Origin of the sequence: Xanthomonas sp. D-109 (genome assembly GCF_017746095.1) — a bacterium.
GTDB lineage: Bacteria > Pseudomonadota > Gammaproteobacteria > Xanthomonadales > Xanthomonadaceae > Xanthomonas_A > Xanthomonas_A sacchari.
Genome location: NZ_JAGHWV010000001.1, coordinates 431,424 through 546,766, shown reverse-complemented (window position 1 = coordinate 546,766; position 115,343 = coordinate 431,424). Strand labels below are relative to the sequence as shown.

The window sequence follows — 115,343 nt, the reverse complement described above, 5'->3', positions numbered from 1 at the left end:
GTGGCCACGTTGACCGGGTCGGCCGGGTCGAACTTGCCGGACGTGCCCCAGGAGTTGCTGACGACGCGGATCGGATCCTTGAAGCTGTTCTGGTGCGAGGCCGCGTAGTCCAGGCCGCCCACCGCGTCCAGCACCAGCAGCACGCCGCTGGAGCCGTAGCCGACCAGGCTGGCGCCGGTCGCCACGCCGCGGTACTTGCCGCCGGACTGCGCGCCGCTGCCGCCGACCGTGCCGGCGCAGTGGGTGCCATGGCCGGAGCCCGCGTCGGTGTTCGGCACGCCTTCCACGTAGGTGACCGGCAGCATCGAATTCAGATTGTGCAGGTTGGTGTTGGCCAGCACGTTCTGCACCACGCGGTCGCCGTAGGCCAGGTCACGATGGGTGGCGTCGATGCCCGAGTCGTTGATCAGCACGCCGACACCGCGGCCGGTGTACGGCACGGTGCGGCCGAAGTCGCCCGGATTGCTCTGCGCGCGGTCGACCCCGGTCGCCTCGCGCGCGTCCTGGTTGAAGTAGCGCAGCGGCGCGTTGTAGTAGATCGAGGCGACGTCGTCGCGCTCGGCCAGCGCCAGGATCTCTTCGGGCGTGGCCAGCGCGCCGGCGATCGGCAGGGTCTGCATGCTGACGCCGCGGGTGATGCCCAGCGCCTTCAGCGCGGTCAGCTGCGCCGCCGAGACCGGCTTGGATTGCTTGTAGGTGATGACGATCTGCAGTTCGTCGGTCAGCGGCGCATTGGCCAGCTTGGACTCCAGCAGGCTGTCCAGATGCGCGGCGGCTTCGGCCTTGCCGCCGGCCAGGATACCGCTGGCGAGGACGGCGCAAATGCCAATGGCGAGAGCGGGACGACGGATGGGCATCTGGAATCTCCGGTGAGTGGGCCCGGGACGGGCGGGTGACTGCAGCCTGACGCGGCGGCCCGGCGGCGCCTATCCGGGATCGCCCCTAGCGGTCGTGAGTGGAAACACCCAGGGCCGCGTGCATCGCCCGTACGGAGCGGTATGATCCAGGCGTAGGCCGCTGCCTCGCCGCGTCGCCGGGCGGAACGCGGGTGCGGTGCGCGGTGCCGGCACATGCAACAGGGGGTTTCAGATGCACACGATGTTCGCAAGGGTTTGCCTGCTGTTCTGCGCCGTGGCGGCGTCCGGCGGGCTCGCCGCGCAACCGCTGCCGGTACAGGTGGAAGTGAGCGGCAATGTGGCGACGGCGGCGATCGGCGCCGGTCCGCACCCGCTGGCCGAGGTGACGCTGGAATTCGACAGCGCCAGCGACCTCAACCCGGGCAGCCTGGGCCTGAGCGCAGAACTGCTGACCCCGGCCCAGGTCGCTGCCTTGCTGCCGCGACTGCCCAGCACGCAAGCCGGCCAGGTGCCAGCGCAGTTGCCGCTGCTGATCACGGTGACGCCGCCGCCGAACGGTGGCCTGTCGTTCCGGCGGGTCGTGCATGTGGAACTGCACACGCATGCGCTGGCCTACACCGCCGACAGCACCCTGCGCCTGATCAAGGCGCCGTTGGGGGGCGATTTCCGCGACATCACCGACGAGATCGCGCCCGGCAGCGTGCGCGCCCGCGGCACCACCGGCGGCTTCTCGCAATTCATCGTGATCCACGACCTGCGCCCGACCGCCACGGTGGTGGCCGCCAAGCTGAACCGCCTGCAGGCGCTGGTGGCGCAATTGCCCGCCAATGAGGCGGCCCCGCTGGCGAGCATGCTGAACAGCGTGCAGAGCACCCTGGCCAACGCCGACTACACCGCCGCCACGGTGGCGCTGGACGGGTTCCGCGAGCAGGTGTCGGCGCGCGCCGGCCAGGGCATCGCGCAGACCTGGAACGCCGGCATGAGCGAGGGCAACCCCGCCGGCGAACTGCTGGCCGGCGCGGCGACGCTGCGCTTCTCCATCGACTACCAACGCCTCTACGCGCCTTGAGCGCTGCGGGACCGGTCACGCACGCCGCCACGAAGGACATCCCGCGATGCCCGCGCGCCTGACCGCCTACCTGCCCGACGCGCCGGCGCCGACGCTGCTGCTCGCCGCCGGGCAGACGCTGGCGATCGGCCGCGCGGCGGACAACGCGCTGGCGCTGGAACATCCTTCGGTATCGCGCTGGCATGCGCGGCTGCAGCCGCAGGCCGATGGCCACTGGCAGTTGCACGACCTGGGCAGCAAGAACGGCAGCTTCCGCGACGGCGTGCGCGTGGCCGCACCGATCGCGCTGGAGACGGCGACCTGGCTGCGCTTCGGCGACATCTACGCCGAGTTCGCCCCGCTCAGCGCAACCGATGCGGAACTGGCCGAGCGCCGCCAGCGCGCCCGCTGCGATCGCGCCACTGCGCTCACCCAGGGGCTGGCCCAGGTCGGCGGACTCGACGACCTGCTCGGCGCCAGCCTGGACGCGGTGGTCGAACTGGCCCAGGCCGAGCGCGGCATGCTGGTGCTGGCCGAACCGCAGGGCCCGCGCATCGCCGCCAGCCACGGCACCGGGCCGATGCCGCTGCAGCGCGGCCTCGCCGGCAGCGAGGGGGCGCTGCAACGGGCCCTGCGCGACGGCCGGGCCACCGTGGCCCACGACGTCGGCGGCGTGCCCTGGCTGGCCGAGCGTGCCTCGGTCTGCGCCGCCGGCCTGCGCACCATGCTGTGCCTGCCACTGCGCGACGGCACGCGCGTGCTCGGCGCGATCTATGCCGACAGCCGCCGCGCCGGCAGCGCCATCGGCGCGCTGGACATGCAGCTGCTCGAGGCCTTCTGCGAGCGCGCCGCGCTGTGGATCGCCGCACGCCAGGCGTTGCGCGACAGCGGCGCCGAGGTCGGGCCGGCATGAGCGACGCCGCCACCGCCACCGGCCTGTATGCGCAGGAAAGCCTGACCCCGGGCGAGGTGCTGGCCGGCCGCTTCCGCATCGAACGCCTGCTCGGCATCGGCGGCATGGGGCTGGTGTACCTGGCCCACGACCAGGCGCTGGGCATCGACGTGGCGGTCAAGCTGCTGCGCCCGGAGCTGGCGCAGCGGCCGCAGGCGTTCGCCCGCTTCCGCCAGGAACTGCTGCTGGCACGGCAGGTGTCCAGCCCGCACGTGGTGCGCATCCACGACCTGGCCGAACACGCCGGGCGCTGGCTGATCAGCATGGACTACGTGGACGGCGAATCGCTGGAAGCGCGGCTGCAGCGCGAGGAACGGCTGGATGTCGACACCGCCCTGCGCATCGCCGGCGGCATCGCCCGCGGGCTGCAGGCGGCGCATGCGCGCGGCGTCGTGCACCGCGACCTCAAGCCGGCCAACATCCTGCTGCAGCACGGCGGCGACGCGCTGATCAGCGACTTCGGCGTGGCCTGTTCGATGGCCAGCAGCGGCCTCGGCGCGACCCTGGGCAACGTCATCGGCACGCCCGCCTACCTGTCGCCGGAACAGGCGCGCGGCGATGCGCTCGACCCGCGCAGCGACCTCTACGCGCTGGGCCTGATCCTGTACGAGATGCTCGCCGGGCAGGTGCCGTTCGCCGGCGGCACCCTGTCCGAGACCCTGGCCCAGCGCATGCTGCGCGAGCCGCCGCCGGTGGACCGGCTGCGCACGGACGTGCCGGCCTGGCTGGTGCGGCTGCTGCAGCGGCTGCTGCGCCCGCAGCCGCGCGATCGGCTGCAGGATGCCGGCGAGGTGATCGTGGCGATCGAGCGCCGGCAACTGCCGCGCGATCGCCGGCGCTGGCGCCGGATCGGCCTGGGCCTGGCCGCGACCCTGGCCGGCGCCGCCCTGCTCGGCGCCGGCGCCTGGCACTGGCAGGCGCAACGCACCACTGCGCCGCCGGTGGCGGCCGTGGAGCCATTGCCGCGGCTGCTGGTGCTGCCGCTGGCCGGCGACCCGGCCAGCACCGAACAACGCCTGGCCCTGGGCGCCTGGCTGCGCGGCAGCCTGGGCGAAACGCTGACCGTGGTCGACGACGAACGCACCCGCCAGGCGCTGCGCCAGTACGACCCCACCGGCCAGGCGCCGCTGGACGTAACGGCGCTGCGCCGGCTCGCCTCGGCGCAGCGCGTGCTGCAGCCGAGTCTGCAACGCCAGGGCGCGGGCTGGCGCCTAAAGGCGCTGCTGCATCCGCCCAGCGGCGCGGCGCAGCACATCGACGGACCGACCGCCGCCGATCCGGCCGCGGCCTACGCCGCCTGGCTGCCGATCGCATCCAGGGCGCTGCTCGCCGAGGGCGCCACCCTGCCCGACGACCTGCCCGCGCCCGCCGCCCTGCAGGCCTATGCACGCGGCCTGGCGGCGCGGCAACGCGACGACAGCGCGCAGGCGCTGCAGCAGTTCGCCGCGGCCAGCGCACAGGCGCCGCAGTCGGCACCGTTGCGCCTGGCCGAGGTGGTCGCGGCGCAGGCCATCGGCGAGGACCAGAAGGCGCGCGAGGCGTTAAGCGCACGCATGCCAGCGACGTCGGCGCGGCCGCGCACCCAGGCGCTGCTGGCGGCGCTGCAACTGGAAGCCGAAGACGATCTCGCCGCCGCCGACCGCGCCTGGCAGGCGCTGGCCAGCGCCCGGCCCGACGACAGCGTGGTGCAACTGCAGGTCGCACGCGTCCAGGCGCAGGCCGGCCACCTGGATGCGGCGCGCGATCGCCTGCGCACGCTGGCGCAGCGCGATCCCGACGACCCGCGCTTGTGGCTGGCGCTGGGCAAGCTGGCGATCCTCAGCGGCAACGCTGCCACCGCGGTGGACGAGGACCTGCTGCGTGCGCAACTGCTGTTCCGTCGCGGGCGCGACCTCTATGGCGAAGCGGAAACGGTGAACGCGCTGGGCGTGGGCTACGGCCGTCTCGGCCTGGCGCAGCAGGCGCAGGCGCAGTATCTGCGCGCCGTGGAGCTGCGCCGGCAGGTCGGCAATCGGCGTGGCGTCGCCACCAGCCTGCGCAACCTGGCCGGCACGCTGAGCATCGGTGGCACCTTCGCCGAGGCCGAACAGAAGCTGCAGCAGGCGCAGGCCCTGTACGCCGAACTCGGCGACCGCGATGGCCAGGCCGCCGCCGCCAACGAACTCGGCCTGCTGGCCGAGGAGCGCGGCGATTATCCGCAGGCCTTGCAGGCGTTCCGTGGTGCGCTGTCGGCCTGGCGCGCGCTCGGCGATGCGCACGGCGTCGCCGAGACGCTCAACAACATCGGCTTCGCGCACTTCCAGTTGGGCGACCTGGACAGCGCCCAGGCGTTCTGGGAACAGGCCGCACGCGCCTACGCCGACCTCAACGACGCCACCGGCCGCGTACGCACTGCGCAGAACCTCGGCCTGCTGGCCACCGCGCGCGGCCACTGGGCGCAGGCGCAGACCTTGCTGACCCAGTCGTTGCGCGAGGCCGAGCGCCACCAGATGCTCGAGGAAGTGGCGGTGAGCCGGCGCAACCTGGCCGAACTGGCGTTCTGGCAGGGTCAGCGCACGGTGGCACTCACCGAACTGGACCAGGCGCAGCGGCTGTTCCAGCAGAGCCGCGACCAGCGCGGCCAGACCGACATCGCCCTGTTGCGCGCGCAGGTGTGGCTGGCGCTGGACGACCCGGCGCAGGCGCGGCTGGCGCTGCAGCAGGTGCAGCGGCAAGCGCCCGCCTCGGTGTCCAGCGAACAACGTGCCAGTGCCGCGCTGCTGCAGGCGCAACTGGACGAGCGCGACGGCGACGCCGCGGCAGCCGCCGCGTCGCTGCGCCAGGCCGAGGCGCTGGCGCGCGCCAGCGGCACCCGCCTGCTGCAGTTGCAGGTGCAGGTGCGTGCGGCGCACGACGAACCCGCGCTCGCCGCACTGGAGGGCGACGTCGCCCGCCTGGGCAACGCCGGGCTGCGCCTGCGCTATCTGCAGCAGGCGCTGCGCTACGGCGCGGCCGACCAGGTGGCGGCGCGCTATGCACAGGCGCAGGCGCTGCTGCTGCGCGGCAGCCCGCTGTTCGCTGCGACGCTGCACGCACAGGCCGCGCAACGCCTGGAGGCGCTCGGCGACCACGCCGCCGCGCAACGCGCCCGCCGCGCCGCGGCGCAGGCCGGCGACGGTTTATCTGTCGCACGCGCGGGCACCACGCCATGACCGACGCAACCGCCGCCGACCGCTACCGCCTGCTGCTGCAGCGCCTGGAAGCCAACGAGCGCGAGTTCCGCCGCCTCGGCCGCGCCGTGGTCAAGGTGCAGGAGGACGAACGCCGGCGCCTGGCGCGCGAGCTGCACGACGGCGTCGGCCAGAACCTCACCGTACTCAAGCACCGGCTGGCGCAACTGGGCGCGGCGCTCGGCAGCGCCGATGCGGCGCTGCGCACACCGCTGGAGGACGCCATCCAGCTGTGCACGCAGGCATTGGAAGACACCCGGCAGATGTCGCGGCTGCTGCGCCCGCCGATCCTCGACGACCTGGGGCTGGAGGCCGCGCTGGGCTGGCTGGGCCGCAGCCAGTCCGCCGCCGGCGCCATCCCAGTCGCGGTCGAGATCGGCCCGCTGCCGGCGCTGGACGAAGCGCTGCAGACCCTGCTGTTCCGCAGCGCGCAGGAGGCGCTGACCAATGCGCTGAAGCACGCGGCTGCGCAGTCGGTGCTGCTGCGGCTGGTCGCCCGCGACGGCTGGGCGCAGCTGCAGGTGCTCGACGACGGCCGCGGCTTCGATCCGCAGCAGGCGCTGGCCGCCGGCGGCAGCGGCCTGAGCGGCCTGCGCGAACGCCTGCGCCTGAGCGGCGGCAGCCTGCGCCTGCAATCGTCCCCGGGCGAGGGCTGCTGCGTGCAGATCCGGGTCCCGCTGGAGGCCGATTGAACGTCATCGCCCTGCCCCATGCCGGCAACCGCACGGCCATGCAGGCAATGCGATCGGCAGCGCCGCAACGGGCTGCCGCCCGCCCCGGCAACCACCACGGACGCGCACCGGCATGAACACCCCGATCCGTGTCCTCATCGCCGACGACCACACCCTGGTGCGCGAAAGCCTGGTCGCCGTGCTCGACGCCGTGGCCGGCATCCAGGTGGTGGCGCAGGCCGCCGACGGCATCGAGGCGCTGGCCAAGGCCGAGGCGACCCGCCCGGACGTGGCGATCGTGGACATCTCCATGCCGCGGCTCAACGGCATCGACGTGGTGCGACGGCTGGGCGAAATCGTGCCGCTGGCGCGGATCCTGGTGCTGACCATGCACGAGGAACACGAGTACGTGCTGCACGCGGTGCGCGCCGGCGCCTCCGGCTACCTGCTCAAGGACAGCGCCAGCGCCGACCTGATCGCAGCGGTGCGCAACCTGCACGCCGGCCGCGGCCACTTCTCGCCGCAGGCGGCGCAGGCGCTGGTGACGCAGATGCAGCAGCCGCAGGCGCTGCCACCCGATCCCTACCGCAGCCTGACCGCGCGCGAGCGCGAGGTGTTCCACCTGATCGTGGAAGGCCGCACCACCAAGGAAATCGCGCGGGTGCTGCAGATCAGCGTCAAGACCGCCGAGAACCACCGCTTCCGCGTGCTCAACAAGCTGGGCATGCGCAATACCGCCGAACTGGTGCGCTACGCCGTGCGCCACCGCCTGCTCGACTGAACGGCGCCGCGCAGCCGCGGCTGCGCATACTCCATACGCCATAGTATCCTGACGCCCTCGGCCGCGCCGCGGCCCTAGCCACGAGCGATCGCATGAGCACCTATCAAGCCCCGTTGACCGATCTCCGCTTCGCGCTGCACGACGTGCTGCAGGTGGAGGCGCTGTTCGCCCGCCTCGGCCATGCCGACGCCAATGCCGAACTGATCGACGCGGTGCTGGAGGAAGCGGCGCGCTTCACCGGCACCGTGCTGGCGCCGCTGAACCGGGTCGGCGACGAGCACGGCTGCACCCTGGACAAGGCCACCGGCGCGGTCACCACCGCCCCCGGCTTCCGCGAGGCCTACCAGCAGTTCGCCGAGGGCGGCTGGACTGGGCTGACCGCCGCCGCCGAGTTCGGCGGCCAGGGCCTGCCGCACACCCTGGGCGTGCCGCTCAACGAGATGGTCAACGCCGCCAACCTGGCGTGGGGCAACTTCCCGCTGCTGTCGCACGGCGCTGTGGAGGCGCTCAAGCAGCACGGCGAGGCCTGGCAGCAGGAGGTGTTCCTGAAGCCGCTGGTGGACGGCCGCTGGACCGGCACCATGTGCCTGACCGAGCCGCACTGCGGCACCGACCTGGGCCTGCTCAAGACCCGCGCCGAACCCAACGCCGATGGCAGCTGGTCGGTCAGCGGCACCAAGATCTTCATCACCGCCGGCGAGCACGACTTCACCGACAACATCGTGCACCTGGTGCTGGCACGGCTGCCGGACGCACCGGCCGGCGCCAAGGGCATCTCGCTGCTGGTGGTGCCGAAGTTCAAGGTCGCCCGCGACGGCAGCGTCGGCGAGCGCAACGCGCTGCGCTGCGGCTCGCTGGAGCACAAGATGGGCATCCACGGCTCGTCCACCTGCGTGATGAACTTCGACGGCGCCCAGGGTTACCTGGTCGGGCAGCCGCACAAGGGCCTGCAGGCCATGTTCACCATGATGAACACCGCGCGCCTCGGCGTCGGCCTGCAGGGCATCGGCCTGTCCGAGCGCGCCTACCAGAACGCGCTGCGCTACGCCCGCGAGCGCCTGCAGTCGCGTTCGCTCAGTGGCGCCAAGCTGCCGGAGAAGCCCGCCGACCCGATCCTGGTGCACCCGGACGTGCGCCGCATGCTGCTGACGGTGAAGGCGCTGACCGAAGGCAGCCGCCTGCTGGCGCTGCACGCCGCTACCCTGATCGACATCGCGCACAGCGCGCAGGATCCGGCCGAGCGCGAGCAGGCCGACGTGCTGGTCAGCTTCCTCACCCCGATCTCCAAGGCCTGCCAGACCGAGTGGGCGGTGGAGAACACCTACCACGCGCTGCAGTGCTTCGGCGGCCACGGCTACATCCACGAACACGGCATGGAGCAACTGGCCCGCGATGCGCGTATCACCACCCTGTACGAAGGCACCACCGGCATCCAGGCGCTGGACCTGATCGGACGCAAGACCGCGTCCAGCCAGGGCGCCGGGCTGAAGCTGTTCCTGGCGCAGATCGAGGCCTTCCTGACCGAACACGCCGACAACCCGGCGGTGGCCGAGTTCGTCGCCCCGCTGCGCGAGAAGGCCGCCGAATGGGCGGCGCTGACCAAGCGCATCCTTCAGCGCGCCGCCGGCAATCCCGAGGAACTGGGCGCGGCCAGCTACGACTACGTGTTCTATTCCGGCTACGTGGTGCTGGCCTACTGGTGGGCGCGCAGCGTCGCCGCGGCCGAGGCCTCGACCCATGGCGAGGCGTTCAAGCAGTCCAAGCGCGAGACCGCGCGCTTCTACTACGCGCGCCTGCTGCCGCGCACGCTGACCCACGCCGCGGCCATCGACAGCGGCGCCGAGCCGCTGATGGCGCTGGCCGACGCGCAATTCTGAGTCGCACATCCAGGTCCGAACGCAGCCCCGGCACGCACGCCGTGCCGGGGCTGCAATGCCCGCCACGGCCGATACACAAACCGTCACCAATCGGGTATAAGCTGTCTTCCCGATGGAGACAGACACAACAACGCTTGGTCTGATCGATACCGGGGCCTGCGGCGCCTCGGCCGCGGTCCCGTCGCCTGCGGCGTCCCCTTCCCACCTGCCTTCGGTCCGGCTGCTGTCGCTGGACGCGCATGGCCGCGTGCTCGACTGGATCAACTGGCAGGACGCCGCCTGCCTGTATGCGCGTGGCGCAGTCGCCTGGACCCTGGGCGAACCTTGCCTGCACATCCATGGCGGCATCAGCCGCGCCAGCGGCGAGCGCAGCGTGCTGGAGCTGCATCCGATCATCGCCGCGCGCGGCCACGCGCATGCGCGTGCGCTCGACCCCACGCCCACCCTGACCAATACCGCGCTGTTCGCCCGCGACGCGCAGTTGTGCCTGTACTGCGGCCAGCAGTTCAGCCGCCCGCACCTGACCCGCGACCACGTGCTGCCGGTGTCCAAGGGCGGCCGCGACATCTGGGAGAACGTGGTCACCGCGTGCTTCCACTGCAATTCGCGCAAGGGCAATCGCACCCCGCAGCAGGCATCGATGCCATTGCTGGCGGTGCCATACCGGCCGAGCTGGATCGAGCACCTGATCCTGTCCAATCGCAACATCCTGGCCGACCAGATGTCGTTCCTGAAGGCGCAGTTGCCGAAGCGCTCGAAGCTTTCGCTCTAGCCACGCAGCGTCACGTCGCCGTCACGCCCGCTGCGACGGATTGCCGCACCCCGGCCAAAACAGGCCATCCGCGCGCCCGCGACTGAACGGGTTGATTGCGTGTGCCCGGAATGGAGAGGAAAATGACAGGTCCGCTGAACCTCCATTCCGATGATCGACCCCACCCGCTATCCGCGCCTCTCGCGCATCCAGGTCCCCGAAGAACTGCGTCGCTTCGATGAATCGGAGCTGCCGGCCATCGCCGAGGAACTGCGCGCCTTTCTGATCGAGTGCGTCGGCAAGAGCGGCGGCCATTTCGGTGCCGGGCTGGGCGTGATCGAGCTCACCGTCGCCCTGCACTACCTGTACGACACGCCGGTCGACCAACTGGTGTGGGACGTCGGCCACCAGACCTATCCGCACAAGATCCTCACCGGGCGCCGCGACCGCATTCACACGGTCAAGCAGGCCGATGGCGTGGCGCCGTTCCCCAAGCGCGAGGAAAGCGAGTACGACACCTTCGGCGTCGGCCACTCCTCCACCTCGATCTCGGCCGCGCTGGGCATGGCGGTGGCGCTGCAGCGCATGGGCGACGAGCGCAAGGTGGTGGCGGTGATCGGCGACGGCGCGATGACCGCGGGCATGGCCTACGAAGCGCTGAACCACGCCGGCGGCATGGACCCGGAACCGAACCTGCTGGTGATCCTCAACGACAACCGCATGTCGATCTCCGAGGCGGTCGGCGGTGTCACCAAGATGCTGGGCCGCATGAGCGGCAGCAAGACCCTCAACGCCATCCGCGAGGGCGGCAAGAAGATCCTCGGCGACAAGAAGAGCAACCCTACCGCGCGCTTCGTGCGGCGCTGGGAAGAGCACTGGAAGGGCATGTTCGTGCCGTCCACGCTGTTCGAGGAAATGGGCTTCCACTACACCGGCCCGATCGACGGCCACGACCTGCCGGCGCTGCTCGGCGCGTTGAAGACGCTCAAGACCCTGAAGGGTCCGCAGCTGCTGCACGTCATCACCACCAAGGGCAAGGGCTACGAACTGGCCGAGGGCGACCAGATCGGCTACCACGCGGTCGGCCCGTTCGACCCGAGCAAGGGCCTGGTGGCCAAGCCGGGCGCCAAGGCGCCGACCTACACCGACGTGTTCGGCGACTGGATCTGCGACATGGCCGCGGCCGAGCCGGCGCTGCTGGCGATCACCCCGGCGATGCGCGAAGGTTCGGGCCTGGTGCGCTTCAGCAAGGAGTACCCGCAGCGCTACTTCGACGTGGCCATCGCCGAGCAGCATGCGGTGACCCTGGCCGCGGGCATGGCCGTGCACGGCGCCAAGCCCGTCGTGGCGATCTATTCCACCTTCCTGCAGCGCGGCTACGACCAGCTGGTGCACGACGTGGCGGTGCAGCAGCTCGACGTGCTGTTCGCGATCGACCGCGGCGGCGTGGTCGGCCCGGACGGCGCCACCCATGCCGGCAACCTGGACCTGAGTTTCCTGCGCTGCGTGCCGCACCTGGTGGTGATGGCGCCGGCCGACGAAGCCGAATGCCGGCAACTGCTCAGCACCGGCCTGCGCCATCCCGGTCCGGCCGCGGTGCGCTACCCGCGCGGTACCGGCCCCGGGATCGCGCCGGGAAGCACGCTGGACACCCTGCCGATCGGCAAGGCCCAGTTGCGCGCGCAGGGCCACAGCGTGGCGCTGCTGGCGTTCGGCGCGACCCTGGCGGCCGCCGAACAGGTCGGCCGCGAGCTCGGCCTGAGCGTGGTCAACATGCGCTTCGTCAAGCCGCTGGACCGCACCCTGCTGCTGGAACTGGCGCAGAGCCACGAAGGCTTCGTGACCATCGAGGACAACGTGGTGGCCGGCGGTGCCGGCTCCGGCGTGGCCGAACTGTTCAGCGCCGAAGGCGTGCTGCGCCCGGTGCTGCACCTTGGCCTGCCCGACGCGTTCCAGCACCACGCCAGCCGCGAGCAACTGCTGGCCGAGGCCGGCATCGACGCCGCCGGCATCCGCGCCGCGGTGCTGAAGCGCTGGCCGCAACTGGCCACCAGCGCCAGCGCACCGCGCACCGCGGCGGGCTGACCGCCGAAGTCACCGGAGACGGCACGGCGTCAGCGCATGCCGTCTCCGCTTGCTTGCGCCTGCGCGCGCAACGCTGCACCCCCACCCCAAGTCGGCGCGTCCCATGGACCGACACGTCTCGTGTACGCGCTAGGGCGCGATCACTTCGGCGCCGCTGGCACGTAGCCGATCCAACGGTCCACCCGACTCCTGCAGGGTCTGCATCGGCAACGCCGCGAAACTGGAGCGGTTCTGCGCCAGCGCCCGTTCGGCTTCCCGCAGCCAGGCCGCCATCGCCCGCTGGCGCACATCGCCCAGGCCCAGCTTGCGCGCGATCGCCGCTTCGCCGACCGCGTCCAGACAGATCCGGTACTGGTCGTTGGCCGGCAGCGTGGCCAGCGTGTCCAGATCGCCTTCGGACCAGGCGTTGGCGCGCTGGCGCATCGTCTCCAGGTCGCGATCGATGACCTGCAGCGTGCGTGCGAAACAGGCACTGTCGTTGAGTGAGGTCGCCCGGAATTCCTGCAGCGCGCGCTTGGCGTCGGGGACCTTGACCTCCACCACCACCGGCACGATCGGCACCCTGGCGCGCTTGGCCGAACGCTCGATCAGCGGCTGCACCACGCTGCCCAGGCTCAGGCCGGAGGTGCGCATCGCCGCTTCGTACAGTTCCTGCGCCGCGAACACCGGCCGCCAGCGTTCCACGCTGGCATCGCGGCCCAGGTAACGTGCCTTCAGCGGCAGCCAGCGTGCATACAACTCCGGCGGCAGCACCTGCTGCAGGGTGCGGTCGTCGGGATTGCGCCGCGCCTTGAGCAGGGACGGCAACAGCAACAGGGAGCGGAACATGCCCAGGCCCGAGTCCAGGGTGACGCTCGGCGCTGCGATCACTTCCTGCGACTGCGCGATCACCCGCTCCACTTCGCCCGATTCCCACTGCATGCGCTTGGGCAGCGGCGACACCGTGCCGAGGATCCACAACACATGATCGCCGCGGCGGACCTGCCACAGGCCCGGGCCGGGCTGGCGCCCGCTCACCAGCACCGCTTCCAGGTCGACCACCGGTGGGTTCGCTGGCGCGACCGGCAGCGCGGTCTGCGCCTGCACGATGGGCACAGCCGCCGCCAGCAAGGCCGCGACCAGGCACACCACCGGGCCGCGCCGGCGCGCGACGGTTCCCGGCGCGGTCGCCGCGCGCGCCGCGCCCGGTCCCGGCATCAGTCCGCCAGCTTCGGCAGGTGCGCCGCCAGCGGATCGGCCGCGGCCAGCAGTTCGAAGCGCTCCCACAGGAAGCCCGGCGCCACCACGCAGCGCACCAGGCAATAGTCGGCCAGCGGCCGCGCCGCCTGCCAGGTGCCGGCCGCGATCACCACCGAGGGCATGCCGCCGCGCTCGCTGGCGTCCAGGCGGTAGCGCTGCAGGCCGTGGTTCGGGTCGAAGCCGAACAGTTCCAGCGGCCCGCCTTCTTCCCATTGCCAGGTCTCGTCGGCATCGATGCGGTGCCAGTTGCTGACCTCGCCGCGCTCCAGCAGGAAGCGGATCGCGGTACAGGCCGGGCGCAGCGTCTGCGCGTGCTGCACCGTCAAGGCCGAGGTATGCACGCGCGCATAGCGTCCGCCCTCCGGGTGTGGCAGCAGCGACAGGTCGCGCACCAGGGCGGCGATTCGGAAGGCGGCGGCGCTGGACATGCGTCCAGTCTAATCCCCGGCATGGCCGCGCGAATGTCAGGCAGCGCCCTTTTGTCGGCGACAGCCGGTCGGCGTCACGAGGGCCGCAGCGAGTCCCGGACAGGCGGCGTGGCGCCCAGGTGCCGGCCGTGGCGCAGGCACAGGGCGAAGAACACCAGCAGATCCCAGCTGTAGCGCTTGAGCAGGCGCCGCGGCTCGCGCAGCAGGCGATAGATCCATTCCATGCGCAGCCGGCGCACCCAGGCCGGCGCGCGGCGCGCGGTGCCGGACAGGAAGTCCAGCAGCGCGCCCACGCCGAACGCCAGCGGCACCTGCAGTTGCGCCGCGTGCTGCAGCAGCCAGCGCTCCTGCAGCGGATTGCCGAACGCCACCAGCAGCACGTCGGCGCCGCTGGCGTTGATGCGCGCGGCCAGGCCGGCGCCGGCGGCGGCGAACTCGGCATAGCCGTCGCAGGTGCCGCTCACCTCCTGCCCCAGCGTCTGCCGCAAGGTCTGCGCCGCGGTGTCGGCCACGCCGGGACGGCCGCCGAGCAGGAAGAAGCGCAGCGGCCGCGGGCTCTGCCGGCACAGCGCCGGAATCAGGTCGGTGCCGTTGAGGTTGCCGGCGAAGCGACGGCCGTGCACCAGCAGCGCGCCCAGGTCCATGCCGATGCCGTCGTTGACGATGCACACGTCCGGCGCGGCCAGTTGCGCACGCAGGGCCTGGCACTGCACCACGAAGTTGGTGTTGGCGAAGAACACCTGGCGGCGCTCGCCACGCGCCAGCGCCTGCAGCAAGCTGGCGACGAAATCGGCTTCGGTGCTGCGCAGGATCGGATAGCCGCCCAGTGCCAGCACCTCGCCCGCCGCGCGCTCACCAGAGATCATGCGGAAAGCTCTCCAGCAGGCCGCGCTGCACCGCGGCCAGGTCGAATACGGTATTGCCGCCCAGCGCGATGCATTCCTCCACCGTCTGCCCGGCATGCCAGCGGCTGCGGCCGGTGCCGGCGTAGTAGTCGTCGTACTTGAAGCGGTCCTCGCCATTGCCCCAGTCCAGGTACACCGACGGCACGCCATAGGCTTCGGCGAGGATCAGCCCATGCAAGGAACTGGACACGACCAGTTCGGCGCCGAGCAGTTGCCGCACGAACGCGGCCGGCTGGCGGTTCGGCAGCACCAGGTGTTCCTTGTACTGCGCATACTTGTCCAGGGATTCGTTGAAATGCGGCACCACCATGACCGACCGCCGTGCCGGCGGCGGCGCCAGCGCCTCGCGCGGGAAGAACAACGGCATCAGCAGGCCCGGATCGCCGTACACCTCCGGCACCTGCAGGCCGCGCTCGCGCAGGAAGGCGCGGGTCTTGGGCCCGCGCACGGCGCGCACGTCGAGCTGGCGGAAGGTGTGGCGGTCGGCGGGGATCTTGCCGTTGACGCCGCTGCCCCACACGGTGTCGCCGTCGCGGGCGAAATGCAGCACCGAGCCGATCGCGATCAGCCGCGTGCGCTTGTCGCGCTTGTCCAGCAGGGTGCGGTCACGCTGGCCGAGCACGTTGGAGACGATGATCTTGGAAAGATGATCGCCGACGTTGATCTCGCCGTTCTTCGGCTTCCACCAGAACAGCGCCCGGCGCTCTTGGTAATCGATCCATTTTTGCAATGCGGACATCGGTCCTCCTTGGTTGCGCGGGGTGTAAGGCAGACACGCCGGCGACGTGTGTTCAGGCGGTGCGGTCGGCGAACAGGCGTGTCTCCGGGTAGGCGGCCGGGTCCAGCACCCGATCGGTGGTGTCGGACCAGCTCAGGCACTGGCGATGGCGCACGTGCGGCGCCTGCAGCGCCTGCCCGATCGCGGCGACGATCGATGCCTCGTCGCCCGGGGTGTAGCCGAAGCGCGACGGATAGCGGCCGACCACGGCATTGGGACACACCGCCGGCAGGCCGAAGAAGTCGTACTGCAGCAGCTTCATCGAACTGTCGGCCAGATACGCCGGCACCTGTTCCGAGGCGTACGGGGCGATGCCGAAGCGCGCGTGCTTGATGTAGCGGATGGTCTCGGCGTGCTTCATCTCGCCGTATACCACCACGTTGTCGCCATAGCCCGGCGCACGCCCCATGCCCGAGCCGATCACGTGGAAGGTGACCTGCGGAAAGGCGCGGCTGGCGGCGACGAAGAACTCGGGATCGAACAGCATCGAACCCACCGCCACCGCATGGATGCCCTCGCCGTACGGCGACGGGTCGCCGAGCGTGTGCAGGTCGTGGTCCACGCCATGGCCGACGTGGTACACGTTGTGGCGGCTGGCGACCTCCTCGGCCATCGCCGGCGACACCAGCGCGATCACGTCCAGGCTCGGCGCCACGCGGTCGAACTCGCGCTCGATGTAGTCGGCGACGTTGATCGTGCTCAAGCCGTCGGAGGCGCGATACACCTTGCGCGCGGTCGGGTTGATCCGTGCCGCCAGCGCGATGAAGCCCACCGCGATGCCGCTCTCGAACACGATCACGTCGGCCTCGCGCATCCAGCGGATCAGCGTGGCCGGCGCGCGCGCCGCGTAGACCTTGAACATCAGGTCTTCCAGCGGCCGCAGCCAGCGCCGCCGGGTGTTGAACGGATGCAGCAGCGCGCGCCACAGGTAGCAGTCCACGCCGTTGTGGCGGACCACCTGGTTGGCGGTGGCGTCCAGCGGCAGGCGCAGGTCGCCCTTGAGCCGCGACAGCAGGCTGTAGCGCAGGGAAAAGAACCGCGTGGTACCGCGCTTGGCCAGTTCATCGGCGATGAAATGGATGTTGGCGCGGCGCGGCGTGCGGTAGTCGTGCGCCGACAGCACCAGATAGCACGGCGCACGCCCGCTGGTGGCCGCGGCTGGTGCCGATGCGGACAGCGCCGCTGCGGAAGAATCGCTCATGCGCTCGCTCCTGTGCGGAATGAAGGAAAGGAAACACACGGCCGGCCGACGCTCATCGCGCTCCCCGTGCCTGGCGCAACAGCGTGCGCATCTGCAGGATGGCCAACACATCGCGGCGGAACGCCGGCCACAGCGCGAACACCAGCAGGCCGGACAGCGCCATTGCCGCAGCGCCGACGATGAGCTGCATCCACAGCGACGCGCCGCCCCACTGCTGTGCGGCCAGGTAGGCGGCGACGCCACAGACGCCGTAGCCGAGCACCGCGCGCAAGGCGTTGTTGAACAGCTCCCAGGCCGGAATCTGCGGCGCGATACGCGCGATCCAGATCACCGACAGCGGCCACATCACCAGCAGACCCAGCGTGTAGCCCACGGTCACGCCCATCACGCCCCACAGCGAGCCGGCGAAGATGCAGGCGATCAGCATGACCCGCCCGACCACCGAGTACACCAGTTGCTGGCGCATCAGGCCCAGTGCCAGGAATACCCAATACGTGGCGTAGGACGCGGTCTGGAAGATGCCGCCGAGGGTCAGCACCTGGAACAGCGGTACCGCCGGGCGCCACTGTTCGCCCAGCACCAGCACGATCAGCGGCATCGCCAGCGCACAGGCGAAGGAAAACAGCGCCACGATCAGGTGCACCATCACCGTCTGCCCGCGCAGCAGGAAGTTGCCGAAGCGTGGCGGGTCGTCCTGCAACTGCGACAGCACCGGCAGCGCCACCGAAGTGGCCGGCGCGTTGATCTGGTTCAGCGGCATCATCAGCAGCTGGAACGCGCGGTTGTACAGGCCCAGCGCCTCGGCGCCGATGCGGTGGCCGATGATCACCTGGCCGACGTTGCGGCTGGCATAGCCGAGCAACTGCGCCGCCATCAGGTTCCAGCCGAAGCTCAGGAAGGTGCGCATCGGCGCATCGCGCCGGTAGCCGCGCGGCAGCCAGCGCGCGCAGGCGCCGGCGATCAGCAAATTGACCAGTGCCTGCACCACCTGCTGCCAGACCAGCGCCCAGTAGCCGTAGCCGGCCAGGGCCACACCGACGCCGACCAGCAGGCCCAGCACCTGCGCACCGACGTCGCTCAGCGAGACCTGGCCGAAGCGCAGCGCACGGCTCAGGTGCGCGCGATACTGCGTGGTCATGCCGTTGAGCAGGAAGGTCACCGCCAGCGCCTGGGAAATGCCGAGCAGGGCCGGCTCGCGGTAGAAGTGCGCGATCCACGACGAGGACAGGAACACCACGATCGCCAGCGCCAGGCCGATGCCGCTGTTGATCCAGAACAGGTTGTCGCGCTGCTCGCGGCTGACGTGCTTGGCCTGGATCGCGGCCGAGGACAGGCCGAAGTCGCGCAGGATCTCGGCCATGCCGACGATCGCCGTCACCATCGCCATCAGGCCGTAGTCGTAGGGCGTCAGCAGCCGCGCCAGCAGAATGATGCCGCCGAACTGCACCACCATCTTGGCCAGCTGCCCGGTCATGGTCACCGCCGCGCCGCCGGCGGCGCGCGCGCCCAGTCCGGGTTGCGGCGCTGCCGGCCGCGGGGTCTCGGCGCTGCTCATGCGCCCTCCCCACGGCGCGCGGCCAGCGCCTGCAGATAGCTGCGGTAATGCTGCAGGCCGATGCCGTTCCAGTCGCGCCGCGACAGGTCCGGCACGGCGTCGGCCGGCAACCGCTGCGCGTGCGCCAGGGCCCGCGCCAGTTGCGCCGCATCCAGCTCGCCCTGGTACAGCTGCACCCACTGCGCGCCGACTTCGTCGACGATGGCGGCATTGGCCTCGCTCCAAGGCGCCAGCACCGGGCGCGCCAGCGACAGCGCCAGCAGCAAGGTGCCGGAGTTGTGCATCTGCCGGTACGGCAGCACCACCAGTTCGGCCTCCCCGACCTCCTGCGCCAGCACCGCGTCCTCCACGTACTGCAGGCGTGCACTGATCCGCGGGTCCTCGGCGCAGGCGCGCTCGACCACGCCGCGGATCTGCGCATCGATCGGGTTGCCGGCGATGCGCAGGCTGAGCTGGGGATCGGGCAATGCGCCGAACGTCGCGATCAACGTCTCCACTCCCTTGTACGGGCGCAGCAGTCCGAAGTGCAGCAGGCGCCCGCGCACCCGCGGCGGTTGCGGCACCGGCGCGTACCAGTCGCGGTAATGGCCGTGCAGGATGGTGTCGGTGGCCGGCGTGCGTTCGGGCGTGGTCGCATTGATGCGGATCCAGCGCGCGGTCTGGCGGTCGATCCAGCGCAGCAGCAAGCGTTCGCGCCAGCCCTTGTCCTCGTGCGGCGCCACGTTGTGCAGGGTGCGCACCAGCGGTATCCCGGCCAGGCGCAGGCGCAACAGCAACAGCGCGACGCAGGCCTGCTTGGCCAGCGTACCGAGCGCGGTGCGATGCCGCAGCAGGTACTCCGGCCAATGCAGATGCAACACGTCGTAGCGCGACAGCAGCGCCGCGCGCATCGAGAAGAAGCGCAGTTGCACCTGCGGCGGCAGCGCCGCGTAGAGCTGGGTCAGGTAGGGATTGGTGGTCGCGGTCGGGCGCTCGGTGGACAGCAGCACGGTGACTGCCGGCGCAGCCTGCTGCGCCGCGCCGTGGCGCTGGCTCTCGCCGCTCATCGGCCGCCCTCCGCGCCGCCCAGCGCCAGGCGGTATTCGTCCAGATAGGCACCGACCACGCGGTCCCAGTCGTAGCGATGCGCATACGCCATCGCCGCGGCGCGCTGCGCGGCGAAGTCCGCATCGGTGGCGGCAGCGAAGGCGTGCACCGTGGCCGCGGCCGCCTGCGAGTCGGCCGGATCGACCAGCACGCCCTGCCCCGACTCGCGCTGCAGGCGCGCGAACGGCGGAATGTCGCTGAGGATCGGCAGCAGTCCCGCGCTCATCGCTTCCACTGCGGCCAGACCGAATCCCTCGTGCCGCGACAGGCACACGAAGTACTGCGCGCTGCCGAGCAACTGCGCCAGTTGCGCCTGGGTCGGCGCCACCTGCAGACGCACCCGCTGCTGCAAGCCGCGCTCGGCGATCGCCTGCTGCAGGTCGGCCACGCTGAAGTCGTACTCGCGCCCGGCCACGATCAATTGCCAGGCCGGATCCTGCGCGGCCAGCGCGCGCACCAGGTCCAGGGTCTCCAGCAGGCCCTTGTTGACCGACCAGCGCCCGAAGTAGATCAGCGTGCGCCCCGGCGTGGCGCTGCCCTGCCCGGCGAACTTGTCCACGTCCACCCCGTTCTCGATCACCCGTAGCCGCTGCGGCGCGACCACCTGCGAGAACAGCCGGCCATCGTTCTCGCTGGTCGCCACCACCCGCGCATAGGCGAGCGCCGAGGCGCGGGTGAGGGTCTTGAACCAGAGCATCTTCAGGCGCGAGGCATAGGTGGTGTGGAAGAAACCGCCATGAGTAGAGACGATCATCGGCACACGGTGCAGCGGCCGGGTCAGGGCCAGGAAGTCGTAGAAGAAATCGATGCCGTGCACGTGCAGCAGATCCGCGCCGCGCACTGCCGACAGCACCGACGGCGCCAGCGGGTAGCGCGAGGAACCGCGATACGGCAAGCGCACGATCGGCACGCCCTGGTGGCTGTCGCGCGACGCCAGGCGCTGTTGCGGATCGGTGAACACCCGGTCCAGGCTCACCACTTCGACCTGGTCGCGGCCCTGCTGCAGATGGCGGCGCGCGATATTCAGCACTACCTCCTCCATGCCGCCGACCGACGGATGGAACTGGCGCACCACATGCACCACCTTCATGCCGGCGCTCCCGCGACCGCGCTGCGACGCACGCCGATCATCCACGGCGCACTCCGCACCAGCACCGCGCGCATCGGCACGCTGGCCAGCACCGCCAGCACGCTCACCGACACCGCCCAGGCCGGTCCCCAGGCATCGCCGCGGACCAGGCCGGTACGTGCGGCGACGCCGGCCATCACCGAGAACAACAAGGTGTGCGTGCACAGGATCAGCAAGGTATTGCGCCCGATCCACTGCAGCCAGGCCCAGTGCTGCAGCAGCCCGGCGATGCACAGCGCCATGGCGCTGCCGAGCAGGCTGGCGGCCAGGAAGCCCAGCGGGGAATCGCCGAACTTGAGCATGTTCACGTCCACGCGGCCGTTGTACCAGGCGATCGCGAACCAGGCCGCACCCAGCAGCAGCGCCGCTAGCGCATTGCCGGCCGGCCGCGCCGGCCACCACTGCGCCCGCGTGGCCGCGAGCGCACCGATCGCGAAGAAGCACAGCGCCACCGGCAGCACGTCCAGGGAGAACGGCAGGCGCATGTCCTGCCCCGGGAACCAGCACGCCCAGCCCCAGGCCAGCGGCAACGACAGCCCGGCCAGCACCGGCAACGACAGCGTCCGACGCAGCGCCAGATACGCCAGCGTGGTCACGAACAGCGCAGGCAGGAACCACAGCGCCGGCATCACGTAGAGCTTGGGGCCGATGCCGCTGACCAGGCCCAGCAGCGGCTCCCACCACGGCCGGTCGCCCCACAGCTGCGCCTTGCTGCCGATATGCCGGGTCAGCATCCAGTACGCGTAGGCGACGAAGAAGAACGCCACGTACGGCAGCAGCAGGCTGCGGGCCAGCTTGCCGACCGTGGCCAGGGTCAGCGGGCGGTTGCCGAAGGCCTCGCCGACCCAGCCCGACAACAGGAAGAACATCGGCACGTGGAAGCTGTAGGCCAGGATGACGTAGGCGTGCGGAATGCCCTTGGCGTGCCCGAACACCACCAGCAGGATCGCCAGCGCCTTGGCCGCATCGATGCGCATATCGCGCGGCGCGCGCGTCCGCGCGGTGCGCGCCTGCGCCGGCACGGATGCGGAAACAGCCGTGGCGGGCGCGCTCATGCCGGCACCGCCGGGAGACCCGGAGCCGGCGTTGCCGCTGTCGCCGGCAGCGCCGACGCATCGCGCAGGCGCGGCGTCATCTGCCACAGGCAACCGCACACGAACCACCACAGCGCCGCGGTCTTGATCGAGAAGTAGCCGTTGGAGACCAGCAGGCTCAGCGAGAAGGCGAAGATCAGCAGGTTCTTGAACAACTGCCCTTCGATGGTGCGCATCAGCATCGCGAACGAGTACGCCAGCAGGAACGCCAGCACCAGCAGCACCGACTGCGAGGAGATGAAGTAGGCGATGCCGCTGTCGAAGTAGCGGTACGGCTGGTCCACGTCCAGCCCCATCCACGCATCGGCGCTCATCCTGCGAATCGAATCGACGGTGAAGAACACCCGCCCCAGGGTGGTGTCCTCGTAGCTCTGGATGCCCGAGGCCCACACCAGCAGCCACGCCCCGCCCATCACCAGGAAGAAGATCAGAAAGCCCAGGCGCTGGTCGGTGCGCAGCAGCAACGGGCTCAGCAGCGCCATCATCACGCAGGTGCCGGCGGCCAGGCGCCCGTCCGAGGCCACGATCAGGAAGCCGATCATCGCCACCGAGGCGACGATCGCCAGCGGCCGCATCCAGCGCCAGAAGGTCAGCAGGATCGCGGTGAAGAAGATGATGAAGTTGCCCATCGTCACCGGCTCGATGAACACCGAGGAGGCGCGTGGCAGGTTCGACGACGGCAGGAAGTTGCGCGCGCCGGGCCTGGTGGCGCTGACGAACAGATTGCTGTCCTGGTTCCAGAAGCTGGACGCGCTGGCGCCGCGCGCGTTGACGAAATAGCTCTTGGGGTTGACCACGTCGCCGTAGACCTTGGGCAGGGCCAGCTCGAACACCGCCACCAGCGACACCAGCAGCGCCATGCGCACGAACATGCGCGGCAGCGAGCCGGTATACGCCGCGCCGAGCATCAGGAAGGCGAACGGGATCAGCGCATCGCGGAAGAACTTCGGATCCAGCGTCCACGCCATGAACAGGCGCACCAGCATCAGCAGCGCCAGCAGGGCGATGCCGGTGAACACCATCGCCATGCGCTTGCGGTCCAGCGCGCGCATGCCAAGCAGGAAACACGCCGCATAGACCGCCAGTTCCACCGCGTAGGTCATCGCCGGGCTGACCCGGAACACCTTGGCGTTGATCACCGCCAGCACGAAGTTGTAGCCGACGGCGAACAGCAGCACCAGCTCGATCAGCAGGTTGCGACGCTGCTCGCGCAGCGGCATGTCCGCCGCGCTCAGCATGCGCACCCCGCTGGGGCGACGGCGCATCGCGCGACGACGCCACGCTGGACGCGCGCCGGGCGTGGCGCCGGCATGCGGCGCGCCAGCCCATTCGGTGCAGGCAGTGCAGGAACGACGGCGACGCGGAGGCGACGCCGACGCTGCACACGGTCGGCGGGAAGAAGACGCATCGGGCGCATCAGTAGGCGGTCTTCTGCCCGAGCACCTTGAACGCGGTCAGCACGATGATCCGCGTGTCCAGCCACAACGACCAGCGGCGGATGTAGTCCAGGTCGTACTGGATGCGCTTCTTCATCGTGCGCAGTTCCGGCGTCTCGCCGCGGAAGCCGTTCACCTGCGCCCAGCCGGTGATGCCCGGCTTGACGTAGTGCCGCTGCATGTAATGGTGGATCAGCTTCTCGTAGTGGGTGTTGTGCTGCGCCGCGTGCGGACGCGGCCCCACCACCGACATGCTGCCGCCGAGCACGTTGAACAGCTGCGGCAGTTCGTCCAGGCTGGTGCGGCGCAGGAACGCACCGAAGCGGGTCACCCGGCTGTCGCCGCGCGTGGCCTGCACCACCACGTCGCTGGGCTCCTGCTGCACGCGCATGGAGCGGAACTTGTACATGTGGAACTCTCGCCCGCCCAGGCCGTGGCGGCGCTGGCGGAAGAACACCGGGCCCGGCGAGCTCAGCTTCACGCCCACCGCGATCGCCAGCATCAGCGGCCACAGCACGGCCAGCGCGGCCAGGGCCACCAGCTTGTCCTGCAGCGCCTTGGCAACCACGAAATAGGTGTTGCGGTCCACGCCGCCCTGGCGCAGGTTGATCACCGGCACATTGCCGATCTGGTCGCCGGACTGGTTGAGCATGCCGAAGTCGAACAGATCGGGAATCAGCCGGACCTGGATCGGATAGCGGTCCATGCGCTGCAGCAGCTGCTTGATGTGGTCGCGCTCGCCCAGCGGCAACGAGATCCACACCTGCTCGACCTGGTGGTCGTCGAGGTAGTCGATCAGCGCGTCGGCGGTGCCCTCGCCCAGGCACTGCAGCTTCTGCGGATGGTCGGCCACCGACAGGTCGTAGTCGCTGCTGAAGTAGCCCACCACCTGCATGCCCACCCAGGGATTGCGGCTCAGGTAGTTGTGGATCTTCACCACCGGATGGCGCAGCCCGACCACCACCACGCGCTGCACGTCCACGCCTTCCGAGCGCAGCCGGTTGAGCACGCCGCGCACCATCGTGCGCGAGAGCAGCAGCGTTCCCAGGCTGGTGACGAACCAGGTGCCGATCCACAGCCGCGAGACCTGCTGGCCGAACTGCACCACGAACGCATGCATGGCGAACAGGGCGAACACGCCGCCGCAGGCCAGGCTCAGCACCATCATCTCGCGCAACAGGCCGCGCCCGCGCCAACTGCGGTACAGCGGGAACAGGGCGAAGCAGATCACCGCGTACAGCAGCGTGGTGCCGATCGCCACCCGATATGCCGGTTCCGGCATCCAGGTACCGAACAGCAGCCGGTGGGTCAGCAACGCGCCGCCGACCATGACGGTCAGGTCGGACACGCGCAACAGGATGTCTGCCGCGGCCGCGTACTTGGACAGCATGCGCGGCGAGGAGGTCGTATAGGTGGCGCTACTCAGGTCTGCCAAAAGCATGATCGGGATTCCTATCCAAACCCGGTCGATCGGCATGCGGGGGAACATGCGACGCCGCCGGGCCTCGATTTCGCCTGCCTGTGGACCGCTGCGGCGCCTCCCTCGCCGACCCCAGGTCCACGGCAGCCCGTGATTACTTCAACAGAAGAACGTCTTCGTACAACCGCGCTGGAAAATAACGGAACACTTTATTGCCTAGCTGAACCACGTATCACCTCACTGAAAGTCTGTGCGTCGAACCGAAGCCGGCATGTGCGTTGCGGCACGCGCTCGCGCATTGCGCGGTGCGGCGCGCCATGGCGCTACGACGTCTCATGCCGAGGCCGCCGCCGCGGCTTCGGCCTCGCGGATGAAATAGCGCACCAGCGCCACCGCCACCGCCAGGAACAGGCCGAACACGAAGGCCAGGGCCAGGCCGAGCAGCTTCTTCGGCGAACTCGGCTTGCCCGGCACATCGGCGCGGTCGACGATCGAAATGTTGTTGGTGCCCACGTTGCCGACCACGCCGATCTCCTTGTAGCGCTGCAACAACGCGTCGTAGAGCTGGCGGTTGGTGTCGGCCTCGCGGCGCAGCATGGTGTAGCGGATGCTGCGGGTCTGCAGGTCCAGTTCGTCGTTCTTCAGGGCGGCGATGCGGTCGGCCAGCAAGGTTTCCTGCTGACGCGCCGATTCGTAATCGTTCTTCAGCGCGCTGCGGATGTTGGCGACCTCGTCGGCGATCTGCCGCTTGGTCTCGGCGATCTGGTTCTGCAGGCGCTGCATCTCCGGGTAGCCGGGCTGGAATGTCGCCAGCTTCTGCTGGTAGTCGGCGGTCATCTTGGCCTGCTCGGCGCGCAGATTCTGGATCAACGGGTTGCTGACCACCTGCGGCAGGCCCATGCCGTCGCCAATGCCGGCCTGGCGCCAGGCCGCCTCGGCCTTGATCCGCGCCTCCTGCGCCGCGGCCAGGCGCACATTCAGTTCGCTCATGTTCTGCGTGGGCAGCGACGGTTTGTCGTCGCCCATCGACACGATCTGTTCCTGGCTGGAATAGTCGACGGCGTTCTTCTCCGACTCCTCCACCTTGTCGCGCAGTTGCGCCAGGCGCTCGGACAGGTAGCGCGCGGCGAACGAGGACGCCTGCAGCCGGCGTTCCTGGGTCGAGGCGATGAACATCTTGGCGTAGGTGTTGGCCACGCGCGTGGCCAGCACGCGGTCGGGCGAATCGAAGTTGATCCGCACCAGACGCGAGTCGCGCACCGGCTCGATGGTCAACGCATCCAGCACCGGGCCGACCAGCGCATTCTCGGCCGCGGCAGCGCGCGCCTGCGGCGTCGGCGCACGCCCGTCGCCGTTGTCCTGCAGCTTCTCCAGGGCCTCGTCGACCAGCGGCTTGAACGCCGGCGCCTCGGTCAGCTTCGCCTCGCGGATCACCTGCCGCGCCAGCGAACGGCTGCCGAGCAGCTCGTACTGGGTCTGGTAGAAGTCGCGATCCTGCGGCGATTCCACCGGCATCAGGTTGGCGACATTGGCGACGTTGAGCGATTCGCGCTCGATCTGCAGCACGCTGGTGGCGCGGTACTTCGGCGTCATCAGCAGGAGCGCCAGCAGCGCCAGCAGGACCACCGCCGCGGTGATGCCGACGATCAGCCAACGCTGGCGGTACAGCGCATTCCAGTAATCCAGCAGGCCGATGTCGGCCGGGCTCAGCGGCGTGCCCACGGGGCGCGCGCGCGGCGCGGAGGCGGGAGGTAAGGTGGAGGCGCTCATCGGTAGGCCCTCCACACCATCACGAACGGGGTCAGTTGCACCACGGTCCGCAGCAACACCAGCGCGTCGGAGCGGTACACCACCACGATGTCGCCACCGTAGATCGCCGGATCCGGCGCGGCGCCCTTCTGGATCTCGCGCAGATCGAAGCGAGCCAGCATCTTCTGCCCGCCGACGGTCCGGAACACCACCACGTTGCCGCGGCTCGCCACGTCGCTGACGCCCTTGCCCAGCGACAGCGCCTGCTGCAGGGTCAGCGCGGAGCCCTGGATGGGATAGATGCCCGGCTCGCTGACCGCGCCGGTGACCGTGACCCGGTTGCCGGTGAACTCGTCGACCAGCACAGAGACCTGCGGGTTCTGCAGATAGCCGTTGCGGTAGCGGTCGGCGATCTCCTTCTGCAGCGCATTGACGCTGGAGCCGGCGGCCTTGACGTCGCCGATCAGCGGCAGCGAGATGCGGCCCTCGTTGTCGACCCGCACCTGTCGTTCCAGGTCGTCGACCTGGAACACCTTGACCGTCAGCAGGTCGCCCGGGCCGAGCAGGTATTCCGGCTTGCCCATTGAAGCGGCAAGCGGATCGCCCGCCGGCAGGTCGGTACGCATCGCCGGCCCGCTGCTGCATGCAGACAGCAGTCCCAGGCAGAACAGGGCCAGCGCCCAGTGGAAGGTCACGGAAAGTTTACCCATGCGCGATGCTGATGCCCTCTGTCGAATGGTTTTCGAAGCGCCGCACTCGTCCAACCGGCCAGGGCTCCGTCCCGGCCAGAGGATGATCACGGTGTCAATTCCTGCCCGGGACGAACGGCCCTGGCCAACAGCGAAGCTTCGTGTTGCAACGCACTATGGCACAGCCATCTGCCGTCACCAAGGCGTTACCCGACATTTTTTTGACGCAGTAACAGGAGGGTTCAACTACATGTCCGGCGATTCAGCGTAGCAAGGGCCGGTGAACGTTCCATCGACGCGATGTTAACGTGATCAATGTCAATGCATTGACGCTGCATCGCTCTCAGTTCTGGCGCGGCTTTCCGATCTGGCGAGGCGGCGCCGGCGCGCAGCCATGGCGCATTCCTGCGAATTTTGTCTACGGCGATGCGTCGGCCCCAAACGAGTGTTACGGATCGTCGACTCCGGCACCGCTGCCACAAGCCGGCGCTCGCACCGGGGGAGGCCGCGCCTGTCTACCGGGGAGTGGAGGCCCACAGCCCGGTGTGGTCAAACAAAAAGGCCCATGTCGCAGACATGGGCCTTCGAAAGATGGTCGGGGTAGCCGGATTCGAACCGACGACCACTAGTCCCCCAGACTAGTGCGCTACCAGGCTGCGCTATACCCCGATGTGTTGCGTCTCCGCCGTCATGGCGGACCCGCCTCGCGGCGAGTTGGCGATTATAGCGGGTTTGCCGCTGGCATTCCTAGCGGCGGTGGCGCCGCCCTGGTTCAACGCCGCAGCAACTGCAGGACTTCTTCCAGCTCCTGCCGCACCTGCTTGATGATCTGGTTGCTCAGCGCCGATTCCTGGCGGGCGCCCTCGCCTTCCAGGCGCAGCCGCGCACCGCCGATGGTGTAGCCCTGTTCGTACAGCAGGCTGCGGATCTGCCGCACCATCAGCACGTCGTGGCGCTGGTAGTAGCGCCGATTGCCGCGCCGCTTGACCGGTTCCAGGCTGGGAAACTCGGTCTCCCAGTAGCGCAGCACGTGCGGCTTGACGTCGCACAGCTCGCTGACCTCACCGATGGTGAAGTAGCGCTTGGCCGGAATCGGCGGAAGTTCGCGGTTACTGCCCGGGTCCAGCATATGCCTCCACTCGCTCCTTGAGCTTCTGTCCGGGGCGGAAGGTCACCACCGTCCGCGCCGAAATCGGGATCTCTTCGCCGGTCTTGGGATTGCGGCCGGGCCGTTGGTTCTTGCGGCGCAGGTCGAAGTTGCCGAAACCGGACAGCTTCACCTGCCGCCCCTGCTCGAGCGCGTCGCGCAGCACGTCGAAGAACGCATCGACGAATTCCTTGGCCTCGCGCTTGTTCAGCCCGACTTCGTCGAACAACCGCTCGGCCATTTCCGCTTTGGTCAACGCCATTGCCCTGCTATCCCCTGTCCTTCTCAACCACGCATCCGCGCGTCGTGTTCCCGCGCCAGCGCGGCCACCGCATCGGCGACCACCGCCTCCACGTCGCGGTCTGTCAGAGTGCGCGTGTTGTCCTGCAAAATCAAGCCCATAGCGAGACTCTTGCAACCAGCCTCGACCCTCGCGCCGACGTAGCGGTCGAACAGCACCACCTCGCGCAGCAAGGGCCCCACCGCCGCGCGCACGCTGCGCGCCAGCGCCGCCCAACTGACCGCATCCGGCACCACGAAGGCCAGGTCGCGGCGCACCGACGGGAACCGCGACAGCTCGGCGGCACGCGGCAAGGCACGCGCGGCCAGCGGCGCCAGGTCCAGCTCGAACGCCAGCACGTCCACGTCGATCTGCATCGCCTGCAGCAGCCGCGGATGCAGTTGGCCGATCCAACCGATCCGCACCTCGTCGCGATACACGTCGGCCGACCGGGTCGGATGCGCGAACGGGTGCGTGGACGCACGGTAGTCCAGGCGCGCGCCGGATGCCGCAGCCAGGGACTCAAGGTCGCCCTTGAGATCGTGGAAATCGACCTTGCGCGCCGGCAGGCCCCACTGCAGGGCGTCGGCATCGCCGCACACCGCCGCCGCCACCCGCTGGGTCTCGGTCGGCGCGGCACCGGCTTCCGCCGCCGCGGCGAACACCTTGCCCAGTTCGAACAGGCGCACGCGCCCGGCCTGGCGCGCGGCATTGCGGCCCAGCGCCGCGACCAGCCCCGGCAACAGCGACGGACGCATCACCGCCAGTTCGGCGCTGAGCGGATTGGCCAGGGCCACGCGCCGCTCGTGCAGCCCCCACTGGTCCAGCAGCGTGGCATCGACGAAGGCGTAGTTGATGGTTTCCAGCAGCTCGCGCGCCAGCAACTGCCGGCGCACGCTGCGCTCGTCAAGTTGGGTCTCGCTGTCCATGGCGATGCGCGTGGCGCCGCCGGGCAAGGTGGTCGGCAGGCGGTCGTAGCCGTGGATGCGGGCCAGTTCCTCGATCAGGTCCTCTTCGATGGCGATGTCGAAGCGGCGGCTCGGCGCGGTGACCTGCCAGCCATCGGCCGATGCAGTCACCTCCATGCCCAGCGCGCGCAGGATGCGCTCCACGTCGGCGTCGGCGATCTCGATGCCGAGCACGCGCAGGATGCGCGCGCGGCGCAGCGCGATCGGCGCCGGCGCTGGCAGGAATTCGGGCAAGGCGGCCTCGACCACTGGGCCGGCCCGCCCGCCGGCCAGCTCCAGCACCAGCCGCGTGGCCAGCTCCAGTGCCTGCCGCGGCAGCGCCGGGTCGACGCCACGCTCGAAACGGTGGCCGGCATCGGTGTGCAGGCCGAGCTTGCGGCCGCGGCCCATGATCGCCGCCGGCGCGAAATGCGCCGCCTCCAGGAACACGTGGCGGGTGGCTTCGGTGACGCGGGTGGCGTGGCCGCCCATCAGCCCGGCCAGCGCCACCGGCCGATCGGCGTCGGTGACCAGCAGGAAGCCCGGGTCCAGCGCCGCCTCGCGGCCATCGAGCAGGGTCAGGGTCTCGCCGTCGCGCGCGTGGCGCACGCCGACCGGGCCCTGCAAGGTGTCCAGATCGAAGGCATGCATCGGCTGGCCAAGCTCCAGCATCACGTACTGGGTGATGTCCACCAGCAGCGACACCGGGCGCACGCCGCTGCGGCGCAGGCGTTCGGCCATCCACAGCGGCGTCTTCGCCGCCGGATCCAGGTCCTCGACCACGCGGCCGCAGTAACGCGGCGCGTCGGCGCCCGCGTCCAGCGCCACCGCCAGCGTGCGCTCGCTGCTCACCGCCGCCGGCGTCACCGCCAGCGGCAGCACGTCGCTGCCGCAGGCCGCGGCCACGTCGTAGGCGATGCCGCGCACGCCGAAGCAGTCGGCACGGTTGGGGGTGAGCTTGATCTCGATGCTGGCGTCGGGCAGCCCCAGGTATTCGGTCAGCGCCTGGCCGACCGGCGCGTCGTCGGGCAACTCGAACAGCCCGGACGCGTCGCTGTCCAGCCCCAGTTCCTTGGCCGAGCACAGCATGCCGTTGGACGCGACCCCGCGCAGCTTGGCCGGCTTGATCGCGATGCCGCCGACCTGGGCGCCGACCAGCGCCAGCGGCGCAACCAGGCCCGCGCGTGCATTGGGCGCACCGCAGACGATCTGCAGCAGCTCGCCCTGCCCGGCATCGACCCGGCACACCTGCAACCGGTCGGCCTCGGGATGCGGCGCGGCCTCGACGATCCGCGCCACCACCACCTGCTGCAGGCCGTCGCCGAGCGGCACGACCTCCTCGACCTCCAGGCCGATGGCAGTCAGGGTCGCGGTGAGCTGCTCACGCGAGGCCTGGGTCGGAACGTGGCTACGCAGCCAGTTTTCGCTGAATTTCATGGAAGGGCCGGGAATCGGGAATGGAGAATGGGGAATCGAAAGCGCGGTCTACTGGAACGGAAACGGACTGGGGAAACGAGCTGTTGCGTTGCTTTGCCCATTCCCGATTCCCGTTTCCCGACTCCCAGCCTCAAGCAAACTGCCGCAGGAACCGCACGTCGTTCTCGAAGAAGGCGCGCAGGTCGTTGACGCCGTAGCGCAGCATCGCGAAACGCTCCACGCCCATGCCGAAGGCGAAGCCGGTGTAGCGCTCGGGGTCGATGCCGACGTTGCGCAGCACGTTCGGGTGGACCATGCCGCAGCCGAGCACTTCCAGCCAGCGGGTGCTGCCGTCGGGCTGCTGCCAGGCGATGTCGACCTCGGCGCCGGGCTCGACGAAGGGGAAGTAGCTGGGACGGAAGCGCATCTGGAAATCGCGCTCGAAGAACGCGCGCACGAATTCGGCCAGGGTGCCCTTGAGGTCGGCGAAGGTCGCGTGCTCGTCGACCAGCAGGCCTTCGACCTGGTGGAACATCGGCGAATGGGTCTGGTCGCTGTCGCTGCGGTAGACCTTGCCGGCGGCGATCATGCGCAGCGGCGGCGCATGCTCGCCCATGTAGCGCACCTGCACGCCCGAGGTGTGGGTGCGCAGCAGGCGGCCGTCGCCGAAATAGAAGGTGTCGTGCATCGCCCGCGCCGGGTGGTGCGGCGGGAAATTCAACGCCTCGAAGTTGTGCCAGTCGTCCTCGATCTCGGGGCCGTCGGACAACTCGTAGCCCAGCCGCGCGAAGATCTCGGTGATGCGCTCCAGGGTGCGGGTGACCGGATGCAGCCCGCCGCGTTCGCCGCGCCGGCCCGGCAGGGTCACGTCGATGCGCTCTGCGGCCAGGCGCGCGTCCAGCGCCGCGGTCTCCAGCAGCGTGCGGCGCTCGGCCAGCGCGGCGGACACCGTGTCGCGCGCGCGGTTGATCGCCTCACCGGCCAGCTTGCGCTGCTCCGGCGCCAGCGCACCGAGCTGCTTGAGCTGGGCGGTGATGCTGCCGCTCTTGCCGAGCAGCGCGACCCGCAGTTGCTCCAGCGCCTCCGGACTCTGCGCCGCGGCGATGTCCGCCAGCGCCTGCCCGCTCAGGGAATCGATCTCACTCATTGCACTCGCGCCTCACTGCTCCGGCCGAACCGTGGCCACCGTGTCCCGCCGATGCGGGACCTCACCTACCCGGCAGGCACCCCGCATCGGGACGCCCAAAAACGCAAAAGGGGAAGGACTTGCGCCCTTCCCCTGCATGCCTGCGATGGCTCCCGCCGAAACCCCGCACGTGGACGCGCGGGTTTCTGCAGGCACTCGCAAACTTATGCCGCCAGCGCGCCTTTCGCCTTCTCCGCCAGGGCGGCAAAGCCCTGCGCGTCGTGCACGGCGATGTCCGCCAGCACCTTGCGGTCGAGGGTGATGCCGGCCTTGAGCAGACCGTTCATGAAACGGCTGTAGCTCATGCCGTTGATGCGGGCCGCCGCATTGATGCGGGTGATCCACAGCGAACGGAAATTGCGCTTCTTCTGCTTGCGGCCGATGTAGGCGTACTGCTGCGCCTTGATCACCGCCTGCTTGGCGACGCGGAAAACCTTGCGACGGGCGTTGTAGTAGCCCTTGGCGAGGTTCAGAACTTTCTTGTGACGACGGCGCGCCTGGACGCCACGCTTGACTCGAGCCATGGTTCAGTCCTCAGAGGTAGGGAAGCATACGGTCCAGACGGCCTGCGTCCTCGGCACGGACGTGGTTCGTCTGCCGCAGGTTGCGCTTCCGCTTGGTCGCTTTCTTGGTGAGGATGTGGCTACGGTTGGCGTGGCCGGCCTTGTACTTGCCGGAGGCGGTCTTGCGGAAACGCTTGGCCGCCGCCCGGTTGGTCTTGATCTTGGGCATTGCAATGTCCTTGATGGTGTTTTGTCACTGGTCAGGGCGGTGGCTGCGCCACACTTTCCGTCCGTGCCCTTACCTGCTTGTAAGCCCTTGATCCACTAAGGATCCGGGCGGGTCCTATTGCCGCCGGAGCGGCAAACCCGGTGAACCGGGCCGCGCATTATGCCAGGGCTTGGAATGCCTTGCAAATCATGCGGTTCGGTGGGCGCGCACTGGCGAGCCGGGAATCGAGAATGGGGAATGGGGAATCGAAAACGGCGCGCACGGCGTCACCACGCAGCCTGCGCCGGGGCAAAAACGCCGGGATGATCATGCCAGTGGGCGCCGCTGGCGCCCGGGCGGCCGCGCGCCCGCACTGGGCGGGGCGCGATCCTGGCCTGGGTCAGCGCTTCTTCGGCGCGATCATCATCACCATCTGCCGGCCTTCCAGGCGCGGACGCGATTCGATGACGATGTCCTCGCCCAGATCGGCCTCGATCCGCGCTGCCATTTCGCGACCGAGCTCCTGATGGCTCATCTCGCGACCGCGGAAGCGGATGTTGACCTTGACCTTGTCGCCTTCCTCGATGAAGCGGCGCATGTTGCGCAGCTTGATCTGGTAATCGCCTTCGTCCGTGACCGGACGGAACTTGATTTCCTTGATCTCGACCTGCTTGGTCTTCTTCTTGGCTTCGTTGGCCTTCTTCTGCTGCTCGAACTTGAACTTGCCGAAGTCCATGATCTTGCAGACCGGCGGATCGGCCTGCGGCTGGATCTCGACCAGGTCGAGTCCGTCCTCTTCGGCCAGCGCCAGCGCTTCGTCGCGGGTCAACACGCCGACCATCTCGCCGTCCGCACCGATCACGCGCACGCGCGGAACGCGGATCTCTTGGTTCTTGCGGTTCTGTTTGTTGTCAGGGGTACTGATGTTGCAATCTCCCAGGGGAATCGGACTGGCACGGACGGAGGCTCCGTCCGTGCCAGGGTGGTGTCACGCCAACTGCTCGGCGCGCAGCCGGTCGGCGAAGGCGGCGACCGACATGGTGCCCAGATCCTCCCCCGATCGCGTACGGACCGCAATCGCGCCGTTTTCCGTCTCGCGGTCGCCCGCGACCAACAGGTACGGCACCCGCTGCAGCGTGTGTTCGCGAATCTTATAACCGATTTTTTCGTTCCGCAAATCGGCCTCGATGCGGAAGCCTTGATTTGCAAGGAGTTTCCGCACGTTGTCTACATAGTCTGCCTGCGCGTCCGTGATGTTCATGACCACGGCCTGCACCGGCGCCAGCCAGGCCGGGAACATGCCGGCGTGGTGCTCGATCAGGATGCCGATGAACCGCTCCATCGAGCCGACGATGGCCCGGTGCAGCATGACCGGATGCTTCTTCTGGCTGTGCTCGTCCACGTACTCGGCGCCGAGGCGGCCGGGCATCATGAAATCCACCTGCATGGTGCCGAGCTGCCAGGTGCGGCCGATCGCGTCCTTGAGGTGGTACTCGATCTTCGGGCCGTAGAAGGCGCCCTCGCCCGGCAGTTCCTGCCACTCCACGCCGCAGGCGCCGAGCGCGGCACGCAGGGCGGCCTCGGCCTTGTCCCAGGTGGCGTCGTCGCCCAGGCGCTTTTCCGGGCGCAAGGCGATCTTGATCTGGATGTCGTCGAAGCCGAAATCGCCGTACACCTTCAGCGCCTGCTGGTGGAAGGCGGTGACCTCGGCCTCGATCTGCTGCTCGGTGCAGAAGATGTGGCCGTCGTCCTGGGTGAAGCCGCGCACGCGCAGGATGCCGTGCAGCGCGCCGGACGGCTCGTTGCGGTGGCAGGCGCCGAACTCGCCGTAGCGGATCGGCAGGTCGCGGTAGCTGTGCAGGCCCTGGTTGAACACCTGCACGTGGCCCGGGCAGTTCATCGGCTTGACCGCGTAGGTGCGCTTCTCCGACTCGGTGAAGAACATGTTGTCCTGGTAGTTGTCCCAGTGGCCGGACTTCTGCCACAGCGACACGTCCAGGATCTGCGGGCAGCGCACCTCGCCGTAGCCGCTGTCGCGGTAGACCCTGCGCATGTACTGCTCGACCACCTGCCAGATCGACCAGCCCTTGGGATGCCAGAACACCAGACCCGGGCCCTCTTCCTGCAGGTGGAACAGGTCCTGCTGCTTGCCGATCTTGCGGTGGTCGCGCTTGTCGGCCTCCTCCATCCGCAGGATGTAGGCCTCGAGCTGCTTCTTGTCGGCCCAGGCGGTGCCGTAGATGCGCTGCAGCTGCTCGTTCTTGGCGTCGCCGCGCCAGTAGGCGCCGGAGATGCGGGTCAGCTTGAAGGCCTTGAGGAAGCGCGTGTTCGGCACGTGCGGGCCGCGGCACATGTCCACGTATTCCTGGTGGTAGTACAGGCCCATCGCGGTGACGTCGTCGGGCATGTCCTCGATCAGCCGCAGCTTGTAGTCCTCGCCGCGCTGCTTGAACAGTTCGATCACCTCGGCGCGCGGGGTGACCTTCTTGATCACGTCGTAGTCCTGCGCGATCAGCTCCTGCATGCGCTTCTCGATCGCCGCCAGGTCCTCCGGGGTGAACGGGCGCTCGCTGTAGATGTCGTAGTAGAAGCCCTCGGCGATGACCGGACCGATCACCATCTTGACCTCGGGGTACAGCTGCTTGACCGCATGGCCGACCAGGTGCGCGCAGGAGTGGCGGATGATCTCCACGCCTTCGGCGTCCTTGGCGGTGATCAGGCGCAGGCTGGCGTCGTGGTCGATGAGGTCACAGGCGTCGACCAGGCGGCCATCGACCTGACCGGCGATGGTCGCCTTGGCCAGGCCGGGGCCGATGGACTGGGCCACGTCCATGGGACTGACGGGATGTTCGAATTCGCGGCGGCTGCCGTCGGGGAGCGTGATCGTGATCATGGGAGTCGGCGGAAAGGGAAACTGGGGGATGACGTCCGCGCCACCTCGGCGGCAGGCCAGCCTGGGCGCGGGACAGAAAGAAGGCGCCACAAGGGCGCCTGCTCGGACAGCCTTGGGCGGGAACTCACGCGAGGGCGGTGGTAGTGCTCATGTCGCACGCTCGGCCGGCGTCGCCGCGGGCCACCCATGTCCAGATCAGGTCGAAGAGCAGGATGGTAAACCAGCTTTTACCAAAATGGTAATCGCGGTCTTTTACCAAAACGGTCATTCCTGGTATGCCGCCGAGGCCTTCGCTGCGCCGCAGCAAGAGCTACAGCAGCCGCCATGGCATGCTTCGCCGACGTTTTCTCCGCACCGGACGCGCCGTCATCAAAGGCAAGGCCACCTCACTGGACATCGCCTATCTCGCGGGCGTGTCGCAACCCACGGTCTCGCGCGCGCTGCGCGGCAGCCCGGCGGTCAACGAGCAGACCCGGCGCAAGATCCTGGCGATCGCGCGCGAGCTGAACTACAAGGTCGACAAGCACGCCTCCAGCCTGCGCCTGCGCAATGCCGGCACGCTGGCGTTGCTGTTCTTCGAAGATCCGACCACCGACGACTCGCTGATCAACCCGTTCTTCCACTCGATGCTGGGGTCGATCACCCGCGCCTGCGCCCGCCACGGCTACGACCTGCTGGTGTCGTTCCAGCAGTTGTCGGACAACTGGCGTGCCGACTACGGCGACAGCCAGAAGGCCGATGGGCTGATCCTGCTCGGCTATGGCGACTATCTGCAGGCGCAGCAGCGGCTGCAGCACCTGGTCGACCAGGGCACGCACTTCGTGCGCTGGGGCGCGGTGCTGCCCGGGCAGCCGGGCGTGTCGATCGGCAGCGACAACTTCCAGGGCGGGCACGACATCACCGCGCACCTGCTGGCGCAGGGCCGCCGCCGCATCGCCTTCCTCGGCGACGCCTCCAACCATTACCCCGAGTTCCTGGAACGCTACCGCGGCCATCTGCAGGCGCTGTGCGCGGCCGGCGCCGACGCCACGCCGGCGCTGCAGGTCGATGCGATCACCACCGAGCAGTCAGGCTACGAAGCGGCGCTGGCCCTGCTCGGCCGCGGCGAACGCTTCGATGCGCTGTTCGCCGCCAGCGACCTGATCGCCATCGGCGCGTTGAAGGCACTGCGCGAGCATGGCCTGCGCGTGCCTGAGGACGTGGCCCTGGCCGGCTTCGACGATATCCCGGTGGCCGCCAGCGTCGATCCGGCGTTGTCGACGGTGCAGCAGGACACCAAGCTGGCCGGTGCGGTGCTGGTGGACACCCTGCTGGCGCAGATCGCCGGGCAGCCGGTGAGCAGCCGCACCCTGCCGGTGACGCTGGCGCTGCGCGGCTCGTCGCTGCTGCGCAACTGAGCCCGCTCGGGCGTTGACGCGCCGACGGCCGGCGCGCTGACGCCGACCGGCAGCGCCGCGTTCACGGCGTCGGCGCGACCCCGTCCTTGGCCGCCATCAGCCAGCGCAGCCGCGCGCGCAGGTCCGGGCGCACGATCGGCGCATCGGACAGGAACACGCGCACACCATGCGCCGGCACCTCGACGCGCAATGCATCGGTCACCTGGGTGGCACTACCGTCGAAGCCATCGTGCCAGGTGCCGGGCTGCAGGTAGCGACGCACCTCCAGCGTGCGCGGCGCGTCGCCCTTGTTCAGCAGCACCAGCGCGGTCTGGGTGCTGCCCGCATGCTGGAACACCCGGTAGAACACCGCCTCGTCGCCGGACAGCTGCAGGTTGAGCTGCAGGCCGCGCTGCAGCGCCGGGCTGCGCTGGCGCAGCGTGGCGATGCGCCGCAGCGGCGCGAAGATCGGGCTGCTCGGCGCCGCGTTCACCCGCTCCTGGCCGAAGTAGTTGCGATTGCCGGCATGCTCGGCGCGCCCGCGCATGAAGCCGGTCTCCGAGCCGTAGTAGATCACCGGGATGCCGCGCGCGGTGAACAGCCAGTTGTGCGCGTCGATGAAGCCGGCGTCGCTGGCGTCCAGCCGCGCCATGTCGTGGTTGTCGTAGAAGGTCATCAGCTCGTACGGATTGGCGTACGGGCCGCGTTCCAGGTACAGCGCTGGCTGCAGCGTCTCGTAGCCGCGCTGGGCGTGGCCGAAGGTCGCTGCCAGTGCCTGCTTGAGCGGGAAATCCAGCACGCTGACGCCGGCGTTGTTGGCCCAGGTGTGGCCGGCGATCTTGTGCGCGTTGTAGTCGAAGTCCTCGCCGAACATGAACATGCCCGGGCGCTGCGCGCGGATGCGGCGCACGAACTCGTGCCAGAAGCTGTCCGGCATCCAGCCGATGGTGTCGATGCGGAACGCATCGGCGCCCTGCCCCAGCCACTGCGAGTAGGCGCCGACCAGGTACTCCATCACCGCCGGGTTGCGCTCGTTGAAGTCGGACAACTGCGCCAGGTTGCCGCCGGTGTTGTAGAACGCGTGCAGCGGGTTGTGCGCCGGGTCCAGCCTGGACGGCGGCAGGTTCTGGTGGTCGGCGATGAGCTTGCCGTCGCGGTCGAACACCTGGCCGAACATGGGTTGCCGCTTGGGCATGGTCCAGGCCGGCGAGCCGTGGTTGCCGACGATATCCAGTACCACCTTCAACTGCTGCGCGTGCATGGCCTGGGTGAAGCCAGCGAAATCCAGCCCCGGGCTCGGCAGATGTTCATCGAGCTTGTAGAAGTTCACGCCCCAGTAGCCGTGGTAGCCGGTCTTGCCACGATCGCTCAGCGAGCTGCCCCATGTGATCGGCTTGCCGCCGGTGAAGGCCTCGTCCGGGTTGTCGACGATCGGGGTGATCCACACCGCGCCGAAGCCCAGGTCGCGGATGTAGCCGGCGTTGTCGACCACGCCCTTGAAGTCGCCGCCGAGGTAGCCGATGTTGTCGCTCTCGCCCGGCGGCGCCGGGATCGGGATGTCGAAGGTGCGGTGCGCGCCGCCCTGGTCGCGGTGATCGTTGCCCGGATCGCCGTTGACGAAGCGATCGGTGACCACGAAGTACACCGCCTCGCTGGCGAACGGCTCCAGCGTGCCGTAGAACTCCTCCTGCGCGGGCGCCTGGGCCTGCGCCGACGCAGCGCAGGCGCCCAGCAGGGCCAGCGCCAACAGCGATATCCGATCGATCATGCATTCGCTCCCGAATCCGACGGCACCCACAGCACGCACAGCGCCGCCACCAGCAGGCTGGCGCCGCCAATCGCCAGCGCGTACAGCGGCCGGCCGCCGAGCCAGTGCGTGAGCACGAAGCCCAGCACGCTGACCGCGACCAACTGCGGGATCACGATGAAGAAATTGAAGATGCCCATGTACACGCCCATCTTCGCCGCCGGCACGCTGTCCGACAGCAAGGCATAGGGCAGCGACAGGATCGAGGCCCAGGCGAAGCCCACCCCGACCATCGACAGCAGCAGCCACTGCGGATCGCGGATCCACAGGAACGACAGCAGGCCGGCCGCCCCCAGGCACAGGTTGAGCAGATGGCTCATGCGCAGCCCGCAGGCGCGCACCAGCAGCGGAATGGCGATCGCGGCCAATGCGGCAAAGCCGTTGTAGGCGGCGAACAGCACGCCGACCCAGTTGGCGCCCTCGTTGTAGGCGGCCGAGGTGACGTCCTGGGTGCCGTAGTGGGTCTGGGTGACCGCGGCGGTGGTGTTGATCCACATCGCGAACAACGCGAACCAGGAGAAGAACTGCACCCCGGCCAGGCGCCGCATCGCCCGCGGCATGGTCTGCAGATCGCAGACGATCGCCGCCAACATGTGTCCGCGGCGCAGCCGCGGCGCCACGCCCTGCAGCACGCCGTAAGCGATGCACAGACCGGCTAGCACGTACAGCATGCGGTCGCCGCGGCACCAGGCGATGGCCCCCGCGCCGGCAATGCCCACCGCGCACCACAGCGCAGCGGCGCCATCGACACGGCGCGGTTGCGCCGCCGCGGCGGCCGCCGTGGCGACGTCGCTGCCGTGCAGGTCTTCGGGCGGATACTCGCGGGTGCGCAGCACGGTCCAACCGATGGACAGGAACAGCACCGCGCCGCCGACATAGAACGCGTAGCGCACCGTCGCCGGCACCTCGCCGGGGGCGGCGGTATTGCTGACGCCCCAGTGCGCCAGCAGCCACGGCAGCATGCTCGCCACCACTGCGCCGACGCCGATGAAGAAGCTCTGCATCGCATAACCGGTGGCGCGCTGGCGCGTCGGCAACTGGTCGCCGACGAAGGCGCGGAACGGCTCCATCGAGATGTTGATCGAGGCGTCCAGCACCCACAGCGTGCCGGCCGCCACCCACAGCGTCGGCGAGTTCGGCATCACCAGCAGGGCCAACGTGGTGAACAGCGCGCCGACCATGAAGTAGGGGCGACGCCGGCCGAAGCGGTTCCAGGTGCGGTCGGACAGGTAACCGACGATCGGCTGCACGATCAGGCCGGTCAGCGGTGCGGCGATCCACAGTCCCGGCACCTGGTCCATGTCGGCGCCGAGGGTCTGGAAGATGCGACTGGCATTGGCGTTCTGCAGCGCGAAGCCGAACTGGATGCCCAGGAAGCCGAAGCACATGTTCCAGATCTGCCAGAACGACAGCGCCGGCTTGGCGCGTGGCATGGCGCTCATGGACGCTCCTCGATCGGGCCGGCCGGCGCGATCAGCAGCGCGGCGACATCGGCGGCATTGACCACGCCATCGGCGCCGCCCTGGCCACCGGTGTAGCGCGCGAAGTGCTGCAGTGCGCTCATGTTCGCCGCCGGCAGCAAGCGCGCGACGCAACGTTGCCCGGCCTGCAGCACGAACAGCGCCGTCGTGGAGGTCTGCTCGCCAACGCTGTGCGGCATCACCAGCGGTTGCGATTGCGCTGGCGCGTCGCCGCATTGCACCTGCAGGCGTTTGACCGCGGCGGTGACACCGGTGTTGATCGGACCATGCGCATTGACGTAACGCAGGCCAAGCCGATACGCGCCGTCGCGTGGCGCCGTCCACGTCCAGTCGTCGGGACCGTCCACGCGCGCAACATCACCGACGCAGACGGTGGGGCTATGCAGCGATTCCCAGCGCCCCACTTGCCGGGTCAGGCTCAGGCACTGCACGCGCTCGGCCAGCGGCAGCAGCGCGCCGTCGGCATGCCCCGTGTGCACCTGCCCATCGACGTACAGCACCGTGTCCGCGGCCGCCTGCACGTGCCAGCCATCAGCCTCGCGCCGTACCTGTGGCGCAGGCGGAGCCAGCGGTGCGAAGGCGTCATCGGCCGCCAGCATCTGCAGCGGCGCGCTGCCGCTGTGCCGGGCCACCAGGTCGATGGTGGTGACGCCGTTCTGGCTGTGGGTCTTGCCAGCGACCAGCAGGTCGCCCTGCAGTTGCGCCGGCCGGCGCAGCACGATGCGCCGGTCCTTCAGCTGCAACGCGATCTCCTGGCGCTCCCCGAACAGCAGCGGCACCAGGCTGGTCGGCAGCTTGGGCAGCACCCGGCCGTCGTCCTCCACGCCGAACACGCCCTCGATCACCATCGCCAGATAGCCGGCCACCGACCACAGCTGCCGCGGCGAATTGACCACCGGGCCGCTCAGCGGACCGTCGTCGACATGCATGGCCTGGCTCAGGAACTCGTAGTTCTCCATGTTCGAACCGGCCAGCGCGGCGCCGCGCAGCAGCGAGCGCACTTCCAGGTCGATGCGCGCGCTGTCGTCGGTGTGCCGCGCCGCACGCAGTGCGTAGGCGCTGACGAATGGCCAGATCGCCCGGTTATGGTAAATCGGCACCTCGCGCTGCTGCGGCCACACCACCGGACTGCCTGCCTCCACCGCGGGATAGCGCGCCAGCGCCTGGCGCGCGCGCGCGGCCGGCAGCACGTCGGCCAGCACCGCCAGCGACAGGCCCAGCAGATCGTAGCGTTCGTAGCGCACCGGATGCTCGGCGGTGCCGATGTAGCTGACGTAGGTGCCGCGGTCCTCGCGCCAGAAACGCTGCGCGATCGCCTGGCGCAGCGCGTCGGCCCAGCCGGCATAGCGCGCGGCCGCCTGTGCATCGCCCTGCTCCCGGGCCAGGCGCTCGCCCAGGCGCAGCGCCTGGTAATGCAGCACGTTGGTGGACAGCGCGAAGGAACTGGCGATGAAGCCGACATCCTCGCGCGTCCAGGCCGGATAGGTCTGCTCGCGCCAGTCCAGGAACGAGGTCTCGCCGCGGTACAGGCCGATGCGCGGGTCGAACGCGAACGCGCGATCCTGCGCCAGCGTGGCAGTGAGCGCGGCGCGGGTGTCGGCGGCGAAGCCCGGATCGTCCAGCAGGTGCCGCGCAGCCAGGAACCACACCACGCGGTCGCTGCTCACCGGCCAACTGCCGCCGGAGCCGGTGTCCTGCGCCACGAACAGCCCCGGCAGCGCGTCGGCGCCGCGCATCGGCGACAGCTTGAAGCGCAGCGAGCGCCGCGTGCGCACCGGATCCAGCCGGGCCAGGGCCAGGTCCGCGGCATAGCTGACATCGCGGGTCCACACGTAGGGCCAGCGCTCGCCGGTCTGGTAGCAATCGCACGGCAACGGCTTGCCGTGATCGAACGCCGGGTCGCGGATCGCCTGCACCTGGTCGTCGTGCAGTTCCTGCTGCGCCAGCGCGAACAGCGCATCGAACAACGGACTGTCGGTCTCGCTGCGCAGCGGCTGTGCCGGCACCGTGCGCGTGCCCTGCGCCGCATGCAGCACGAAACCGCCGTCGGCCGTGGCCTCGGCCTGCGCGGTCTGGCCACGCCATTGCAATGACGTCTGTCCAGCAGACGCCGACGCCGCGGCACCCAAGGTGGCGGCCAAGCAAATCATCTTCAGCATCGAAGCGGCAGACCGGCTCGCACCGATCGACCTCCCTCCCTCTTTGCCTGCATGGTGGAAGCGCAGGCCGGCACGCCGGCGCTACGGTCGCCGCCTCCGCATCGCGGGGGCGCTGCGGACATGGTAGACGGGCGGCACCGCGACGCGTGCAGTTGCATACGTATTCATCGCATGCGCCACGGCGGCCGCGGACCGCGTCGCTATAGTCGATGCGCTGCCACGGTCGCCCTGGGAGGGGATATGCCGCTGTTTGAGGTCCTGTCGCGCCTGCGTGTGCCGTCGTTGCTGGCGAGTGTGTTGTGGTGCGTTGCGCCATGCCTGCACGCCGCGCCGCAGACGCTGGCCAGCGTGGACTCGCCGGGCAAGATCCTGCGCGTCTCCCTGCAGTTGGACGGCGGCCGCCCCAGCTATCGCGTGCAGCGGCTGGGCGAGGCGGTGATCGGCGAATCGCGGCTGGGCTTCCAGTTGCGCGACGGCAGCCTGGATCGCGACCTGGCCGTGCTCGGCCAGCACAGCCGCAGCGTCGACGAGACCTGGGAACAGCCGTGGGGCGAGCGCCGCTATGTGCGCAACCACTACAACGAACTGCGCGTGGACCTGGGAGAGCGTGGCGGCCGCCAGCGTCGCTTCGCGGTGGTGTTCCGGGTCTACGACGACGGGCTCGGCTTTCGCTACAGCTTTCCGCAGCAGCCCGGCATGCAGGAGGCCGTCATCGACGAAGAGCTCACCGAGTTCGACATCGTCCCTGATGCGACCGCCTGGTGGATTCCCGCCGGCGCACCCATCCACTACGAATACCTGTATCGACGCACGCCGCTGCGCGAGGTGCCGCTGGCGCACACGCCGTTCACCCTGCGCAGCCAGGACGGCCTGCACCTGGCCATCCACGAGGCCGCCCTGGTCGACTACGCCGGGATGTGGCTGCGCCGCGGCGAAGGCCAGCGCCTGCATGCGCAACTGTCGCCGTCGGCGGAAGGCTGGAAGGTGCGCCGGTCCCTGCCCTTCGACACGCCGTGGCGCACGCTGCAGATCAGCGACACCGCCGGTGGCCTGGTCGATTCCAACCTGATCCTCAACCTCAACGAACCCAACGCACTGGGCAAGGTGAGCTGGGTGCATCCTGCCAAGTACATCGGCGTGTGGTGGTCGATGCACCTGAACCAGGAAACCTGGGCGCGCGGCCCCAGGCATGCCGCCACCACCGCCAACACCCGCCGCTACATCGACTTCGCCGCAGCGCACGGCTTTCGTGGCGTGCTGGTCGAAGGCTGGAACCCCGGCTGGGACGGCAACTGGGTCGGCAACGGCGACGACTTCGACTTCACCCGCGCCACCGCGGACTTCGACATCGATGCGCTCAGCGCGTACGCGGCGAAGAAGGGCGTGCACCTGATCGGCCACCACGAGACCGGCTGCGCGGTGGAGCACTACGAAGACCAGCTCGATGCGGCGCTGGACCTGTACGCGCGGCTGGGCGTGGACACCTTCAAGACCGGCTACGTCTGCGACGATGGCCAGGTGGACCGGCGCAATCCCGCCGGCGGCCCGCTGTGGCGCGAATGGCACGACGGCCAGTTCATGGCTCGCCACCATCTCAAGGTGGTGCAGGAGGCGGCCAGGCGCCACCTGTCGGTCAATGCCCATGAACCGATCAAGGACACCGGCCTGCGCCGCACCTACCCGAACTGGCTCTCGCGCGAAGGCGCGCGCGGCATGGAGTACAACGCCTGGGGCGAGCCGCCGAACCCGCCGGAGCACGAAGTGAACCTGGTGTTCACGCGGATGCTGGCCGGGCCGATGGACTACACCCCCGGCATCCTCAGCCTGAAGGGCCGCGGCGGACGCGCGATTCCGAGCACGCTGGCACGGCAACTGGCCCTGTACGTGACCCTGTACAGCCCGATCCAGATGGCGGCCGACCTGCCCGAGCACTACCTGCAGCACCGCGACGCCTTCCGCTTCATCGAGGACGTGGCGGTGGACTGGGACGACAGCCGCGTGCTCGACGGCGAGATCGGCGAGTACGTGACCATCGTGCGCAAGGACCGCCACAGCCGCGACTGGTTCCTCGGCAGCATCACCGACGAACACGGCCGCGTGCTGCCGATCGCGCTGGGCTTTCTTGAGCCCGGAGTGCGCTACCGCGCCGAGATCTACCGCGACGGCGACGCTGCCGACTACCTGCACAACCCGTTCGACTTCGTCCGCGAACAGCGCGAGGTCACCAGCCGCGATCAGTTGCTGCTGAAGCTGGCACCTGGCGGCGGTCAGGCGATCCGTTTCGTGCCGCTGGACCCGGCGCCGGCAGCCGCTGGCTCGGCTGCTTCGCGCTGACGCGGCACTGTGCCGCAGGCAGCACCGACGGCGGATGCTGGGTGCTTGGTCACTGACTTCCCGGATCCGCCGCCGCGCCAGCACGCGTGCAGGACAGCGCCGCTGCGCACGGCATCGGCCCTGTCAGCCGGGGACTGCGCCGCGTCTCGGCAACGCGACCAGGAACGCGCTGTCCTATGCGTAACCACATTGCCTGGCGCACCGCGCCGGGCGTTCGCGACGGACAGTCTCGGCAGCATCGCCCCCCCATGTTCAAGGCGGCGCAGGCGTAGCCGCCGGCACACGACATTGCGATCCTGAAAGCGCTTCCAATGCGATGCAGGCCAGTGAATACGTATGCAGCGGGCGTTCGCGACGAAGCCGCGTGTCTACCATACAGCGCAATCGCGACACCGCCCTGCGGCTGCGCGACACGCACATCCGGCCGCCTCGCCGGTTCAGATATTCGCAAGACAACATTGCCTGGGAGGGGAAAATGTTGAACCACAAGCGCAACGCGCTGACGCTGGCGCTGGCCGTCGCGATGACGCCGATGCTGGCTGCGGCACAGTCCGAGACCACCGCCACCACATCCAACGATCCGGTCACCGAACTGGACAAGGTCCAGGTCACCGGCATCCGCCGCGGCATCGAGAACGCCATCGCGATCAAGCAGGATTCGACGTCCATCGTCGAAGCGATCTCGGCCGAAGACATCGGCAAGCTGCCGGACGTGAGCATCGCCGAATCGCTCGGCCGTCTGCCCGGCTTGGCCGCGCAGCGCGTCGCCGGCCGCGCCCAGGTGATCAGCGTGCGCGGCCTGTCGCCCGACTTCGCCACCACCCTGCTCAACGGCCGCGAAGTGGTCAGCACCGGCGACAACCGCAGCGTCGAGTTCGACCAGTACCCGTCGGAACTGGTCAACGGCGTGACCGTGTACAAGACGCCCGACGCCGGCCTGGTCGGCCAGGGCCTGTCCGGCACCATCGACATGCAGACCGTGCGCCCGCTGAGCTTTCCGGACCGGGTGATCGCCGTCAGCGGCCGCCTGCAGAAGAGCTCGCTCGGCAAGGCCGCCAACGTCGACGCCTTCGGCAACCGCTTCAGCGCCAGCTACATCGACCAGTTCCTGGACAACACCCTGGGCTTCTCGATCGGCTATGCCCACAGCGACATGCCCATCCAGGAAAACCAGGTCGGCCTGTACGAGCCGTGGACCACGCAGAACACCGACAGCGGCAGCCGTCCCGGCGTGGCGCCGGGCACCTACTTCTCCGACGGCATCAAGGCGCTGCGCCGCACCGGCAACAACAAGCGCGACGGCGTGATGGCGACCGTGCAGTTCCGTCCGTCCAACGCCTGGACCAGCACCTTCGACGCGTTCCATACCGAAGCCGAGCAGATCGACACCGCCAACCAGTTCGAGGTCAACCTCAGCAACTACAACGGTGGCTACACGCCCGGCCTGCTGATCACCAATCCGCAGGTCGACGCCAGCGGCAGCTTCACCGGCGGCACCGCCAGCGGCGTGTACCCGCTGGTGCGCGGCATGTACAACAAGCGCAAGGACAAGATCGACGCGTTCGGCTGGAACAACGAGTTCAACCTCGGCAGCGTGCGGCTGATGGCCGACCTGAACTACTCCAAGGCCACCCGCAAGGAGCTGAACCTGGAGAACAACCTGCAGCTGGTGCCGATGCCGCAGTTGGACACGGTCGGCCTGGCGATCAAGCCCAACGGCTTCTCGCAGATCACCCCCAGCCGCGACTACTCCGACCCGAACAACCTGTTCCTGACCAATACCATCTACGGCTCCGGCTACGGCAAGGTGCCGGAGGTCGAGGACCGGCTGAAGGGCGGCCGCCTGGCGGCGACGCTGCCGGCACCACAGGCGCTGACCTGGTTCTCGGACATCGACGTGGGCGTCAACTACGCCGATCGGCGCAAGCAGAAGACCCAGGCCGAAGGCAACATCCTGCTCGGCGCGCAGGGCGACACCAGCATCGCCAGCGATCTGCAGTACGACCCGGTCAATCTCGGCTTCGCCGGCATCGGCACCATCCCGGCCTGGAACGTACCGGCGGCGGTCTCGCGCTATATGACCTTCAATCCGGTCACCAACCTGGACTACCTGATTCCGAAGTCGTGGACCGTGCAGGAGAAGATCACCACGGCCTGGCTCCGCGCCAACATCAACACCGACATCGGCGAGGTCGGCGTGCGCGGCAACATCGGCGTACAGCTACAGCATGCCGATCAGAGCTCGCAGTCCAGCTACTTCGACCAGTCCCGTCCGGCCGGCCAGAACGTGCTGCCGATCGACGCCGGCAAGACCTACAACGACTGGCTGCCGAGCCTCAACCTGGCCTTCCTGTTCCCGCACCAGCAGACCCTGCGCTTCGCCGCGGCCAAGCAGGTGGCGCGGCCGCGCGTGGACCAGATGCGCGCCGGCCTGGACTTCGGCGTGGACACCTCTACCGGCAAGCCAGGCGGCAGTGGCGGCAATCCCCTGCTCGACCCGTGGCGCGCCAATGCGCTGGACCTGTCGTACGAGAAGTATTTCGGCGAGAAGGCCTACGTCGCCGCGGCGGTGTTCTACAAGGACCTGAAGAGCTACATCTACACGCAATCGCGCGACGATTACGACTTCTCCGCCCTGCTCGCCAGCTACGTGCGCCCGCCCAACATGACCGTGCCGGTGCAGACGACGGGCACCTTCTCCTCGCCGCAGAACGGCAAGGGCGGCACCCTGCGCGGCCTGGAGCTGACCGCCTCGCTGCCGCTGGACATGTTCACCGACAGCCTGCGCGGCTTCGGCATCCAGGCCAGCGCCACGTTCAACGACAGCGACATCAAGATCGTCGACCCCGAAAGCGCCTCCAGCGTCGGCTCGGCGCCGATCGACCTGCCCGGCCTGTCCAAGCGCGTGTACAACTTCACCGCCTACTACGAGCGCAACGGCTTCGAGGCGCGCGTCAGCCAGCGGCGGCGCTCGGACTTCATCGGCGAGATCGGCAACTTCAACGGCAACCGCACGCTGCGCTACGTGGTCGGCGAGAACGTCACCGATGCGCAGGTCAGCTACACCTTCGCCGACGGCAGCACCCTGGCCGGGCTGAGCCTGCTGCTGCAGGCGAGCAACCTGACCAACTCGCCCTACCGCACCTACGCCGGCACCAAGGATCGCCCGCTGGAGTACGTCGAATGGGGACGCACCTACATGCTCGGCGTGAACTACAAGTTCTGAGCCCAGCGTAGAGCACGCAGACGACGCCCGCCGGCGTACACCCGGCGGGCGTTTTCTTTGGGTGATTGCCAGCTGCGGTGCTGCCGAGCACCCGGATACCGAGCGGCAAAGCGGGATTGCGATCGCGTCGCGATGGCGGTGTGCTTTGCCTAGCGGAGGGAAGACGCGCGGTTCGCAGGAAGTCGCGGCTACGCTTCGCGAAGGTGGGACAGCTCCAATTCCGCGCATCGATCAGCGGTCCGAATCACCGACGCTGGTCGTCCTCCAGGCCATCGGCGCCGAAAAAGCGGCGCTACGGCCGCCGATCGAGATAGGGCAGCGGCGCCGATGCATGGCTTGCAGCCAAGAGGCGGGAGGTGCGCCACTGGCGCTGCTGGAGGGAACCGCATTGGCCTGGGAGCGACGCGCGCTTGGCGATTTCCTGGCGATGACCGACAGTGCGGCACACGTGCCTTATAGGCTAGTGGCAGCACCGCCAGCGTCGCCAACGTGGCATGACGAGACCACTTACAGCGCGGGCCAGCAACGCAGTCTCTGGATTGGCCTCTCTGACCGCAGCCGGCCAACGGCCACGATCTCGTGGCGGATAGCGGACGCCAACAACAGGGGGCGTCAAGCCGGATGAGCGCTGTTCAATCGGGCGCAGACGTCGGCACCACCTGCACGCTGCCCAATCCGGCGCAATGCATCGCCGGATTATCTCTTCACCCTAAGGGATGCTTGCTGTGCCGCAGATGCACCAACGGCGGCTCGGCAAAACCGTCACCCTGCGTGCTCACGCACCCTGCAGACACACCATCGCATAGCCGGGCAAGCGCAAGCACTCACCCACGGCGCCAGGCACCACACCTGGGACCTGCACCGCCTGCCAACGTCCCTCGGGCAAGGCCACGTCGCCGGCCTCGGCCGACAGGTTGAACGCCAGCAGCAAGGTTTGCGCAGCGTGGCGGCGCTCGAACATCAATACCGGCTCGGCCGTCTCGTGAAAGAGAATGTCGCCCTCGCGCAGCGCGGGATGGCGCTTGCGCCAGGCCAGGAACTGGCGGATCGCAAGCAGGACCGAATCCGGGTCTGCCTCCTGCGCCGCCACCGACTGCGCGCGATGCGCCGGCGCGACCGGTAGCCATGGCGTGCCAGTGCTGAAACCGGCCTGCTCGCCGGCCTCCCACGGCAGCGGCGTCCGGCATCCATCACGGCCCTTGAAGTTCGGCCAGAACGCGATGCCGTAGGGATCCTGCAGCGCCTCGAACGGCACCTCCGCCTCGCCCAGACCCAACTCTTCGCCCTGGTAGAGACACACCGAACCACGGAGCGAACACAGCATCGCGATCAGCAGCCGCGCGAAGACCGGCGTCTCCGCGCCCTGCCCCCAGCGCGTCACCGCGCGTTGCACGTCGTGATTGGAGATCGCCCAGCACGGCCAGCCCTCGGTCATCGCCGCTTCCAGGCGCGAGACGGTCTCGCGGATATAGGCGGCGCTGAAATCGTCGGTCAGCAGTTCGAAGCTGTAGCCCATGTGCAGGTGCCCGGCCCGGGTGTATTCGGCCGTGGTCGCCAGCGAATCCTCCGACGAGATCTCGCCCAGGCTCACCGTGCCCGGGTAGCGATCGAGCAGGCTGCGCAGCTTCTGCAGGAACGGCAGGTTCTCCGCCTGGGTGTTGTTGTAGTAGTGGTACTGGAACGCGTACGGATTGTCCGGGCTGAAGCCGCGGCCGACGCGCTTTTCCGGCGGCTTGGGCGGGTTGTCGCGCAGCTGCGGATCGTGGAAGCAGAAGTTGATCGCATCCAGCCGGAAGCCGTCGACGCCGCGCGCCAGCCAGAACTCCACATTGTCCAGCGTCGCCTGCTGCACCTGCGGATTGTGGAAGTTCAGGTCCGGCTGCGAGGCCAGGAAGTTGTGCAGGTAGTACTGCCCACGACGCGGCTCCCACTGCCACGCTACACCGCCAAAGATCGACAGCCAGTTGTTCGGCGGCGTCCCATCCTCGCGGGCGTCGGCCCACACGTACCAATCGGCCTTGGGATTGTCGCGGCTCTGCCGGCTCTCCTTGAACCAGTCGTGCTCCACCGAGGTATGGCTGAGCACCTGGTCGATCATCACCTTCAGGCCCAGCGCATGCGCCTTGGCCAGCAGCGCGTCGAAGTCGGCCATGGTGCCGAACAGCGGATCGACCTCGCGGTAATCGGCGATGTCGTAGCCGAAATCGGCCATCGGCGACTTGAAGAACGGCGAGATCCAGATCGCGTCCACGCCCAAGGCGGCGATGTAGTCCAGCTTGCGCACGATGCCGGGCAAATCGCCGATACCGTCGCCATTGGCGTCGAGGAAGCTACGCGGATAGATCTGGTAGATGACGGCACCGCGCCACCATGGAGCCTGAGACATGCAACGCCCCCCTTCGGGCAGAGATCGCGCGTGCGACGGGCACGCGAAACACTGCGTTAGAGTAGCGTTGATGCAGGAATATGCGTCATGCCTGCATACGTATTCAGCAAAGAACGTAGCACCAGAAAGCCACTAATCGAGGTCTTTATATTCAGAAAATAATGCAGATTTTCGAGCCAATAAATCAATCAATACAGCGGAGACATTACATTTTATTCAACCAGAAAAAAATATAATTTCTCAATATTTTTTAAAATAAGGCTTAGAACAATCCACACCAACCACGGAACACTCAGCTCCGGAAGACTTCCTACATTGCCTCAGCCCCTCATTCTTAGCTTTCTCTTCACTACCCCCAGTAACGACCTTTCCGCCGGTACGGCCCTCGGCAGCCTTTACAACCGCCACACATTGATTTTTATAAGTAATCATAATTTTGCAATCTGAGTTCCCAAGATTGCTACACAATCTAAGGGCATTCTCCTCAGCTTCCTGCTCGGAAAACTTCCCGGTGCTGCTCCCGACATCCCCATTGGAGGCAGTCGCGATCGCACCCCAGGTCTTGATCCATTCACCTGTAGGACGCGCAGCACCACTGGACGAATCAGAATCAGGCAGGCATTGGGCCCTACCGGCAGTAACGCCGGTAGGGCAAGCTGTTTGGGCTATCGCCCCCGCAGAGCACAGACACAAAAAAAATGCAAAGATATATTTCAACATGTTCCTACCCAACAAGCTGTCAGCTCAGGCCAGAGTTTCTCAGCCTTCCATCACCCATTTGGGATCCGGAATCAGAGGCAAAATTCGGCTGCCTATTACCGTGTGTATTTGTTGACGGCGACTGATCATATCCACCTACCGCTCTCGAAGATTGGCCATATTCAGGCGAACTCGGCGTGTATGGCTTACCAGACGCCGGATCCTTGCCAACCGCGCCAAATCCCGAGTACGGCGAGAACTGGCCCAGCGTGCCCTGGAAGAACGAGGCTGCCATCGGCGGACCATGATGATCACCGCGAGCAACCCAATCCCTCCTTCACGCCCAACGTCAACGCCCAAATATGGTCCATTTTGCGCGCGATGCCTGGCAAGTCGCCAATACCGTCGATATTGGCGACGAGGAAGCTACACGAATATCTCTGATAGATGACGGCACCGCGCCACCATGGAGTCTGAGAAATACAACACCGGCTTCGGGCGGAGACCGCGCGTGCGACGGGCACTATAAACGCTACATTAGAATAGCGTTGACGCACGAATCCCAATGATGCCTACATACGCATTCACAAGCACCAACTTAAATCAGCACCACGCATAACAAAAAACGCCATGCAAAAGCGCCTTTATTATTAATTACTGAAATTACAAGAAACCTATCGAGAACATAAGTTTCAAAGAACCAAAGCTCGCCAGGAACGCCTCAATATTTCTTGAAAATTGGCTCAGAGCACTCTGCGATAGCAATTTGACATTCACCCTTACCCAAACCGCTGCACTGAGACTTTGCCCTTGCTACTGCATCACTGACGGTGGCAGCTGTACTAAAAGCAGCACCGTTAGCACCAACAGGATGCGCCAACGCCACACATTGATTGTGATACACAAATTCAACCTTGCAGCTTTGCGCACCCGCACTCTGACAATTCTGGAATGCGACATCCTCAGCTTCTTTTTTCGAAGTTCTACCAGAACTTACCCCACCATTTCCACTAGGAGACGTTGCAATAGCGCCCCACGTTTTTATCCATTCGCCAGTGGGACGAGGTGGAGCAGAAATTTCATCGGCACTAGAGGGACCACAGGTCGCCGAACCAGCCGCCGTGCCAACTGGGCAAGCGGTTTGAGCCAAAGACGCAGATGGGTTTGCGGCCAGCCCCACAATTAACATCAAAGATGGCAAATGTATCAATCTCATTTAACTGACCTCAAGCTACCCTCAACATAAGCTCATCAAGCATTGGGGGTGTTCGCCTTACCAAGCCAACCCGGTTGCTGTTGAGCGCCAGTTCCCTGACTACCGACGAAATTGCCAGTGGCGTTAGTGGTGGTAGACAGCTCGTTCTTAGGCACGTTCGTAGGGTTAGGAGCCTGTGGCGTGTAAGGCCTACCAGACGCCGGATCCTTGCCAACCGCGCCAAATCCCGAGTACGGCGAGAACTGGCCCAGCGTGCCCTGGAAGAACGAGGCTGCCATCGGCGGTGCCGTGATGATGAGCGTGCTCAAGACCAAGCCGATTCCTCCTTGCTGCAATGCCATACTGCTGACACCCTCGGTCGAGCCACCGGGAAGCGCCCACTTGGCCAGGAACCCGGCTGCCACTGCCGCCACCACCTTCGTCGCCAGCCCGACCGTGAAACTCAGCACGGCCAGTGAGAAGACCGTCCCGATTCCATACATCAGCCACTTCTGGAACAAGGACTTCGTGGCATCAAATAGCAGACACAGAATGAACAATGGCCCAAAGCCGACGAACAGCGCCATCGCCAGCTTGTTCAGCAGCAACAGCGATCCGCCCACCACGCCAGGGCCTGCCATGCCCAAGCCGGTGAACCAGCGCGCACGACTTTTTTCATCTTCCAACTGGGGATTGCTCGCCGTATCGATCTGATCGATGCTCGTCATCGCGATCTGCATCAACGCCAGGTTCTTGTCGATCGCCTGATAGGCGCTCTCCGAGTCGCCGGTCACGGTCTCGACGATGGCGCTGCTGAGTCCGTCCGTGAGCCGCCAATACAGGCCGTTCATCTGCTGATCACCCGTGGTGGCACCAGGCCTGGCAGCGGACACCATGCTCATCGCCACACCAATGATGAGCGCCGAGCGCAGCGAACTCACCACCAGCTCCATCGCCGACTCACGCGATTGCCCGGTGGCGACGCGGTACCCCTTGAGCAGGATCCACAGCGTCAGCGCACTCATCGCCGTCACCGTCACCCACCACGACATGCGGATCAACAAGGCCCACTGAAAATAGTCGATCTCATCCCGCAAGAAATTGTTGATGAGGATGAAGAACTGGTAGTTGGCGTAGTTCTGCAAAAAATCCATGACTGCTCCATAACGCGCACGCTCATCACTGAGCTTTAGCAGGTGTCGCCGCTCCGATCAGGCGAAAGCAGCGACACGTGGGTCTTACTTCGCGATGCTCAGACGCTCGAGATTCTTGGGACTGGACGACTTGACCGCCTCCAGGGCAACGCCCATGGCGGCGCCTGCGGCGATCTTGCTCGCGAAGTCGCTCAGCCCGGAGAAGCCGTCGAACAGGCTGCCACTGCTGCCGGTATCGGTCGCCGATGGCGCCTTCTTGCCGCGCATCGCCGCCCAGGCACCAGCGGACTGCACCTGGGTCAGGTAGGACAGCCGCTTCTCGTAGGCGAACATCGCCGCTTCGGTCTGCTGGCGATCGATATCCATCAACGCCCGCAACGCGATCAGCTTGTTGGTGTTGTCTTCCAGCAAGCCGATCTGGTTCGTGTCGATTTTCGCACGCTGTTGTTCAAGGTCGCGCAGACGCTGCAGCCGCTTCTCGGTGATGTCGTACATCGCCACCATGTAATTGAACTGCGAGTTGCGTGTGCGCTGGATCAGTTCGCAGGTCTGCTGCTGTTCCTGCGACACGGGCGTTCCCGAGGTCTTGGCTGCACAGTCGGAGACGCCGTAGTTGTCGTCGACCTTGACCAGCTTTTCCTTCGGCTTGTCGACCTCGTCGCCGCTGGACTTTTCCTTCTCGGCCTTGCCGACCTCGTTGTCCCCGCGGATCTTGTCCAGCTTCTCATCCAGCGTCTTTGTGTTCTCTTTGTTCTTGTCAATTTGCTTATTGTCGATCACTTCCCACTGCGCAAAAGCAGTCGCTGGCAACAGCATAAGCAGCACAATTGCACCAACGACGCGAACACGACTGAAGGCTTTCGTCATCTTGTCCATACACACCTCAACATAGATCTCGTAGAAACATTCCCATGCGTGACCCAGGCGAGACAGTCAGCTGACCGCCGCCGCCCCCCGATTATCCGAAGACACCGACCTAGCCGGACCCGATTTTCCGGAGCCCTTGCGACGTGCGTAGAACTCGTTCAACCACTGTTCCGGCGTCAGGTCGTCCGGCGCGACGCCATGTTCCTTGGCCTTGCGCTCCAGCACCTGGTGCATGATTTCGATGTTGTCGGTCGACGCCGAGATCACCGACAGCGCGTCGTCCATGCCGCGCAGATTCAGCTGGCACACCGACGAGCCGTGACCCTGCTTGACCAGGAAACAGCGCGAGCGCTCGTCCAGGCTGACCACGACCTGATACTCGGCCTCGGTGAGCTTGAGGCCGTCCATGTAGTCTTCCTTGCTCGCATTGGGATTGGGCAGCAGGATCATGGTCGCGGTCTGTTCGACCAAGGCGGCGGAAATGTCGCTGGCCAGCGCGTCCTCCGGGCTCTGGGTGGCGAAGATGCCCAGGCCGTTCTGCTTACGGATTGTCTTCTGCTTGTTCTTGGCGAATTCCTTCAGGCCGCCCTTGCCATCGAGGATCTTCCAGAACTCGTCCATCACGTAGATGAGCGGCCGGCCATCGATCAGCGCCTCCAGACGATGCAGCAGGTAGTTGATGACCGGAACGCGCACTTCCGGGTTGTCGATGACGTCGGTGTAGTCGAAGCCGATGATGCTCGCCTTCTCCAGGTCGATCGTATCGACCGGATTGTCGAACACCCAGCCGTGCGAGTTGCCGGCGGTCCACTTGCGCATGCGCGCATACAGGCCGTCGTCGCCCATATTGGGCAGGCTCTTGCGGAAGTTGGTCATGCTGCGCAGGTGCATGGGCGTATCGAGCATGCCTTCCACGCCGCGGAAGATGTCCTCCTCCTCGCGCGAGGTGTACTCGATCTTGCCGGCGAGGACCTTGATCAGGTCGGCCAGGAACTGCACGTTCGCCTCGGTGCGCTCGCACTGGAACGGATTGAAGCCGGTGGGCTTGCCGTTCTCCATCGCCAGGTAGTTACCGCCGCAGGCGCGCACGAAGATCTCGGCGCCGCGGTCCTTGTCGAAGAAGAAGATGGTGGGAATCGGATCGAACTTCTGCACCTGGCTGAGCAGGAAGTTGATCAACGCGGTCTTACCGGTACCCGACTTGCCGATCACCATGGTGTTGGCGATCGCCTTTTCGCCGAGCGAGTTTTCCGCCGGATGCGTCGCGTGGAAATTGAAGTAGTACGGCTGGCCGTTGGTGGTCTGCAAGGTGGTGACGCACTCGCCCCACGGATTGTTCTCGCGCTTGCCCTGGGCGAAGTTGTGCAGCGGCGACAGGCCGAGGAAATTCAGCGAGCTGACGTTGGCGATACGCGTGCGATAACGCCAATTGCCCGGCAGTTGGGCATAGAAGGAGGACGCGACCGCCAGATCCTCCTTTGTGGAGACGAAACCGGCATTGGACAGTTCCGCGCGGGTGGTCGCCACCTGCTGCGCGAGCTTTTCCTGCGTATCCGCGTAGACCGCGATGGTGAAGTGGTACTCGCCCAACACGAAATTGCCCGACGACAACTGATCCATCGCTAGGTCGAGCTCGTGGATCTGGCTGACCGCCTTGTCGCCGGAGGACACCATCATGCCCTTGGTGCGATCGAGCACCTTCAGCGCATCGTGCCGCCCCATCGGGCTGAACGAGTGGGTGACGACGTACTCGAAGTCGAGATACTTCAGACCATTGAGGATGCCCGGATAGGTCCCGTCGGTGTATTCCTTGATGTTCAGAATGGCGCCGAAATGATTGACGCCCTCCGGGGTCTTGATCACGAAGTCGCCTGTCTTGTTGGCGAACATGTGCTTGCTGACCGGCAAATAGGCGGGCACCGGCGCCTGCAGCACCGGCACCGGCTCATCGATGCGGTTGATCAGATAACCGAAGAACTCCAGCGCCTCGGAGAACACCACTCCGTTGCTGGCCTCGTACATGCTCAGCCGGTAGGGCGAGTAGTCTTTCAGCACGGCTTCGACATTGCCGGCGAGCTCAATCACCTTGGCGATCGCCTGGTCCTGCTCGGATTGCAACTGGGGAATGCTCGACGACTTGTCCATGAGCCGCTTACCCGTCACCACCGGACGATAGATCATGGTCAGGTACAGCTCGTTCTGCATGATCTTCTGCGAGGACAAGGTGCCGTAGTACTGGTCCGACAGCTCCTGGTTGAACGCCTGCTTGAACTTGCCAGCGTTCTTGATGCGGCGGCGGCGACGCACGTCGTGCACCCAGAACGCCACGTTGGCGAAGTCCGGGGCGCGCAGCGTCTGCAGCATGCGGTTGAACGTGTTGTGCCGGTGTTCGATTTCCCACTCTTCGCGGCCCACGAACGGAAGCCCGCCCAGGTGCCAGACCAGCATGAAGTCTCCTCCCGTCGTCTTCAGCACGGACGGCGCCACATGCGTGGAGATGGAGATGAACTCGCTGATCGAAGTATCCGGGATGAACATAAGGGAATAACTCAGAATCCGTTGCGTCTTGCCAAGGCCCGGTGCACGTGCTCCGGGAACCGCCGACCGCGCTCATACCTGCAACGCGCCGACACGAAAAACCGAACAACCCCATGCACGACATCAGCGTCGTGCATGGGGCCGAGACACGGTGCCCAGTCCCAAACTAGCGCTTGGCGCCCGGCACCTCTTTCCTGTACTCATTCGGCGAGAACACCCACATGCCGGAATAGCGCTGCAGGTTGCGCACGCGCATCCTCATCATCCAGCGCAACCCGAGCATGCGGAAGATCATCTCGTCCCGCTTGGTCATCTGCTGCATGACGAAGACGATGACCGGAATGAGCAGCAGCAGCCACATATCGAAATAGATACCCATCAGGAAGCCGCCGCCCGCGCCGATGAAGAACGGGATGTAAGGCACCCCGAAGAACATCGCCGGTCGGGTGCAGCCCCGGAAAAGTACGTTCTTATGCATAGTGCAGGACGTGCTGGATCATCTGAATCGCGGCGGTGGCCTTGCACTCGGTCTGGCCGGTATCGCCGATCAGCATCTTGGCCAGCTGGCCGGCCGCACCGATCAGCACACCACCCAGCAGCACCGGGGCCACTTCGGAAACGCGCTTGTGCGCGAACGCGATCTGGTAACCGGCGAAGACGACCGCGATGGTCACCACCACCACCGATGCCATGTTCAGGATGTTGTTGGTCTTGCCGAGGAAGCCACAGACCTTGGTGTCCGCACCGGCATAGTCCTGCGCCATCGCGAAGCTGGACGCGAGCAGGGCCACGGTGAACACCGCCGCCTGCAACGCCGCCGTGCCGATGACCTTGGCGTTCGACTTCATCTGATTGTTCTTGAACATCGTGGGTATCTCCTTGACTGGAAAACAGGGGGTGATCAAAAAGCCACTTGCATGGCCGCGCTACTGCATCTGGCTAGAATACGAAGGCCCCGTCGCCAGACGTCGGCGGCGGCGTACTTGAGCCAGGAACGGCCGCTCCCGCCACGGCCTGGGGCGCGTGTGCGGCAACGTGCGGAGCTGGGGGCGCCCCGCCACCTGCAGGAACCGCCACTCCTTTGCCGGCGCCTGTAGGTCGTATTACGTAGAGATCAGCGTCTGCCGCTGTTGGCTGCGCCGCCGCCACTGCGCCAGCCGTCTGCTGCCCCGGCGCCGCGACGGCGGCCTGGGGACGCATCGATGGCTGGCCTTGCGCAGCGAGTCCGTTGGCGAGTCGATCGGCCGCCGAGTCGATGCGCCGCGACACGATCGAATCGACTTCGCGCACCGCCGCGGCCTTCACCGAGTCGTTGACCGCACGACGCACGCCACCGGCGGGAATCACCGGAATCGCACCAGCGGTGGACGCGGCCAGCGCCCTGCCCTGGTTGATCGACGCGTAGACCTTCTGCACGTAGCCGTGGCGGTACCCGGTCTCGAAGTTACCGGAGTAGTAGCAACTGAACGACTTGCCCCAGTTGCCGCCCGAGCGGCTGTAGCATTCGGCCAGGATCTTCGACGCGGCCTGCAGGTTGGGACAGGTCCTGAATGCCTTTTCGTAGGTATCCAGGCCGTACTTGATCAGGTTGTAGCGATTGACCTGCCCCAGGCCTAGGGAAAAGTTGTAGCCCTTCTCTTCCAGCATCCGCGCGGTGGCCACCGCTTCGGACAGGTTCTGCGGCTGGCGCACCAGGCGACCGCCGACCACGCCGATCGCGAACGGGTTGTGCGACGACTCGACGCGCACAACGTGCTGCATGACTTCAGCCGGAACCGCCATTTCGGGACAGCTGAGTAGTTCCATGCCTGGCAACATGCCGTGGTTACTCCCTATGCATCGGCGTCGTGGCAATCGCCCGGAACGCCGCAGTGTCGCAAATCAATCGTGTTGGAAGAAAAATTCAAAGTCAATCGGCGGATTTTCGCCTTATCACCTCAATGAACATATTCACCCTCCACCCGAATGCGTGCGCTCCGGATCGAAATCGATACCGGTGATATAGCGCCGGCCCGCATGCGATTTGATGTGGACAACGATGTCGATGGTCATCATCAGCAACCGCTTGATGACGGCGAACTCCAGGCCTGAGCCTTCGGCCGAGGCCTTGACCATCAACGCCAGCTGGTCCCAGGTCTGGCCGATGCTGCCAGCATGGCAGCTGGTGATGGAGCCGGGATGACCGGAGGCGCAGTTGCGGATGAAGTAGAACGACTCGTCGCCACGCAGCTCCGCGAGGATGATGCGGTCGGGCTTCATGCGCAGGCACGCTTCCATGCAACTCTTCGCGGTGACGTTGCTCGTGCTTTGTCCACCTTTGGAGTAGAGCAAATGCACGGAATTGGGCTGGCTGATGAAGAGTTCGCGCGCGTCCTCGATCGTCACCAGCCGCTCTTCGTGCGGGATGTGATTCACCAGCGACTTCATGAAGGTGGTCTTGCCGCTACCGGTGGCGCCGGCGACGACGACGTTCTTCTTGAACAGCACCGCCTTCTTGAAGAATTCAGCGTAATCGCGCTGCCGCCGCAACTCGAGCAACTCAAGGTCCTGCTCGCTGAGTCCCGATTGCACCTCCAGGATCTCCTGGAAGAAGCCGTCTTCCTTGTACTGCTCCAGGGTCTTGGTGTGCTTGGACGGCAGACGGATGGTGATCGACACCTTGCCGGCATCGCAGGCCGGCGGGATCACGAACTGCGCGCGCTGGCCGGTGGGAAAGGTCAGCGACACCACCGGATCGGCATCGGTGATGCGCTGACCGGTATTGCTCTCGTTGACGACCGCCGTACAGAACTGCCGGGCGCGATCGAAGGTCAGCGACGGGATGTCCATCCGCTGCCAGCCGCGCAGGGTCTCCAGGTACAGCTCGCCGGGACGGTTGATGCAGATTTCCGTCACTTCCGGCGAGTTCAGATAATCCAGGATGCCCAGCACCGAATACTGGTAATCCAGGAAGTCCGTGGAGATCTGCGCGGTCGGAGAGTCGTCGAACGTCACGTCGCTGTCTCGATCTCGGTCAACGCGGCAACACGGCCGTGAAGTCGACGTCCTTGGCGACGTAGACGTTCACGATGGTGCCCTGGTTGATGGTCACGGTGGCGGGACGACGACGATCCAGAGCCTGGTCGGCCAGACGCTGGATGGACTGCGCCGTGTTGCTCTCGAACGGCTGCTCGGTGACGATGCCGGAATTGAGGCCGGTGGTGGTGGTCTTCGGACCGTGCTCGGCCGCCGCCCACTTGAAGGCGTCGCTGAGCATGCTGATCATCAGCGCGGACGAAATGCGGCTCGCCCAGTGCGCGCTGTACTGCCCCGGATGGCCGGCGCTGCCGAGGTTGTCCACGCCCGGTCCGACCAGGGTCACGTCGATGCCGGTCGGCGTGGTGATGCGGTCCCAGACCACCTGCATGCGCGGGCCGGTCGGCTCCGCGGAACCGTACTGTCCGAGGATCTTCGATCCCTTCGGCAGCAACAGGCGGCGGCCGTTGATGGAGTACACCGGCTCGGTGATGATGCACGAGGTGAAGCCGGGGAAATCGGTGATGATCCGAGTTTCAAGCACGCAGCGAATGTAGGTGCCACGCACCAGCAGACCGTCCGGGTTGGCGATCGGCTTGGCAGAGGTCTCCTGCTCCTGCTGCATCGGCGCACCGCCCTGCTCCTGTCCCGGCATCATGCCGCCAAGGCCCTGGCCGCCGGCGTCCTGTTGCAGGCCGGCCATGCGCCGCTCCAGCAAGGACGGCCCACGTTCCTGTCGCGGGGCCGACTGCATCTGCGCGTCGGTATCGGTAGGCATCGGCGGCAACGGCGGCAGGCTCGGCTGCTCGGCCAGCTGCACCGGCTCTGCCGGCTGCACCGGCGGCGGCGCCGCGGTCTGCGGCAGCGCAGGCGCCACCACTGCCTCCTGGCGCGGCTTCGGCGCCGGCTCGGGCGTGCTGCTGCCGCTCACCAGCCAGAAGATCGCGACGATCAGCAGTGCGGCGATACCGGCCAGGAACACCAGCGCCTTGCGATTGAGCTTCTTCAGGTCGCTGGAGCGCAGCACCGGCTCGTTGGCATCCAGATCCGGGTCGGCGGTCTGCTGCTGGCGAGCGAAATAGGGATTCTCGCGCGGCGCGTCGTCCGCTTGCGGATTGCGCGGCTGGCCGTTATCGCGGCCGTAGTTTTCGTCAGACGGAGGTAGATTCGAGTTCACTTTTGCTTGTTCCTACGCAAGCCGACAACATTCTTGCCGTGGCGGATGACCAGGAAGGGATAGGTCCCGTGGACAATCAGGGTGTTGCCCTCGACGGTGGTATTGACCAGGAAATCCTCGTCGCTCTCCTTCTCGCGGCCGAACACGGCCGGGAAATTGCCTGTCGGGAAACGCGTCAGATCCATTTTGATGTAGGTGAACTTGCCATCGTCGTAGACGCTGCTCGGCACGATCCACATCTGCTTGGAGCGCGTGGAATAGTCGTAATCGAAGTAGTAATGGCGGTCCTTGGTCAGCCGTGTATCGAGCTGCGACTCGTCCTTCACCTCGTCGCTGGCCGCGGCAAAGCTGGTGTCCTTCGGATAGGTGAAGGTGACCTTGTACTGCACGCCGGCCTGCTTGGCCTGCTCCAGCCGCTGCCAATCCGTGGCCACCACCTTCAATTCCAGGATGTAGGAATGGGTCGCGGTGCGGATCATCATGTTGGTGTCGACGTCGACGTTCTTCGGCTTCAGATAGAAGACGTTCTCGCGACGGCTGAGTTCCCAGCCACTGGTGAAACCGGTGCTGTAATCGAGGATCTTCTCGTTCGGGCTCAGCTCGATCTGGGTGGTGATGCCCAGGCCGGTACGCACCTGATAGATCTTGTCAGGCTCGTACTCGTACTGCTGGACCACCTGTGCCGACGCGATCGGCGCGAACAGGCCCAGAGCCAGCAACGCAATATGCGCCGAACCGGTTTTCGTCAGGAAACTCATCGAACGTTCGCTCCATTACCATTGTGCTGAGGTGCAACGTTGGGTGCAGGAGGGGCCGCAGCGGGCTGCGTCCCCGGATAGACGGGCGCGCTCCCCGGATTGACCAACGGCTCCTGCTGCGGAACCGGCATCGCGCCGTTCGCACCGGGCATCGCCTGCTGAGCAGGCATCTGCTGCGGCATGGTTGCCTGTCCCGCAGCGGCCGGCATCTGTGCGGCGGCCGGCTGCTGTACCGCGCCGGTTGCAGGGGCCTGCACCGCGGGCGACGGCGGAACCGGCATGGCCGAGTAGTCGTTGTCGACCCGGTAATCGGTCACCACGAACCCAAGCGGATTCTCCACCCGCAGATCGTCTTCCATGGCCAGATTGCTGTTGTACTTGAAGCCAAGGATGGCGAACTTGTTGTCGAGAAACGTGGATTGCCCGGTCTTCTTGTCGTAGATGCTGCGCTGGAAACGCACGTTCGCACCGGTGTACGGTTTGCCACCGCCGCCCAGCAGGTTGATGCTCAGGATCTTGACCCGAATCGAACGCGCCTTGCCGTAGGTGTAATACGGAGCCGAGGGATTGTTCGGCGCGTGCAGATTGAAATACTCCGCACCCACCGCAGTGTTCCGCGGCGCCATCGAGAACACCGTATTCCAGTCGTTGAGCCCCATCATCTCCGAGTCGTAGGACTCACGTGCGGTGATGAAGCGCGCCACGTTGCTCTTGGCCAGCGCCTCGCTGTTGGTGACACTCTGCACATCGCCGCTGTTGCGAAGCACCGACACCGTGGAATTGCCGGTGTACGCATCCGCCATCACCAGATACGGCACCTTTTCCTTCAGCGGCAGCATGTAGTAGTACCCGCCGCCCAGCAGCAGGCACATGATGATCGCGCCGAAGGCGACCCACCATGCGCGGCGCTCGCTGCGGCGCGCCAGATCCGCAATGCTGATCTCGTAGTTGACCGCCTTCGCGACCGCTTTGTTGACGTTTTCGCTTTCGGCCTGCTTTTTACCGAACATCAGACTTCACCAGGTTCGTAATATGGCTGCCGGCGCGCAACGTGCGCACCGGCGGTGACGTCACTTCGCGCTGTCGCTGGTCGCCGGCGTACCGCTCACCGACGACGACGGCTGCACCAGGATGCGATTGCCCGCAGCGGTCACGCTCAGACCTTCCTGCGCATAGACCACGCTCAGCTCGGCGACTGCCTGCTGGATGCTGGTGGTATTGATCTTGGCGACCGGCGCATACAGCGTGTAGTCGGACTGGATGCCGTAGGACAGCTGCATGTTCGAATCCTTGGCCCAGCGCTCGAGCATCGTCTTCAGCGTGCCGTCCATCGGAATCGCCTGGTACACGTACGACGAGTAGAGCGGGATCTCCATGGTCGACTCGGAGAAACGGTTGACCGGCTTCCATTTGCCGCGAAAGTCGGGCGCGGGCCTGGTTGCACAGGCGCTCAACAGCGCGACGGCACTCAACGTAGCGATCAGCCGAAACATATGCGTTCTTTTCACGCGAGCCTCTGAATTGCGGAAACGTGTAGAGAGCGGGCGGCGCGCAGGCGGCCCACTGCTGGATGGCGGAATTCGACGCAACGACGCGACACAGGCGCCGCAAGAAGGAAGCTGCCGGGAACGGCACGGACACGGATCCGCGGCAGGCAACGGGATGCTCCCGAGGCCGCGCGATCGGCGCCGAAGAGAACGGAATTTGACAACAAACCTTCCATGTCACCCCTTACGTGCGCCTGTTCGGCCCACGCCCCTGTTCCTGTTTCTGTTTCTGTTACCAACGCATCGCCATACTCGCGAGAATGTGCCGGAGGGGCATGCTCACGTCAAGCATTTGGCAAAAAAACGTTCAAATGATAAATGCGCCCAAAAAATAAGTGTTTTTCGTCACACTTTTAAATCGAGAGCGTCGGAATGTCGACTTTCGGCCGCAGTCGCGCGGTGAAGTGGCGATCCTTGTAATACTTGATCTTGTCGCACTTCACTGGGTGCGGAATGCCCTCGTACAAGAACACCTCTTGATCGTTGCCCATCGCCTTCAACTCCTGCGGCAGCATCAGCGCCCGCTTCTCCTCCGACACGCTCCGGGTCACATCCTTGCCGCGCGTGACGTTCTTCTTGCGGAAGGTGGTGTAGCCGAGCATCTCCGAGTAGTCGTTTGCATCCTGCTGCTCGCGCGGAGCGTAGAGAATCTGCAGTGCATGATTCGTGATGATGGTCCGCGAGATGTCCTTGCCATAGGTGGCATCGAGCTGGGCCATGCTCTGGATGATCGGCAGAAGGCGGACATTGTAGCCAGCCATATATGACACTGCCGAGGCGATGATGTCGACCTTGCCGATCGCGGTGAACTCGTCCATCAGCAGCAGGCACTGGTACTTCAGCGCCGGATTGCTCTTGGGCAGTTCCTTGGTGTTGAGGTTGATGATCTGGCTGAAGAACAGGTTGATGATCAGGCGGCTTTCGGCCAGCTTGTTGGGCTGGATACCGATGTAGATGGTCATCTTCTTCTTGCGCAGGTCGGTGAGCAGGAAGTCGTTGTCGCTGGTGGCCGCATCCAGCACCGGGTTGATCCAGGCGTTGAGCGGCTCCTTGAGCGTGCCCATGATCGAGGCGAAGGTCTCGTCCGCCTGCGACAGCAGGTTGGAGAACGCCGACTTGGCATTGCCGCTGAGGAAGCGCCGCTCCGACAGCGACTTCAGGTACTTCTTCAGGTCGGTGCCGTCGCCGGACGACAGGCGGTAGATCGCGCCCAGCGTCGGCGTGCCGAGACCGCCGGGGAAGCCGATGTTGCGCTCGTCGTCCCAGTTCTCGAACAGGTACAGCGAGAATGCCATGAACGCGTTGCGCGCCTGGCTGACCCAGAACTTCTGGTCGTCCGAGCCGTCCGGGTACAGCATGGCGGCGATGCTCATCAGGTCCGACACCCGGAACGCCGGGTCGTCGGAGACGTAGCTGAGCGGGTTCCAGCGATGGGTGCGGCGGTCCTCGGCGAACGGATTGAACAGGAACACCTCCTGGCCCTGGCTGGCGCGCCAGCCGCTGGTCAGGTCGAAGTTCTCCTGTTTGATGTCCAGGACCACCACCGATTCCTGGTACTCGAGCAGGTTCGGAATGACCACGCCGACACCCTTGCCCGACCGGGTCGGGGCCGCCAGGATCACGAACTGCTGGCCGCTGAGGCGCACCAGCTTGCCGCGGAACTTGCCCACCACGATGCCGTCGCCGCTGGTCTTGAACAGCCCGTGCTTGGACAGGTCGGCCGCACCGGCAAAGCGTGCGTCGCCGTGCAGGCTGCGCTTGGCCGGCTTGAACATCAGCACCAGGATCAGCAGTGCCACCAGGCCGGGCAAGCCGAAGCCGAGGTAGCCGGCCCATTTGATCTTGCCGACGTAGGGAGCCACCTCCGGCAAGCCGATGGCGTGGACGTACTGGTAATAGGTGCCAAGCCCGAACATCCGCGTGTCCAGCTTCAACAGCAGCAGGACCAGGTAGCCGGACAGGAAATAGCCGCAGACGGCCGTGAGCACGACGACGAGCGCCGCCGCAACGAGTTTACGATTCGACAAGCCCTATCCTCCCTGATCCATCCTGGCAAATATTCTAGAGCGAGTTCCGTATTTTGAGACGTCCCGTGTCGACAGTCTGCGAGGCGAGCGGGAGTGCCTGGCGCAGGCTCGGCTGGAACGGCTCATCGTTGAAGGGCCGCGTCGCCAAGCAGCCCATGACCACGATGGCACCAGGCGCGCCATGGCTGCGGGTCGCCTTGCCCGCCCGCCTGCGCGGGCGACGCCACGGCCGCGATGCGGGCATTGCGTTTCAGCGACGTTGCCGCGTGCTCGGCCTGTTCCGCGACGGCTTCTTTTCCGCGCTGACAGCGTCCCGATCGCGCTCGACCAGGCTGTCCAGGAAGACCCGCGCCTCGTCCCAGGACATGTCGTGCGGATCGATGCGCGCGCCGCCGTCGGTGGTGACCGCATAGCCGACCACGTTGGCCGGGCTGTATTCCGGCTCCCGGGTCAACGCCACGAGCTGGTAGCGTCCTTTGACTTGCACCGTATGATGGTATTCCACCATGCGCCTGGCCTCCTCGCCTGATCGTCCGCTCGGATGCTAAAGCAAGCCTGGCCGCGCGGCCAGCGCTCTGCTTCCGAGCCGGCCGAGGGCCTCAGTGCAGACACAAAAAAGCCGGCTTGCGCCGGCTTTGTCGTTTCCACGATCGCCTCTTTGCGTCGTGGTGGGCGGTACAGGGTTCGAACCTGTGACCCCTACCATGTCAAGGTAGTGCTCTACCGCTGAGCTAACCGCCCTTCTCTGCCGCGGCGCACCGCTGCAGGGGCGCGAATCTTAGCCCACCTGGCGGACAAGAACAATACCCATCCTCCGATCGGGTACCGCTGCGGCCCGCCTAGCCCACCAGGCTGGCGTCGCGCAGCTTCTTGATCTGGTCGCGGACCCGCGCCGCGTCCTCGAACTCCAGGTCGCGCGCGTGCTGGTACATCTCCTGCTCCAGGGCCTTGAGCCGCGCGGCGATCTCGGCCGGGGCCAGCGTCCGGTAGTCGGCCGGCTCCTCCGCGACCCGGCGCGCCTTGCCCTTGCCTTTGCCCTTGCCCGACTTGGCCTCGGCCGCGTCCTCGCGCGCGCCCTCCAGGATGTCCACGATCGGGCGCGCCACCGACTTCGGGACGATCCCATGCTCCAGGTTGTACTCCACCTGCTTCTCGCGGCGGCGCCCGGTCTCGTCGATCGCGGCCTGCATCGAACGCGTCATCTTGTCCGCATAGAGAATGGCCTTGCCGCGCAGGTTGCGCGCGGCGCGACCGATGGTCTGGATCAGCGAGCCGGTGGAGCGCAGGAAGCCCTCCTTGTCGGCGTCGAGGATCGCGACCAGCGAGACCTCCGGCATGTCCAGGCCTTCGCGCAGCAGGTTGATGCCGACCAGGACGTCGAACTTGCCCAGGCGCAGATCGCGGATGATCTCCACGCGCTCGACCGTGTCAATGTCCGAGTGCAGGTAGCGCACCTTCACCCCGTGCTCGCCGAGGTATTCGGTGAGGTTCTCGGCCATGCGCTTGGTCAGCGTGGTGACCAGGACGCGGTCGCCATCGGCCACGCGCAGGTTGATCTCCGACAGCAGGTCGTCGACCTGGGTCGCGACCGGGCGGATCTCCACTTCCGGGTCGATCAGTCCGGTCGGGCGCACCACCAGCTCGGTGATCTCGCCGGCCGATTCGCGCAATTCGTAGGGGCCCGGCGTGGCCGACACGTAGATGCTGCGCGGCGAGCGCGCCTCCCATTCCTCGAAGCGCAGCGGCCGGTTGTCCAGCGCCGACGGCAGCCGGAAGCCGAATTCCACCAGGGTCTCCTTGCGCGAACGGTCGCCTTTGTACATCGCGCCGATCTGCGGCACGGTGACGTGCGACTCGTCCACCACCAGCAATGCATCCGGCGGCAGGTAGTCGAACAGGGTCGGCGGCGGCTCGCCCGGCGCCTTGCCGGTGAGATGCCGCGAATAGTTCTCGATGCCGTTGCAGAAGCCGACCTCGGCCATCATCTCCAGGTCGAACTGGGTGCGCTGCGCCAGCCGCTGCGCCTCGACCAGCTTGTTCTGCGCGTACAGCTGCTCGAGCCGCTCCTTCAGCTCCAGCTTGATCGTGTCCACCGCGCTGAGCGTGCGTTCGCGGGTGGTGGCGTAGTGGGTCTTGGGGTAGATGGTGTAGCGCTGCAGCTTGCGCAGGGTTTCGCCGGTCAGTGGATCGAACAGGGTCAGTTGCTCGACGTCGCCATCGAACAGCTCGATGCGCAGCGCCTCGCTGTCGGATTCGGCCGGGAACACGTCGATCACCTCGCCGCGCACGCGGAAGCTGCCCCGGTGCAGCTCGTACTCGTTGCGGGTGTACTGCAGGTCGGTCAGGTGACGGATCAGCTGGCGCTGCTCGACATGCTCGCCGATCGACAGGATCAGCCGCAGCGACAGGTAGTCCTCCGGCGCGCCGAGGCCGTAGATCGCCGAGACCGTGGCCACCACCAGCGCATCGCGCCGCGACAGCAGAGTCTTGGTGGCGGCCAGACGCATCTGCTCGATGTGCTCGTTGATCGAACTGTCCTTCTCGATGAAGGTGTCCGAGGACGGCACGTAGGCCTCGGGCTGGTAGTAGTCGTAGTAGCTGACGAAGTACTCGACCGCGTTGTTGGGGAAGAACGCCTTGAACTCGCCGTACAGCTGCGCCGCCAGGGTCTTGTTCGGCGCCATCACCAGGGTGGGCTTCTGGATCGCCTGGACCACGTTGGCGATGGTGTAGGTCTTGCCGGAGCCGGTCACGCCGAGCAGGGTCTGCTTGGACAGGCCGGCCTCGAAGCCGGCCACCAGCTTCTCGATCGCCTGCGGCTGGTCGCCGGCCGGCGAATACGGCGATACGAGTTGGAAACGGTCGGACATGCACAAGCCTCAAGGTGGGGAACGGGGCTGACCCCGCGCCGGGGAGATTTCCTACATGGGAACGCACAACCCCCTCATTCAAGCCCTGCCGTCCCGCCGCGAGACTGGCGACCTCGCACCGGGAGACGACGGACATGCGGAACGCTGCAATCAAAGGCTACACATTGCTCGAGGCCATGATCGTGATGGCCGTGCTCTGCCTGGTCGCCGGCATCGGCCTGCCGGCGTTCCGCGAGCTGCTGGCGAGCCAACGCCTGACGGCGGCGACCCACCAGTTGAGCGCGCATTTCGCCCTGGCGCGCAGCAGCGCCATCAGCTCCGGCGTCCCGGTCAGCGCCTGTCCATCCAACGGGGACGGCAGTTGCCGCGGCGACAGCGACTGGAGCCAGGGCTGGCTGGTGTTCCGCGACCCGGAACGGCAAGGCCAGCCGATCGCGCCGGACAGCATCCTCAGCGAAGGCAGCGCGCCGGGCGCCGGCGAACTGGTACTGCGCTCCAACCAAGGCCGCCCCTCGATCCGCTTCCTGCCCGATGGACGCAGCGCTGGCAGCAATCTGACCGTCAATATCTGCGAGCGCGGCCGGCTACGCGCAGCGGTGGTGGTAAACAACACCGGACGCATCCGCACGCAAAAAGCGACCGAACCGATGCCCTGCCGGACCCCGGACTGACGCGCAAAAGCAAAGGCCGCGATTGCTCGCGGCCTTTGAGGATTTGGCGCCCGAAGTTGGACTCGAACCAACGACCCCCTGATTAACAGTCAAGTGCTCTAACCGGCTGAGCTATTCGGGCGGGGAGGCGCATTGTATAGAGCCCCCATGACAATCGCAAGGGGTGAAGAGCGCGCTTTTCCGACTGTCGCTGCGCCCTACTCCCCTGACCTCACCAGCACGTGCCCTCGCCTGCGCCGGTGGATGTGGTGCGCGCGCCCTTCTGGTCGATGCTGAGCGCGCCGCACTGAGTGTCCTTGGCCAATTGGGGGCCGGTAGGCGTCGCCGTCAACGTGAACGCGTTGGCGGTGGGGGTCCCGGTGAAGTCGACGGTGTAGAACTGCACGGCATCGGTTGCGCATTGCGGCTTGTTCACACCCACATACGTCATGTTGGCCGTGTAGTAACGCTCGATTAGCTGGGCACCTTGCTGGAGGCACACGGAGGCAGCGGAGCGACGCGACTTGACGACATAGGACTGATAGCTCGCAAATGCGATGCCGGCGAGAACACCCACGATCGCCACCACGATCATCAACTCGATGAGGGTGAAACCACGCTGCCGGCGGGCCGGAAAGGACGGGGATCGCATCAGTTGTTCCTCAGGAGTTCGCGCCAGGACACGCGCTTCATGCTGAGCGCGCTGCTGTTGGTACCGAGCGTGATCGTACTCGCGTTGTCCAGTGCGATCTGCATCTGGTTGCCGATGAAGATCGGATTATTGGGACTGCTGTTCAGGCCGATACCGGAGACCGGCACCCCGTTGAGGGTATCGCCGGTGCTCGAGCCGCCGCTACCGTCCAGATCGAAGAAGGACTGCGCCAGCCGTCCGCCGGTGAATGGATTGATCGCCATCACGAAGCCCTTGCCGCTGGGGCTGCAGACATCGCCCGAATCCGGAATGCGCGTGGTGCCGATCAGCGCAGTACCCTGGAAGAAGTTGGAGACCACCATGCGCTCGCCCTGCGGCGTCGTCCCGGGCGGCGACACCAGGTCCATGTACCACCCGTCCTGTCCTGCGCTCGGCTTGTCGTCGATGACTCGGACCGCGTACCCGTTGACCGTGCCCTCCTGCAGGATATTGACCTTGCCCAGCGTGGCGCGCGTCGAGGGAATGGTGCTGCCGCGATCGATCAGGCCGTACCAGCTCTGCACGTCCTTGTTGCCCAGATCGCCGCTGGACAGGTACTTGCCGGTGCCGAAGAACACCCAGGTCAAGCCTGTCGACGGGTCCTTCGCCGCCGTGGGCGCCGCGGTGATCGGCTGCGCCTTGGATGCATAGCTGGCGGAGAACAGCCTGCGCGCGGTACCGCGTGTACCGGACATGTCGAACGCCCACAGATTGCCTGCAAGGTCGCCGGCATACAGGCGATCGACGATGAAATTGTTGTTGGATGACCAAGCCAGCACGCCCGACAAGCCGTTATTGCTGCCGGTTCCTGCAGCAATCTGCGTGGCGGCTCCACCAGAGATATTGACCAGGATGAGGTAGGCAGCATCACTGGTGCTGTTGGGACCATTGCCCAGCATCGCGTACCACTGACCGTCGGCGAGTTGCCCGATGATCGGCTTGCCGAGATTGTTGCCCAGTTGGGTGACATCCGCGGAAGTCTTGTCCCACAGCAGGGAGATGTTGTTGGGATCGGTGACATCGAGTGCGAACATGCCCGTGCCACCACGCCCCATCGTTCCGACCAGCACCGACCGCCAGCTGCCGCCGATGTAGACATCCGAGACGGTGAGTTCGCCGTCCACGTAGTAGCGGTGCTGATAGTTGGGATCGGTGTAGTCGAGCAACCCGGTCATCGCCGCCTTCGGCACGAAGGCGAATTTTTCCGCACCCGTCGTCGCGTCGAACGCATGCAGCATGCCGTCATTGGCGCCGACGTACAGCATCGGTGCACGCTGCGCGTTGCTCGCCGCAAAGCTGGCATAGGCGCTTGCACCGGTGAACGTCGCCGTCGTGTAGAGGCGCGCATTCGGCGAACCGACGTACACAGGCTGCGAATTGACGATGTCGCCCATGATGCCGGTGCGGGTGCGCAGCGTACCGCCGTTGGCCTTTTCCTGCGAACGATCGCCACGCAGGTAGTTGATCTGGTTCTGCGTGGCAGACGACAGCGGCGTCCCGGCCAGCTTGCCGTATGCAAAATTGTCCAGCGTCCCGCCCGAGTTGACGAACTTGATCGTGCGATTGCTCCAGACCGGGAACTGCCCGTTCGCACTCCACGCCTGCGTCAGTGCGCCGGTGGTCTGGTCGACGTCGTACGCCACCACATCGCCACGCCAGCTTCCGCTGTAGAACACCGACTGGTAGGTCCGCGCCCCGGCCTCGAGCTTGGTCGTGTTGCTGGCCAGCGACGCCGCAGACCCCTTCATCTCCTCCAGGATGCGCTCGAATGCTTGGCGCAGGCTGGCCACCATCTTTTCCGCGTCGGCGGCGATGTAGTAGTTGTCCGGCTTCTTGTAGCTGGTGTTGCCATTGACGTAGGAGCTGCCGTCCCACCAGGTGGAGTCTGCCAACGCACTGATGTTCGTCTCCGGATCGTAGCCTTCCGGCACCCGGAAACCACCGTACTTCGCGGTCAGCCAGTATTGATTGGTGTTCGGCGACTTGTAATCGCCGTACTCCACCACGTCGACCCAATGCGTGGACAGGGTCTGCTTGCCAGGCAAGCCGTCGCTGGCGGTGTCGGGACGCAGATCCTTGGTGTGCGCGTCGTAGGCGAGTGCCGCGATGTAGGCGGAATTGCCGTTGCCGTTGAACGAACTGGCGGTCGCGCGGTTCGCCGCATCGGTCGCGTTGAAGCCTTCCTTCCGCCAGATCTGGCGCATGCGCGCCAGCACGTCGACCGACGCGTCACTCGTCACTTCCTGCGGCTTGGTCGGCTCGCCATTGAGATTGCTGGTATTGCCCGGCAGGTTCTTGTCGTAGTGCGTATTGGTATCGCCGATCCCCAGGATCACATTGACCTGGCACTGGTAGGAGATCGGGTCGTTCCAATTGGTGATGACCGGGAAACCGTCGGCCTGCTGATACCTCGTCTGCGCGCTTCCGCTCAGCGCCGAATAGGCGGCGATGTTGCCCTGGTGCTTGAAGTAACGGATCGCGGCGTAGTACAGCTCGCTGACGTCGTCGTACGACTTGACGTTCTTGCCGGTCTTGAGCTGTCCGAACTTGTTGAGGTAGTTGATGACGCCGCTGTTGACGATCTGATAATTGGGATCGCTTCCGATCACCGCAGAGGTCGCCGCCGCATCGGCAGTATCCGGATTCTGGTAGATGACACCGGTCTGCGGGTCCCATTCGCTGGCGGTATTGGCCAGCCGACCCTCATCGGGATTGTAGGTGTAAGGCCCGACGAACTTTTGCTTGGCGCGCAGGATGCCGCTGTCGGCGCCGGCGCCCTGTTGGATGTCGACGTTCTTGTAGCCGAAAATGCTGTAGCGGATCCGCTTGGAATACTGCTGAATCAGGCCTTCGGGCTTGTAGTAGCCGCTGGGGTAGGCGACGCAGTTGTCCTCCAGATATGCGGTGCCCAGGCTGGCATCGCACACCTTGACGCGGATCGCGACCTGGAACGTCAAGGTCGTGTCGCGCACGCAGCCGATGTTAAACGGCGTGTTGCAGGGAGAGCCGTCAGGCTTGAGATAGCTGCCATCCAGCGAATGCTTGCTCGGATCGTAGGGAATCGCATCCGTCGAAGCATTCTGAAGATTGTACGCCGCGAAGTTCATCGTGTGGCCGCGCCCGACCGCCGGTGCGCCCAGGCCATCGATGCGCATGCCGAAATTCTGCCAGCTCGCGGCGGTACCGCCGGCGATGAGCGTGGCGTTGTTACTGATGTAGCGCCGGGGGAAATTGCTGGTTGCATCGCGATCGGCGATCGCCTTCTCGAGAATCGTCTCGGTCGTCGTGTCGCGCACACGATAGCCGCCGGTCAATGCCGAGCGGAACGGGTCGATGGTCTGGGTCGCGGCCCAGTTGAGGAAGTTGCCCGCCCACACGCCCGCGCCACTACAGACGTAGCTGCTCGGATTGTTGCCAAGCACGCTGACCGGATAGAAGTAGCGATCGCTTTCGGTGTCGCTGTAGTGGTACTTGTAGCACTTCTTGGAATCGAAATAGCCGACGAACTTGCTCGACGCCGAATAGGTATCGGACAGGTTCGCCTTGCTGATCACCGTGGGGAATTCCACCGACGGCACGAAGGCCAGGTTGCCCGGCACGTCGCTGCCGACATACAGCGGCGATTGCGAGACGTCCACATCCGCGCCGGCACCGCCGATGGTACCGATGAACAGGCCGGCCACCACCGCAAGGAGCCAGTCCCGGTACGTCGTCTTCTTCGCTCGACTGGTCATAGAGGGCTCCTTACTTGACGGTCACGTTGGTCTGCAGCACGACGATGGCGCGACCATTGGTCGCGGACGGATCGCCGCTGCGGGCGATGACCCGGTAGTATTTTTCCAGGGACGTGCCGCCGGTACCGCCGTACTGGTTCTGATTGATGCTCGAGCCCAGGCCCAATTGATCCTCGCTGGTGCGCTGGCCGAGATACTGGATGTAATACTGCGCAGGCACTGCCTGGCCGGTCGGCGTCACCGTTCCGTTCACCCAGCACTCCTGGGTGCCGAGCGCACAGCCGGACGACGCGTTGCCGGTATAGGTGTTGCTGGGAACCGCCGGGCAAACGATGAGGCCCGACGAACAGTTGAAGCCAACCGTGTTGCCGCCGGCGGCGGCGTTCTGGATGACCTTCTCCGCATCGCGCAAGGCGCCTTCGGCGGCCTGGAAGCCCAGGCTGCGGTCGTACATGTTGGAGGACATGCGCTCCTGCAGCAGCGTCCCGCGCAGCACGGCCAGACCCAGCAGGGTCATCACCAGCAACAGCAGCAGGACGACGATGAGCGAGATGCCGGCTTGCCGGCGGGGCGACGGAGACGTGTTCACGGGTTCCGGTTCCTGATGCTCACGATCGTGCTGAAGGTCCGCGTCACCGGCGGCTTGCCCGCGCCGGCCGCGGTCGTGGAGCTGACGGTCATGCTGACCTGCACCGCGATCACATTGGCCCAGTTGGCCACGGCGTTGGCATCGACATAGGCGGTGCCGCCAGTGGACAGGTACTTGAACTGCAGGCCGGTGACGCCATCGGCGATTTCGTTCGATTGACTCGTCCCGCCCGGCGCGATGACCTGCTGATACAGCGACGTGCCCGTTCCGCCACTGCTGGGCGCGATGTACCAGCGCACCGCCCGCACCTCGGTCAGGATGGAGTTGATCTCGTAGGTGTAGTTGTTCGAGCCGGCGACGCACACGCCCGGCAGGCGCCCGAGCCGGTTGCAGGCATTGAGGCCACCGCTAGAATAGCTGGCGCTGGTGCCGGACACGCTGTTCATCTGCAGCACCGCCAGTTGCTGGCGGTCGCACAGCAGCATGATCGCGTTGCTGTGCAGGTCGGGGGCGGCGGCGTTGAGCGTCAGGGTCTGGGTCGCGGCGTTGTGCGCGGTCACGGTCGCGCCGCCGGTACCGGCGGAAAGGATCTGGATCGCGTCGGTACCCGCGGTGACGGTGAGGTTGGACGGATTGCTGCTCTCGTATCCGGTCAGCGGCAGCGCCCAGTTCGTCCACCAGGTCGCGGTGGGATTGTTCAGCACGTTCGCCACCGGCAGCCCGGAATCGCAGGGGTTGCCGCCGGCCTCGCGGATATCCTGGGCCATCATCTCGAAGCCGGTCCGGGCCGCTTCCTGGATCCGGCTCAAGCCTTCGGTCGCCGTATAGGTCTGGCGGTTGGACAGGAAGATCCCGATCGCCGCGCCGACCACGAGCAGGCCGAGCAGCATCGAGATCATCAACTCGATCAGGTTGAAGCCGGATTGGCGCCGGGGCGGCGCAAGCGTGATGGATGTGTTCACAGCTGGGCCGTCGTGCTCAGGGTCTGGGTCGTGCTGCCGCTGGTGTTGCCGTTCGCACCCACGTTCAGTCCGCGGCTGTCGTCCCATTGCACGGCGATGGTGCAACTGCCGTCGTTGCAGGCGATGGAGCCGCAGGTCGAGGCCGGGTCGCCGCCGATCGCATTCTTCAGGCCGGTGAGCCACATCGCCTTGTCGGACGCGACCAGGTCGCCCGCCGCCGGCACCGTGCACAGCATGCCGGTGGTGTTGTAGGCCCCCAGCATCGCCGCGTTGCGGTTGGCGCGCATCGCATCGAGGATCGTATAGGTCTGCATGACGATCTGGCTGCGCTGCAATGCGCTCTGGTTGTTGCGCAGCGCGGTCGTCTGCATCGCCGCCACCCCGAGCATGCCCACCCCCAGGATCAGCACCGAGATCATGACCTCGATCAGGGTGATGCCTGCCATGTGTCTGCCACTGTCGAACCGCTTCATGCTGTCTCCGCTTGCCGGAACCGGCCTAGCCGGTGGTGGTGCATCTGCCGCCGTCGGACGTCGACGTGACCTGGGTGCGGCTGCCGCCCATCAGGTTGACGCTGCGGACGTTGTCGGATGGATTGGTGACCGCCATGCAGACCACGATGCCCCCCATGACCGGCGTGCCGCTGCTGTTGCGCGCGATGCCGTCGGCGCCGAAGGTCAGTTTGTCGCCCATGGCGTCCAGGGTGTTGCTGGTGACGACCAGGCCGGTCCGCAGCGTGGTGGTGCGCAGCACGGTGCCGTCGCGGGTGACGGTCAGGTAGCGCGTCCAGTTGCCGCCGCTGGCGCAGGTCGCGCCGTCGTCGCTGCGGCACAGGCTGACGCCGCCGTTCAGGCGCACTGCTTCAGAACGCGCCAACTGAACCGAAGCGACCAGTTCGTTGGCGGCACCGGTCAGGCGGCTGCTGCGGATCAGGCCGGTGAAGCTGGGCACCGCGAGCGCCATGATGATGGCCAGCACGGCGATCGTGACCATCAATTCCACCAGCGTGAAACCACGCTGCATCCGCTCGGCAGGGCCACGCACGCAAGGAACCGCCATTGTCTTCCCCAGATTCTCCCGATCGCCACGCTAGCGGCCGGACTGCCCCCGCGCCAGCCATTGCCGACGGATGGCGGATATGGAGGCGTGGACGGACCGTGCGCGGCGCGCCCCCAGCCGGCATGATGCATCTCGGCCCTGCCCCACCCGCCTTCCGCCCCAATGCCTGCCTCCGCCTACTCCAACGACCAGTTGCAGGTCCTCAAGCAACCCTCGACCCTGATCTGGATCGTGATGGCCGGCGAATGCATCGCCGCCATCCTGGCCCTGACCCCGGTCCCGGGCGCGGGCATGGCCGGGAGCCGGTGGGTCTACTTCGGCCTGGCGTCGCTGGGCATCCAGTGGGTCGCACTGCTGACCCTGGCCAGCCTGTTGCTGCTGCGCCGGGCACTGGCCGGACGCGGCTTCCTGTCCATCACCGTGGCCACCCTGGGCCTGATGCAGGCGCTGACCTGGCTGATCAGCGGCGTGATCCTCTATGCCTTCGGCGACTACTGGCAGCTCTCCAGCCGTGCGTGGCTGGCGCTGTCGCTGCAGCTGTCCGGCATCGCCCTGCTGATCGGCCTGCTCGGCATGGCCGCGCTGCACAATCATGTGCGCATCAAGCAACTGGTCGAGCGCGCCAAGCAGGCCGAGATCGACGCGCTGACCGCGCGCGTGCAGCCGCATTTCCTGTTCAACACGCTCAACACTGCGGTGATGCTGGTGCACCGGCAACCGCAGCAGGTGGAACAGCTGCTGATGGACCTGTCGGACCTGTTCCGCGCCGCACTGGCGGCGCCGGACCTGGTCGACCTGCAGGACGAGATCGACCTGGCCCGGCGTTACCTGGACATCGAGGCGATTCGCTTCGGGCCGCGCCTGCGCGTGCACTGGGACATGCCCGAAACACCGGTACCGGTGCGGATTCCGCGGCTGTCGCTGCAGCCGCTGCTGGAAAACGCGGTCCACCACGGCATCGAATGCAGCACCGAGGGCGGCGAGATCGGCATCGCCATCGGCGAGCGCGCCGGCGCCCTGGAGATCCGGGTGCGCAACGCGGTCCCCGGGACCGGTCTGTCGCCGCACATCGGCCGCGGTCACCGCGTGGGGCTGTCGGCGCTGCGTACGCGCCTGGAAAACCTGGAAGGCGCCTCGCTGCAGACCGACAGCGATGGCGCCTGGTTCGTTGCGACGATCCGGATCGGACTCAGGCCATGACCCGGTAGCAAGGCCGGTACTCGCCGGAAATCTTCATCCGGCGCTGCTCGACGAAGGCGCGCAGCAGTTCGTCCAGGGCCTGCATCATGTCCGCGTCGCCATGGATCTCGAACGGGCCGTGCTGCTCGATGCGGCGCATGCCGTCTTCCTTGACGTTGCCGGCGACGATGCCGGAGAAGGCGCGACGCAGGTCCGCCGCCAGCGCGTGCGGCGGGCGGCCATGGTGCAGATCCAGCGCGGCCATCGCCTCGTGGGTCGGCTCGAACGGACGCTGGTATTCCAGCGGGATGTCCACCGACCAGTTGAAGTAGAACGCGTCCTTCTGCTCCTTGCGGTGCGCGCGCACCTGCTGGATGCCGGCCGCCATCTTGCGCGCCACCGCCACCGGGTCGCCGACCACGATCTCGTAGCGCGAGGTCGCCACCTCGCCCAGGGTCAGGCGCAGGAAACGGTCGATCTGCTCGAAGTACGGCGCGGCGATGGTCGGGCCGGTGAGGATCAGCGGGAACGGCAGCGCGCGGTTCTCCTCGCGCAGCAGGATGCCGAGCAGGTACAGGATCTCCTCGGCGGTGCCGACGCCACCCGGGAACACGATGATGCCGTGGCCGATGCGGACGAAGGCCTCCAGGCGCTTCTCGATGTCCGGCATGATCACCAGGTGGTTGACGATCGGGTTCGGCGATTCGGCGGCGATGATGCCCGGCTCGGTCACCCCGATGTAGCGGTTGTCGTGCTTGCGCTGCTTGGCGTGGGCGATGGTGGCGCCCTTCATCGGCCCCTTCATCGCGCCCGGGCCGCAGCCGGTGCAGATGTCCAGCCCGCGCAGGCCCAGCTCGTAGCCGACCTGCTTGGTGTACAGGTACTCGTCGCGCGAGATCGAGTGGCCGCCCCAGCACACCACCAGCTTCGGATCGTTCGGCTGCAGGATGCGCGCATTGCGCAACTGGCCGAACACGGCGTTGGTGATGCCTTCGCTGGACTGCAGGTCGGTGGTCGACTCGGGGCCGAGCTCGATGGCCATGTAGGCCAGGTCGCGGACCACGGCGAACAGCAGCTCGGCCACGCCGTTGATGATCTCGCCGTCGACGAAGGCCATCGCCGGCGCATTGAGCAGATCGATGCGCACGCCGCGGTCGCGCTGCACCACCTGGATGTCGAAGTCGGGATACAGGTCGCGCGCCGCGCGCGGATCGTCCGAGGCGCTGCCGCTGGTCAGCACCGCCAGCGCGCAGCGCCGCAGCAGCTCGTGCAGGCCGCCGCTGGACGCATCGCGCAGGCGCGCCACTTCCACGCGCGAGAGGATGTCCAGGCCGCCGCGCGGGTAGATCCGCGCATCCACTACCGGCAGCGCGCGCGCCGCCGTATTGCTGGTCGTCATATCGAATGTCTTGTCGGTGTCGTCAGCCGGCGACTTTAACGTCAGCCCCCGCAAAAAGAAAACGGCCGGGTCGCCCCGGCCGTTTCCAACGCTTCAGCTTGCGCCGCGATCAGAACTGATAGCGGAAGCCCAGCTGCATGGACCACTGCGAAACACCGATGTTGAAGCCGTCGGCGTCGGCATTGGCGGCCGTGGGCTGGTCGGTGTACAGGGTGTTGTACACGTACTTGCCCTGGTAGATGCCCTGCAGGTTGGCGACGCGGGCATCGGCGTAGAAGCCGTAGTCTTCGATCCGGCCCCACTTCTTGTTCAGCAGGTTGCCCACGTTCTGGATATCCAGCCAGATCTCGGACTTGTGGCCCTTGTAGAAGCCCGGCAGCTGCTGGGTGATGCGCACGTCGAAGGTGTTTATCCAGCCGGAACGGAAGCCGTTGGCCGGGGCGTAGCTGCCGGCGTACTTGGCCAGCTGCGGGTTCCTGGCCAGCCAGTCGAAGAACTGCTGCTGCAGCGCCGGGTTGGCGGTGAACGCACCGGTGCTGCTCAGCGTGCCGAACAGCACGTCGCCCGGGCCCTTCGGCACGTAGAACAGGTCATTGGTGCTGCGGCCGTCGCCGTTGGCGTCGCCGTTGAACACGTAGCTGTACGGACGGCCGCTGCGACCTTCGTAGACCAGGCCCACTCGGGTCTCGTAGTCGCCGAAGAACATGTGCTTCCAGTCAAGCGAACCGGAGATCCGGTCCTTGATCTCGTAGCGCGAGCGGCTCTCGGTTTCCGAGTTGGCGTTGAAGGCGTACTGGTAGCCCCAGCCCGAACTGGCGGTGGAGCTGGTCAGCGGGCCGACTTCGGTGGCGTGGGTATAGGTGTAGCCCAGGGTCCAGGACCAGTCGCCGCCTTCGCTGAACGGCTTGGACAGCGACACGGTGAACTGCTGGGTCTTGCCCTTGTCGGTGTTGTCGATCAGGTAGACGTCGCTGTACGCGCTGTTGCGGTTGTAGCGGTTGTCGCCGGTCGCCCACGGGCGGCCGGTACGGGCCGGGTTCCAGTACAGCGCGCGGCCGTCCGGACCATAGTAGGCCGGGCTCGGATCCTGGCCCGGGCTGTTGACGCGACCGATGTTCAGGCTCTTGTAGTACAGACCATCCTTGACCTTGGTCACCAGCAACTCGGCCGAGGCGACGATGCCGTACCACGGCAGTTCGTGATCCAGGGCGAGGTTGGCCTTGTACAGCGACGGCAGCTTGAAGTCGTTGCCGACGAAGCTCACGCCCTGGGTCGCCGAACCCGGCGTGGTCGGAATCGGCTGGGTGTCCTTGTTGGCGCTGAACGGCAGGGCCGGATTGTAGGTGGTGAAGCTGTAGGCGTTGTAGTTGAAGCCGGTGTTGGAGTAGCTGTTGCCGATCCACACCTGCGGCGCATCGCCCTGGAACAAGCCGACGCCGCCGCGCAGCTGGGTCGGACGGTCGGTGTCGAAGGTGTAGTTGAAGCCGAAGCGCGGCTGGATCAGGAAGTCGCTGTTGAAGATCTTGCTGTTGTCGTAGCCGAAGTAGGCCTGCGCCGCGGCGTTGTAGGTCGGATCCGGACTCACCTGCGGACGGTCGCCGCGCAGGCCCAGGGTCAGGGTCAGGTTGTTGTTGACGTACCAGGTGTCCTGCACGAACAGGCCGAGGTTGCTGTTCTTGTAGTCGGCCGCGATCGAACCCGGGCTACGCTCCTGGTTGAGCTGGTACGAGCTCCAGCGGCCGCTGGCGAAGTTGTCCAGGCCGAAGAAGGTGTACACGCCCCAGCTGTTGCGGCCGTACAGGTTGTAGATGTCGTTGGTGCTGTAGTCGACGCCGAACTTCAGGTTGTGGTTGTCCAGGGTCAGGGTGCCTGCACCGTAGTAGTTCCAGGTCTTGGTGGTGAGGATGTTGCCCTGCGAGTTGGTCTCGGTGCCCAGGTACAGCACGTCGCCGGTCGGGTTGGCGACCGAGCCGTCGAAGTACACGGCGATGCTCGGCGCATTGGTCGGCACCACGCGGATCGCGGAGTAGTCGCGGTAGGACACCTTGAACTCGGTGGAGAAGTTCTCGGACCAGTCGCTGAACAGCTGGCCGACATAGCTCTCGACCGACTTCTCGTGCTGGTACCAGTACGAGCTCAGCGAGGCCTGGCTGGAGCTGCCGGCGCCGTTGATGCGCAGCTTGCTCTGGTCGAGCTTGCTGTAGCGCAAGCTGGCGCGGTGGTTGTCGCTGATGTTCCAGTCGAGCTTGAGCGCGTATTCCTTCAGGTCGGTGTTGCCGTCGCTGTCCAGGCCGCCGGCATCGAAGCCGTAGTTCTTGGCGATCTGCTGGGCGCGGGTCACGTCGGCCATGCCGTACTTGGCGTTGGCCTTGCCCAGCGCGGTGCTGCCGAGGTCGACACCCGGCGCGTCCTGCTGGAACTTCTCGTAGTTGGCGAAGAAGAACAGCTTGTCCTTGACGATCGGGCCGCCGAAGGTCGCGCCGTAGGTCTTCTCCTTGGTGAAGCCGTTGAACTTGGTGCCGTCCGGGTTGTCGCCGAACCAGTCGCCATCGCGATAGCTGCCGTACACCGAACCGTGGAACTCGTTGGTGCCCGACTTGGTCACCGCATTGACGGTGGCGCCGGCGGCGCTGGCGATGCTGACGTCGTAGTTGGACAGGTTGACGTCGATGGCTTCGATGGCTTCCATCGACACCGGCTGACGCCGGGTGGTCATGTTGTTGCCTTCCAGGCCGAAGGTGTCGCTGGCCGAGACGCCGTCGATGTTGATCGAGTTGTAGCGCGGATTCAGGCCGCCGGCGCTGATCGTGCCGGAGGCGCGATCGACGAAGGCCACGCGCGGATCCAGACGCATGTAGTCCTGGATGTTGCCGTTGATCGACGGCAGCGCTTCGATCTGCTCGCGACCGATATTGGTGCCCGAGCCCGTCTTGGTGGCGCTGAACACTTCCGAGCCGGTGGCCACGGCGACGGCATTGACCGTCTCCAGGGTGGTCGGCGCGGCCATGTCGCCGGTCAGGTCGGCATTGATGGTGGCGTTCTGGTTGACGCTCAGGTACACGCCGTCTTCGGTCTTGGTGCCGTCGCCCGACTTGGTGATGGTGATGCTGTACGGGCCGCCGACGCGCAGGCCGCGTGCGTTGTAGCGACCGGCGGCATCGGTGGTGGCGCGGCTGACCGTGCCCGACTCGACGTGGGTGATGGTCACCTCGGCGCCGGCGACCGGCTGGCCGCCATGGGTCACCACGCCGCCGACACCGGCGGAGGTGCTCTGGGCGAACACCGGCGCCGCGGCCAGCGCCGCAACGAGGCCCAGGGTGAGCTTGGACATCCGCAGACGGGGTTGAATCATTGCAATAGCCTCGATGGAGTTTGACGAAATGCGCATGGCAGTGCCGCGCGAGTTCGGGCGCACGGCCGCGGGATGGGGGCTGGTCACCCTTGCCGATTCCCCGCAAGGGTTAACATGAGTTTAACACCATAGGGCCAATTTGTTGCCGAAACGTGACAACCGGGCACAAATGGACATGACTTGCCATGGATCCCAGTTTTTTGACTGCATCCGGTCATGCCATGGCACAGGCGCGCATGGGCTTGCCGCCCGCCAGGCCGCCGTGCGCGGCAGCTGGGCCGAGCGTGGCGCCGGGACGCCAGCAGTGCGCTGACCGGAGCGGCCCCCACTCTCCAGCTCCCCAGGCGTCGGCGGCGCGGTGGCGTCAGTTCCGCCCTGCTCCCGCGTGCCATGCCGCCCGCCCTGCGCGGCCTCTGACCAGGCAGTTTCGGGAGGCCGGCGCGATCCGCTCCGCGGGCGGCGCTCGGCGCCAGACCCTGGTCCCCCTTGGCCCTGGCCCTCACGAGGCACCCTGGATTCTGCCGAACCGGTGCCGGGCGGTCGGCGGCACGCCGCCCCGGGATCCACACGCCCGTGGTCAGGCCGGCGACGTTCCCCGACGTCGCATGCCCGCAAACGCAAACGGCCGGGGTGATGGCCCCGGCCGTTTGCGTCTTGCCTGGTCCAGCCCGGGTGCGGGCTGGCAGTGCCTCAGAACGAGGCGCCGACGGTCACCGCGAACGCACGCGGCTCCAGCACGGAGTAGTACGGCGTGCCGGTGGCCGCCACGTCCGGGTAGTCGCTGGCGCCGGACGCCGCCAGCACCTGGCTGGTGCTGACCCAGGTGACGGCCTGCTTGTCGGTCAGGTTGTACAGGTTGAGCTTGATCGACGGCTTCTTCAGCCAGCCCCAGTCGGCGAAGGTATAGCCGGCGTCGGCGCCGAAGGTGGTGTAGCCCCCCACCCGTTCGGTGTTCATGTAGTCGCCGTAGCGCGGGCCGGAGTAGCGGCCCTTCAGCGCGACCCAGAAATCGCCGATGCTGTAGCTCAGGCGCAGATTGACCAGATTCTTCGGCGTATTGGCCAGTTGCTTGCCACCGACCGCATAGTCGTAGATGCCCTTGGACGTGCCCACCGCCAGGCTGTCGCTCAGGATCCTGGCCTGGGTGTAGGTGTAGGAACCGTACAGCTTGAGGTTGTCGGTGATGTTGTAGCTGGCCTCGCTGTTGAAGCCGCGCATGCGCACCTTGCCGATCGAGATGTAGGTGGTCAGCGCCGTGGCCTGGTCGTAGCTGGACATCTGCTTGTTGCGGTAGTTGCTCTGGTACAGCATCGCCGACAGCGAGAAGCGGTTGCCGTAGTAGCGCCAGCCCAGGTCGTTGGTCCAGGCCGATTCCGGTTGCGGGATCTCCTGCGCCGCCGACAGGTTGATCGAGATCGAGTTGGTGGCCGGCACGCGGAAGGTCTTGGCGACGCCGTAGTAGAACTGGGAGCGGCTGTCCGGCGCGTACTTGATGCCGAACGCCGGCAGCAGCTTGCTGTAGCTGTTGTCGAAGTCCACGCCGATCTCCTTGGTGCTGTCGGGCCACTGGTAGTTATGGCCCTTGCGCGTGGCATGGATCCAGGACACGCCGTAGTTGACCGCCCAGTCGTCGGCGGGAGTCCAGTTGTCCTGGATGAAGTACTTCTGCACGTCGGTCACCGTGTAGGTGCGGTAGCTCTGCTGCACCTGGCCGTCGGCATAGGTCAGGAAGCAGCCCTCGCTCTCGGCCCAGACGTCGCACGGCTGCCCGGTGCTCTGATCGGTCTTGACGATGCTGCTGTTCTGGCTCTTGCGCGAGCGGTCGTACCACAGGCCGTAGACCAGGTTGTGGTCCATGCCGATGTCCTGGAAGAACTTGGCGACCACGCCCGGGCGCACCGTCGCGGAGTAGGAATAGGTGTAGTCGACGTCGCGGCTGCCGCTCACGCCGCTGGCGTAGCCATAGACGTTGCTGCTGCTGGTGGACGGATACACCGACGCGGCGCTTGAACCGCCGCCCTCGCCCCACCACACGTAGGGCACCACCGACAGACGCAGGGTGTCGCCGAGGGTGAACTCGCCATCCAGGCTGGCCAACAAGCTCTTGTACGGATTGCGCCGCAGCTTCCAGTAGGACTGGTCGTTCGAGGTACCGCCGCCGCCCCAGCTGTCGTTGTAGTCGTAGGCGTAGTCGCTGGCCAGCTGCGCCTTGCTGGCGGTGTTGTAGGAGTAGTTGGACTGCCGGTTGTACTGGAACGAGGCGCTGATCGAGTTGCCCGGGCTGATGTCCCACACGCTCTTGCCGTCGATCTTGTTGACCGACATGTCGCCCCTGCCCTTCCACTTGTCGGCGCTGTTGGTCGAGAACGACACCCACGAACGCACCGCGCCGGTATCGCCGGTGTTGACCCGCACGAAGGTGCGCCGGTAATCGTTGCTGCCGAAGCTCTGGTTGAAATCCACCCCGAACGCATGGCTGGGATCGATGGTCGACCAGGCGATCTGGCCGCCGGTGGCGCCCATCTCCGGCTGGTCCACGTTCGGCGTGCCCTGGGTGACGGTGATGTCGTTGTAGTTCTCGGCATCGCCGTATTCGGTGGCATAGACCGAATAGCTGCCGCTGTCGGTCACCGGGGCACCGTTGACGGTGATGCCGATCGCCGAGGAATCGAAACCGCGCAGGCTGTAGTTGCCGTTGTTGAGGCCGGTCACGTCGCTGGTGGAGGCGTCCACGCCCGGGATCGCATCGATCATCTGGGTGAAGTTGCTGCCGCCGGACGCCTGCGCGATCGCCTCGCGGGTCACCGTGGAGATCGCCTTGCTGGCGGTCTGCACGGTCATGTTGCCGCCGCCGAGGACGTAGCTGCCCTTGTCGGCGCTGACGTTGACCTTGTCCAGTTGCTGCACGCGCTTGGTCTCGTACGCGGCCGTGGTATTGGACGTGCTGGAGGCGGTGACCCGCTGCGCCGCCTCGCTGCCGGCGTCCTGGGCGAAGGCGGAATGGGCCGCGAACGCCGTGGCCAGCGCAAGGGAAAGTGGGGAAACACGCGGTGTGGAACGGAACGTCATCGGGCAAGCGCCTCTGGGACCAAGCGGGGAGCGGCAGAGACGGCAGGCGGCCCGGCGCGCCCATGGCACCCCGCCCCCTACCGCGTCGGAAGGCGCCAGGGTAAGCAGGCTATTTCGCCCGCATATGCCCAGGGCGTTGACGAGAACTTAATGTGCCGCCACGCCCCGGCACGCGCAGGCACAAAAAAGCGCCGCGCATGTCATCGGACTGCCGCAGACGCGCGGTACGTCGCAGCGCCGACGCACGGCGACAGGCAAGACGCGTCAGCGAGGGAAGACGCGCGGCGGCGGCCGCGCCCGCTCAGCCGGCGACCGGCAGCTTCAGGTAGGCGCTGATCCCGTCCAGGAACATCTGCACCGAGATCGCCACCAGCAACATGCCCATCAGCCGCTCGACCGCGGTCAGCACGCGCATGCCGAGCAGCTTGTACAGCAGCGTGCCCGAGAACAGCAGCGCCGAGGTCCCCAGCCAGGCCAGGATCAGCGCCAGGCTCCATTCGCCCAGCCGGGTCGGCTCGTTGCTGCCCATCAGCATCACCGCGGCCATGCCGGAAGGGCCGGCCACCAGCGGGATGGCCAGCGGCACGATGAAGGGTTCGCCGTCGGGAATCTCGCCCATCAGCCCTTCCGGGCGCGGGAAGATCATGCGGATGCCGATCAGGAACAGCACGATGCCGCCGGCGATCGCCACCGACTCCTGGCGCAGGTGCATCACTTCCAGGGCGTACTTGCCACCCCACAGGAAGCCCATCAGCACGCCCAGCGCGATCAGCAGCTCGCGCGCCAGCACGACGCGCTGGCGGCGGGCCGGCAGCGGCTTGAGCACGCTGAGGAACACCGGGATGTTGCCCAGCGGGTCGAGGATCAGGAACAGCAGCAGCGCTGCCGACAGGATGGTCATGCCAGGGGATTCCAGATCGCGCCGCGGTGCGCGGCGCCGGCGGGCGACAGCAGTTCGACGCAGGCCTCGGCGTAGCGCGCCGGATCGACCGCGTCGCGGTCTTCTTGATGGGTGTAGGCGCGGGCGCGCAAGGCGGTGCGCATCGGGCCCGGCTGCAGCCCGGCCACGCGCACGCGCGAGGCCGCCAGCTCGCCGTGCAGGCTCGCCAGCAGGCCGCGACGGCCGTGCTGGGCCGCGCCGTAGCCGCCCCAGTAGGCCTGGCCGACCCGCGCCGGATCGTCCACCGCAAACACGATCGCGGCATCCTCGGCCTGTCGCAGCAACGGCAGGCAGGCCTGGGTCAGCCAGGCCGCAGCGGTCAGGTTGACGTGGACGGCGCGCGCGAACTGCGCCGGATCGGCATGCTCGAACGGGGTCAGCCCGGCGAAGTCGGCGGCGCAGTGCAGCAGCCCATCCAGGCGCCCGAGCTCGCTTTGCAGGCGCTCGGCCAGGGTCGCGTAGTCCGGCGGGGTGGCGCCGAGCAGATCCAGCGGATACAGCAGCGGCGCGGCGCCGACCGCGGCGATCGCGTCGTAGACCCGGTTCAGGCGCGGCGGCTTGTGCCCGAGCAGGACCACGGTGGCCCCGGCCTGGGCACAGGCCAGCGCCGCGGCGCTGCCGAGCCCACCGGCGGCGCCGCTGACCAGGATCACCCGCTGCGCCAGCGCGCCGGCCTGCGGCGACGCAGGCGCACTCACGACTGGTAGGCCTCGGTGACGATGCGCTGCAGCTCGCCGGACTCGAACAGCTCCATGGTGATGTCGCAGCCACCGATCAGCTCGCCATGGATGAACAGTTGCGGGAACGTCGGCCAGTTCGAATAGCGCGGCAGATTGGCCCGGATCTCCGGCTCGTCGAGCACGTTGACCGTGTGCAGGCGGTCGGCGCCGGCGGCCAGCAGCGCCTGCAATGCGCGGCTGGAAAAGCCGCACATCGGGTACTGCGGCGTGCCCTTCATGAACAACACGATGGGATGGCGTTCGACGTCGGCCTGGATGCGCTCCATCACCTGCATGCGGGTTCTCTCCTGCTGGGGCGAAAGAACGACCTTGGCGGTCGGCTAGACTCTCGCGTAGCCGCATAGTGTAAGCCCTGCGCGCGGCAGTACCGCGACACGCACCCGAAACCGTCCGAGGATCCATGCCCATCGAACTCGCTCCCCTGCCCTACGCCGCCGCGTCGCTGGCCCCGCATCTGTCCGCCGCCGCGGTGGAACAGCACCACGCCCATGAGCGCGCCCTGGTGGAACGGCTCAATGCGCGCCTGGCCGGCAGCGACCTGGCCGAGCTGGCGCTGCCGGACCTGCTGCGGCGCGCCCAGGGCAGCCTGTTCCAGGAGGCAGCCGAGGTCTGGAACCACGCGTTCTACTGGCGCGGCCTGCGCCCGCGCGGCGGCGGCGAACCCGGCGGCGCGCTCGGCGAACGTTTGGCCAAGAGCTTCGGCGACGTGGCCCGGTTCAAGGCCGAGTTCGAGCGCATGGCGCTGGCGCTGTTCGGCTCCGGCTGGATCTGGCTGGTGCAGCGTCCGGACGGCAGCCTTGCGGTGGTCAGCACCGCCAACGCCGGCACCCCGCTGACCGGCGACGACACGCCGCTGCTGGCTTGCGACGTCTGGGAACATGCGTACTACACCGACCATCCTGGCGACCGCGCGCGCTATCTGCAGGCGTTCTGGAAGCTGGTCAACTGGGAGTTCGCGGCGTCCAATCTGCGTTGAGCCGGGATTGGAGATTCGGGATTTGGGATTCGCAGTTGCCTGGCCCAGGCGTCGCCTGGGCCGCGTGCTGCAGACTCAGCGCTCGCCGCGCAGGGCGGCGATCACCGGGGCGACCTGGGTCTCGCGCTGCAACTGTGCGCCCACGGTCTGCAGGGCCTGGGCCAGCGCCTTGGGCGTGTCCTCGCGCAGGGTGGCGTGGCCGACCTTGCGGCCTTCGCGCGGCTCCTTGCCGTAGTCGTGCCAATGCCCGCCGGGCTGCGCCAGGACCGGTGCGGCGTCGGGCATCGCGCCGATCCAGTTGAGCATGCAGGCATGGCCACGCATGCGCGTGGAACCCAGCGGCAGCCCCAGCACCGCGCGCAGATGGTTCTCGAACTGCGAGGTCTCCGCGCCTTCGATGGTCCAGTGGCCGGAGTTGTGCACGCGCGGGGCCATCTCGTTGGCCAGCAGTTCGCCGTCGCGGCAGAACAGTTCCAGCGCGAACACGCCGACGTACTGCAGGCGTTCGGCCAGGGCGCGCGCATGCGCCACGGCGACCTGCTCCAGCGCGGCATCGGCCTGCGCCGGCGCCAGGCTGGCCGACAGCACGCCGTGCACATGCCAGTTCTCGGTCAGCGGCCAGGTGCGGAACTCGCCGTCGCGACCGCGCACCGCCACCACGCTGACTTCGCGCTGGAACGGCACGAACGCCTCGGCGATCAGGCCCACGCTCGACGCCTGCGCGCCCAATGCGTCCCAGGCCGCATCGGCATCGGCGGCGGAGGCGATGCGGAACTGGCCCTTGCCGTCGTAGCCGAGCCGGCGGGTCTTGAGGATGCACGGCGTGCCGACCTGCGCGAGCGCCGCGTCCAGATCGGCGCGGGTCTCGATCGCAGCGAAGGCCGGCACCGGGATGCCGAGCTCGCGGAACAGGGTCTTCTCGGCCAGGCGATCCTGCGCCACGGCCAGCGCATCCGGGCTCGGAAACACCGGCACCTGCCCGGCCAGCCAACCGGCGCTGGCCGCAGGCACGTTCTCGAAATCGAAGGTCGCCACGTCGACCGCGTCCGCGAACGCGGCCAGCGCGGTCTCGTCGGCATAGTCGCCGACCCGCAGCGGCGCCACCTGCCCGGCGCAGGCATCGGCCGCCGGATCCAGCAGCGCGAAGCGCAGGCCCAGCGGCACGCCGGCCACGGCCATCATGCGTGCCAACTGCCCCGCTCCCAGGATGCCGACGGTGGTCATTGGCGCGGATCGTCCTTGGCCATCACGTCGTCGGTCTGGCGCTGGCGGAAGTCGCCCAGTGCGGTGCCGATCTCGGCGTGGTCGTGGGCCAGCATCGCCGCGGCGAACAGCGCGGCGTTGGCCGCGCCGGCATTGCCGATCGCGAAGGTGGCCACGGGGATGCCGGCCGGCATCTGCACGATCGACAGCAGCGAGTCCATGCCGTTGAGCGCCTTGGACTGCACCGGCACGCCCAGCACCGGCACCGCGGTCTTGGCCGCCAGCATGCCCGGCAGGTGCGCGGCACCGCCGGCACCGGCCACGATCGCGCGCAATCCGCGCCCGGCCGCCTGCTCGGCATAGGAGAACAACACATCCGGGGTGCGATGCGCCGACACCACCTTCACTTCATAGGGCACGCCCAGCGCATCGAGTTTCTGCGCCGCATGCTGCATGGTCTCCCAGTCGGAGCGGGAACCCATCACGATGCCGACGAGCGGCGCGGTTTGCTTGGAGGTCATGGCCGTCCCCTGCCTTAAAGACGTATTCTAGCCGTCTTCCACGCAAGACGAAGACCGGATGGACCGCAAACTGCTCGACCTGCTGTGCTCGCCCGACACCCGCCAACCGCTGGCGCTGCTGGAGGCGCGCGGCCTGGAGGCGTTGAACCGCGCCATCGCCGCCGGCGGCGTGCAGCGCGCCGATGGCAGTGCGCAGGCGCAACCGCTGCGCGAAGCCCTGATCACCCGCGACCGCAAGCAGGTGTTCCGCGTCGACGACGGCATCCCGGTGCTGCTGGCCGAAGAAGCCATCGGCACCGCCCAGCTCGCCGACTTCCCGGCCAAATGAGCCGCGACACGGCGCCGCCGCAGGCGCCCGCCGCGGACCTCATCGCCGCCGACGTGGCGCGTGCGCTGGCCGAGGACCTCGGCAGCGGCGACGTCACCGCGGCGCTGTTGCCCGACCGTGCCGACCGCGCCTACCTGCTGTGCAAGCAGGATGCGGTGATCGCCGGCCGGCCCTGGTTCGACGCCTGCCACCAGGCGCTGGACCCGCAGGTCCGGATCGACTGGCAAGTGGCCGAAGGCCAGCGCGTGGCCGCCGGCACCGTGCTGGCCTTGCTGCACGGGCGCAGCCGCGCCCTGGTCAGCGCCGAGCGCGCCTCGCTGAACTTCCTGCAGACCCTGTCGGCCACCGCCACCGCCGCCGCCGCCTACGTGGCCGCGGTCGCCGGCACCGGCGCGCGCATCCTGGACACGCGCAAGACCCTGCCCGGCCTGCGCCTGGCGCAGAAATACGCGGTGCGCTGCGGCGGCGGCGACAACCACCGCATCGGTCTGTACGACACGGTGATGCTGAAGGAAAACCACATCCACGCCGCCGGCTCGCTGCCCGCGGCAGTGGCCGCCGCGCGCGCGCAGTGGCCTTCGCTGCCGCTGGTGGTGGAGGTGGAGACGCTGGAGCAGTTGCGCGAAGCGCTGCAGGCCGGCTGCGACCGCATCCTGATCGACGACTTCACCGCGGAACAGCGCCGCGAAGCGGTGGCGATCGCCGCGGCCGCACCGTTCAACCGCGCGATTCCGCTGGAAGTCTCCGGCGGCGTCGACCTGGAGGCGGTGCGTGCGATCGCGCAGGACGGCGTCGACTGCATCTCCATCGGTGCACTCACCAAGCATGTGCAGGCCGTGGATCTGTCGCTGAAACTCGGAACGCCGCCGCAGTAACGATCGGCACCTGGCCTGGGAGCCGCCGCTGCGGCGCCTCCCAGGCTATCAATGCGCACCCTCGCTGCGCGCCGCGGTACCGACGTCGACGCTTCCAGCCGCCGCAGGATCACGCCAGCAGCCCGCCAATCAGGCCGCGAAATGGCGGGGAGCGCCACATGCGCGGGCGCCAGGCCGACGCCGGCCTACGCGAGCGAGCCATCGTCGTGCGGACTGCCTACACTTCACGGCACCGCCGACGCCGCTCTGCGACGCTGCGCGCTCCCCCTCCCCGCCGAGTTCGCCGATGTTCCGCCCCTGGTTCGCGCTGCTGTGTGTCGCCGCCCTGTTTCCCGCCGGCCGCGCCGCAGCCGCGGAAGTCTGCGATCTGCCGCCGCGCTTCGGCCTGACCCCGGCGGCGGTGGCGATCGTGCGCACCGCCTGCAACGAACACCGGCTGTGGTGGCGCCCGTTCATCGATCGCGACGGCCGCCTGGCCGGCCTGCGCGTCACCGAGGCCGAACGCGCCGACCTTGCCGACGACGGCATCGAAGCCTGGCAGCGTGTGGCAGCGTACTGGCGCGACAGCGGCACGCTGGGCGCGATGGGGCAAATCGACGGCGCCGCGAGCTGCCAGCAACTGGACGGATCGCGCTACCGCGAGAACGACTGCCGCGCCTTCATCGTCGACAATCCATGGTCGGCGGCGTTCGTGTCCTACGTGATGGTGCGCGCCGGCGTGGCCGGCTTCCGCCCCTCGATCCGCCATATCGACTACATCCGCGCCGCCTACCAGGCCGGCGCCGACGGCCTGCCCTACCGCTACGCCGACCCGCAGCAGGAAAAACCCGCCCCCGGCGACCTGCTGTGCTTCCTGCGCGGACGCCGGCAGCCGGTCGGCGCCGCCGGCCTGCGCGAGGCGCTGGCGCGCGGCCGCCCGCTGCCGTGGGAATCGCATTGCGACATCGTGGTGGCGGCCAACGTCGGCGGCGACCAGACCCTGTACCTGATCGGCGGCAACGTGTTCAACGCGGTGACCATGCGCAAGCTCAAGCTGGACCGCAGCGGACGCCTGCAACTGGACGCGCCGCTGGCGCAGGAGCAGAACGACGAAGGCGCCGCACTCGAATGCACGCCCGGCCGCGAGGAACTGTGCGACGTCAACCGCCAGGACTGGTCGGCGCTGCTGAAGCTGCAACCGCAGGCGCAGCTATTGCCGCCCACCCCGCCCACCGTGCCTGCCTCCATGCCGATCACGACGCCGCCCGCGACGCCGGCAAGCGCGACACCGGGCACGCCCGCCGTCCCGCCAGCATCGCCCACCGCACCGAACCCGCCGGTCCCGCCACCGGCACCCGCCGCAGTACCTGCTCCGCCACAACCCGCCGCACCCTCCGGCGAAGACACGCCCAAGACCGAGCCGCAGTCATAGCCGAAACGCGTGCGTCCCACCGCAGGGCTGGCCCCAAAAAAATTCCTGCAGTTAGGCAAGGCCATGCGCGAGCGTTGCGCAGGAGGATCGTGGCCGTTAGAGCACTTCGGCTCGGCGCCCCCGACACACCAATAGGTGCGCGACCATGCGGCATCGTCCGGCAGTGCACCGCCCCAACAGCCGCCGACCCACCTGCCAATCCCCAATCCCGAATCCCCAATCCCAGCCCGATTGCCCACCCACCGGCGCCTCGCTACAGTGGCGCCATGCCCAGCCTGATCCTGCTGATGATCGCCGGCGCGGCGGTGTTCGCGTTCTGGAACGCCTCGCGTGCCGCCGCCGAACGCGCCGAAATCCTCGGCCGCAATGCCTGCAAGGCCGCCGACGTGCAGTGGCTGGACCAGAGCGTGCACGGCACCGGCCTGCGCCTGCGGCGCCTGCCCAACGGCTGGCTCGGCTTCGAGCGCAGCTTCCGCTTCGACTATTCCTACGACGGCACCGACCGCCACAGCGGCCGCCTGGTGCTGCTCGGCGACCAGTTGATCGCCTTCACCGGGCCGTCGGTGGCCAGCGTGAGCAGCCTGCAGGAAGCGCGCGCGCAGCGCGAGTGAGCCAAGGCACCACGGCTGCGCATCGATGGCACGCGGCCTCGCGTGGGCGACCGCCAAGGTGAGTGGGAAACCGCTTTGCATGCCATCTCGAATGGACGGCAACCGCCGGGATCTATCCGCCTGTCGCAGGAGCGGCTTCAGCCGCGACGGGCATTACCGGTACGCCCGTCGCGGCTGAAGCCGCTCCTACGACAGAACGCAGTGCGTGCGACGCGCGAACACCGGAAACGCCAACGCGTGGCTCGGTGAAGCGCGGCCCCAAGGCCGCGCATCGACGACTTACTTGACCACGCGCAGGCGCGGACGCTTGCCGGCGTCGTCGGACCCGCCCGGCCGCGGCGGTGGCGGGGTGTCGTCGCCCGGCGGCTCGCTGGCGCCATGGATGTCGTCCGGCAGCGCCATGCCCTGCCCGGTCTCGCGCGCATACACGGCCAGCACCGCGGACATCGGCACCTGCACCGGGTAGCTGACGCCGCCGAAGCGGGCGGTGAAGCTGACCCCGTCGTTGTCGATCTGCAACCGCACCACGGCGCGCTCGGCGATGTTCAGCACCACCCGCCCGTCCTTGACCGCGCTCGGCGGCACCTGCACGCCGGGCAGGCCCGCATCCACCAGGATGTGCGGGGTCATGCCGTTGTCGTTGATCCATTCCACCAGCGCCCGCAGCAGGTACGGGCGATGGCTGGTCATGCGGGAAGTGTCTTCGGTCATGCGCCCATTCTACGTGCCGGCGCGCGACGCCGGTACAGCTCGGAACACAGCGGGGACGGCGCGACGCACGGCATCATGCCGGCAGGTCGCGCAGTTTCTTTTCCTGGTCGGTCAGGCTGCGGATGAAACCGGGATTGCGGAAGATGCGGTTGCCGTAATCCTCGATCGCCTTGCCGTCCTTCGGCAGCGGGATGTCCAGCGCCTGCAGGCGCCAGATGATCGGCGCCATCGCGCAATCGGCCAGGCTCATCTCCGGATTGAGGAAGAACTTGCTGGCCTTGAACAGCGGCACCGAGGCGGTCAGCAGTTCCTTCAGGCGCTTGCGCCCGGCCTCGGCCTGGGCCTTGTTGCCGAGCTGGATCGCCTGCACCTGCGGCACCCAGTCGTGCTCGATGCGCAGCATCGCCAGGCGCAGGCGCGCGCGCGAGAGCGGGTCGACCGGCATCAGCGGCGGATGCGGATAGCGTTCGTCCAGGTACTCGCTGACCACCGAGGCGGCGTACAGCACCAGCTCGCGCTCCACCAGCGTCGGCACCGAGTGGTAGGGATTCAGGTCGATCAGGTCTTCCGGCGGATTCTGCGGATCCACCGCCACGAAATCGTAGGTCACGCCCTTGGCCGCGAGCACCAGGCGGACGCGGTGGCACAGGACATCATCCGTGGAGGAAAACAACGTCAAGGTATTTCGCATGCGCAAACTCGCCGCCATTCAAGGCTCTCCGACGGCCGGAATCCGCCGGCCGCATCGACGCCGCCCGCACATTGCGGACGGTCGTCACGGCCCCTGAGTGTGCAACCCTCGCTCACAAAAGCCAATAGGATGAACAGGGGATCGGCTCAGCAACGGTGCAGCCGGGATGCGGCCGGAACGGCCGCCGCTCAATGCACGTCCTTCCAGTATTCCTTCTTGAGCAGATAGGCCAGGAAGGTCAGCAGCGCCAGGAACAGCACCACCCACACGCCCAGGCTCTGCCGCTTCAACGCCGCCGGTTCGCCGGCGTACTCGAGGAAATTGCTGATGTCGCGCACCGTCTGGTCGAACTCGGCCGGGCTCTGCTTGCCCGGCGTGGCCAGTTGCAGCCGCTCCACCGGCTTGTCCACGCCCGGCTGCTCGGCCTTGCCGTACACAGGCTGCTGCAGGCCCTGCAGGTCCCACAGCGGATTGGGCATGGAGGCGTTGGCGAACAGCTTGTTGTTCCAGCCCAGCGGCCGCGACTGGTCGAGATAGAACGACTTGAGGTAGGTGTAGACCCAATCGGTGCCGCGCACGCGGGCGATCAGGCTCAGGTCCGGCGGCGCCTTGCCGAACCACTTGGTCGCCGCATCGTGCGGCATGGCCGTCTCGATGTGTTCGCCGATCTTGGCGCCGGTGAAGTTGAGGTTGTGCATCACCTCGTCCTCGCTCAGGCCCAGATCCTCGGCCATGCGCTGGTAGCGCAGGTACTTCAGCGAATGGCAACCGGAACAGTAGTTCATGAACAGCTTGGCGCCGCGTTGCAGCGAGGCGCGGTCGCCCAGGTCGTTGCCGGCCTGCAGGGTGGCGGCACCCTCGGCGGCCATGGCCGAGGCGGACAGCAGCAAGGCCGACGCGAAGCCGGCGAGCACGGCGATCAGGCGCTTAGTCATGGCTGCTCACCCGCTCCGGCACCGGCTTGGTTCGATCCAGCGAAGTCCATATCGGCATCGTCAGGAAGAAGGCGAAATACAGCACGGTCAGCACGCGACCGATATAGGTCTCGATGATCTCGGTGCCCGGGCCGGAACCGATCACGCCCAGCCAGACGAAGCACACCGCAAGAATCCCCAGCATCACCCGCGAGATCCAGCCGCGGTAGCGGATCGACTTGACCTTGGCGCGGTCCAGCCACGGCACCAGGAACAGGATCGCGATCGCCGAGAACATCACCAGCACACCGCCGAGCTTGTTCGGCACCACCCGCAACATCGCGTAGTACGGGGTGTAGTACCAGACCGGCTTGATGTGCTCCGGCGTCACCAGGCGATTGGCCTCGGTGAAGTTGTCGTGCTCCAGGAACAGACCGCCGAAGCCGGGCGCGAAGAAGATGATGAAGGCGCCGATCATCAGCAGGAAGCCGACGCCGACCAGGTCCTTGACCGTGTAGTACGGATGGAACGGGATGCCGTCGGCCGGCTTGTTCGGGTTCCAACGGTTGCCCTTGGGCCCCTTCTTGATCTCCACGCCGTCGGGATTGTTGGAACCGACCTCGTGCAGCGCGCCCAGGTGCAGCACCACCAGCAGCAACAGCACCAGCGGCAGCGCGATCACGTGCAGGGCGAAGAAGCGATTGAGGGTCGCGTCGGACGGCAGGTAGTCGCCCATGATCCACTCGGTCAGGCCGTTGCCGATCACCGGGATGGCGCCGAACAGCGAGATGATCACCTTGGCGCCCCAGAACGACATCTGCCCCCAGGGCAGCACGTAGCCCATGAAGGCTTCGGCCATCAGCACCAGGTAGATCAGCATGCCCAGGATCCACACCAGCTCGCGCGGCTTCTTGTAGCTGCCGTACATCAGCCCGCGGAACATGTGCAGGTAAACCACGATGAAGAACAGCGAGGCGCCGGTGGAGTGCATGTAGCGGATCAGCCAGCCCCACTCGACGTCGCGCATGATGTACTCGACCGAGTTGAACGCCTCGGCCGCGCTGGTCTTGTAGTGCATCGTCAGGAAGATGCCGGTGACGATCTGGTTGACCAGCACCACCATCGCCAGCGAGCCGAAGTAGTACCAGAGGTTGAAGTTCTTCGGCGCGTAGTACTCGGTGACGTGCTTGCGGTAGAACGGCATCAGCCCGGGGGCGCGCTCGTTGACCCAGTCGAACACGTTGCCCGCGGTGCGGGTGAGGATGTTGTCGGCCATGACTTACGCCCCTCCCTTCGCGGACGCGCTCGGGTCCACGCCGATCACCAGCGTGTTGTCGTCCTGGTAGTGGTGCGGCGGCACCAGCAGGTTGATCGGCGCCGGCACGCCCTGGAACACGCGGCCGGACATGTCGAAGCGCGACTTGTGGCAGGGGCAGAAATAGCCGCCCTTCCAGTCGGGGTCGTAGGGTTCGGGGCGGATCTCGGCGACCATTTCCGGCGAGCAGCCCAGGTGCGTGCACAGGCCGACCAGCACCGAGACGTCGGGCTTGATCGAGCGGTACTCCGGGTTCTTCAGCACGTAGTCCGGCTGCTGGTCCTTGTTGGTGGACTCCGGATCCTTGAGCCGGCTGTCCAGCGACGGCAACGCATCGAGCATCGCCTTGGAGCGCTTGACGATCCAGATCGGCTGGCCGCGCCACTCCAGGATCAGGCGCTGGCCTTCCTGCAGGGCGCTGATGTCGGCGGTGACCGGCGCGCCGGCCAGCTTGGCCTTTGCGCTCGGATTCCAGGACTTGATGAAAGGAACCGCCACGAACCCCGCACCGACCGCGCCCACGACGGACGTGGTGGCGGTGAGAAAGCGGCGGCGTCCTGCGTTTACAGAATCGTTGACCCCATCGTTGGCCATCCGGCACTCCGATCTGTGATTGGGTAGCGTGAGGCTGCCAGCAGCTCGGTGGGGGTCGAGCCGCACTGAATCCACTGCAGTGTAGCGGAACCCTTAACGCGACGACAATGGACGCGCGACGCCTCCTGCCGGGCCGCGGCGACGGCTCAATGCGCGGTCGCCAGCACGCCGCGATAGCGCTCGGCGAGCACGCCCACCCGTTGCACGTAGCGTTGGGTCTCGCTGTACGGCGGGATCCCGCCGTGTTTGTCTACCGCGCCTTCGCCGGCGTTGTAGCCGGCCGCGGCCAGGCTGAGGTTGCCGTTGAAGCGCTTCAGCAGCCACGCCAGGTACTGCACGCCACCGCGAATGTTTTGCGCTGCATCAAACGAATCGCTGACGCCGAAGCGGCGTGCGGTCGGCGGCATCAACTGCATCAGCCCCTGCGCGCCGGCGCGGCTGAGCGCCATCGGGTTGTAGGCGGACTCGGCGTGGATGATGGCGCGCACCACCGCTTCGTCGACGCCGTACTCGCGCGCGGCCGCGGCGATCTCGCTCTGGTAGGCGGTGGTGTTCAGGCGCACCGCACCGAAGTTGACTCCGGGATTGGCACAGGCGTAGCAGGTCTCCATGAAGCTGTAGCGGATCGTGCGCACCGCGCCGAGATTGGCGACCTGGGTCGGGCGCGCGCTGGTGTAGTGGCGCACGCCGTCCTTCATGTACGAATACAGCTGGCCACTGACCAGGCGCCGTGGCGCGCCACTGTTGCCGGGCGCCACCGGGGCGACCCGGTTGGGCACGGCGTTGGCGGTGACCGGGGCCGGCGCGGCGACCGGGGCGCTGATCAGGGTGGCCGGGGCCACCGTGCCGGCGCTGGCGATGACGCCGCGGCTGGGCGCGCGCTCGCTGCCGGCCCTGGCCGGCGCAGGCGCCGGGGTGGCACGCGCGGCGCGGCGGTCGGGGGTGTAGCGGCCGATCACGCTGCAACTGGCGCCGGACACGCGCTTGCTGCCGTAGCTGGGCACGCCGTCGCTGCCGGTGCACTTGTACAGGGTGCCGGCGCTGGCCGGCGCAGCCGTCAACGTGGCGAATCCCAGCCCCAGGAGCCACAGCATCCCCTTCATGGCAGCGAGTGTCCCAACTTCCCCGGCGCTTGCCAAGTGCGCGCCATCCCGGCACCGCCGCGAGGCATGGTCGCCGGCAGGCCCAGGCGTCTATTCCTCGGGCACCGGCGCCGGAAGCTGCTCCAGCAACGCGTTCAGGGTCCTGCGCAGCGCCGCCAGCACGTCGGGTTCGGCCTGCAGCCCGGCGAACGGCACGCCGATGGTCAGCAACTGCGCCGCCAGCCACGGCACCGCGTCGGCCAGCAGCGACAGCCTGCAATGGCCGTCGGCCTCGTCCTGCAGGGTGCCGCACCACAATGGAATGCGCGCCCCCAGCTCGGCGGCACTGCCGCGCAGCCGCACGCTGAGCGCGTAGCCCAGCGCCTGCGGGCTGTAGCGGATCGCCGCATCGACCATGGCCGCCGCGTCCTGCGGCGGCAGGCGCAATGCCACCGCCGCGCCGAGCTGCAGGGGCGGCACGATGCGCTCGGCGCGGAAGGTGCGCCAGTCGCCGCGGTCGCGGTCCCAGGCCAGCAGGTACCAGCGGCGGCCGGCGTTGACCAGGCGCAGCGGCTCGACCAGGCGCTGGCTGGCGTGGCCGCCGTGGTCGCGGTAGGCGAACCCCAGCAGCCGACGGTCGCGGCAGGCGCTGGCGACGCCGATCAGCACCCGCGTGTCCGGCCGCAGCGGGTCCTGGCCCAGCGCCAGGGTCGCGCCCTGCAAGGCGTCGGCGCGCTGGCGCACCCGCGCCGGCAGCAGCGGTTCGAGCTTGGCCAGCACCCGCACCGCGGTGTCCTCCAGACCGGCCATGCTGGCGCTGGCCGCGCGCAGCGCCACCGCGACCGCCACCGCCTCGTCCTCCTCGAACAGCAGCGGCAGCATCTGCGCGCCGGCGGCCAGCCGGTACCCGCCGCCGACCCCGGCCGCGGCCTCCACGGCGTAGCCCAGCGCGCGCAGCCGCTCCACGTCGCGGCGCAGGCTGCGCCGGTCCACGCCGAGCCGCTCGGCCAAGTCGGCGCCGGACCACAGCCGGCGGGTCTGCAACAGGGCGATCAGGCGCAACAGGCGGGCGGCGGGCGATGACATCGGTGCACGCTATTGCGGACAGAATCTGTCCGCAATGTGGTCTAGGGTGTTCGCACCGACCAGCCAGGAGCCGCGCATGACCGCCGACCGCCACATCACCCTGTTCCATAACCCGCGTTCGCGCTCGCGCGGCGTGCTGATCCTGCTGGAGGAGCTGGGCGCCGACTACGCCATCGAGCGCATCGACTTCGACCGGCAGGCGCAACTGGCGCCGGAATACCTGGCGATCAACCCGATGGGCAAGGTACCGGCGATCGTGCATGCCGGCGCGGTGGTGACCGAGCAGGGCGCGATCTACCCCTACCTGGCCGACCTGTATCCCGAAGCCGGGCTGGCGCCGCCGATCGGCGACCCGCTGCGCGGCCCTTACCTGCGCTGGCTGGCGTTCTACGGCGCCTGCTTCGAGCCGGCGCTGGTCGACCGCGCGCTCAAGCGCGAACCGCCGCCGCGGGCGATGTCGCCCTATGCTGACTGCGATACCGTGCTGGCGGTGGTGGACGCGCAACTGGCGCGCGGCGACTACCTGCTCGGCGCGCGTTGCAGCGCCGCCGACGTGCTGTGGGGCAGCGCGCTGGGCTGGATGCTGCAGTTCGGCCTGCTCGATTCGCCGGCGCCGACCCGCGCCTACGCCGAGCGCATGGCCGCGCGGCCGGCGGTGCAGCGCGCGCTTGCGGTGGATGCCGCGGGCGACTGACCTGCGCCCGCGCGCCGGCACGAGTAAACTAGTCGGCTTCCTTTCCACCCGCCTGGATTAAGCGCCATGCCCGGGACCGTCCTGCATCCCCTGCCCTCCACCGGCACCGCCGCCGCGCCCGCGCCCGCGCCGGTGCGCGGCAAGCTGTACATCAAGACCCACGGTTGCCAGATGAACGAGTACGACTCGGCCAAGATGGCCGACGTGCTCGCCGCGTCCGAAGGCCTGGAGCTGACCGACAACCCCGAAGAAGCGGACGTGGTCCTGGTCAACACCTGCTCGATCCGCGAGAAGGCGCAGGAAAAGGTGTTCAGCCAGCTCGGCCGCTGGAAGGCACTGAAGGCCGGCGGCAAGCCGGTGATCATCGGCGTCGGCGGCTGCGTGGCCTCGCAGGAAGGCGAAGCCATCGTCAAGCGCGCGCCCTACGTGGACCTGGTGTTCGGCCCGCAGACCCTGCACCGGCTGCCGGAGCTGATCCGCGCGCGGCGCGAATCGGGCAAGTCGCAGGTGGACATCAGCTTCCCCGAGGTCGAGAAGTTCGACCGCCTGCCGGAACCGCGTGCCGAAGGCCCATCGGCCTTCGTGTCGATCATGGAAGGCTGCTCCAAGTACTGCTCGTTCTGCGTGGTGCCCTACACCCGCGGCGAGGAGATCAGCCGGCCGTTCGAGGACGTGCTGGTGGAAGTGGCGCAGCTGGCCGCGCAGGGCGTGCGCGAGATCAACCTGCTCGGCCAGAACGTCAACGCCTACCGCGGTCCGTATGCCGACGCCGAGGCCGGCGAGGAAGCGCAGTACGCGGACCTGGGCCTGCTGATCCGCAGCATCGCGCAGATCGAGGGCATCGGCCGCATCCGCTTCACCACCTCGCACCCGCTGGAATTCAGCGACTCGCTGGTGGAGGCCTACCGCGACGTGCCGCAGCTGGCCAACTACCTGCACCTGCCGGTGCAGGCCGGCAGCGACCGCATCCTCAGCGCGATGAAGCGCGGCTACACCGCGCTGGAGTTCAAGCAGAAGATCCGCAAGCTGCGCGCGGTGCGTCCGGACATCTCGATCAGCTCGGACTTCATCGTCGGTTTTCCCGGCGAGACCGACGCCGATTTCGACAAGACCATGAAGCTGATCGAGGACGTGGGCTTCGACCAGAGCTTCTCCTTCATCTACTCGCGGCGCCCGGGCACGCCCGCCGCCGACCTGGAAGACGACACCCCCGAGGCGGTCAAGCACGCGCGGCTGGCGCGACTGCAGGCGCACATCAATGCGCATGCGCAGACGATCTCGCAGGGGATGATCGGCAGCGTGCAGACCGTGCTGGTGGAAGGCCCGTCGAAGAAGAACCCGGCCGAGCTGACCGGCAAGACCGAGAACATGCGTTCGGTGAACTTCCCCGGCCATCCGCGCCTGATCGGCCAGTTCGTCGAGGTGACGATCACCGAGGCGCTGAGCAATTCGCTGCGCGGCCGCCTGCACCTGGCCGAGGACGACGCCGCGGCCTGAGCGGCGGCGGGCGCGCGCTAGTCGAGCGCGCTGAGGAAGCGCTCGCCGCGCGGGCCGATCTGCACCACCCGCGAATCCGGCACGCGCCGGGCCAGGCCGGTGTCGAGGAGATACCGGAGCAAGGCGCTGCCCAGCGCGCCGGCGACATGATCTTGGCGCTCGCTCCAGTCCAGGCACGGCCGGCACACCGGTCGGCGCGACGCACGCAGTGCCGCCACATCGATGCCCAGCGTCGCGCACCAAGCAGCGCCGGACGCGCTCAGCGCCATGCCGTCGCTGCACAGCAGGTGTCCACGCGCTTCCATCTGCTGGCGCCAGCGGATCGCCAGTTCGCCGGCGAGGTGGTCGTAGCAGACCCGCGCCCGGCGCAGGCCGGAATCCACCGGACCGACCCGCCGGGTCTGCGGCGGCGCAAGTCCCATCACCGCCTCGACTGCCGCGGCAACCTGCGCATCGGCGAGGCGGAAATAGCGGTGCCGGCCTTGGCGCACCACCGCAAGCAGACCGGCCTGGACCAGTTGCGTCAGATGTTGGCTGGCGGTGGACGGCGCCACGCCGCCGTCCAGGGCCAATTCCGTGGCGGTGCGCGCCTGTCCGCTCATCAACGCCGCCAGCATGCGGCTGCGCGCGGCGTCGCCCAGCAGGAAGGCGACACGGGACAGCGGTGTGGCTTCACTCATGCTTCGATTCTAGACGAAGCATGGCACCGCGCTGGCGCCTACCGTGCCCGCTTCCCACACGAGGCAGGCACATGGCCGACACGCTGCACCACTACGTTTCGCAACTGCACTGGACCGGCAACCGCGGCGACGGCACCGCCGACTACACCGGCTACGGCCGCGACTACACGCTGCAGGTTCCCGGCAAAGCGGCGCTGGCGGGCAGCGCCGATCCCGCGTTCCGCGGCGACCCGGCGCTGCACAACCCGGAAGACCTGTTCGTCGGCGCCCTCGCCGCCTGCCACATGCTCACCTACCTGGCGCTGTGCGCGCATGCCGGCATCCGGGTCCTGGCCTACCACGACCAGGCACAAGGTTGGCTGGAGCTGCATTCCGGCCGCGGCGGGCGCTTCCGCGAGGTGGCGCTGGCGCCGCGGGTGACCATTGCCGCGGACAGCGATGCGACCCGCGCACGCGCGCTGCACGCACAGGCGCACGCGCAGTGCTTCATCGCCAACAGCTGCGCGATGGCGGTGCGCTGCGAGGCGACGATCGTGCACGGCGAGGCGACGGCGGAGGCGCTGCGATGAAGGACGTGGAGATCCATCTCGACGATCGCCCCGGCGCCCTGGCGGCGATGGCCAAGGCGCTGGGCGCGGCCGGCATCAGCATCGAAGGCGGCGGCGCGTGGCGGGTGGGCGGCCGCGCGGTCGCGCACTTCCTGTTCGAGGCTGCCGCGCCGGTGCGCGACGCGCTGCAGACGCACGGGATGCGCGTGGCCGCCGAACGCCCCGCGGTGCTGCTGCGCCTGGACCAGGAAACGCCGGGACAACTGGGCTTGCTCACCGGCCTGCTCGGCGACGCCGGCATCGACATCGCCGTGCAGTACAGCGATCACCACGGTCAGCTGGTGCTGGTGGTGGACGACCTTTCCGGCGCACGGGCGATCGCGGAGGCGTGGATGCAGGCCCGCCACGCGCGCAGCGACGGTGGACATGGATAGGCGCGCCGCAACGCATTCCCAGAAGACAAGCGCGGCGGCACGCCCGGCGCTGGCCGGCAGGTGCGATTTTTTCGCCACCACAGGGCCGCGCCTTGCCGGGCAAGGCGTCCGCGCAGTTGTCCACAGGCTTTTGGACAATCGATCCACACCCATTGTGGACAACGTTGCCATCGCCGCCTCGTGCGGGTCGCGGCGGTGGCGCTCACAGGCGCGGGGCGCAGTCCGATCGCGTCGGCGTGCACACACCGCCGCCACCGCCGCTCCCCCTTCACTGGCCCGGCTACGCGCTGCGCGCTACCCTTTGCGCCCCTCTTTTTTTCGACGTCGCCGCTGGCGGCGCGCGCCCGCCATGACCACCCCTGCGCAACGCGACTTCACCCTGGATCCCGCCGACACCGAGCGTCTGGCCAACCTGGCCGGCCCGTTCGATGCGCACCTGCGGCAGATCGAACTGCGCCTGGGCGTGGAGATCTCCAACCGCGGCAACGTGTACCGGGTGACCGGGCCGGAGCCGGCGGTGGCGGCGGCCGAGCGCCTGCTGCAGGCGCTGTACGCCGAGGCCGACCACGTCGCCTTCGACGACCAGGAAATCCACCTGCGGCTCAACCAGTCCAACGTCGACCAGGTGGCGCAGCGCGCCTACCAGCCGCAGGAAGTGGCGATCAAGGTCAAGCGCGGCACGGTGCGCGGGCGCGGCGCCAACCAGGCCAAATACCTGCACCAGATCGCCACCCACGACATCAACTTCGGCATCGGCCCGGCCGGCACCGGCAAGACCTTCCTGGCCGTGGCCAGCGCGGTGGAAGCCCTGAACGAATCGCGGGTGCAGCGCCTGATCCTGGTGCGCCCGGCGGTGGAGGCCGGCGAGAAGCTGGGCTTCCTGCCCGGCGACCTCAGCCAGAAGGTCGACCCCTATCTGCGCCCGCTGTACGACGCGCTGTACGAGATGCTGGGCGTGGAGAAGGTGGTCAAGCTGCTGGAGAAGAACGTCATCGAGATCGCGCCGCTGGCGTACATGCGCGGGCGCACCCTCAATGACGCCTACGTGATCCTGGACGAGGCGCAGAACACCACCATCGAGCAGATGAAGATGTTCCTGACCCGTCTCGGCTTCGGCAGCACCGCGGTGGTCACCGGCGACCTGACCCAGATCGACCTGCCCAAGCACGTCAAGTCCGGCCTGCGCGATGCCATCGAGGTGCTGCACGAGGTGGACGGGGTCAGCTTCACCTTCTTCGAGGCGCGCGACGTGGTCCGGCATCCGCTGGTGGCGCGCATCGTCAACGCCTACGAGAAGCGCGACGTCGTCGACCGCGCCAGCGGCCCCGCCGCGTGATCCGGGTCGTGCCCACCCTGCTGGCAACGCTGCTCGGCGTGGCCGGCAGTGCCGGCGGCCAGACGCCCGATACAACGCCAGCGCAGGATCCGGCGCCGCAGCGCAGCGCCCTGGCGCAATCGCTGACCCCGCCCTGCCTGACGATCGTGCAGGACACCGCCAGCATCGGCCTGCCGCGCGATGTGCTCGAGCGCGCCGCGGCGATCGCCCGCACCTCGCCGACCGCGCCGCGCGGCAACGAAGCGCAACGCCTGGCCTGGATCGCCGGTACCCGGGCGCAGGCGCTGCTCGATGCGGCCGAATCCACCGGCGTAACGCGCGACCGCTTCGGCTGCAATGCGCTGGCCTACGCAAAGGTGCCAGCGGACAGCTTCTACCTCGTCGGCCAACTGCTCGAACACGGCCAGGCTGCGGTGTGGCTCCCCGCGTCGGGGCGCTTTGCCGCCACGGTGGAAATCCGGCGCGACAATCCGCAGTGCCAGCGAGGCCCGATGGGCAGCCTGGCCTACCGCGTCGACGACGAAAAGACCCCGCTGCTGTTCCTGGTCGCATGCGTGACCTGAGCCTGCTGCTGCGCGCTTGCCGCTGCTGGGCAAGGCGCGCAGTGGCCGCAACTGCGCCGCTGACGCCGGCATCGATCGCAGCACAGGCAACGCCGCTGTGATCGAGATCGCCTAAGCCGCCGGCGACTGGGCGTCGCCCTGAGCGCGCGTTAGCGCGATACTGTGCCCCCCACCGCTGCACCCGGTCGTTCCGCCATGACCAAAGGTCCCGTCCGCCTCGATGTCGGCGTCAGCTACGCCCTGCCCCGTGCCGGGCTGCCGGCGGCGACGAGCTTCCGCAAATGGGTCGCCGCGGCGCTGAAGGGCCGCATCCGCGAGGCCGACCTGGCGATCCGCCTGGTCGACGACCGCGAAGGCCGCGCCCTCAACCAGCACTACCGCGGCAAGGACTACGCCACCAACGTGCTCAGTTTTCCGGCCGAACTGCCCGAGGGGCTGCCGAAGGGCGTGAAGCTGCCGCTGCTCGGCGACCTAGTGATCTGCGCGCCGGTGGTGGCGCGCGAAGCCGCCGAACAGGACAAGCCGCTCAACGCCCACTACGCGCACCTGACCGTGCACGGCGTGCTGCACCTGCTCGGCTGGGACCACGAGGACGACAAGGAAGCCGAGGCGATGGAGCAGCTGGAGCGCGAGATCCTGGCCGACCTCGGCGTCTCCGACCCCTACGCCGGCGAGCGTTGATCCGATATCCCACGCCCGCTGCCGCGACCGACCCTCACCCCAACCCCTCTCCCGGGGGAGAGGGGCTCGGTGTGTCCCCCACCGCCCCGCGCTGGTCAAGCGCGGGCACCGGCGGTAACGTGGCCGCGCGGCGATCGCCGCAGCCCCGTCCTGCTTCGAGGTTCCGTGCGTTGATCCGTCCCTCGCTCGTCCTGCTCGCGCTCGCCTGCGCCATCCCTGCGGCTGTCGCCGCGCCTGCCGCGCCGCCCACTGCAAGGCCTGCCACCACCGCAACCGCCGATCCGGCCATCGACCTGCCGGCGCTGCTGGAATGCCGCCAGCACGAGGCCGACTTCGCCGCGCTGTCGCCGCTGCTGGCCGATCCGCTGAAGGCGGTGGCGCACGGCTGGCGGCCGCTGCCGCAGTCCAACCCATTCATGACCGAGTACGCACTGGTCCGGCCGATCCAGGTGTTCGGCTACAGCAGCGAGCAGATCGCCTTCTCCGGCGCCAGCGTGATGGCGATCCTGGACCTGCCCGACCCGAGGCCGCTTGCCAAGCGCCTGAACCTGGAAGCGGCGGTGGATACGCCGGAGAAGGCCATGTTCGGCCGCGAGGTGCTCAGCCGCGACGTGCACGACCCCAAGACCGGCGAGCCGATGATCGAGTCGATCATCCTCAGCGTGTCCACGGTGAAATCGCACCCCGGCAAGACCCTGGCCGGCTGCAGCTACAGCCTGGACCTGCCCGAGGAGCCTGGCGCGCCACCGGCGCCGGACGCGCTGCACACGCCGCCCAAGGGCGGCTGAACCCGCGCCGGCGGGCCTGCCGGCACGCGCCGCCGGCGTCGCGATGCTGTCGCGACCGCCCTGCTAGACTTGCGGCTACCGCCCGTTCGACCGGGCGCCTGACCACAGAACATGTCTGAAGACGGACCGAGTAGCTCCTCCCCGGAACCCCACGAAAAGCGCCGCGGCTGGCTGGAACGCCTGACCTCGGTATTCTCCGGCGACCCACACACCCGCGACGATCTGGTCGAGGTGCTGCGCGACGCGCAGCACGATGGCCTGATCGCCGCCGACACGCTGCGCATGATGGAGGGCGCGCTGTCGGTCTCCGAACTCACCGTCGGCGACGTGATGGTCTCGCGCGCACAGATGGTGTCGCTGCCGGTGGAGTCGCGCTTCCTCGACCTGATGAAGCAGGTGGTCGAATCCGGCCACTCGCGCTTCCCGGTGCACGGCGAGAACAAGGACGACATCCTCGGCATCCTGCTGGCCAAGGACCTGCTGCGCGGCGTGGTCGCCGACCACGGCCCGGGCACGGTGCGCGAACTGCTGCGTCCGGCGGTGCTGATTCCCGAGTCGAAGAAGCTCAACGTGCTGCTCAAGGAGTTCCGGCTCTCGCGCAACCACATGGCGATCGTGGTCGACGAGTACGGCGGCGTGGCCGGGCTGGTGACCATCGAGGACGTGCTGGAGCAGATCGTCGGCGACATCGACGACGAACACGACGACGCCGAGGACGAGGCATCGCTAATCGCCGCGCAGGCCGACGGCCAGTACGTGGTGGATGCGCTGACCCCGATCGAGGATTTCAACGAGCGCTTCGGCGCCGACTTCCCGGACGACGACTACGACACCGTCGGCGGGCTGGTCACCGAGGCGATCGGCCACCTGCCCGAGACCGGCGAGGAACTGACCCTGGGCCGATTCGCGTTCCGTGTGGCGAAGGCCGACGCGCGCCGGGTGCAGGCGTTCCACGTCACCATCCTGCCGCCTGCCGAGCAGGACGGCGCTTGAGCGGGTGCACCGTGCCGCGCACGCGCGCGGCGTACTGGCTGGGACTGCTGCTGGCGCTGTGGGCCGGGTTGGCCTTCGCGCAGACGCCGTCCGCGGATCCGGCGGCCCCGCCGCCGCTGGCCGCCCCGCCGGCGCCGACAGGGCCCGCAGCCGATGCCAGCGACCCGGCGCCGCGCATCGGCGTGGCCACGATGCAGCCCGGCGAAGTGTTCTTCGAGCGCTTCGGCCACGACGCCATCGTGGTGCTGGATCCGCGCAGCGGCCAGGCCACCTCGTACAACTTCGGCTTCTTCGACCCCAGCGAACCGGGCTTCGTCGGCCGCTTCGCCGCCGGCGACATGCGCTACTACCTGGTCGCGCTGCCGCTGCAGGAGGACCTGGAGCAGTACCGCGAAGCCGGCCGCGGCGTCGACATCCAGTGGCTGGACCTGGCCCCGGCGCAGGCACGCGCGCTGCAGCAGGCGCTGGCCTGGCGCGCGCGCCCGGAGAACGCGCGCTACCGCTACGACTACTACACCGCCAACTGCGCCACGATGGTCCGCGACGCGCTGGACCGGGCCATGGGCGGCGCGCTGCACGCGCAGCTGTCCGGCCGCTCGCGCGGCAACACCTACCGCAGCGAATCGGTCCGCCTGGCCTCGCCGGCGCCGTGGATGTGGCTGGGCTTCGACCTGGGCCTGGGCCCGTACGCCGACAAGCCGCTGTCGCGCTGGGAGGAGGCCTTCGTGCCGATGCGCCTGGCCGAAAGCCTGAACGAGGTGCGCAACAGCGAAGGCCGCCCGCTGGTGCAGGCGCGCCAGCAGTTGCTGCCGCAGCGGCTGCCGCCGGAGCCGCCGGAACAACTGCGGCACTGGTGGCCGTGGCTGCTGGTCGGGCTGGCCGCGGCGGCGGGCGTGCTGGCGCTGGGCCGCCGCCCGCGCTGGCTGGCGGCGCTGGCGCTGCCGTTCTGGCTGCTGTGCGCGCTCGGCGGCGCGGTCCTGCTGTACCTGTGGGGCTTCAGCGAGCATCGCGCCGCCTGGGGCAACCGCAACCTGTTGCTGCTGGATCCGCTGTGCCTGCCGCTGTTGGTCGGCGGCGTGGCGCTGCTGCGCGGGCGCCGCCCGGGGCGCTGGTTCCACGTGCTGTTGTGGCTGGTGGTGGCGCTGGCCGGTGCCGCACTGCTGATCCACTGGCTGTCGATGCTGCAGCCGCAGTTCAACCTGCAATGGATCGCGCTGCTGCTGCCGGTGCACGCGGCGCTGGCCTGGGCGCTCACCCGCCCTCGCCCGCAGCGCTGATACCGTCGACGCCACTCGCCCCGCGCGCCTCCGCCGAACCCGATCCCGCCATGGCCTCCGCGACCGCCAATCCCGCCTGCGTCATCAACTGCGTGCATTACGACGGCCACGGCCGTCGCCACGACATCGCCCTGGAGCAGATCAGCGACGTGCTGGCCGGCCACGACGACGGCTTCGTCTGGGTCGGCATGTACGAGCCCGGCGACGCGGTGCTGCAGCAGCTCAAGGAGGAATTCCAGCTGCACGAACTGGCGATCGAGGACACCCGCAAGGCGCACCAGCGGCCCAAGGTCGAGGCCTTCGGCAACTCGCTGTTCCTGGCGGTGCATACCGCGCAGGTGATCGACGAGCGCATCGTCTACGGCGAGACCCATGCCTTCCTCGGCGAGCGCTTCCTGCTGACCGTGCGCCATGGCGCCTCGCTGCCCTACGCGCCGGTGCGCGAGCGGCTGGAACGCGAGGCCTCGCTGATGAAACTGGGCCCGTCGTACGCGCTGTACGCGGTGCTGGACTACGTGGTGGACAACTACCAACCGATCCTCGACGCCTTCCGGCAGAGCCTGGAGCGGCTGGAGTCGGACATCTTCGCCGAGGCGTACCGCCGCGACACCGCGATCCGGCTGTACGAACTCAAGCGCGAACTCAACCAGATGCGCCTGGGCGTGGCGCCTTTGCAGGACGTGCTGGCGCACCTCAAGCGCCACCCCGGCCCGCTGATCGCCGAGGAAGTGCGCCTGTACGTGCGCGACGTGCTCGACCACGCGGTGCGCACCAACGACGCCATCGACACCCTGCGCGAGATGCTCGGTACCGCCCTGAGCGTGAACCTGTCGCTGGTCACCCTGGCCCAGGGCGAGACGGTCAAGCGCCTCGGCGCCTGGGCCGCCCTGCTCGCCGCGCCGACCCTGATCACCAGTTGGTACGGCATGAACTTCAAGCAGATGCCGGAACTGGAATGGCCCTGGGCCTACCCGCTGATGGTCGGCGGCGTGGCCGCGGTGTGCGTGGCGCTGTATGTGGCGTTCAAGCGGGCGAGGTGGTTGTGAGCCGCCGCGCAGCGGCGGCGGGAATGGAGAAACGGGAATCGGGAATGGACGGCGTGCTGCAGGCGTGATGTAAGGCTGAATCGTTAGGCGTGCAGTCGTCCGTGACAGACGGCGCCATCAGGCGCCGCCGCTTCTCCCATTCCCAATTCTCCATTCCCGATTCCCAACTCAAGCCACATACACCGACTTGATGTTCATGAACTCATGGATGCCATGCTCGGCCAGTTCGCGGCCGAAACCGGAGCGCTTGATGCCGCCGAACGGGAGGCGCACGTCGCTCTTGACGATGGCGTTGACGAAGGCGGCGCCGCATTGCAGCTGGCAGGCCACGCGCTCGCCGCGGGCGCGGTCGGCGGTCCAGACGCTGCCGCCGAGGCCGAAGGTGGTGTCGTTGGCCACGCGCACCGCCTCGGCTTCGTCGGCCACGCGCAGGATCGCCGCGACCGGGCCGAACAGTTCCTCGTCGTAGGCCGGCATGCCCGGCGCCACCTGGTCGAGGATCGAGGCCGGATAGCCGGCGTGGCTGCCGCGTTCCGGCTCGCAACCGAGCAGCGGCTTGGCTCCCTTGGCGATGCTGGCCTGTACCTGCTTGTGCAGTTCGTCGCGCAGATCCTGCCGCGCCATTGGCGCCAGCGTGGTCGCCTCGTCCTGCGGATCGCCGAGGCGGCGCTCGACCGCGGCAGCGACGAAGCGGCGCACGAATTCGTCGGCGATCGCCTCCACCACCACGAAGCGCTTGGCCGCGATGCAGGTCTGGCCGGCATTGTCGAAGCGCGACTTCACCGCCGCTGCGACGGTGGCATCGAGGTCGGCGTCGTCCAGCACTACGAAGGCGTCGCTGCCGCCCAGTTCCATCACGCACTTCTTCAGCTGCCCACCGGCATTGGCGGCGATGGAGCGACCGGCGCGTTCGCTGCCGGTCAGGGTGACCGCCGCCACCCGCGCATCGCGCAGCACCTCGGCGGCCTGGTCGTTGTCGATGTGCAGCACGTCGAATACCCCATCCGGCACGCCGGCGTCGGCCAGCACCTTGCGGATCGCGTCGGCGCAGCGCGGCACGTTGCTGGCGTGCTTGAGCAGAGCGACGTTGCCGGCCATCAGCGCCGGCGCCAGGAAGCGGAACACCTGCCAGATCGGGAAGTTCCATGGCATCACCGCCAGCACGCAGCCCAGCGGCTCGTAGCGCACGTAGCTGCGCTGTGCATCGGTGGCCACTGCTTGTTCGCGCAGGTACTCGGCCGCGTGCTCGGCGTAGTAGTCGCAGGCGGCGGCGCACTTGTCGAGCTCGGCCAGCGCCTCCTTGCGCAGCTTGCCCATTTCCGCGGTCATCACCCGCTGAATCGCGTCGCGCTGTTCGCGCAATTGCGCACCGGCCTTGCGCAGCAGCGCGCCGCGTTGTTCCAGCGGGGTCGCCGCCCAGCCGGGAAATGCCTGCGCCGCGGCGGCCAGGCGCTGTTCGACGGCGGCGGCATCCATCAGCTCGAGGCTGTATTCGATCTGGCCGGTGGCCGGATTGACGGTGTCGTAAGGCATCGCGGCGGACTCCTTGAAAAATGTCCTGTCAGCCTAGCGCCGTGGACGTTGCCGCGACGTGGCGATGCCGTCGCGTGCGATGGCTCACAGTGTTCCGCCATTTCCGTAGGAGCAAAGCAGCACGCCCTAGCCCGCCTGCTGCTGGGCAAGCTGGATATCGCGCTGGCGGCGCTTCTCGCTGCGCGCCATCAGCCACCAGCCAACAAACGCGGCGATCGAGACCGCCAACACCATCAGCGTGGCCAGGGCATTGATCTTGGGCTTGAGGCCCATGCGCACCGAGGAGAACACGGTCATCGGCAGCGTGGTCGAATCCGGGCCAGCGACGAAGTTGGCGATCACCACGTCGTCCAGCGACAGGGTGAACGCCAGCAGCCAGCCCGACACCAGCGCCGGGGCGATGATCGGCACGGTGATCAGGAAGAACACCTTGATCCGGTTGGCGCCCAGGTCCATCGCCGCCTCCTCCAGCGAGCGATCCAGCTCCTGCAGGCGCGAGGACACCACCACGGTGACGAAGGACAGGGTGAAGGTGACATGCGCCGCCCAGATCGCCACCACGCCCTTGGGCGGGATGCCGAGCACGCCGCCCATCGACACCAGCATCATCATGATCGACAGGCCGATGATCACTTCCGGCATCACCAGCGGCGCGGTCACCAGCGCGCCGAACAGGCTCTTGCTGGGAAAGCGCCGGAAGCGCGTCATCGCCATCGCCGCCAGCGTGCCGATCACCATCGACGCGGTGGCGGTCCAGAACGCCACCTTCAGGCTGATCCACGCCGCCTGCAGGATCTGCCGGTCGCGCAGCAGCTCGCCGTACCACTTGGTGGAGAAGCCGGCCCACACCGTCGCCAGCTTGGAGGCGTTGAACGAATACACCATCAGCAGCAGGATCGGCAGGTACAGGAAGGCGAAGCCGGCACCCAGCACCGTCCAGCGCAGCACCGTGCCCATGCCGCCGCGCGCGCCGCTCATGCCTGCCCGCCTTCGAGCTGGCGCTGCTGGTAGCGGTTGAAGATCAGGATCGGCACCATCAGCAATGCCAGCATCGCGATCGCCACCGCCGAGGCGGTCGGCCAGTCGCGGTTGTTGAAGAACTCGCCCCACAGCACGCGGCCGATCATCAGCGTGTCCGGGCCACCGAGCATCTCCGGGATCACGAACTCGCCCACCGCCGGGATCATCACCAGCATGCAGCCGGCGACGATGCCGGGCCGCGACAGCGGCAGGGTCACGGTCAGGAACGCCTTCCACGGCGGCGCGCCGAGATCGTAGGCGGCCTCGAGCAGGCGCTGGTCGAGCTTGACCAGGGTCGCGTACAGCGGCAGCACCATGAACGGCAGGTAGCAGTAGACGATGCCGATGTAGGCGGCGATGGGCGTGTACAGGATGTGCAGCGGCGCATCGATCAGGCCCAGCGCCAGCAACGCGCGGTTGAGCACGCCGTTGCTGTCGAGGAAGCCGATCCAGGCGTAGACGCGGATCAGGAACGAGGTCCACGACGGCAGCACCACCAGCATCATCGCGATGTTGCGCGCCGACGGCGACAGCCGCGCGATCGCGTAGGCCATCGGGTAGCCGATCAGCAGGGTCAGCACGGTGGAAATGCCGGCGATCTTGATCGAGCCCCAGTAGGCCTCGATGTACTGATGGTCGCGCAGCAGCGCCAGGTAGTTCTGCAGGGTCAGCTTCAGCGTCAGCACGCCGTCGCGGAACTCCAGCAGTTCGCTGTACGGCGGGCTGCGGATCGCCTGCTCGGCGAAGGAGATGCGCAGCACGATCAGGAACGGGATCGCGAAGAACAGCAGCAACCACAGGTACGGCGCGGCGATCACCAGCCAGCGCATGGCCGGCAGCGAGCGCAGGCGCACGCGTTGCGGCAGGCCCAGCCGCGGCGTCGGCTCGGGCGGCACCGGGACGACGGGCGCGCTCATGCGGTCAGCACCACGCCGTCGTTGTCGTCCCACGACACCCACACCGTGTCGCCCCAGGTCATGCCTTCGCTGTCCCAGCGCTTCTGGTTGGCGAAGTTGGATTGCACGCGGATGCCGCTGGGCAGGCGCACGTGGAAGATCGAGTGGCTGCCGAAATAGGCGATGTCCTCGATGGTGCCGCGCGCCTTGTTGTAGGTCTGCTCCGGTTCGCCCTTGGTGATCCAGACCTTTTCCGGGCGCACCGCGAACGCCACCTCCTGCCCTTCCACGCCGGTGATGCCGTGGCTGATGTAGATCGGCACCGGGAACTGCGGGCACAGCACGGTCACATGGTCGGGATGGTCCTCGCCGATGCGGCCCTCGAACATGTTCACCGAGCCAATGAACTCGGCGACGAAACGGCTGTTCGGCGACTCGTAGATGTCGCCCGGCGTGCCGACCTGGCGGATGCGGCCCTGCTCCATCAGCGCGATGCGCGTGGCCATGGTCATCGCCTCCTCCTGGTCGTGGGTGACCATCACGCAGGTCACGCCCGAGGTCTCGATGATGGACACCAGCTCCAGCTGCATCTGCGAGCGCAGCTTCTTGTCCAGCGCCCCCATCGGCTCGTCCAGCAGCAGCAGCTTGGGCCGCTTGGCCAGCGAGCGCGCCAGCGCCACGCGCTGCTGCTGGCCGCCGGAGAGCTGGTGCGGCTTGCGCTTGCCGAGCGTGCCCAGCCGCACCAGCTCCAGCATCTCGCCGACGCGGCTGGCGATGGCGCTGCGCGACAGCCCGTCCTGCTTCAGCCCGAAGGCGATGTTCTGCTCCACGCTCATGTGCGGGAACAGCGCATAGGACTGGAACATCATGTTGAGCGGACGCTGGTACGGCGGCAGCCCATCCAGCGGCTGGCCGTCGAGCACGATGCGGCCGCGGCTGGGCTGCTCGAACCCGCCCAGGCAACGCAGCAGCGTGGACTTGCCGCTGCCGGAGCCGCCGAGCAGCGCGAAGATCTCGCCCTGGCCGATGTCCAGGTCGATGTCGTCCAGCGCGACGAAGCCGTCGAACTCCTTGCGCAGGCCGGCGATGGACACATAGCCGGCGCCCTTGGCCGGCGGCGGCGCCGGCAGATGGTCGGTTCTCGCTTCGCTCAACGCCATCGGTGATTCCCCGTGAAGCACGCCGTCGTGCGCAGCGCCGATGCGGCGGCGACCGTGGCGCGGTGATCGTCAGTGTAGCTGTGACGGCGTGGGATTCGGGAGTGGGGAGTGGGGATTCGTCAAAGCGGCGCGCGCTTACTGCGCCGTGGCTGGCGCTGGCGCGGACGCCGGTGGCGGAGGTGCCGCCCAGCCCAGGCCCAGGCTCTTCTGCAGGGCCACGTAGCGCAGCAGCACCTGGGTGTGCGCCTGCAGCGCGCTGTCCTGGGCCGAGGCCTGCTGGCGCTGCACGTCCAGCGCATCGATCAGCGACGAGGCGCCGGCGGCATAGCGTTGCTGCAGCAGCGCGGCCGAGCGATCCGCCGAGGCCGCGGCCTTGTCCGCCGCCAATGCCTGCTGGCGCGCGGCGCCGAACCGCGCCAGTGCGCCGTTGGCGTCCTGCAGCGCGGCCAGCACCGTGCCCTCGTAGGCGGCCAGGCGCGCTTCATTGCCGGCGCGGGCCTGCTCGACCTTGGCGCGGGTGCCGCCGAAATCGAAGATCGACCATTGCAGGAACGGCGCCACCACGCTGTTGACTGCATCGCGGCCGAGATCGCCCGGCGAGGTCGCGGCCATGCCGATGTTGCCGAGCAGCCGCACTTGCGGGAAATACGCGCTCAGCGCTTCGCCGATCTTCGCCGAGGACGAGGCCAACTGACGTTCGGCGCGGCGCACGTCCGGGCGCCGGCGGATCAGCGCGCCAGCATCGTCCACCGGCACCGTCGCCGGCAGCGTCGGCAGCGGCCGGTCCGCGGCCAGTTCGGTGTCGAGCGCGCCCGGCGCGCGGCCGATCATCAGCGCCAGTTGGTCCAGCGCCACCTGCGCCTGCGCCTGCAGGTCCGGCAACACCGCTTCCTGCTGCTGCAGCTGTGCCTGCGCGCGTTCCACCTGCAGGTCGGCGTCGGCGCCGCGCTCGCGGCGCTGGCGGGTCAGTTGCAGGGTCTGCCGCGCGGCCTCCAGGTTGCGCTGCGCCACGGCCATGCGCGCACGGGTGCTGCGGTAGCCCAGGTAGGCCTGCCCGACTTCAGCGGCGATCTGCACCTGCGTGTCAGCCAGGTCGGCCTCGTCGGCCTGGGCGTCGGCCAGTGCGCCTTCGCTGGCGCGGCGGCGGCGGCCGAAGAAATCCAGTTCCCAACTGGCATCGATGCCGACGCTGTAGAGCTGCATGCGCGGATCGACCTCCACCGGCTGGCCGGTGCCGGCGGCAATGCTGCCCAGGCGGTCGGTCAGCGCATCCGGCGCGCGCGCGTTGAGGTAGGCGGCGTTGGCGCCGACGCTGGGCAACTGCTCGGCGTGGCGCTGGTCGACCAGCGCGCGCGAGGCGCGCAGGCGCGCCTGCGCCA

Annotated in this window: 99 protein-coding genes and 3 tRNA genes (2 of these 102 cut by a window edge); 29 read left to right on the top strand and 73 right to left on the bottom strand. The window is 67.6% G+C overall.

Translation table 11 applies throughout. The annotated features are described in order from the left end of the window. A protein-coding gene (locus J7357_RS02280; RefSeq protein WP_209244564.1) for a S8 family serine peptidase crosses the window boundary here: on the bottom strand, window positions 1-857 show its 5' portion. 547 nt of this gene lie to the left of the window's left edge; 857 of the gene's 1,404 nt are visible here — the first part of the coding sequence; its start codon is at window positions 855-857; its stop codon lies beyond the left edge, outside the window. A 241-nt stretch (window positions 858-1,098) separates the two neighbouring features. On the opposite strand from J7357_RS02280, the gene J7357_RS02275 reads away from it, so the two are divergent. The 8 genes from J7357_RS02275 (at window position 1,099) to dxs (ending at window position 12,231) form a co-directional block, all read left to right on the top strand. Further along, on the top strand, window positions 1,099-1,926 hold the full coding sequence (locus J7357_RS02275) for a DUF6689 family protein (protein WP_244667185.1): 828 nt from the start codon (window positions 1,099-1,101) through the stop codon (window positions 1,924-1,926). A gap of 46 nt (window positions 1,927-1,972) precedes the next feature. Further along, on the top strand, window positions 1,973-2,818 hold the full coding sequence (locus tag J7357_RS02270; protein ID WP_209244560.1) for an FHA domain-containing protein: 846 nt from the start codon (window positions 1,973-1,975) through the stop codon (window positions 2,816-2,818). After that, window positions 2,815-6,048, top strand: coding sequence for a serine/threonine-protein kinase (locus tag J7357_RS02265; protein ID WP_209244558.1), 3,234 nt, complete (start codon window positions 2,815-2,817; stop codon window positions 6,046-6,048). The genes J7357_RS02270 and J7357_RS02265 overlap by 4 nt, the downstream gene beginning before the upstream one ends. Continuing rightward, window positions 6,045-6,758 carry a sensor histidine kinase gene (locus J7357_RS02260; RefSeq protein ID WP_209244556.1) on the top strand — a complete coding sequence of 238 codons (714 nt, stop codon included), beginning with the start codon at window positions 6,045-6,047 and terminating at the stop codon, window positions 6,756-6,758. Before J7357_RS02265 ends, J7357_RS02260 begins: the two co-directional genes overlap by 4 nt. 112 nt (window positions 6,759-6,870) lie before the next feature. Then, window positions 6,871-7,518 (top strand): response regulator transcription factor, encoded by a 648-nt coding sequence (locus J7357_RS02255; protein WP_209244554.1) that lies wholly within the window; start codon window positions 6,871-6,873, stop codon window positions 7,516-7,518. A gap of 92 nt (window positions 7,519-7,610) precedes the next feature. Beyond that, the gene (locus tag J7357_RS02250; RefSeq protein WP_209244552.1) at window positions 7,611-9,395 is read left to right on the top strand and encodes an acyl-CoA dehydrogenase C-terminal domain-containing protein; all 1,785 of its coding nucleotides are present in this window, start codon (window positions 7,611-7,613) and stop codon (window positions 9,393-9,395) included. 112 nt (window positions 9,396-9,507) lie between these two features. Then, window positions 9,508-10,167: an HNH endonuclease gene (locus J7357_RS02245; RefSeq protein ID WP_209244550.1), complete on the top strand. Its 660-nt coding sequence runs from the start codon at window positions 9,508-9,510 to the stop codon at window positions 10,165-10,167. Between the two features lie 150 nt (window positions 10,168-10,317). Beyond that, window positions 10,318-12,231, top strand: coding sequence for a 1-deoxy-D-xylulose-5-phosphate synthase (gene dxs / locus J7357_RS02240; protein WP_209244548.1), 1,914 nt, complete (start codon window positions 10,318-10,320; stop codon window positions 12,229-12,231). A 129-nt stretch (window positions 12,232-12,360) separates the two neighbouring features. Here the strand turns inward: dxs and J7357_RS02235 are convergent, their stop codons facing one another. From J7357_RS02235 to J7357_RS02125, 23 genes are all read right to left on the bottom strand, one after another. Continuing rightward, window positions 12,361-13,428 carry a TraB/GumN family protein gene (locus tag J7357_RS02235; protein WP_209244546.1) on the bottom strand — a complete coding sequence of 356 codons (1,068 nt, stop codon included), beginning with the start codon at window positions 13,426-13,428 and terminating at the stop codon, window positions 12,361-12,363. Then, complete coding sequence (locus J7357_RS02230) at window positions 13,428-13,898, bottom strand: cupin domain-containing protein (protein WP_209244544.1); 471 nt, start codon at window positions 13,896-13,898, stop codon at window positions 13,428-13,430. Before J7357_RS02230 ends, J7357_RS02235 begins: the two co-directional genes overlap by 1 nt. A 74-nt stretch (window positions 13,899-13,972) precedes the next feature. Then, entirely contained in the window at window positions 13,973-14,764 is a 792-nt protein-coding gene (locus J7357_RS02225) for a WecB/TagA/CpsF family glycosyltransferase (protein ID WP_209244542.1), read from the bottom strand. Then, window positions 14,751-15,542, bottom strand: a complete 792-nt coding sequence (locus J7357_RS02220; protein ID WP_209031168.1) for a polysaccharide pyruvyl transferase family protein — start codon at window positions 15,540-15,542, stop codon at window positions 14,751-14,753. The genes J7357_RS02225 and J7357_RS02220 overlap by 14 nt, the downstream gene beginning before the upstream one ends. A gap of 52 nt (window positions 15,543-15,594) precedes the next feature. Continuing rightward, window positions 15,595-16,782: a glycosyltransferase gene (locus J7357_RS02215; protein ID WP_209244540.1), complete on the bottom strand. Its 1,188-nt coding sequence runs from the start codon at window positions 16,780-16,782 to the stop codon at window positions 15,595-15,597. Window positions 16,783-16,834: 52 nt separating this feature from the next. Continuing rightward, window positions 16,835-18,337 carry a lipopolysaccharide biosynthesis protein gene (locus tag J7357_RS02210; RefSeq protein ID WP_209244537.1) on the bottom strand — a complete coding sequence of 501 codons (1,503 nt, stop codon included), beginning with the start codon at window positions 18,335-18,337 and terminating at the stop codon, window positions 16,835-16,837. Continuing rightward, window positions 18,334-19,383: a GDP-mannose--glycolipid 4-beta-D-mannosyltransferase gene (locus J7357_RS02205; protein WP_209244535.1), complete on the bottom strand. Its 1,050-nt coding sequence runs from the start codon at window positions 19,381-19,383 to the stop codon at window positions 18,334-18,336. The genes J7357_RS02210 and J7357_RS02205 overlap by 4 nt, the downstream gene beginning before the upstream one ends. Then, complete coding sequence (locus J7357_RS02200; protein WP_209244533.1) at window positions 19,380-20,513, bottom strand: glycosyltransferase family 4 protein; 1,134 nt, start codon at window positions 20,511-20,513, stop codon at window positions 19,380-19,382. Before J7357_RS02200 ends, J7357_RS02205 begins: the two co-directional genes overlap by 4 nt. After that, window positions 20,510-21,607 (bottom strand): acyltransferase family protein, encoded by a 1,098-nt coding sequence (locus J7357_RS02195; protein WP_209244531.1) that lies wholly within the window; start codon window positions 21,605-21,607, stop codon window positions 20,510-20,512. The genes J7357_RS02200 and J7357_RS02195 overlap by 4 nt, the downstream gene beginning before the upstream one ends. Beyond that, window positions 21,604-22,884, bottom strand: coding sequence for a polysaccharide biosynthesis protein GumE (locus J7357_RS02190; protein WP_209244889.1), 1,281 nt, complete (start codon window positions 22,882-22,884; stop codon window positions 21,604-21,606). The genes J7357_RS02195 and J7357_RS02190 overlap by 4 nt, the downstream gene beginning before the upstream one ends. A gap of 178 nt (window positions 22,885-23,062) precedes the next feature. After that, window positions 23,063-24,523: an undecaprenyl-phosphate glucose phosphotransferase gene (locus J7357_RS02185; protein ID WP_209244529.1), complete on the bottom strand. Its 1,461-nt coding sequence runs from the start codon at window positions 24,521-24,523 to the stop codon at window positions 23,063-23,065. A gap of 312 nt (window positions 24,524-24,835) precedes the next feature. Further along, on the bottom strand, window positions 24,836-26,272 hold the full coding sequence (locus J7357_RS02180; RefSeq protein WP_244667184.1) for a GumC family protein: 1,437 nt from the start codon (window positions 26,270-26,272) through the stop codon (window positions 24,836-24,838). Then, a complete protein-coding gene (locus J7357_RS02175; protein WP_026143621.1) occupies window positions 26,269-26,961 on the bottom strand; it encodes a polysaccharide biosynthesis/export family protein in 693 nt (230 codons plus the stop codon). Before J7357_RS02175 ends, J7357_RS02180 begins: the two co-directional genes overlap by 4 nt. Window positions 26,962-27,532: 571 nt before the next feature. Next, window positions 27,533-27,609 (bottom strand) — tRNA-Pro (locus J7357_RS02170). Between the two features lie 103 nt (window positions 27,610-27,712). Then, a complete protein-coding gene (locus J7357_RS02165; protein ID WP_009597860.1) occupies window positions 27,713-28,069 on the bottom strand; it encodes a MerR family transcriptional regulator in 357 nt (118 codons plus the stop codon). Then, window positions 28,050-28,349, bottom strand: a complete 300-nt coding sequence (locus J7357_RS02160) for an integration host factor subunit alpha (RefSeq protein ID WP_003466661.1) — start codon at window positions 28,347-28,349, stop codon at window positions 28,050-28,052. Before J7357_RS02160 ends, J7357_RS02165 begins: the two co-directional genes overlap by 20 nt. Before the next feature lie 23 nt (window positions 28,350-28,372). After that, on the bottom strand, window positions 28,373-30,751 hold the full coding sequence (pheT, locus tag J7357_RS02155; RefSeq protein WP_209244527.1) for a phenylalanine--tRNA ligase subunit beta: 2,379 nt from the start codon (window positions 30,749-30,751) through the stop codon (window positions 28,373-28,375). Between the two features lie 130 nt (window positions 30,752-30,881). Continuing rightward, a complete protein-coding gene (gene pheS / locus J7357_RS02150) occupies window positions 30,882-31,877 on the bottom strand; it encodes a phenylalanine--tRNA ligase subunit alpha (protein WP_010342858.1) in 996 nt (331 codons plus the stop codon). Between the two features lie 203 nt (window positions 31,878-32,080). Beyond that, window positions 32,081-32,440: a 50S ribosomal protein L20 gene (gene rplT, locus J7357_RS02145; RefSeq protein ID WP_010342859.1), complete on the bottom strand. Its 360-nt coding sequence runs from the start codon at window positions 32,438-32,440 to the stop codon at window positions 32,081-32,083. Between the two features lie 10 nt (window positions 32,441-32,450). Next, window positions 32,451-32,648, bottom strand: coding sequence for a 50S ribosomal protein L35 (rpmI, locus tag J7357_RS02140; protein ID WP_010342861.1), 198 nt, complete (start codon window positions 32,646-32,648; stop codon window positions 32,451-32,453). Between the two features lie 379 nt (window positions 32,649-33,027). Further along, window positions 33,028-33,552 carry a translation initiation factor IF-3 gene (gene infC, locus J7357_RS02135; protein ID WP_304412340.1) on the bottom strand — a complete coding sequence of 175 codons (525 nt, stop codon included), beginning with the start codon at window positions 33,550-33,552 and terminating at the stop codon, window positions 33,028-33,030. Between the two features lie 63 nt (window positions 33,553-33,615). Continuing rightward, window positions 33,616-35,520 (bottom strand): threonine--tRNA ligase, encoded by a 1,905-nt coding sequence (gene thrS, locus J7357_RS02130; protein ID WP_209244526.1) that lies wholly within the window; start codon window positions 35,518-35,520, stop codon window positions 33,616-33,618. 124 nt (window positions 35,521-35,644) lie between these two features. Then, window positions 35,645-35,788, bottom strand: a complete 144-nt coding sequence (locus tag J7357_RS02125; RefSeq protein ID WP_209244524.1) for a hypothetical protein — start codon at window positions 35,786-35,788, stop codon at window positions 35,645-35,647. A 61-nt stretch (window positions 35,789-35,849) separates the two neighbouring features. Between J7357_RS02125 and J7357_RS02120 the strand changes: the two genes are divergently transcribed. After that, the gene (locus J7357_RS02120) at window positions 35,850-36,917 is read left to right on the top strand and encodes a LacI family DNA-binding transcriptional regulator (protein ID WP_209244522.1); all 1,068 of its coding nucleotides are present in this window, start codon (window positions 35,850-35,852) and stop codon (window positions 36,915-36,917) included. 61 nt (window positions 36,918-36,978) lie between these two features. Here J7357_RS02120 and J7357_RS02115 read toward each other — a convergent pair whose 3' ends face one another. From J7357_RS02115 to J7357_RS02105, 3 genes are read right to left on the bottom strand one after another with little or no spacing between them, the layout of a single operon-like run. Continuing rightward, window positions 36,979-38,664, bottom strand: a complete 1,686-nt coding sequence (locus J7357_RS02115) for an alpha-amylase family glycosyl hydrolase (RefSeq protein ID WP_244667183.1) — start codon at window positions 38,662-38,664, stop codon at window positions 36,979-36,981. After that, window positions 38,661-40,136, bottom strand: coding sequence for an MFS transporter (locus tag J7357_RS02110; RefSeq protein ID WP_209244886.1), 1,476 nt, complete (start codon window positions 40,134-40,136; stop codon window positions 38,661-38,663). The genes J7357_RS02115 and J7357_RS02110 overlap by 4 nt, the downstream gene beginning before the upstream one ends. A gap of 5 nt (window positions 40,137-40,141) precedes the next feature. Then, window positions 40,142-42,343 (bottom strand): Six-hairpin glycosidase-like protein, encoded by a 2,202-nt coding sequence (locus J7357_RS02105; RefSeq protein WP_209244520.1) that lies wholly within the window; start codon window positions 42,341-42,343, stop codon window positions 40,142-40,144. Between the two features lie 240 nt (window positions 42,344-42,583). Between J7357_RS02105 and J7357_RS02100 the strand changes: the two genes are divergently transcribed. Both J7357_RS02100 and J7357_RS02095 read left to right on the top strand, forming a co-directional pair. Continuing rightward, window positions 42,584-44,677, top strand: a complete 2,094-nt coding sequence (locus tag J7357_RS02100) for a glycoside hydrolase family 97 protein (protein ID WP_209244518.1) — start codon at window positions 42,584-42,586, stop codon at window positions 44,675-44,677. A gap of 475 nt (window positions 44,678-45,152) precedes the next feature. Then, window positions 45,153-47,903: a TonB-dependent receptor gene (locus J7357_RS02095; RefSeq protein ID WP_209244516.1), complete on the top strand. Its 2,751-nt coding sequence runs from the start codon at window positions 45,153-45,155 to the stop codon at window positions 47,901-47,903. Window positions 47,904-48,678: 775 nt separating this feature from the next. On the opposite strand, the gene J7357_RS02090 is transcribed toward J7357_RS02095, so the two are convergent. The 18 genes from J7357_RS02090 to uvrB all read right to left on the bottom strand — a co-directional run bounded on the left by J7357_RS02090 (window position 48,679) and on the right by uvrB (window position 68,136). Further along, on the bottom strand, window positions 48,679-50,289 hold the full coding sequence (locus tag J7357_RS02090; protein ID WP_209244514.1) for an alpha-glucosidase: 1,611 nt from the start codon (window positions 50,287-50,289) through the stop codon (window positions 48,679-48,681). Window positions 50,290-50,529: 240 nt separating this feature from the next. Beyond that, window positions 50,530-51,009, bottom strand: a complete 480-nt coding sequence (locus J7357_RS02085) for a DUF4189 domain-containing protein (protein WP_209244512.1) — start codon at window positions 51,007-51,009, stop codon at window positions 50,530-50,532. A 700-nt stretch (window positions 51,010-51,709) separates the two neighbouring features. After that, complete coding sequence (locus J7357_RS02080; RefSeq protein WP_244667182.1) at window positions 51,710-52,204, bottom strand: DUF4189 domain-containing protein; 495 nt, start codon at window positions 52,202-52,204, stop codon at window positions 51,710-51,712. A gap of 35 nt (window positions 52,205-52,239) precedes the next feature. Then, on the bottom strand, window positions 52,240-53,337 hold the full coding sequence (locus J7357_RS02075) for a type IV secretion system protein (RefSeq protein WP_244667181.1): 1,098 nt from the start codon (window positions 53,335-53,337) through the stop codon (window positions 52,240-52,242). A gap of 84 nt (window positions 53,338-53,421) precedes the next feature. Beyond that, the gene (locus J7357_RS02070) at window positions 53,422-54,213 is read right to left on the bottom strand and encodes a hypothetical protein (protein WP_244667180.1); all 792 of its coding nucleotides are present in this window, start codon (window positions 54,211-54,213) and stop codon (window positions 53,422-53,424) included. A gap of 57 nt (window positions 54,214-54,270) precedes the next feature. Further along, window positions 54,271-56,742 carry a VirB4 family type IV secretion/conjugal transfer ATPase gene (locus J7357_RS02065; RefSeq protein ID WP_209244510.1) on the bottom strand — a complete coding sequence of 824 codons (2,472 nt, stop codon included), beginning with the start codon at window positions 56,740-56,742 and terminating at the stop codon, window positions 54,271-54,273. Between the two features lie 166 nt (window positions 56,743-56,908). Then, window positions 56,909-57,220, bottom strand: coding sequence for a VirB3 family type IV secretion system protein (locus J7357_RS02060; RefSeq protein WP_010340363.1), 312 nt, complete (start codon window positions 57,218-57,220; stop codon window positions 56,909-56,911). Next, the gene (locus tag J7357_RS02055) at window positions 57,213-57,608 is read right to left on the bottom strand and encodes a TrbC/VirB2 family protein (RefSeq protein WP_209244508.1); all 396 of its coding nucleotides are present in this window, start codon (window positions 57,606-57,608) and stop codon (window positions 57,213-57,215) included. Before J7357_RS02055 ends, J7357_RS02060 begins: the two co-directional genes overlap by 8 nt. A gap of 73 nt (window positions 57,609-57,681) precedes the next feature. Continuing rightward, window positions 57,682-58,548, bottom strand: coding sequence for a lytic transglycosylase domain-containing protein (locus J7357_RS02050; protein ID WP_209244506.1), 867 nt, complete (start codon window positions 58,546-58,548; stop codon window positions 57,682-57,684). A gap of 144 nt (window positions 58,549-58,692) precedes the next feature. Further along, a complete protein-coding gene (gene virB11, locus J7357_RS02045) occupies window positions 58,693-59,736 on the bottom strand; it encodes a P-type DNA transfer ATPase VirB11 (protein ID WP_010340366.1) in 1,044 nt (347 codons plus the stop codon). A 19-nt stretch (window positions 59,737-59,755) separates the two neighbouring features. Further along, the gene (locus J7357_RS02040) at window positions 59,756-60,934 is read right to left on the bottom strand and encodes a TrbI/VirB10 family protein (protein WP_209244504.1); all 1,179 of its coding nucleotides are present in this window, start codon (window positions 60,932-60,934) and stop codon (window positions 59,756-59,758) included. Beyond that, on the bottom strand, window positions 60,931-61,692 hold the full coding sequence (locus tag J7357_RS02035; RefSeq protein ID WP_017907225.1) for a TrbG/VirB9 family P-type conjugative transfer protein: 762 nt from the start codon (window positions 61,690-61,692) through the stop codon (window positions 60,931-60,933). The genes J7357_RS02040 and J7357_RS02035 overlap by 4 nt, the downstream gene beginning before the upstream one ends. Then, a complete protein-coding gene (locus J7357_RS02030; RefSeq protein WP_209244502.1) occupies window positions 61,689-62,702 on the bottom strand; it encodes a type IV secretion system protein in 1,014 nt (337 codons plus the stop codon). Before J7357_RS02030 ends, J7357_RS02035 begins: the two co-directional genes overlap by 4 nt. A 60-nt stretch (window positions 62,703-62,762) precedes the next feature. Next, the gene (locus tag J7357_RS02025; RefSeq protein ID WP_040901574.1) at window positions 62,763-63,185 is read right to left on the bottom strand and encodes a hypothetical protein; all 423 of its coding nucleotides are present in this window, start codon (window positions 63,183-63,185) and stop codon (window positions 62,763-62,765) included. Between the two features lie 407 nt (window positions 63,186-63,592). Beyond that, a complete protein-coding gene (locus J7357_RS02020) occupies window positions 63,593-65,266 on the bottom strand; it encodes a type IV secretory system conjugative DNA transfer family protein (protein WP_209244500.1) in 1,674 nt (557 codons plus the stop codon). Between the two features lie 250 nt (window positions 65,267-65,516). Then, the gene (locus J7357_RS02015; RefSeq protein ID WP_209244499.1) at window positions 65,517-65,774 is read right to left on the bottom strand and encodes a hypothetical protein; all 258 of its coding nucleotides are present in this window, start codon (window positions 65,772-65,774) and stop codon (window positions 65,517-65,519) included. 158 nt (window positions 65,775-65,932) lie between these two features. Continuing rightward, window positions 65,933-66,007, bottom strand: a tRNA-Val gene (locus tag J7357_RS02010). 98 nt (window positions 66,008-66,105) lie between these two features. Beyond that, window positions 66,106-68,136: an excinuclease ABC subunit UvrB gene (uvrB, locus tag J7357_RS02005; protein WP_209244497.1), complete on the bottom strand. Its 2,031-nt coding sequence runs from the start codon at window positions 68,134-68,136 to the stop codon at window positions 66,106-66,108. Between the two features lie 134 nt (window positions 68,137-68,270). On the opposite strand from uvrB, the gene J7357_RS02000 reads away from it, so the two are divergent. Next, window positions 68,271-68,807 (top strand): Tfp pilus assembly protein FimT/FimU, encoded by a 537-nt coding sequence (locus tag J7357_RS02000; protein ID WP_209244495.1) that lies wholly within the window; start codon window positions 68,271-68,273, stop codon window positions 68,805-68,807. 44 nt (window positions 68,808-68,851) lie between these two features. Here J7357_RS02000 and J7357_RS01995 read toward each other — a convergent pair. The 7 genes from J7357_RS01995 to J7357_RS01965 form a co-directional block, all read right to left on the bottom strand. Then, a tRNA-Asn gene (locus tag J7357_RS01995) sits at window positions 68,852-68,928 on the bottom strand. 90 nt (window positions 68,929-69,018) lie between these two features. Continuing rightward, window positions 69,019-69,438 (bottom strand): type IV pilin protein, encoded by a 420-nt coding sequence (locus J7357_RS01990; RefSeq protein ID WP_209244488.1) that lies wholly within the window; start codon window positions 69,436-69,438, stop codon window positions 69,019-69,021. Then, window positions 69,438-73,211, bottom strand: a complete 3,774-nt coding sequence (locus tag J7357_RS01985; protein WP_209244486.1) for a pilus assembly protein — start codon at window positions 73,209-73,211, stop codon at window positions 69,438-69,440. Before J7357_RS01985 ends, J7357_RS01990 begins: the two co-directional genes overlap by 1 nt. Window positions 73,212-73,221: 10 nt before the next feature. Beyond that, on the bottom strand, window positions 73,222-73,800 hold the full coding sequence (locus tag J7357_RS01980) for a PilX N-terminal domain-containing pilus assembly protein (protein ID WP_010342103.1): 579 nt from the start codon (window positions 73,798-73,800) through the stop codon (window positions 73,222-73,224). Next, complete coding sequence (locus J7357_RS01975) at window positions 73,797-74,762, bottom strand: PilW family protein (protein ID WP_209244484.1); 966 nt, start codon at window positions 74,760-74,762, stop codon at window positions 73,797-73,799. Before J7357_RS01975 ends, J7357_RS01980 begins: the two co-directional genes overlap by 4 nt. Next, window positions 74,759-75,235, bottom strand: a complete 477-nt coding sequence (gene pilV / locus J7357_RS01970; RefSeq protein WP_209244482.1) for a type IV pilus modification protein PilV — start codon at window positions 75,233-75,235, stop codon at window positions 74,759-74,761. Before pilV ends, J7357_RS01975 begins: the two co-directional genes overlap by 4 nt. 25 nt (window positions 75,236-75,260) lie before the next feature. After that, window positions 75,261-75,755 carry a GspH/FimT family pseudopilin gene (locus J7357_RS01965; protein WP_244667179.1) on the bottom strand — a complete coding sequence of 165 codons (495 nt, stop codon included), beginning with the start codon at window positions 75,753-75,755 and terminating at the stop codon, window positions 75,261-75,263. Window positions 75,756-75,983: 228 nt separating this feature from the next. Here J7357_RS01965 and J7357_RS01960 point away from each other — a divergent pair, with 228 nt between their 5' ends. Further along, on the top strand, window positions 75,984-77,021 hold the full coding sequence (locus tag J7357_RS01960; RefSeq protein WP_209244479.1) for a histidine kinase: 1,038 nt from the start codon (window positions 75,984-75,986) through the stop codon (window positions 77,019-77,021). Here J7357_RS01960 and ppnN read toward each other — a convergent pair. From ppnN to grxD, 6 genes are all read right to left on the bottom strand, one after another. After that, window positions 77,011-78,399 (bottom strand): nucleotide 5'-monophosphate nucleosidase PpnN, encoded by a 1,389-nt coding sequence (gene ppnN, locus J7357_RS01955; protein ID WP_209244477.1) that lies wholly within the window; start codon window positions 78,397-78,399, stop codon window positions 77,011-77,013. The genes J7357_RS01960 and ppnN overlap by 11 nt on opposite strands. 109 nt (window positions 78,400-78,508) lie before the next feature. Further along, the gene (locus J7357_RS01950) at window positions 78,509-81,730 is read right to left on the bottom strand and encodes a TonB-dependent receptor (RefSeq protein WP_209244882.1); all 3,222 of its coding nucleotides are present in this window, start codon (window positions 81,728-81,730) and stop codon (window positions 78,509-78,511) included. Between the two features lie 711 nt (window positions 81,731-82,441). After that, the gene (locus J7357_RS01945; RefSeq protein WP_209244475.1) at window positions 82,442-84,820 is read right to left on the bottom strand and encodes a TonB-dependent receptor; all 2,379 of its coding nucleotides are present in this window, start codon (window positions 84,818-84,820) and stop codon (window positions 82,442-82,444) included. 301 nt (window positions 84,821-85,121) lie between these two features. Beyond that, the gene (locus J7357_RS01940) at window positions 85,122-85,721 is read right to left on the bottom strand and encodes a YhgN family NAAT transporter (RefSeq protein WP_209244473.1); all 600 of its coding nucleotides are present in this window, start codon (window positions 85,719-85,721) and stop codon (window positions 85,122-85,124) included. Beyond that, window positions 85,718-86,458, bottom strand: coding sequence for an SDR family NAD(P)-dependent oxidoreductase (locus J7357_RS01935; protein ID WP_209244471.1), 741 nt, complete (start codon window positions 86,456-86,458; stop codon window positions 85,718-85,720). Before J7357_RS01935 ends, J7357_RS01940 begins: the two co-directional genes overlap by 4 nt. Then, window positions 86,455-86,775 (bottom strand): Grx4 family monothiol glutaredoxin, encoded by a 321-nt coding sequence (gene grxD / locus J7357_RS01930; RefSeq protein ID WP_010342114.1) that lies wholly within the window; start codon window positions 86,773-86,775, stop codon window positions 86,455-86,457. Before grxD ends, J7357_RS01935 begins: the two co-directional genes overlap by 4 nt. A 125-nt stretch (window positions 86,776-86,900) precedes the next feature. Here grxD and J7357_RS01925 point away from each other — a divergent pair, with 125 nt between their 5' ends. Further along, window positions 86,901-87,476, top strand: a complete 576-nt coding sequence (locus J7357_RS01925) for a Fe-Mn family superoxide dismutase (protein ID WP_010342115.1) — start codon at window positions 86,901-86,903, stop codon at window positions 87,474-87,476. A gap of 75 nt (window positions 87,477-87,551) precedes the next feature. Here the strand turns inward: J7357_RS01925 and J7357_RS01920 are convergent, their stop codons facing one another. Both J7357_RS01920 and purE read right to left on the bottom strand, forming a co-directional pair. Continuing rightward, on the bottom strand, window positions 87,552-88,700 hold the full coding sequence (locus J7357_RS01920) for a 5-(carboxyamino)imidazole ribonucleotide synthase (RefSeq protein WP_209244469.1): 1,149 nt from the start codon (window positions 88,698-88,700) through the stop codon (window positions 87,552-87,554). Further along, window positions 88,697-89,200, bottom strand: a complete 504-nt coding sequence (gene purE / locus J7357_RS01915; RefSeq protein WP_010342117.1) for a 5-(carboxyamino)imidazole ribonucleotide mutase — start codon at window positions 89,198-89,200, stop codon at window positions 88,697-88,699. Before purE ends, J7357_RS01920 begins: the two co-directional genes overlap by 4 nt. A gap of 58 nt (window positions 89,201-89,258) precedes the next feature. On the opposite strand from purE, the gene J7357_RS01910 reads away from it, so the two are divergent. From J7357_RS01910 to J7357_RS01895, 4 genes are all read left to right on the top strand, one after another. Then, a complete protein-coding gene (locus J7357_RS01910; protein ID WP_010342118.1) occupies window positions 89,259-89,528 on the top strand; it encodes a Trm112 family protein in 270 nt (89 codons plus the stop codon). Next, on the top strand, window positions 89,525-90,403 hold the full coding sequence (gene nadC, locus J7357_RS01905; RefSeq protein WP_209244467.1) for a carboxylating nicotinate-nucleotide diphosphorylase: 879 nt from the start codon (window positions 89,525-89,527) through the stop codon (window positions 90,401-90,403). The genes J7357_RS01910 and nadC overlap by 4 nt, the downstream gene beginning before the upstream one ends. A gap of 286 nt (window positions 90,404-90,689) precedes the next feature. After that, complete coding sequence (locus tag J7357_RS01900) at window positions 90,690-91,814, top strand: DUF2272 domain-containing protein (protein ID WP_209244465.1); 1,125 nt, start codon at window positions 90,690-90,692, stop codon at window positions 91,812-91,814. Window positions 91,815-92,080: 266 nt separating this feature from the next. After that, window positions 92,081-92,425 (top strand): DUF3301 domain-containing protein, encoded by a 345-nt coding sequence (locus tag J7357_RS01895; RefSeq protein ID WP_209244463.1) that lies wholly within the window; start codon window positions 92,081-92,083, stop codon window positions 92,423-92,425. A 279-nt stretch (window positions 92,426-92,704) separates the two neighbouring features. Here J7357_RS01895 and J7357_RS01890 read toward each other — a convergent pair whose 3' ends face one another. The 7 genes from J7357_RS01890 to J7357_RS01860 all read right to left on the bottom strand — a co-directional run bounded on the left by J7357_RS01890 (window position 92,705) and on the right by J7357_RS01860 (window position 98,818). Beyond that, window positions 92,705-93,136 (bottom strand): ClpXP protease specificity-enhancing factor, encoded by a 432-nt coding sequence (locus tag J7357_RS01890; RefSeq protein ID WP_010342123.1) that lies wholly within the window; start codon window positions 93,134-93,136, stop codon window positions 92,705-92,707. A 73-nt stretch (window positions 93,137-93,209) separates the two neighbouring features. After that, window positions 93,210-93,845, bottom strand: a complete 636-nt coding sequence (locus tag J7357_RS01885) for a glutathione S-transferase N-terminal domain-containing protein (protein WP_010342124.1) — start codon at window positions 93,843-93,845, stop codon at window positions 93,210-93,212. Between the two features lie 170 nt (window positions 93,846-94,015). Further along, complete coding sequence (locus J7357_RS01880) at window positions 94,016-94,762, bottom strand: cytochrome c1 (protein WP_209244462.1); 747 nt, start codon at window positions 94,760-94,762, stop codon at window positions 94,016-94,018. Next, on the bottom strand, window positions 94,755-96,017 hold the full coding sequence (locus tag J7357_RS01875; RefSeq protein WP_010342126.1) for a cytochrome bc complex cytochrome b subunit: 1,263 nt from the start codon (window positions 96,015-96,017) through the stop codon (window positions 94,755-94,757). Before J7357_RS01875 ends, J7357_RS01880 begins: the two co-directional genes overlap by 8 nt. 3 nt (window positions 96,018-96,020) lie before the next feature. After that, window positions 96,021-96,650 (bottom strand): ubiquinol-cytochrome c reductase iron-sulfur subunit, encoded by a 630-nt coding sequence (petA, locus tag J7357_RS01870; protein WP_010342127.1) that lies wholly within the window; start codon window positions 96,648-96,650, stop codon window positions 96,021-96,023. A 146-nt stretch (window positions 96,651-96,796) separates the two neighbouring features. Further along, window positions 96,797-97,753: a lytic transglycosylase domain-containing protein gene (locus tag J7357_RS01865; protein WP_209244460.1), complete on the bottom strand. Its 957-nt coding sequence runs from the start codon at window positions 97,751-97,753 to the stop codon at window positions 96,797-96,799. A gap of 90 nt (window positions 97,754-97,843) precedes the next feature. Beyond that, entirely contained in the window at window positions 97,844-98,818 is a 975-nt protein-coding gene (locus J7357_RS01860) for a WYL domain-containing protein (protein WP_209244458.1), read from the bottom strand. Between the two features lie 76 nt (window positions 98,819-98,894). Here J7357_RS01860 and J7357_RS01855 point away from each other — a divergent pair, with 76 nt between their 5' ends. Continuing rightward, window positions 98,895-99,512 carry a glutathione S-transferase family protein gene (locus tag J7357_RS01855; protein WP_209244456.1) on the top strand — a complete coding sequence of 206 codons (618 nt, stop codon included), beginning with the start codon at window positions 98,895-98,897 and terminating at the stop codon, window positions 99,510-99,512. A 66-nt stretch (window positions 99,513-99,578) separates the two neighbouring features. Continuing rightward, on the top strand, window positions 99,579-101,009 hold the full coding sequence (gene miaB / locus J7357_RS01850; protein ID WP_209244454.1) for a tRNA (N6-isopentenyl adenosine(37)-C2)-methylthiotransferase MiaB: 1,431 nt from the start codon (window positions 99,579-99,581) through the stop codon (window positions 101,007-101,009). Between the two features lie 17 nt (window positions 101,010-101,026). Here the strand turns inward: miaB and J7357_RS01845 are convergent, their stop codons facing one another. Further along, on the bottom strand, window positions 101,027-101,689 hold the full coding sequence (locus tag J7357_RS01845) for a winged helix-turn-helix domain-containing protein (protein ID WP_209244452.1): 663 nt from the start codon (window positions 101,687-101,689) through the stop codon (window positions 101,027-101,029). A 71-nt stretch (window positions 101,690-101,760) separates the two neighbouring features. Here J7357_RS01845 and J7357_RS01840 point away from each other — a divergent pair, with 71 nt between their 5' ends. From J7357_RS01840 to J7357_RS01800, 9 genes are all read left to right on the top strand, one after another. After that, entirely contained in the window at window positions 101,761-102,258 is a 498-nt protein-coding gene (locus J7357_RS01840) for an OsmC family protein (RefSeq protein ID WP_209244450.1), read from the top strand. Beyond that, window positions 102,255-102,671: a hypothetical protein gene (locus tag J7357_RS01835; RefSeq protein ID WP_209244448.1), complete on the top strand. Its 417-nt coding sequence runs from the start codon at window positions 102,255-102,257 to the stop codon at window positions 102,669-102,671. The genes J7357_RS01840 and J7357_RS01835 overlap by 4 nt, the downstream gene beginning before the upstream one ends. Before the next feature lie 349 nt (window positions 102,672-103,020). Next, window positions 103,021-104,007 carry a PhoH family protein gene (locus J7357_RS01830; RefSeq protein WP_209244446.1) on the top strand — a complete coding sequence of 329 codons (987 nt, stop codon included), beginning with the start codon at window positions 103,021-103,023 and terminating at the stop codon, window positions 104,005-104,007. Between the two features lie 8 nt (window positions 104,008-104,015). Beyond that, the gene (locus tag J7357_RS01825) at window positions 104,016-104,570 is read left to right on the top strand and encodes a hypothetical protein (protein WP_343237381.1); all 555 of its coding nucleotides are present in this window, start codon (window positions 104,016-104,018) and stop codon (window positions 104,568-104,570) included. A gap of 195 nt (window positions 104,571-104,765) precedes the next feature. Beyond that, entirely contained in the window at window positions 104,766-105,251 is a 486-nt protein-coding gene (gene ybeY / locus J7357_RS01820) for an rRNA maturation RNase YbeY (RefSeq protein ID WP_010342139.1), read from the top strand. A 170-nt stretch (window positions 105,252-105,421) separates the two neighbouring features. Continuing rightward, window positions 105,422-106,039, top strand: coding sequence for a hypothetical protein (locus J7357_RS01815; protein WP_209244442.1), 618 nt, complete (start codon window positions 105,422-105,424; stop codon window positions 106,037-106,039). A 111-nt stretch (window positions 106,040-106,150) separates the two neighbouring features. Beyond that, the gene (locus J7357_RS01810; RefSeq protein ID WP_019801191.1) at window positions 106,151-107,032 is read left to right on the top strand and encodes a transporter associated domain-containing protein; all 882 of its coding nucleotides are present in this window, start codon (window positions 106,151-106,153) and stop codon (window positions 107,030-107,032) included. Continuing rightward, complete coding sequence (locus J7357_RS01805) at window positions 107,029-108,309, top strand: DUF4105 domain-containing protein (RefSeq protein ID WP_209244440.1); 1,281 nt, start codon at window positions 107,029-107,031, stop codon at window positions 108,307-108,309. The genes J7357_RS01810 and J7357_RS01805 overlap by 4 nt, the downstream gene beginning before the upstream one ends. A 50-nt stretch (window positions 108,310-108,359) precedes the next feature. Beyond that, window positions 108,360-109,355, top strand: coding sequence for a magnesium and cobalt transport protein CorA (locus J7357_RS01800; protein WP_209244438.1), 996 nt, complete (start codon window positions 108,360-108,362; stop codon window positions 109,353-109,355). 168 nt (window positions 109,356-109,523) lie between these two features. Here the strand turns inward: J7357_RS01800 and J7357_RS01795 are convergent, their stop codons facing one another. From J7357_RS01795 to J7357_RS01775, 5 genes are all read right to left on the bottom strand, one after another. Further along, window positions 109,524-110,888, bottom strand: a complete 1,365-nt coding sequence (locus J7357_RS01795; protein ID WP_209244436.1) for an NAD-dependent succinate-semialdehyde dehydrogenase — start codon at window positions 110,886-110,888, stop codon at window positions 109,524-109,526. 126 nt (window positions 110,889-111,014) lie between these two features. Continuing rightward, a complete protein-coding gene (locus J7357_RS01790) occupies window positions 111,015-111,866 on the bottom strand; it encodes an ABC transporter permease subunit (protein WP_209244434.1) in 852 nt (283 codons plus the stop codon). Continuing rightward, window positions 111,863-112,825 (bottom strand): ABC transporter permease subunit, encoded by a 963-nt coding sequence (locus tag J7357_RS01785; RefSeq protein WP_209244432.1) that lies wholly within the window; start codon window positions 112,823-112,825, stop codon window positions 111,863-111,865. The genes J7357_RS01790 and J7357_RS01785 overlap by 4 nt, the downstream gene beginning before the upstream one ends. Next, entirely contained in the window at window positions 112,822-113,964 is a 1,143-nt protein-coding gene (gene potA / locus J7357_RS01780; protein WP_017912269.1) for a polyamine ABC transporter ATP-binding protein, read from the bottom strand. The genes J7357_RS01785 and potA overlap by 4 nt, the downstream gene beginning before the upstream one ends. A 135-nt stretch (window positions 113,965-114,099) precedes the next feature. Further along, window positions 114,100-115,343, bottom strand: the 3' portion of a protein-coding gene (locus tag J7357_RS01775; RefSeq protein ID WP_209244881.1) for an efflux transporter outer membrane subunit. The gene runs 259 nt beyond the window's last position; only the last 1,244 of its 1,503 coding nucleotides appear in the window; its start codon lies beyond the right edge, outside the window; its stop codon occupies window positions 114,100-114,102.

Bases quoted from the DNA above. Each gene is read 5' to 3' on its own strand.
- J7357_RS02275 (WP_244667185.1), top strand. From the start codon at position 1,099: ATGTTCGCAAGGGTTTGCCTGCTGTTCTGCGCCGTGGCGGCGTCCGGC.
- J7357_RS02270 (WP_209244560.1), top strand. From the start codon at position 1,973: ATGCCCGCGCGCCTGACCGCCTACCTGCCCGACGCGCCGGCGCCGACG.
- J7357_RS02265 (WP_209244558.1), top strand. From the start codon at position 2,815: ATGAGCGACGCCGCCACCGCCACCGGCCTGTATGCGCAGGAAAGCCTG.
- J7357_RS02260 (WP_209244556.1), top strand. From the start codon at position 6,045: ATGACCGACGCAACCGCCGCCGACCGCTACCGCCTGCTGCTGCAGCGC.
- J7357_RS02255 (WP_209244554.1), top strand. From the start codon at position 6,871: ATGAACACCCCGATCCGTGTCCTCATCGCCGACGACCACACCCTGGTG.
- J7357_RS02250 (WP_209244552.1), top strand. From the start codon at position 7,611: ATGAGCACCTATCAAGCCCCGTTGACCGATCTCCGCTTCGCGCTGCAC.
- J7357_RS02245 (WP_209244550.1), top strand. From the start codon at position 9,508: ATGGAGACAGACACAACAACGCTTGGTCTGATCGATACCGGGGCCTGC.
- dxs (WP_209244548.1), top strand. From the start codon at position 10,318: ATGATCGACCCCACCCGCTATCCGCGCCTCTCGCGCATCCAGGTCCCC.
- J7357_RS02235 (WP_209244546.1), bottom strand. From the start codon at position 13,428: ATGCCGGGACCGGGCGCGGCGCGCGCGGCGACCGCGCCGGGAACCGTC.
- J7357_RS02230 (WP_209244544.1), bottom strand. From the start codon at position 13,898: ATGTCCAGCGCCGCCGCCTTCCGAATCGCCGCCCTGGTGCGCGACCTG.
- J7357_RS02225 (WP_209244542.1), bottom strand. From the start codon at position 14,764: ATGATCTCTGGTGAGCGCGCGGCGGGCGAGGTGCTGGCACTGGGCGGC.
- J7357_RS02220 (WP_209031168.1), bottom strand. From the start codon at position 15,542: ATGTCCGCATTGCAAAAATGGATCGATTACCAAGAGCGCCGGGCGCTG.
- J7357_RS02215 (WP_209244540.1), bottom strand. From the start codon at position 16,782: ATGAGCGATTCTTCCGCAGCGGCGCTGTCCGCATCGGCACCAGCCGCG.
- J7357_RS02210 (WP_209244537.1), bottom strand. From the start codon at position 18,337: ATGAGCAGCGCCGAGACCCCGCGGCCGGCAGCGCCGCAACCCGGACTG.
- J7357_RS02205 (WP_209244535.1), bottom strand. From the start codon at position 19,383: ATGAGCGGCGAGAGCCAGCGCCACGGCGCGGCGCAGCAGGCTGCGCCG.
- J7357_RS02200 (WP_209244533.1), bottom strand. From the start codon at position 20,513: ATGAAGGTGGTGCATGTGGTGCGCCAGTTCCATCCGTCGGTCGGCGGC.
- J7357_RS02195 (WP_209244531.1), bottom strand. From the start codon at position 21,607: ATGAGCGCGCCCGCCACGGCTGTTTCCGCATCCGTGCCGGCGCAGGCG.
- J7357_RS02190 (WP_209244889.1), bottom strand. From the start codon at position 22,884: ATGCTGAGCGCGGCGGACATGCCGCTGCGCGAGCAGCGTCGCAACCTG.
- J7357_RS02185 (WP_209244529.1), bottom strand. From the start codon at position 24,523: ATGCTTTTGGCAGACCTGAGTAGCGCCACCTATACGACCTCCTCGCCG.
- J7357_RS02180 (WP_244667184.1), bottom strand. From the start codon at position 26,272: ATGAGCGCCTCCACCTTACCTCCCGCCTCCGCGCCGCGCGCGCGCCCC.
- J7357_RS02175 (WP_026143621.1), bottom strand. From the start codon at position 26,961: ATGGGTAAACTTTCCGTGACCTTCCACTGGGCGCTGGCCCTGTTCTGC.
- J7357_RS02165 (WP_009597860.1), bottom strand. From the start codon at position 28,069: ATGCTGGACCCGGGCAGTAACCGCGAACTTCCGCCGATTCCGGCCAAG.
- J7357_RS02160 (WP_003466661.1), bottom strand. From the start codon at position 28,349: ATGGCGTTGACCAAAGCGGAAATGGCCGAGCGGTTGTTCGACGAAGTC.
- pheT (WP_209244527.1), bottom strand. From the start codon at position 30,751: ATGAAATTCAGCGAAAACTGGCTGCGTAGCCACGTTCCGACCCAGGCC.
- pheS (WP_010342858.1), bottom strand. From the start codon at position 31,877: ATGAGTGAGATCGATTCCCTGAGCGGGCAGGCGCTGGCGGACATCGCC.
- rplT (WP_010342859.1), bottom strand. From the start codon at position 32,440: ATGGCTCGAGTCAAGCGTGGCGTCCAGGCGCGCCGTCGTCACAAGAAA.
- rpmI (WP_010342861.1), bottom strand. From the start codon at position 32,648: ATGCCCAAGATCAAGACCAACCGGGCGGCGGCCAAGCGTTTCCGCAAG.
- thrS (WP_209244526.1), bottom strand. From the start codon at position 35,520: ATGATCACGATCACGCTCCCCGACGGCAGCCGCCGCGAATTCGAACAT.
- J7357_RS02125 (WP_209244524.1), bottom strand. From the start codon at position 35,788: ATGACCGTTTTGGTAAAAGACCGCGATTACCATTTTGGTAAAAGCTGG.
- J7357_RS02120 (WP_209244522.1), top strand. From the start codon at position 35,850: ATGCTTCGCCGACGTTTTCTCCGCACCGGACGCGCCGTCATCAAAGGC.
- J7357_RS02115 (WP_244667183.1), bottom strand. From the start codon at position 38,664: ATGATCGATCGGATATCGCTGTTGGCGCTGGCCCTGCTGGGCGCCTGC.
- J7357_RS02110 (WP_209244886.1), bottom strand. From the start codon at position 40,136: ATGCCACGCGCCAAGCCGGCGCTGTCGTTCTGGCAGATCTGGAACATG.
- J7357_RS02105 (WP_209244520.1), bottom strand. From the start codon at position 42,343: ATGCTGAAGATGATTTGCTTGGCCGCCACCTTGGGTGCCGCGGCGTCG.
- J7357_RS02100 (WP_209244518.1), top strand. From the start codon at position 42,584: ATGCCGCTGTTTGAGGTCCTGTCGCGCCTGCGTGTGCCGTCGTTGCTG.
- J7357_RS02095 (WP_209244516.1), top strand. From the start codon at position 45,153: ATGTTGAACCACAAGCGCAACGCGCTGACGCTGGCGCTGGCCGTCGCG.
- J7357_RS02090 (WP_209244514.1), bottom strand. From the start codon at position 50,289: ATGTCTCAGGCTCCATGGTGGCGCGGTGCCGTCATCTACCAGATCTAT.
- J7357_RS02085 (WP_209244512.1), bottom strand. From the start codon at position 51,009: ATGTTGAAATATATCTTTGCATTTTTTTTGTGTCTGTGCTCTGCGGGG.
- J7357_RS02080 (WP_244667182.1), bottom strand. From the start codon at position 52,204: ATGAGATTGATACATTTGCCATCTTTGATGTTAATTGTGGGGCTGGCC.
- J7357_RS02075 (WP_244667181.1), bottom strand. From the start codon at position 53,337: ATGGATTTTTTGCAGAACTACGCCAACTACCAGTTCTTCATCCTCATC.
- J7357_RS02070 (WP_244667180.1), bottom strand. From the start codon at position 54,213: ATGGACAAGATGACGAAAGCCTTCAGTCGTGTTCGCGTCGTTGGTGCA.
- J7357_RS02065 (WP_209244510.1), bottom strand. From the start codon at position 56,742: ATGTTCATCCCGGATACTTCGATCAGCGAGTTCATCTCCATCTCCACG.
- J7357_RS02060 (WP_010340363.1), bottom strand. From the start codon at position 57,220: ATGCATAAGAACGTACTTTTCCGGGGCTGCACCCGACCGGCGATGTTC.
- J7357_RS02055 (WP_209244508.1), bottom strand. From the start codon at position 57,608: ATGTTCAAGAACAATCAGATGAAGTCGAACGCCAAGGTCATCGGCACG.
- J7357_RS02050 (WP_209244506.1), bottom strand. From the start codon at position 58,548: ATGGAACTACTCAGCTGTCCCGAAATGGCGGTTCCGGCTGAAGTCATG.
- J7357_RS02035 (WP_017907225.1), bottom strand. From the start codon at position 61,692: ATGAGTTTCCTGACGAAAACCGGTTCGGCGCATATTGCGTTGCTGGCT.
- J7357_RS02030 (WP_209244502.1), bottom strand. From the start codon at position 62,702: ATGTTCGGTAAAAAGCAGGCCGAAAGCGAAAACGTCAACAAAGCGGTC.
- J7357_RS02025 (WP_040901574.1), bottom strand. From the start codon at position 63,185: ATGTTTCGGCTGATCGCTACGTTGAGTGCCGTCGCGCTGTTGAGCGCC.
- J7357_RS02015 (WP_209244499.1), bottom strand. From the start codon at position 65,774: ATGGTGGAATACCATCATACGGTGCAAGTCAAAGGACGCTACCAGCTC.
- uvrB (WP_209244497.1), bottom strand. From the start codon at position 68,136: ATGTCCGACCGTTTCCAACTCGTATCGCCGTATTCGCCGGCCGGCGAC.
- J7357_RS02000 (WP_209244495.1), top strand. From the start codon at position 68,271: ATGCGGAACGCTGCAATCAAAGGCTACACATTGCTCGAGGCCATGATC.
- J7357_RS01990 (WP_209244488.1), bottom strand. From the start codon at position 69,438: ATGCGATCCCCGTCCTTTCCGGCCCGCCGGCAGCGTGGTTTCACCCTC.
- J7357_RS01985 (WP_209244486.1), bottom strand. From the start codon at position 73,211: ATGACCAGTCGAGCGAAGAAGACGACGTACCGGGACTGGCTCCTTGCG.
- pilV (WP_209244482.1), bottom strand. From the start codon at position 75,235: ATGAAGCGGTTCGACAGTGGCAGACACATGGCAGGCATCACCCTGATC.
- J7357_RS01965 (WP_244667179.1), bottom strand. From the start codon at position 75,755: ATGGTCACGATCGCCGTGCTGGCCATCATCATGGCGCTCGCGGTGCCC.
- J7357_RS01960 (WP_209244479.1), top strand. From the start codon at position 75,984: ATGCCTGCCTCCGCCTACTCCAACGACCAGTTGCAGGTCCTCAAGCAA.
- ppnN (WP_209244477.1), bottom strand. From the start codon at position 78,399: ATGACGACCAGCAATACGGCGGCGCGCGCGCTGCCGGTAGTGGATGCG.
- J7357_RS01950 (WP_209244882.1), bottom strand. From the start codon at position 81,730: ATGTCCAAGCTCACCCTGGGCCTCGTTGCGGCGCTGGCCGCGGCGCCG.
- J7357_RS01945 (WP_209244475.1), bottom strand. From the start codon at position 84,820: ATGACGTTCCGTTCCACACCGCGTGTTTCCCCACTTTCCCTTGCGCTG.
- J7357_RS01940 (WP_209244473.1), bottom strand. From the start codon at position 85,721: ATGACCATCCTGTCGGCAGCGCTGCTGCTGTTCCTGATCCTCGACCCG.
- grxD (WP_010342114.1), bottom strand. From the start codon at position 86,775: ATGCAGGTGATGGAGCGCATCCAGGCCGACGTCGAACGCCATCCCATC.
- J7357_RS01925 (WP_010342115.1), top strand. From the start codon at position 86,901: ATGCCCATCGAACTCGCTCCCCTGCCCTACGCCGCCGCGTCGCTGGCC.
- J7357_RS01920 (WP_209244469.1), bottom strand. From the start codon at position 88,700: ATGACCACCGTCGGCATCCTGGGAGCGGGGCAGTTGGCACGCATGATG.
- purE (WP_010342117.1), bottom strand. From the start codon at position 89,200: ATGACCTCCAAGCAAACCGCGCCGCTCGTCGGCATCGTGATGGGTTCC.
- J7357_RS01910 (WP_010342118.1), top strand. From the start codon at position 89,259: ATGGACCGCAAACTGCTCGACCTGCTGTGCTCGCCCGACACCCGCCAA.
- nadC (WP_209244467.1), top strand. From the start codon at position 89,525: ATGAGCCGCGACACGGCGCCGCCGCAGGCGCCCGCCGCGGACCTCATC.
- J7357_RS01900 (WP_209244465.1), top strand. From the start codon at position 90,690: ATGTTCCGCCCCTGGTTCGCGCTGCTGTGTGTCGCCGCCCTGTTTCCC.
- J7357_RS01895 (WP_209244463.1), top strand. From the start codon at position 92,081: ATGCCCAGCCTGATCCTGCTGATGATCGCCGGCGCGGCGGTGTTCGCG.
- J7357_RS01890 (WP_010342123.1), bottom strand. From the start codon at position 93,136: ATGACCGAAGACACTTCCCGCATGACCAGCCATCGCCCGTACCTGCTG.
- J7357_RS01885 (WP_010342124.1), bottom strand. From the start codon at position 93,845: ATGGCGGCGAGTTTGCGCATGCGAAATACCTTGACGTTGTTTTCCTCC.
- J7357_RS01880 (WP_209244462.1), bottom strand. From the start codon at position 94,762: ATGACTAAGCGCCTGATCGCCGTGCTCGCCGGCTTCGCGTCGGCCTTG.
- J7357_RS01875 (WP_010342126.1), bottom strand. From the start codon at position 96,017: ATGGCCGACAACATCCTCACCCGCACCGCGGGCAACGTGTTCGACTGG.
- petA (WP_010342127.1), bottom strand. From the start codon at position 96,650: ATGGCCAACGATGGGGTCAACGATTCTGTAAACGCAGGACGCCGCCGC.
- J7357_RS01865 (WP_209244460.1), bottom strand. From the start codon at position 97,753: ATGAAGGGGATGCTGTGGCTCCTGGGGCTGGGATTCGCCACGTTGACG.
- J7357_RS01860 (WP_209244458.1), bottom strand. From the start codon at position 98,818: ATGTCATCGCCCGCCGCCCGCCTGTTGCGCCTGATCGCCCTGTTGCAG.
- J7357_RS01855 (WP_209244456.1), top strand. From the start codon at position 98,895: ATGACCGCCGACCGCCACATCACCCTGTTCCATAACCCGCGTTCGCGC.
- miaB (WP_209244454.1), top strand. From the start codon at position 99,579: ATGCCCGGGACCGTCCTGCATCCCCTGCCCTCCACCGGCACCGCCGCC.
- J7357_RS01845 (WP_209244452.1), bottom strand. From the start codon at position 101,689: ATGAGTGAAGCCACACCGCTGTCCCGTGTCGCCTTCCTGCTGGGCGAC.
- J7357_RS01840 (WP_209244450.1), top strand. From the start codon at position 101,761: ATGGCCGACACGCTGCACCACTACGTTTCGCAACTGCACTGGACCGGC.
- J7357_RS01835 (WP_209244448.1), top strand. From the start codon at position 102,255: ATGAAGGACGTGGAGATCCATCTCGACGATCGCCCCGGCGCCCTGGCG.
- J7357_RS01830 (WP_209244446.1), top strand. From the start codon at position 103,021: ATGACCACCCCTGCGCAACGCGACTTCACCCTGGATCCCGCCGACACC.
- ybeY (WP_010342139.1), top strand. From the start codon at position 104,766: ATGACCAAAGGTCCCGTCCGCCTCGATGTCGGCGTCAGCTACGCCCTG.
- J7357_RS01810 (WP_019801191.1), top strand. From the start codon at position 106,151: ATGTCTGAAGACGGACCGAGTAGCTCCTCCCCGGAACCCCACGAAAAG.
- J7357_RS01800 (WP_209244438.1), top strand. From the start codon at position 108,360: ATGGCCTCCGCGACCGCCAATCCCGCCTGCGTCATCAACTGCGTGCAT.
- J7357_RS01795 (WP_209244436.1), bottom strand. From the start codon at position 110,888: ATGCCTTACGACACCGTCAATCCGGCCACCGGCCAGATCGAATACAGC.
- J7357_RS01790 (WP_209244434.1), bottom strand. From the start codon at position 111,866: ATGAGCGGCGCGCGCGGCGGCATGGGCACGGTGCTGCGCTGGACGGTG.
- J7357_RS01785 (WP_209244432.1), bottom strand. From the start codon at position 112,825: ATGAGCGCGCCCGTCGTCCCGGTGCCGCCCGAGCCGACGCCGCGGCTG.
- potA (WP_017912269.1), bottom strand. From the start codon at position 113,964: ATGGCGTTGAGCGAAGCGAGAACCGACCATCTGCCGGCGCCGCCGCCG.